Raw genomic sequence first — 115,343 nt, 5'->3', positions numbered from 1 at the left:
TCGGGTCAGATTTACCCTGGACTATTGATATTAATACTGGAGAAAGACGTTCCAGTACTAAACAGGATGTAATCAATGCTTCAATTATATTAGATTCTTTACCAAATTATGATTTTATGATGTCATTTGCTATTGCTACTGATGTTCCAAAAAAGGATTCCTATTTACATCAATTTCAGGCAATGGTAGAGCATACTTCAAAGCCAATTATTTATACTGCAAGGGATGGAATTGATTTTATGCAAATTGTTGAAATGGCTTCAATTATAGCTGGTGGTTATGAGGAACTAAAACAAAAGCCTTTTATTGCATGCTATCACGAGCCAATTTCTCCTTTATGCCATACTAATGAAGGACTATCGAAATTATTAGCATGTTCTAAATATGGAATTCCTGCAGTATATACGCCTGGAATGGGAGCAGGAGGAAACGCACCCTGCACAGCGGCAGGGCTTTTGACCCAGGCTAATGCAGAGCTGTTAAGTGGTTTGGTCATACACCAATTAGAAGTAAAAGGAGCACCGTTTATATATGGAGGATGTCCTTCGATTATGGATATGAGATCTACAATTTTTTCATACGGATGCCCCGAGTGGCATATGAATAGTGTTGTTTTATCACAAATGGCACGCTTCTATGAGCTTCCTATTTTCAGTACTGGTGGATGTAGTGACTCACCAATCTTTGATCAACAGGCTGGCATAGAACTGGGGTATAGTATTGTGTTAGCTGAACTTAGTGGTGCAAACCTAATTCATGATGTTGGTTATCTAGAGGCAGGTTTAACAGCATCATTAGAATCAATGGTTGTAGGTAATGAGGTTATAGGATTAGCACGTCGGATAGGAAAGGGATATGAAATCAACAAGGAAACCCTAGCTGTAGAAGTTATGGAAAGAGTTGGGCCAGGGGGAAACTACATAGATGATGAACACACTTTCAACAATTTCAGGAACGAGTTTTGGGTACCACAGTTGCTTAATAGAAAAAGACATAAAGATTGGGTGGAGGATGGAGGCTTATCGCTTGGGCAGAGGGCCAGTTCTATGGCAAAAGAGATTCTATTAACGCATAAGCCTAAACCACTTCCAGACCAAGTTAAAGTAAAACTGACCGAAATTATTAATAATGCAAAAAGGTAGTAGGCAAGAAATAGTTGCCATTACAGAAAAGAAGGAGTTGATGCCTGTTTCAATGGTTTATAAATAAAAAGAAAATAGGGAGGGTAACAAAGAAATGAAAAAAAACATTTTACTGATCTTTGTGTGCGTTTTAATACTAACTCTGGCATTGACGTTAATAGCTTGTGGCACACAAGATGAACCGGCGGAAGAACCTAGTGAACCTGAAATAGAAAAGATTAGCTTACGTATAGCTGGACAAAGTGCTATTGACAACCCTGATACTCAAGCTGTGTACCGCTTAGTAGATAAGGTTAAAGAAGATAGTGATGGTTCTATTGATATTACTGTCTATCCTGCAAACCAATTAGGAGATTATACACAAGTTTATGAAGAACTAATGAGGGGTTCCATTGATATGGCTCTTATTTCTGTTGCTCCAACATATGATGATAGATTATTTCTATGCTATTTACCATTTATCGCAGAAAATTATGAAGAGGTAAAAAGGTTATATGTACCAGATGGGTTTATGTACAATACTTTTAGTGAAGTACATGGAAGCTTAGGTGTCCAATTCTTAGGTTTTTATGGAGAAGGTCTTGGGGGTATTGGTTCAGCTAAAATGCCAATCGAACCACTAGACAATTCAGTTGACAAAGGCATTTTACTAAGAGTACCAGGTATAGAGTCTATTAAACTTAGTGCAGAGGCTATGGGCTATAGGACTACATCTATACCATATGCAGAGGTTTATACGGCAATGCAGACAGGTGTATGTGATGGTTGGCTTGGAGGACCTGCATCGTTAAACTGGACTGGATTTAGAGATGTTATTGATTACTATATACAAACAAACAGCTGGTTTGAAGTTACATTTTTTCTAATGAATAAAGATACATGGGATTCATTAAGTCAAGAGCATCAAAGCATAATTAAAGAGGCTGTTTCTCAAGAATCAATTAGAAGTTTTGAAACGGCCGAGGAATTAAATGAAGGGTATATGGATCAAATGAGGGACTATGGAATAGAGGTTGTAGTATTTACAGATGAGGAACTAAGAGAAGTTGCTAAGCATAATAGAGATGTTGTTTGGCCAGCAGTAAGAGATCGAATAGGCCCAGAATTAATTGACGAACTAATGAAACAGTATTAATGCAAAAGAGTGTAATTCTCTGTCTTAAAGTAGTCAGGGGAAATTAAAATTTCCCCTGACCCTTTGGAACTATTTAAAGGATTGAGGATTTAAGTGAACGTGAACGGAGGATAAAAAATGACACAAATGCCTGTTCTCTTATCAAAAGTAAATAGATTTTTTTCTTTAATATGGAAGTCTTTAGTAAAATTCCAACAAACTATCATGATTATTTGCAGTATCTTAATAATTTTAGGGATTAGTGCTCAAGCAGCATTTCGTTACCTATTACAGTTAGATTTTTACGGATTAGATGAATTCATAGTAATTATTGCTTTTTGGCTCTATTTTATGGGTAGTTCTTATGGAAGCTATGAACAAAGCCATATTAAAGCTGATATCGTTTCGGTATATATAAAAAATCAAAAAATTAAGGATTTTTTGAAGTTAATAGCATCTTCAATAACAACAGGCATAAGCTTGCTAGTTACTTATTGGGCCTTAGATTTTTTTATATGGGGTATAGTTAAACAAGCAAAGTCACCTGTCTTAAGCATACCCATGGTTATTCCTCAAAGTGCCATATTTATTGGGTTTATACTAATGTCATTATATTCTGTGGTCTATCTGTATCTAGATATTAAAAAGTTTTTTTCAGGAGATCCAATAACTAGTAATCAGAAGAGGGGGTCATTTTAATGCATATAGAGATAGCGTTAGTAGTACTGATTATAACTTTGATAATAGGAGTTCCTGTTCCTTTTGCTTTTTTTAGCGCTGTTGCCTATTTGGTTTATGCATTGGGATATGACCCTGGCTTTTTATTGCCTTACGGATTTAGTAAGATGAGCACAGTCGTATTGTTAGCAATTCCCCTGTTTATTATGGCCGGAGGACTAATGGAAAAAGGTGGAATAGGTGGTAAGCTAGCCGATGTAGTTGATATATTAGTTGGCAGATTTAAAGGAGGCTTAGGAGCAGTATCTATTGTTTCATGTGCCATATTTGGTTCTATCACGGGTAGTGCAGCTGCAACATTGTCATGTATTGGAACAGTAATGATACCTAGGTTATATGCGGCAGGGTATCCTAAAGGGCATACGGCAGCATTAATCTCAAATGCATCAGTTATTGGTTTGTTAATACCACCAAGTGCAATAATGATTCTATATGGATGGATCGGTAACCAATCCATTCTTGCATGTTTTTTAGCAACAGTTATTCCTGGGATAATTCTAACCATACTTTTATGTACGGTAAACTATTTTCTATTAAGAAATAATACGAACATAAAGGTTAGCGAGAAATTAGATCTTTCTACCACAGCGAAGGTTTTTGGTATTAGAACCTTAAAGGCTACACCGGCATTGGCAATGCCATTTATAGTGCTTGGGGGAATTTATGCAGGAATAATGACACCTACAGAAGCTGCGGCAGTAGCAGTCTTTTATTCGGTACCCATTGGTTTCTTAGTTTATAAGGGTCTAAATCGTGACAATTTCTTAAAAGTTTTAATAGAAACTGCCACAACAACTGGAGTAATAATGGTAATGCTATATGCAGTTATGCTTCTAAGTCGTATATATATAATGGAAAATGTGCCACAGACCATAATGGCATACCTTGCAGCCATATCAGAAAATAAGTATGTAATACTAATGATGTTGAATGTATTTATGATAATTATTGGGATGCTAATGGACGATGTAAGTGCCGTTTTATTAACTACTCCAGTTTTATTGCCTGTTGCTATAATCATAGGGGTTAACCCTATTCACTTCGCAGCTATTTTAGGGGTGAATCTTGGTATGGGTAATATAACTCCACCAACTGCACCTTTACTATTTTTAGGTAGTCGTGTCGGAGGAGCTAGTCTAAACAAAATGCTTGGGCCTTCTTTTTATATGATAATATTTGCATGGTTACCCACGCTATTGATAACAACCTATGTACCACAAGTAGCTATGTTTCTGCCTAAATTAATCTTAGGAATACAGTACTGAAAGACAACTGAACTAGTCCATTATCTTAAATTGCTATTTAGTCAATTCTTTAATAACAGGAGGATGATTTACCATGAAGCCTAATCAAACATTATTTGCTTCGCCTCACCTTAGTTTTTTTTCAGATGATCAGATAAATGAAATCCACTTAAAAACATTAGAAGTATTAGAAAGGGTAGGAGTTAGGGTTGATGAACCCGAGGCTTTAGAACTGCTTGCTGGAGCCGGTGCATTTGTAACTAAGGATAAAGTCCGTATACCATCTTGGATAGTGGATGAAGCTATCAGAACTTCTCCGCAAAGAGTTGTCTTAGCAGATAGAGGAGGAAACCGAAAACTGTTCCTAGAGAAAAACCAACCATATTTTGGGCCAGGTTCTGACCTTCCCTATACTATAGACACTTACACAGGTGAAAGAAGGCGTAGTGTTAAGAGAGATGTTGTAAATGCATCTAAAGTAGTAGAAGCGCTTGAAAACATAGATTTCATGATGTCTATGGGAATAGCATGTGATGTGCCCGAAGCAACATCTGATCTTCATCAATTTGATGCTATGGTCACCAACACAACGGTACCTATAGTATTTACAGCACACCATCGGCAAGGATTACTTGACATAATTGAAATGGCTTCTATAGTAGCTGGAGGACTAGATAAATTAAAGCAAAATCCATTTATTGCTTGCTATAATGAACCTATCTCACCCTTAATGCATAGTCCGGAGGGCACCCATAAGCTATTGACTTGTGCTGAAAACGGGATACCAATAGTTTATACCCCTGGATTAATGGCAGGAGCTACAGGTCCTGTCACAATGGCAGGTGCTGTTATCACAGCTAATGCAGAGCTGCTAAGTGGTCTAGTTATCCACCAGCTGAAGAAAAGGGGAGCTCCATTTATATACGGAGGGGTTGCCACAATTATGGATATGAAAACATCCATATTACCATATGCAGCACCTGAATGGCATATGAATAGTCTAGTAATCACACAACTTGCACAGTTTTATAAGTTACCAGTCTTTAGTACTGGAGGTTGTTCCGATTCTCCAATTTTTGATAATCAGGCATCAATAGAAGCGACATATAGTTTACTGTTAGCAGGTTTAAGCGGAGCTAATCTTATTCATGATGTAGGCTATATAGAGTCAGGTTTAACTCAGTCTTTAGCATCCCTGACAGTATGCAATGAGACAATTTCATTAGTAAGGCGTATTATTAGAGGATACCAGATCAATGATGAAACAGTAGCTATTGATGTAATTGAGGAGGTAGGCCCAGGTGGTGAATTTGTTACCCATGAGCATACTCTTAAACATTTCAGACAAGAGCATTGGTCTCCCAAATTAATAAATAGATATAGATATGATGAATGGAAGGAAAAAGGTGGAACAACTATGGCACAAAGGGCGAATGAAGAAGTTAAGAAAATATTAGAAAGTGATAATGAAAATCAATTAGACAAGGAGACTTCTGCTTACTTGTCTGAATACTTAAAGGTAAAGGATAGAGTGTATAGTTAATAGATCTGTGTAGTTTAAATTGGGGGTAAAATCTATGAAAAGTAATGTATCAATACAGCTTACTCCATCACTATGTTTTTTGTCCCACAACCAAAGAGAAGATATCCATTTTGGAGCATTGGAGTTATTAGAAAATACGGGAGTGCAAATTTTACATTCTGAAGCTATTTCCCTACTCAGGGAAGCTGGAGCTATTATAGATGAAAAACTAGTTAGAATCCCTGAAGCACTAGTAAAAAGGGCATTGAGTACTACCCCTTCTAGAGTTGTTATGGCAAATAGACATGGAGAAAGAAACATGTTCTTAGAAGGGAAAAGAAGCTATTTTGGAACTGGGTCATGCTGTCCATATACTATAGATCCATTTAGTGGACAACGAAGACTCGCAGAAAAAACAGATGTAGCAAATATGGCAAAGCTATGTGATTACCTACATAATATTGATTTTGTAATGTCAATGAACCTGGTAAGGCACCCATCCCCGGAAATGGGATATATCCATGAGTTTGATGCAATGCTAAGAAACACAACAAAACCTATTATTGTTAGTGCTCAAAACGGCAATAATGTTTACAACATTATTAAGATGGCCCAAATAACAATGGGTAGTTCAGAAGACCTTAGAAAAAAACCTATGCTTGCTGTGTATTCTGAATCTACTTCACCTCTTAGACATGCAGAAGATGCATTAAGTAAGCTTCTCATTTGTGCAGAACATAGAATTCCCCTAATTCATACTGTAGGTATAATGGCAGGTGCTACTGCACCAATAACCCTAGCTGGAGCAATTGTACAGGCTAATGCTGAGTTATTAAGTGGTCTTGTAATACATCAATTAAAACAACCAGGCGCTCCATTTATATATGGAGGAACCATTACAGCAATAGATATGAAAACAATGGCTCATCCATATGGAGCCCCTGAGTTTCATGTTGCAAGTGCGGCATTAACTGAGATGGGCGAGTATTATAGTTTACCTGTGTTTAGTACGGGAGGTTGTAGTGATGCTAAGTCCTTTGATGAGCAGGCTGCTGCTGAAGCTGCTTATAGTTTGCTGCTAGCATCTTTATCTGGAGGAAATCTAATTCACGATATAGGTTATATTGATTCTGGATTAACGTCTTCACTTTCACAGATAGTATTTAGTGATGAGATGATAGAATTGATCAAACATGTAACAAGTGGTATTTCCTTTAAAGAAGACGATCTAGCTCTTAACATCATACATGATGTGGGTCCAGGAGGCCATTTCTTGGCAGAAAAGCATACCTTAGATCATTTTAGAAAAATATACTCTCCCAAACTGTTTACTAGGCACAGCTATGCTAATTGGGAAACAAGCGGAAAGAGAAGCTTAGGTGATATAGTTAATGATGAAGTAGTAAGAATACTTGATAATCATATTCCAGACCCCATAGATAAGGAAATAATTGCGGAATTAGACAAACTAATTGTGAGCCTTGATTCTAACTAAAGCCTTCCATTTTACAACCAAAAAGCTTAAAATGGTTTTATTATTACTAATGCATTGTGTGAAGTTTGTGTAGAAGTTAGGATGTGGGAAATGCTTACTAATCAAAATGATTCTAGAAGGACATTATTTTTCATGGGATTATTCATTTTTCTCATATCCGTTGGAGAAGGTATGACTGCTCCAGCAATTCCTCTTTATGGTGATGAATTGGGTGCTAGTTACAAGCAGTTAGGCTTTTTAATGACTGGTTATTCAATTGCTTATGCAGCCATGACGGTTTTCTCAGGAAGAATGTCAGATCAGCTAGGTCGTAAAAGAATACTATTAGTTAGTATAACGTTGTCCATCTTAGCTTCCACAGGCTACTATTTGGCTTCAACGCCCATAGCTTTATTAGCTTTTCGAACATTAGAAGGAATGAGTAGGGGTATGCTGTGGCCAGTTGCTGAAGCAATAGTGGCTGATAATACAACCTTTCAAGGGCGAGGAAAGGCTATGGGCCATTTTTCGGCAGCATATGGTGGTGGCGTGGCTACAGGTACACTTGCAGGTGGTTATGTAATGGAATATATAGGTTTAACCCAAGTATTTCCATTCTACCCCATACTAGGGATTATCGTTTTCGGTACCATTCTTATAGGTGTAAAGGAAAGAAAAACAGAAAGTCATTTTAATAATGGAAAACTTGGCTCAGGTGATATTAGTAGTCTGCTTTTTGAGATTAAGAAAATATGGCCCATATGTTATGCAGGGTTTGCATATGCAGGATTCCTATATTCTTTATGGGGACTATTATCAAAGGTTGCAGATTCATTTGGAGTAGCTCATATGGGGATAGGAGTTATTTTCACCTTTTTTTGGCTATCTCGTTTGAGCTCATTTATGATTTGTGGTAGGGCTATTGATTGGTTTGGACGAAAAAAAGTATTTATTGCTGGACTCTCTCTTTGCTCTTTATCGGCAGGAACTTTCCTTATTGCAAGTGAGTTTTCTATATTTTTATTTGCTGCACTTATGGGTGGCGTTGGTACAGGTATTGTTTTTCCATTATGCATTACCTTAGTAGCTGATTTTACATCTCCCGCATATAGGGGAGTTGGAATGGGCTTTTTAGAGTTTATTATGGGCATTGGCATGATAAGTCAAACAGCTATATCAGGAATACTAGGTGAGATAGGTGGCGTCCACATGACATTTCTCTTCACATTCTTTGTGATAGTAATGACTATTCCCATAGTGGTTTTCTTCGTAAAAGAACCCACAGCTGAATACAGTTCTATAAAGTGAAACTTCATCAGTAGGGGTTTTCTTCATCCCCTACTGATGTTAGTTGAACCAATCAGGAACTTAGCATCCGTTATCCCACACTTTAGAAGTGGGGGTCTTACGGAAGGTTAGTACGTGATAAATTACAATTAGCCTAGCCTTTTGTAACTGCTACTAGTGGACGTAATAGATAGCTAGCAGCTTTTAGAAAGTCAACCCTACTTGCAGTAAAAAGCTTATTTCCTAGCGGTCCATTTAACCCCTTGACCAATAAATCAAATTTGGAGTTATCAAGCTTTTCCATAGACCTACGAATAACTAATGAATTATTATAGCTGGACCTGAGCCTTTTAGTTAAATCCTCGTATTGCCCCTTCCCAAGTAAATCATAAGCAGCATATACTCCTGTGAGTATTGCTGACATCTGTCCAAAGCCTAAAAATGGCATTATAGAACCAAAACAATTACCAACAAATAAAGTATTACCTATTCTGGGTGAATGACACTTGCCAATGATATAGTTTTTTATTTGGAAGCTATCGGTTATCTTCAAATCTTGATCAAGATTTTTACAAACCAAACTATGCAATATATCTAATTTATCCCCTATTTCTACAGTACTGTTTTCTGGATAATCTGGATATGCTACTACTATATTTGCTTCCTTTTCGGATAATGGTATCAAATAAGAATACCCCTTGGGAGCTATATCGTTATTCAGCCAGGCTTCAATAGTGTATCTATTAAAATCACCAACAATTGTAAAACCCTTAAGAGAAACAGTTAAATCCTGCTCATAAGGCTGTATTTTTGTTGCATAAGACCCATCCCCAGTAGCGAGTATTACATGTGAAAAATCTTTAAGTAAATGTTCATATGTTTGTTTCGAATTGAAAAAAATCTTACTTTTTACTTGCTGTGCTAATTGACATTCAAAGGAATCTTTATCTCTACCACGGATATTAGTAAAACCCAGATTGCCGGTAATTACTCCTGTCTCATTTTCTGAATGTAAGATAAATTTATTGATGTTACCTGTAGGTCTAAGGAAAATTCCATGTTTTTGGGATAGATAGGCTATATCATCTTTAATTGGGCGTGACATAATTGAGAGCAAAATCTCCCCATTAACAAAACGATCACCTATTTGGTTCCGTTTTTCAAATATGGTAGGGGATATGCCATTTTGCTCCAATGTAATTGCACAAGAAAGGCCTGACAGTCCCGCACCCATAATGGCTATTTTTATTTTAGCTCACATCCCTTCAACAAATAGTATCTGACTAATAACAATAAATTATCCCAGATCACACCTTCCCTTAGATATAATAAATTCTCCTTATTTAAGTCAATATAATATGCATTTGGTAGGATTCTGTCTTTAATGGAAAAATGGATAAAATTATTGAAAAGATATTGAGTAGTTAGGGTTATCATGCTACAATACCCATAGTATTATACTGAAAAACATAGTGTTTTTGTTGCATGATTTTTTCTATCTTTTAGGGGCTTAAAAAGTAAATTACTGCCTAAACAAAATGTAAATTTATGGATATAATTGAGAAAAGTTGCAAGGGGGATGAAAAAATGACTAAACAAATTTGGGATATACTTGTTGTTGGTGGTGGACCTGCAGGGTTGACAGCAGGTATCTATGGTGCAAGATCCAAGATGAAGACTTTAATACTAGAAAAGGGAAGACCAGGTGGTCAAGCGGCAACCACAGAGGAAATGGAGAATTACCCAGGCTTTGGAAGGGGCGCAACTGGTCCTAATATAATGAAGTCCATAACAAAGCATGCAGAAGAGTTTGGTGTATCCATCAAGAAAGAATTTGTAAGCGATCTGGATCTTGATGGGGATATTAAAATAGTTACAACTAAGAAAGGCGAAGAATTCTACGGGAAAACGGTAGTACTTTGTCCTGGTGCCAATCCTAGATCTTTAGGCATTAAAGGAGAAAAGAAATTTATCGGTAAAGGTGTTTCTTACTGTGCCACATGTGATGCTGATTTTTATGAAGAGTTAGATGTTGTAGTAGTAGGAAATGGCGATGCAGCTATAGAAGAAGCAATATACCTCACAAAGTTTGCAGAAAAAGTAACAGTTATAGTTATCCATGATGAAGGCATATTAGATGCCAATAAGGCTAGTCAAGAGAAAGCCTTTGCTAACCCTAAAATTGATTTTATTTGGAACTCAGTTTTAGACGAAATTAAGGGTGACGGCCTTGTAGAAACTGTTGCTATAAAAAATTTAAAAACAGGGGAAATAAGTGAAGTTGAAACTAATGGTGTCTTTTTCTTTGTTGGATATGTACCAAATACAGAATTTTTAAAGGGAAAAATAGCCTTGGATGACCATGGGTACATTATAGTTAATGAAAAAATGGAAACATCAATACCTGGTGTGTATGCAGCAGGAGATGCAAATCAAAAGTTTCTTCGTCAGGTGGTAACAGCAGCTTCAGACGGTGCTATTGCAGCATTTGCTGCAGATAAGTACTTGGCAGAGGAAGAAAACTTTAAAATGCAGGTTTTAGATGCTAAGGAAACCGTTTTAGTTGCCTTTTGGAGTCCTCAATCAGAGGAGAGTATTGAAGCAGTTTCTCTTTTGGAACAGAATATAGAACAGTTTACGGATACTAAGCTGGTAAAGATAGATTTATATAGAAACCATTTGGTTGCAAGTAGATATAATGTTAACAGTATACCTACAATTTTGGTTTTCGAAAAAGGTGAAGTTGTTAATAGGTTATCTGGGTTACTTAAGAAAGATGTCATAAAGGAACTTGCCGCAAATACTAATTAAGAATTAAAGATTACTTTAGTAATAATATATTTTTTAAAAAATCATGGAGGTGTTAAAGGTGCAGATGTTTGATAAGGAAAACTTTGAGGCTGAAGTATTGGGTTCTTCTGGATTGGTGCTAGTTGATTTTTGGAGTCCTAAGTGTGAACCTTGCAAAGAGTTATTGCCAGAAATTGAAGCTCTTGCAGAAAAGTATGGTAGCAATATTAAGTTTGGAAAGGTTGATGTATCCCAGAACCGCCGTCTTGCAATAGGACAAAAAGTTATGGGTTTGCCTACTATAGTCATTTATAAAGATGGAGAAAAAGCAGCAGAAATGTCTAAAGATTTTACTGCAGAGGATGTAGAAGTAAAAATAAATGAATTATTGTAGACAATTTTAATAATAAAAAATAAGCTCAAAAAATTGGAAGGGGGATAAAAATGCTTAAGGATAAAAAAGTTGTTGTCCTAGGTGATAGGGATGGAATTCCTGGGCCAGCTATTGATGAATGTATAAAAAGTGCTGGTGGCGAAGTGATTTTTTCTACCACAGAATGTTTTGTTTGAACAGCTGCAGGTGCAATGGACCTGGAAAACCAGGCAAGGATTAAGGATCTTTTTGACAAACATGGAGCAGAAAATTTAGTAGTTGTTTTAGGCGGTGCTGAAGCTGAAGCATCCGGATTAGCTGCTGAAACTGTAGCCAATGGAGATCCAACCTTTGCAGGTCCATTAGCTGGAGTCCAGTTGGGACTCAAAGCATATCATATGTTTGAAGAAGAAATTAAGGGTGAAGTAGATCCAGCAGTATATGAAGAACATATCAGTATGATGGAAATGGTTTTAGATTTAGACGCGATTGTGAAAGAGGTAAAAGAAATAAGAGAACAATTTACCACATAGGACATTGGAATAAAAATGACAAAAAGCTATTAGTAAATACATTGGGTAATGGGCATAAAAACTCATTACCCAAAAACATAATATGGGGGTGAATTTTATATGAATTATCCTGTAATAAAGGGTGCGAGCTATGCATTGGTTCATGCTCCTGATATGGTAGTTCACCAGGGAACTACCCAAACTTCTGAGCGGAAAAAGAATCCGGATTCTGAATACCTTCTTAAATTGCCAAAACATTTAAGAAGTTTTAAAGATGCTATAAAGTATCCACCAAATCAGGTCTATATCGGAAATATAGTTCCAATGGAATTGAATAATATAGAAAGACCTTGGTTTAAAAATTCAATAAGTGATGCAAATAGTGAAGGCAAATATGGTGAGATAGTCCCAGAAGAATTGTTTTTAGGAATCATAAAAGTAGTTGATTCTTTTGACCTAGTTTACCTTGAGAAAGATTTTCAGGCTACTGTTAAAGAAAAAATCATTAATCATAAAGTTTTCAGAGATATAAAGGCTAATGATAAATTAGATAGAAATCCAGCAGAAATTGAAGAAATAGAAAAACTTGTTAACGGTCATAGAGCAGAGCCTTTGTACTATGAAGGAAAACTAGTTGGTTGCGTTAAAAAAGCCCATGATAGTGATCCAGCTTTAACTGAACATATAATGTTTGAAAACTTAGTTGCTAAAGCATCAGCAGTAGTTTCTTTAAAACTACTATTTGCAAAAACAGATTTGGAAGCTTCTCAAGTTGACTATATTATAGAAACTTCAGAAGAGGCCTGCGGAGATATGAATCAAAGAGGTGGAGGAAACTTTGCCAAGGCTATTGGTGAGATTTGTGGGTGCATTAATGCTACAGGTTCAGATACGCGTGGTTTTTGTGCAGCACCCGCCCATGGGATGATACAAGCATCTGCATTAGTACAATCAGGAGTATTTAATAATGTGGTTGTAGTTGCGGGGGGAGCAGTAGCAAAACTTGGTATGAATGGTAAGGATCATGTTGCAAAAGATATGCCAATTCTTGAAGATGTTTTAGGAGCTTTTGCCATCCATGTTGGTGAAAATGATGGGATAAGTCCTGTGATTAGAACAGACGTGGTTGGTAGACATAAAATTGGTTCGGGTGCATCTCCACAGGCACTAAATCAAGCAATAGTTTTTGATCCCATAGAAAAGGTTGGGTGGAGAGTATCTGATATAGATAAGTTTTCCGTTGAAATGCAAAATCCAGAGATTACTGAAGCAGCTGGTGCTGGAGATGTTCCCAAGGCGAATTACAAAATGATTGCTGCTCATGGTGTGAAGAAGGGAGAGTTTGATCGATCAGAAATTGATGCTCAGGTAGCTCGTTTTGGAATGCCGGGCTTTGCGCCAACTCAGGGCCATATTCCTTCGGGAGTTCCATTCATAGGATTTGCCAGAGACTTAATCTTAAAAGGTGATATTAATAGAGTTATGGTCATTGGAAAGGGAAGTCTGTTTTTGGGACGCCTCACAAACCTTTTTGACGGGGTTTCCTTCGTAATTGAAAAGAACTCAGGTATAAAGGGCACAGGTGTAAATAAAGAAGAAGTACGTAAGATGATAGCTGATGCTATGAGAAATCTTGCTGACACACTTAAGGCGTAGATTGGGGGTGACGGTTTGGACAATATAGCAATAAAAAGTTCCATAGGGGATATATTTGAAGAAATAGCAAACGCCCTTGAAACAGGTACGTTTGGAAGTAAAACAAGAGTTGGTATAACAATTCTTGGTAGTGAATTAGGAAAAGATGAAATAGTCTCAGGGGCAGAAAAGGCTCAAAATAGCAATCCTGATTTAGAAGTAGTTGTGATAGGCCATGGAGTAGAAACAAAGTTAGAAATTATTGAGGCTATTGATGAAAAACATGCCCATAAGTTAATGGATGAAATGCTTTGTAGTGGTGAGTTAAATGCTGCAGTTACAATGCATTATAATTTTCCAATAGGAGTCTCTACTGTTGGAAAGGTAATCACTCCTGGTAAAGGTAAAGAAATGTATTTAGCAACTACAACAGGAACATCTGCTACTGAACGGGTATCAGGCATGCTCAAAAACGCTATTTATGGAATAGCAGCAGCTAAAGCATCTGGTAATAGTATCCCAACTATAGGGATCCTAAATATCGACGGAGCAAGGCATCTGGAAAGAGCTTTAAGACATCTAAAAGATAATGGCTTTCCTATTAAGTTTACTGAATCTGCCAGAAGTGATGGTGGAGTTGTTATGCGTGGCAACGATCTTCTACTTGGAGTACCTGACATCATGGTAACAGATAGCTTGACAGGGAATGTTTTAATGAAAATGTTTTCAGCTTTTTCAAGTGGAGGCAATTATGAGTCTACTGGTTACGGATATGGTCCTGGCATTGGAGAAAAATACGATAGAGTTATCTGTATTCTTTCAAGGGCATCTGGAGCACCAGTAGTTGCCAATGCAATCAAATATGCAGGTGATCTTGCAAAGGGGAAGCTTCTAAACCAAGTGGAAATACTCTTTGCAGAAGCAAAAAAAGCAGGACTAAATGAACTTATAAGCTCAATAGAAAGCTCATCTAGCTCTGTTAAGAAATATAATGTAGATCATGCGGTTACACCACCGCCTGCCAAGATAGTTACTGACGATATTCCAGGAATAGAAATTTTGGAGCTTGATGAGGCTGCACAATTATTGTGGAAAAATGGTATTTATGCAACAACGGGTATGGGTTGTACTGGCCCGATTGTTCAGATAGCCGAAGAGGACAAAGAAGCAGCAGTACAACTTCTAAAAGAGCATAAGTTTATTGGATAATATAGTGTATTAGTAAACAGCCGGCATTTTAAAGTCTCGGCTGTTTTTTATTTAGAGAAGCTGCTAATAAGCCCAATAGGAAAAATAACCCAAACATGGAACAAAATAACTTTTGAGTTCATAAAATGGTAGTATTACAAGCTGGGATAACATAAGAAATTCTCAAGGGGTGACATAAAATGTTAACGAGAAAACGAACGATTATTATGTATAAGACAGGGCTTGTCAAAAATCTTAAGCTTTTTGCAAGAAATTTAGAATTAAAATATGGAGCTACTGATGTTAAAATACTTCCTCTAATAAATGGGATATCATGCTTTATACCAGAGAAACTTAGTTTTAGTGTGTTAGATGCTGATGCTGATCAGGAAATTGAAAAAATATTAGACGATATAATAATTTCTTTACAGAAACCGTATGAAGAAAGTGAAACGAAGCTTAGAAGCTTGGGAATTCCTTCCCAAGGTTGGGTATCTGGTAAGCAGGTTATTCCCCAAGGTATTGAAAGAATAGGTGCAAATACTGTATGGAACATTTCCACAGGTAAGGCGGTTAAAGTTGCTGTGTTAGATACAGGTATAGAAGTTGGACACCCCGATTTGCAAGATAATTTAGTAAGAGGCATAAATTTAATTAATCCATATATAGTTCCAAATGATGATAACGGACATGGAACCCACATAGCAGGAATTATCGGTGCCATCAATGACAGACTTGGTGTTGTTGGGGTAGCTCCCAAAGCATCTCTATACCCAGTAAAAGTTTTAGATTATAAAGGTAACGCAACCCTATCTAACCTACTTGAAGGCCTACAGTGGTGTATTGATAATAGAGTTCAGGTAATCAATATGAGTCTGGGAACTAGTGAACATAATGACATCTTATTAAAAGCTATAAAGTCGGTTTATAATGCTGGTATTGTAATGGTAGCGGCAACTGGAAATAATGGTTCACAGAAATATATAGATTACCCAGCAGCATACGCAGAAACAATTGCTGTTGGAGCAATTACAGTAAATGATACTCCTGCCTGGTATAGTAATAGTAATAAAAGAGTTAATCTAATGGCTCCAGGAGATAGAGTTTTATCTACCTACAAAAATGGGTCATATGGTAGCCTTAGTGGTACATCCATGGCAGCTGCTCATGTATCGGGAGTAGTAGCCCTGATGCTTCAGATTGATTCCAAACTTAGTCCATTTCAGCTAACTAATATTCTAGCAAATTCAGCAGAGAAATTACGTTATTTGACAGAAGAAAAGCACGGCTCCGGACTTGTAAGGGCAGATAAAACTATAGAAAGAGTAAAAAGAAAAGAATTTTCCTAAAGTGTTGCTAAAATATGACGATAATATTAAGGAAGATGAAATAAAAAAACCTTGATAAATTCAAGGCTTTAATAATTTTCTGAGATGGTGCCGAAGACCGGAGTCGAACCGGTACGGTTTTAACACCGCTGGATTTTGAGTCCAGTGCGTCTGCCAATTCCGCCACTTCGGCACAGATTAAATTTTAACTGCACTAGCTATATTAACATGTATTTCAGATAGTGTCAACCACCCCTTAATTCGTAATAAATACAATATTCATGGAGGCTTCAGATGTGAAAACAATTAAAATAGCAGTTATTATAATGATATTATCTATTTTTGTAACTGGCTGTAGTGTACCTTTTATCGGAGGAAGTGAAGAAGGCAAGATGCCTATAGAGGTTTATAATATTATGGGTACTGTTCTAGATAAACCAAGTGAAGAGTTAATTATCGTAGGGACATCTATAATAACAGATCAAGTGAAAGTAAGCTCAGTTTTGTGGCAACAATTACAACCTGGGGATATAGTAGATACTAAGATTTCACTTGATAAAATTATTAGTGCAGGATTGCCAGGTGATATTTCTGGAAAAGTTGCTTATCTTGGTCCTGGATATGAGACAGCAGGATATATTACTAATAAGGTTCAAGATCCTATGGGATTTGCATTAATGGTTGGAACAGACAAAATTTCAGGAGCCTATTATGTAGATGAGGAACAATGGAATGAATTCAATCAAGGTGCTGAAGTACAGGTTTTTTACAACCTACAAGGGATACAAGGAGTAGTTTCAAATTAATATGGCCTATTAAGAAAGAGTAACAGTCTTGATTAACAGTAAAAAGCAAATGAGCAAGGGGCAGGGTTTAGAGGGGTTCTACAACCTTTCAAGGCCCTTTTATTATGTATACGACTATTGATCTAGCTCTTGAAGCCTTCATTCGGCCCTGCCTTTTACAATTAATCAGTATTAATTTAGTCAAAAGTATTTTATAAAGGTAATGAAAAAAGTATAATTAGAGTAGTCTAAGTTTATAGAAGGAAGTTGGTGACTAGGCGTGGATACCTGTATAATACATATAGATATGGATGCATTCTACGCCTCAGTAGAACAGAGAGATAATCCAAAGCTGAAGGGAAAACCCGTGATTATTGGTGCTGATCCTAGTGGACGAGGAGTGGTTTCAACCTGCTCATATGAAGCTAGAAAATATGGAGTGCATTCAGCAATGCCCATTAGAACAGCTTACAAATTATGTCCTACAGGTATGTACTTGCCTGTTAACATGAGAAAGTATAAAGTAGTATCTGATGAAATACATGAAATATTTAGAAGATATACACCCCTTGTTGAGCCAATTTCCTTAGACGAAGCTTTTTTGGATGTGACTCATTCCAGAAGCTTGCTGGGTACAGAGGTCGAGATTGCCTTAAAGCTTCAAAAAGAAGTTAAGGAAATCACCAATTTGACGGCATCTATAGGTTTAAGCTATAATAAGTTTTTAGCAAAGATTGCTTCTGATTTAAGAAAGCCCATGGGTTTTGTGCATATTCATAAAGATAATTTCAAAGAAAAGATATGGCCATTATCTGTATCTCGAATTTGGGGAGTGGGACCGAAAACCAGAGTCTATCTTGAACAATTAAACATTAAAACAATCGGAGATATTGCAAGACTTCCTGATTCAGTATTTGAAGGATGGCTAGGAAAAGCAGGAAAGCAGCTATTTCTCTTAGCTCAAGGAATTGACAATAGAAAGGTTGAACCTGCTCACGAACAAAAGTCTATTGGTAAAGAAATAACCTTTAATGAGGATATTACAAACTCTAATCAGGTAAAAAGATGTATAGCCCAAATGTCTGAGCAAATTGGTTCTAGGATGAGAAAAAACAATCTCAAAGGTAAAGTACTTACAGTAAAGATAAGATATCATGACTTTACTACAGTTACCAGAAGCTTTAGCTTTCCTGACCACATGAATAATGATAAAGACATTAGAGACTGGGCTTTTTCTATTTTTAAGAAAAACTGGACTGGTGATCCTATACGGTTAATTGGGATATCAATGTCTAACATAACTACGGACATGATGCAGCAGTTAACCCTATTTACTGATCAAAAAGAAGATATTATATGTGAAACTATGGATAAAATTAGAGAAAAATATGGTTTTGAAAGTATAAATCGGGGTCATTTGGAGGGGAAATGATGGTTCCAGATAATATACTAGTTCAACAGGTAAAGGATGGAAACATTGCATCCTTTGAAATGCTAGTAGCAAGATACGAAAAGCAGGTATATAACATAACATACCGTTATACAGGAAACCGAGATGATGCCTTTGATCTGTCACAGGAGGCATTTTTAAAGGCATATCGTGGTATTAAGAACTTTCGACAGGAATCTACATTTAAAACATGGGTTTATCATATTGCTTCCAATGTATGTAGAGACTATTTGCGAAAGGGAAAGAAATATATAGAAGTCTCAATTGATGAATCTGTACGTGGTGAAGATGGAGATATGGAAAAACAATTTGCGGACAGTAATAAAGGACCTGATGAGGTTTATGAGAGTAAGGAATTATCAGAGTTTATCCAATCTATTATTGATGATTTACAGCAAGAATACAAAGAAGTTATAGTATTAAGAGAAATTCAACAGTTATCCTATGAAGAAATAGCAAAGGTTCTCAACTGTTCTCTGGGAACAATAAAATCAAGACTTAATAGAGCAAGAAAGATTTTAAAAGAGAAAATAATAGTAGCTGGGGAACAATATAAAGTTGATTTACGTCAAACAAAGTAGAAAGGGGGGGTGCCAGTTGAGATGCGAGCAAATACAAAATTTATTATCGATGTATATTGATGGTGAAACCACAGTTGAAGAGACTGTCATAATTAAAGAGCATCTTAGTGAATGCATTGAATGCCAAAAAGAATACGAAGACTTAAAAACTGTACTGAGCTTATTTAATACCCTGGAACCGATAGAACCCCCTGACGACTTAAGGGATTCCATAATGGCAAAGGTAAAAAGTGAAAACCCAGAAAAATCTGTATTTACAGCTAAAAAAGGACGATGGATTGCTTGGGGAGCTACAGCAGCAGTTATCTTTATCATTGTAGGAACTGTTGGCATATCTAATCTACTTAACAATACAATGTACATGAAGTCTGCGCAAGACTCAGATTCTGTACAATCAGATGTCGCTAAATCAGATATTGAAGAATCAGGTATTGAAGAATCAGATATTGCAGTATCTGATAAAGTAGAATCTGACGAGGTGGGGATCATGGAATTAGAAGAAGATTCCGATCAGAGAACAACACAGGAAGTTGAGTTATTTGATACTGCAACTAATAGTGATGAAGAGCCCCCAGTTCTAGATGGAGGAGAAATAGATAATGAAACAGTCCAACCTAGAATGTTTATTAAAGGAAGTGAAGAATTAGAAGTAGAAGAACCCCAAAATACCGAGGGGCAAGTACAAGAAGAATTATTCAAGGAGTTCTTAACCGTAAGTGTTGAGGATTTAGATACTTCAATAGATAATATAACAAAACTACTAAGCAGTTCATCAGTTATTAACAAATACGAGCACGAAGCTAAGATTATAGGTTGGAAGGAAAAAGACGAAAATGATATAATGGAAGCAATTGTAGAATTTGGTTCATTAGAATTTGAGGACTCTTATGTAACTGATTTTTTAGAGGAATTTTCTAGGCTGCGATTGGAGAAAGAGATGCTTGTAGATACCTTAAATGAACAAACCCAAGAGTATGATCAGAGTCTTAATATACAAAAAGAATTAGAAATGATTGAATGGAAAATTGATACTATCAATGAATTAGAAATAGATAAGGTAGTATTTTATGAAATAAGGGTAATAGAAAAGGAATAGTTATTCGGTACAGCAGGAATTATCCTAGCTGTACCGAATTTTTATTGGAAGTTCTTTTGATTTGTTATAGACTTAATCTAATACCATAATATTCATAAGGAAGAAAAGGGAATAATATAAAATGAGGTGAAATTATTGAGTGATAAATTCCTAATCATAGATGGAAGCAGTTTAGTACATAGAGCCTTTTATGCCTTACCTATTCTAACTAACAGAGAAGGTGTATTTACTAATGCTGTTTATGGTTTTACCAACATGCTTTTAAAAATAATCGAACAAGAGCAGCCAAAATATTTAGCGGTTGCCTTTGATAAAGGAAGAGTTACCTTTAGAAATATAGCATTTAGAGAGTATAAAGGGCATAGAAAAGCAACCTCACCAGAACTGAAGCCGCAATTCTCCTTAGTTCAAAAAGTGTTACAAGCACTAAATGTTTCTTTTTTTGAGTTAGAAAATTATGAAGCAGATGATATTATTGGAACTTTTGTCAGACTTGGGGAAAAGGATGGATTAACCAATGTTATAATTACTGGTGATAAGGATCTCTTACAGTTAATAACGGAAAAAAGCAGGGTGCTTTTGACAAGAAAAGGTATAAGCCAGACAGAATACATTGATTTACCTAAACTTAGGGAAATCTATGAATTAGAACCCCGACAGATGATAGATGTAAAAGGCCTCATGGGTGATCAATCAGACAACATACCAGGAGTACCTTCAGTAGGAGAAAAGACTGCTTTAAAGCTTATTAAGCAGTTTGGAAGTGTTGAAGGTGTTTATGAAAATATTGATCAGGTCAAGGGAGAAAAGCTTAGATATAATTTACAAGAAAACAAGGAAAAAGCTTTTCTAAGTAAAGAGCTAGCTACTATTGAATGCTGTGTACCCATGGAATTAGACATTAAAAAATGCATCTATGAAAAACCCAACTATAAACAATTATTAACCTTATTTAAAGATTTAGAGTTTAATAGCTTGGTGAAAAGATTTCTTGAAGAAATGGAACCTGATACAAATGAGAATTTGACAGAAAAGCTTTTAGCTGAAAAATTCCTTAATGGATATAATAAGAGCAAACCAGTAGCACTTTATATGGAATTCAAGGGTACAAAAAACACCCCTCAATTTGTATCAGCTGTAATGGTACAAGCTGGATTAGCTACTAGCTTTGAATCCTCCCAGGAAGAAGTGTTTAATGATTTCTTTAAGGATAATCCACAGGTGAACGTTATTGTTCATGATTTTAAAGAAGTATATAAATACTTTAAGTATAAGGGAATATCTATAAAAAATGTTCAAGATAGTCAAATAGGTGCCTATTTGCTAAACCCTGTTCGTTCGAACTATGGAATCGAAGAATTAGCGTTGGAATACTTAAATAAAGCATTAGCTGAAGGTAGTGATGCAGTTTTTAATGCCATAGAAAAGGCAGCTATTCTTGAAGAACTATTTCTTAATATACAGGAACAATTAAAAGAAAGCAATTTATATGAACTATATATGAACATAGAGATGCCTCTGATAGCTATTTTGGCTGAAATGGAGTTAACAGGTGTCAAGGTTGAAAAAAATGTACTTGAAATAATGGGTGAAAACCTAGAAAAAAAATTAAATAAACTTACTAAAGACATATATGAATTGGCCGGTGAGGAGTTTAATATTAACTCTCCCAAGCAGCTAGGATCAATTTTATTTGAAAAAATGGACTTACCAAATGGAAAGAAAACAAAAACAGGATACTCTACTAATGCCGAAGTGTTAGAACATATTACCCATCCCATAGGAGAAAAGCTATTAGAGTATAGACAACTGACTAAACTAAAGGGAACATACATAGATGGGCTTAAAGAAATTATTAATGATGAAACAGGAAAAATACATACAACATTCAAACAGACAATAACTGCCACAGGAAGGTTAAGTAGTGTTGAACCGAACCTGCAGAACATCCCCATTCGTCTTGAGGAAGGAAGGGTATTAAGAAAAGCATTTGTGCCTTCAGAAAAAGATAATGTGCTGATAGCTGCAGACTACTCACAAATAGAATTGAGAATTCTAGCACATTTATCAGAGGATGAAAACCTCCTGGATGCCTTTGAAAAGGGGCATGATATTCATACAAGAACGGCCTCAGAGGTGTTTGGAGTACCCATGGAGAACGTCACATCTCAAATGAGAAGAAATGCCAAGGCAGTTAATTTCGGGATAGTATATGGCATAAGTGATTTCGGTTTATCCCGTGACTTGGGTATAAGTATTAAAGAGGCTAAAATGTACATTGAACAGTATTTTAAAAGGTATCAGGGAGTTAATACATACATTAGTGATATAATTGCAAAAGCTAGAGATAATGGTTATGTGACTACACTATTAAATCGAAGAAGGTATTTACCAGATCTATTTAGTCCCAATAAGATGGTTAGGTCCTTTGGAGAAAGAACTGCAATGAATACACCTATTCAAGGAAGTGCAGCGGATATAATTAAAATTGCCATGATAAAATGTCAAGAGTTTTTAGAAAAAGAAGATCTCCCAGTTAAAATGCTTTTGCAGGTCCATGATGAACTTATCTTTGAATGTCCAGAAAAGTTATATGAAGAAGTTGCATCCTCATTGGTAAGCTGTATGGAGAATGCACTTGAATTAAAAGTTCCATTAATCGTAGATGTAAAATATGGTTTTAACTGGTATGATTTAAAAAGCATATAGTGAAGGTGGTGCAAATAATTTGCCTGAATTGCCAGAAGTTGAAACAATTAGAAGGAGCCTTACAGAAAAATTAGCTGGATTAACTATTGATAATCTTGACATATATTTTGAAAAAATAGTTAAGGAACCAACAGATATAGACCGGTTTAAAGAAATTGTGACTGGCAAAAAAATTAAAGGGCTAGACAGGCTGGGCAAGTATTTACTCCTTCAGTTATCGGATAACTATATAATAGTAATTCACTTAAGAATGACAGGAAGGTTGTTATACGTTGCAGATTATGAAGATGTAACAAAACATACCCACTTGATATTCCACCTAGGTAATAATTATCATTTACGTTTTGTGGATGTTAGGAAGTTTGGAACAATTTATCTTTTAAAAGATAATGAACTAGATACAATAAAAGGTTTAGCTCATCTTGGGCCTGAACCTTTGTCAGAAAACTTTACCGCACAGGTTTTTGCTGATAGTTTAAAGAAGAAAAGCAAAAAAATAAAACAGGTACTCCTTGACCAGGATATTGTTGCTGGACTTGGAAATATTTATGCGGACGAAGTTTTGTTTGAGTCCCACATATTGCCTGATAGACCAGCAAACTCTTTAAAAGCAGAGGAAGTCGAGGAACTCTATAAAAGCATAATAAAAATCATTAAAGAAGCCATTGATCATAGGGGGACCACTTTTAGTGACTACGTAGATGGAGAAGGAAAAAAGGGTGAGCACCAAGATCATTTAAAGGTTTATCAAAGAACTGAACAGCCATGTAGTCGCTGTCAATGCCCAATTAAAAAGGAAAAAATAGCAGGGAGAAGTAGCCACTATTGCCCTGGATGTCAGCATTAGATTTTTTGATGAAACAGGCACCCTTAGTTTCCCGAAGCATATGATGTAACTATCATAATGAACTTCGGGAGGCGAAAGATTTGGAAATATTATCTGTCATCCTATTTGCTTTGGCAGTTAGTGTTGATGGTTTTGGTGTTGGCTTGGCATATGGCATGAGAAGTATACGTATTTCTCTTGTCCCATTATTAGTAATCTGTGTCACATCAGCACTTGCTATCACTATATCCATGTATTTTGGGACATTGGTTGCGTCTCTATTTACCCCAGAGACAGCAGGCAGATTAGGTGCTTTTATATTAATATTAGTTGGTATTTGGATAATATTTGAAGCTTGGTCAAAATGGAAGAGGGTTAATGAACCTGATAAGAATACTGAAAATGATCCTTGCTTAATGCGTTTTAAAATTCCTGGACTTGGCATTGTAATTCAGATATTAAAAGAACCTGAGGAGGCAGACTTTGATAGGTCGGGTAATATTAACACCAAAGAGGCTTTGTTTTTAGGATTTGCACTAGCAATGGATGCACTAGGGGCAGGTTTTGGTGCCGCTGTGGCTGGTTATCAAATGCTCTTAGTACCTATCTTTGTTGGAACCTTTAAATTCATGTTGGTTTCAGGAGGCTTATGGCTAGGACGCAAGAGTTGCTTTAGTAGCTTAGGCATAACAGGATCTTTATTACCTGGTATTATTTTAATTATGTTAGGGATTTCACAGATTTAGGAGGTAACATGAAGATAATTGGCCTTACAGGAGGAATTGCCAGCGGAAAAACCACGGTAGCCTCAATTCTTTTAGGATTTGGGGCTACAATAATTGATGCAGATAAGGTTGCAAGAGAAGTAGTTGAGCCTGGAAAACCTGCCTGGCAGGAAATTCGTGAAGTTTTTGGAGACAATGTTTTGCTATCAGGCGGAAATATTAATAGAAAGTATTTAGGAGAATTAATCTTTAATGATCCGAAGAAGAGAAATCTACTAAACTCTATCATACATCCGAGAGTTAAAGATGAGTTTGAAAATAGACTCAAATATTTCAAACAGATTAATAATCCGATAGTATTTCTTGAAGTTCCTTTACTACTTGAAACAGGCATGGATAATATGGTGGATGAAGTATGGTTGGTAGTGGTTAATATGGAAACCCAAATTCAAAGAAATATTAAAAGAGATAGAATTTCAAGGGGACAAGCTATCAAAAGAATAGAATCTCAAATGCCCATAGAGGATAAAAAGAAACGAGCAGACATTATAATAGATGGGCAACTAGAACTTAATGAATTGCAATCTTATTTAAAAAGTTTATGGAATAATATTTTGCCTAATGGAGTAGAGGTAAAAGAGAAAGATCAGGCAATGAACCGAGGGGAATGAATTTAGGATTGGGACTTATTAAAAAGGTGTTATCCTTGCTTTTATTGTTCGTAATTATCATATATGTGCTTGTACCATTTGGGCTTAAGCTATGGTTTCCTTATTATCATCGAGAAACTATTGAATTCTACTCAAGTCAAAGCCAGCTTGATCCTCTTTTTGTAGCTTCAATAATTAGGGTTGAAAGTAGATTTAATTCTATGGCGGAATCTAACAAAGGTGCAAAAGGTCTTATGCAGTTAATGCCAGAAACCGCCATGTGGATAAGTGATCAGATCAATGTGCCTTATGAAGAAGAAAAACTATTTGAACCTAAGTATAATATAAGGCTGGGGAGTTGGTATTTAGCAAGCTTGAAACAAGAGTTTAATAATAACACCAACCTTATCCTAGCTGCCTATAATGGAGGCAGGGGAAATGTAAAAAAATGGGTGGATACAGGCATATGGCTTGGTGATGAGGATATAGATAAAATCCCTTTTAGAGAAACAAGAGATTATGTCCGAAGAGTTAATAGTACATATGAAACATATCAAAAACTTTATGGGAAATAATTGTTTAAAAAGAGGTATTTTAACAATATATAACGAAAAATTAGTGATGATAAATAATTCTAGTTATAGAAGAAGAGAAATTTTGTAGTTAATGGGGTGATTGTTGTGAAAAGAAATGAAATAGATACGCTAGAAAAGGTAAAAAATCTTAAAATAGATAAAAATAGACCTTTTTTTTCAGCAGAACATGAGGAAATACTAAATGGAGCAGTTACGGATATATACTTTATAAGGACCAATGAGATCCTTAAAAAAGAAGGGCTGGCAGATACACCTGTTACTGCAGAGGTTTTTATGAGGCGTTCTGGTATACTAGCTGGTATAGATGAAGCAAAAAATCTCTTGAGGGACAAAGATATTAAAGTATGGGCTTTAAAAGAAGGACAGGCTTGCCAGGCTAAAGATGTGGTAATGAGAATAGAAGGCCCTTATAGTGAGTTTGGAATACACGAGACAGCCATACTAGGAATATTAGCACATTCTAGTGGGTGGGCCACAGCAGCTCATGAAATCAAACAGATTGTCAAAGAAAAATCCTTTTTTTCTTTTGGTGCAAGGCACGTGCACCCAAGCGTTGCTCCAGTCATGGAAAGAGCTGCCTTGGTAGGTGGTGCTAGTGGTGCTAGCTGTGTTTTAGGTGCAAAATTGTTTGGAGTAGACCCTGTTGGAACTGCCCCTCACACGGTTTTCCTAATTATGGGGGATACAGTTAAAGCTGCTGAGGCCTATGATAAACACATGCCAGAAGATGCATCACGTTTGATATTGGTGGATACATTTAAAGATGAAGCTGAAGAAGCCTTAAGAGTTGCAAATGCACTTAAGGATAAGCTTTATGGCATTAGACTAGATACACCTAGTGAAAGAGGAGGCGTAAGACCAGAACTAATCAAGGAAGTAAGAGCAAGACTAGATCAAGCAGGTTTTAACCATGTAAAGATCTTTGTCTCGGGAGGACTGAATCCAGAAAAAATAGAAAAACACATTGCAGCAGGTGCAGATGCCTTTGGAGTAGGTAGCTATATATCAAGTAGGCCACCCATTGACATGACAATGGATATTAAAGAAATTAATGGAAAACCCATAGCAAAAAGGGGAAGAATACCTGGAAAAACTGTAACAGATGGATTAGAAAGAATAATATAATTAAAAGTGTTGTTATTAATGAGTATATGACTATTATATAGGGCAAAAACTAGAGTTAATATGATTACCCTGAAAAGGGGGATGAAATGATCGATTTAAGATATCATATAGCTACAGTTATTGCTCTTTTTCTTGCACTTGGTATTGGAATATTTATTGGAAGTACCGTGATAAGTGATGGTGTTTTAATAAAAGAACAAGAGCAATTAATTGTGCTACTTGAAAAGGAATTTGATAAGCTAAGAGATGATAACCGTTTTTTAAGATCTAATGTACTAAATCTTCAAGAAAATTTGAATACCTATGATGAGTTAGGCAAGGAAGTATTCCCCATTATTGCAGGACAGAGATTAACTGATAAAAGGGTTGGGGTACTAGTCACAAATCCGGACTTTAGTCCGGAAGAGTTTATAGGTGCTTTAACAGAAACTGGAGTGGAAAAGGTATTTGAGATCACAATCTCCAAAGATTTTTATGATCATAATCAAGTTGAACTGATAGTTCCGGACCTCATCAATACTATTACTAAAAAACTAAAGCCATTAGATCATACAATAATGGCCGAAGAATTAGTGGAGTCAGAATTCATAAGTATTAGTGGTAACTTTACAGTTCCAGCAGATTACCTGTTGATTGTTGGGGGCGGCACTACAAACAACAGTTTAGATTTTGCGAAATTATTAGATTATCCATTAATAAAGGAAATTATGAACTTAGGAATATCTATAATTGGAGTTGAACCAACTAATGTAGAGTTTAGTTATATGCCGACGTATAAAGCGTTAGGCATACCAACAGTAGAGAAAATTGATACATTTATTGGAAAGCTAAAGCTCATTAAACTTTTGGAGGAATAGGTTTGATATTGCTATAAAAAAAAATATCTGTTATAATACTCGTTGAGCATAATGCGAGAGTGCTGGAATCGGCAGACAGGCATGTTTGAGGGGCATGTGTCAGAATTGACGTGTGGGTTCAAGTCCCATCTCTCGCACCAATAGTATAAACGGAATCCTACCACTAGGTAGGATATTTTTTTCTACTACCAGAAGTATAAATTGTCGGTAGATAATTAATTCAACTAAGGCTTCCACCTCTGTTAAAGACTTGGCACAAGCCAAGTTTTATCTTATGGAGCTTTTAGTTTGGTCCTGGATAATCACTTATGTTTACTTCAGTAGGAGGTTTCACATTATCATCTCTTAGATCTACATAGAGTTTTCCATTACTTTCTAAAATACAAAGACTCACTTGTGCAAGCGACTTTATACCTTGTTTTTCTAATTCACTAATTAGCCAATTCTTATTAAGACCAATCATTTCTAAGTTCTGCAAAATGATCTGGCCATCATATATTAGCTCTGTAGAAATGCCTTCGTATTTTGTAGAAATATTTAAATCCTCAGGTGTTACACTTCGTTTTTGAGATTTCTTTTTAACAGATAAATAACCGTTAGTTTCTAAGACAGCAAACTCTACATCACTTGGATTAAAAGCTCCCCTAATTCTTAACTGCTGCATTAGTTCATCCATATGATAATTCATTTTTGCCATATTTTTCTCAAGAATTTTTCCATTATGAATAATAATTGTCGGTTCTCCTAATAACCACTTTGAGGTTATTCTATTTTTTATAGTGGCAACTCCTAAAAGCCAGGCAAATAGAAACCAGAAAAACATTCCAGCCAAATGTGTGTAAGGAGGAGAATCAAGCTCTGTGGTCGTTGTAGCTGCGATTGAACCTACAGTTATGCCTACAATATAGTCGAAAAAGGAAAACTGATTAACTTGTTTTTTACCGACAAGTCGGCTAAATATTAAAAGAAAAGCGAAGGCAAAGAATGCCCTTAATAAAACATTTAAATAGTCCATAAACTCAAACCTCCCTATAATAGCTTTCCCACAAAGTGTCTAAAAAATCGTCATTCTGTCCAGAGAGTAGACGAATTATTCTTTTAAATGGGTAGTAAATGTCAGCATTAGCAACAATTTAAAATGGCATGAAACTTGCAACAATAATATGTTTAGCATAGGTATTTTTCTGCTAATACAAAGGGGGGATTATTTTTGAGTAATGTTGCTAGAAAGGTAGTATTAACAGTTGCTGAGAATAAGCTTGTAACAAATTTTGTGAATAAGTATGGACTCGCTCTTGGAGCAAAACGCTTTGTTGCTGGAGAAAAAATAGATAATGCGATTAATGCTATCAAACAATTAAATGCAAAGGGCATTTCTGCCACACTAGATAATCTGGGAGAAAGTTGCTATGAAGCCAAAACAGCTACTGATGGTACCATGGAAGCTATTAGAATATTAGAGGTTATTAGTGATATTGGTGTTGACAGCAATTTGTCGGTTAAATTAACTCAATTAGGGTTAGATATTGATCAGGAATTTTGCCTGAGCAATTTGATGGAAATTGTAGGTAAAGCTAACGAGCTTGATAACTTTGTGAGAATAGATATGGAAGATTCATCAAAGGTGGATGCTACAATAGCTGTCTTTAGAGAATTAAAGGAAAAATATCCAAACAATGTTGGGTTAGCTCTTCAATCCTATCTATATAGAACTGAAAAAGATATGGATAACCTATCAGATTTAAAACCAAACTTTCGATTAATGAAGGGTGCATATAACGAACCAAAAGAGGTAGCATTTCCACTAAAGAAAGATGTTGATGATAACTTAGTAAAAATCATTAAAAAGCACTTAGATGCAGGTTTTTATACAGCAATTGCCTCTCACGACGAGAATATAATAAATATTTCTAAAGATTATATCTCAAAGAAAAACATACCAACTTCTCAGTATGAATTTCAGATGCTTTATGGTATATGCTCAAATCTTCAAGAACAGCTTGTTAGGGAAGGGCACAAGGTGCGTTGCTACGTTCCCTATGGGACAGACTGGTATCCGTACTTTTCACGAAGATTAGCCGAACGACCTGCTAATATCGTATTTATACTAAAAAATCTACTTAAAAAATAATTGTGGTATTAATTTCCTATAACGGATAGAATAATAGTAATAGAAATATTGTTAGGGGGTCTTCTATGTTTAGAAGAACTGTTGAATTAAGAGGACATATTGTTGACAGTAAGATATTGCCTGCTGTTTTTGAAGAGGTAGAAAATGTCGGTGGAGAAATATTCATTGAACATAGTGTTATTGGAAAGAAAAAAGCTGACAGTAGTTACATAATTATGGAAGTTACTGCACCTTCCCAGGAAACTCTAAATAGTGTTCTTGAAATTGTCTCTAAGCTAGGAGCTAGTGTTTTAAATGAGGCAAAATTAGTGCTTGAATTAGCCCCAGGAGATGGTGTGTTCCCTGAGGGATTTTATTCTTCAACAAATCTTCCCACCTTTATTTGGCACAATAATAGTTGGATTAAAGTTGAGAATATGGAAATGGATTGTGCCATAGTATTAGAGGAGACGGAAACTCCAAAGGCCTATTGCATACCAATCAGCAGGGTCAAAAAAGGTCAGCTGATAGTGGTTGGAAAAACCGGAGTTAAAGTGTTGACAATGGATGTGGATGCAGATAAAGAGGTTTTCAGCTTTATGGGTAGTGAAGTTAGTAGTGAAAAGCCTAAAAATCTTATCATAAAGGATATAGCTTTGCAGATGCAAAGTATTAAAGAAAGAAATGGAAAAATCTTGTTTGTTCTTGGTCCTGCAGTTATACACACAGGAGCAGGTATCTGGGTGGAAAAACTTATTGAAAACAATTATCTTGATGTAGTTTTCGCAGGAAATGCAGTTGCAACCCATGACGTTGAAAATGCATTTTTTGGTACCTCCCTAGGAATTTGTTTGAAATCCGGGAAATGTATACAGGAAGGTCATTCACATCATTTAAGGGCCATTAATAGAATTAGAGCTGCAGGTAGTCTAGAAGAAGCTGTTAATCAAGGAGTGCTTACAAAGGGCCTTATGTATACTATTATTAAGAATAAGACCCAATATGTACTTGCTGGCTCTATTAGAGATGATGGTCCCATGCCTGAAGTAATTACTGATGTTATCAAGGCTCAGGAAGCCATGAGGTCCAAGCTTGATGGTGTTGAGATGGTTGTTATGCTGTCAAGTATGCTTCATGCAATTGCTACGGGAAATATTTTACCAGCATCCATTAAAGCCATCTGTGTTGACATAAACCCTGCAGTAGTAACAAAACTTGCTGATAGGGGAAGCTTCCAAACCATTGGTTTGGTTAGTGATGTAGAGTGGTTTTTGCGTCAATTAACAGAGCACTTGGGACTTGACACCAAATATTAACAGATACTAATACCCCTAAAGCTGTTTATTAAAAGAAAAAAGTGACATACTAATATAAAAAAGCGGTTTTCCTTAAATTTACTAAGGTAAGTCGCTTTTTCATGTTTGGAGGCAAAATATAAGGTGCAAACCTTTAAACCTAAAAGAGTTTTATTTGAGCAAGGGGCTTTGGATTATCCCCTAGGAGAAAAATTATATACTCAATTCAAAAATGATAAAGATGTGGCTGTTACAATAATTGGTTCCCACAATAGGGTTATAGGCATACCCGGAAAAAGTCCACAAGAGGGCTTCAAGGAGGCAAAAAAGACCCTTGTAGTTGGAGTTAGGAAAAGTAGTGATTTTCAGACCTGTAAACCATCAGCTCATTATCAACTACCATTATCAACCAGTTGCCCTGGAATGTGTGAGTATTGTTACCTTCACACAACCCTTGGGAAAAAGCCCTATTTGAGGATCTATGTTAATATTCATGAAGTTCTAGCTAAAGCCAAGGAGTACATAGATGGTAGATTACCGGAAATAACAGTTTTTGAAGGAGCGGCTACCTCAGACCCGCTTGCTTTAGAACACCTAACTGGCAATTTGGAGGAAACAATTAGATTTTTTTCAGGTGAATCCCATGGAAGGTTTAGATTTGTGACAAAGTATGCTGAGGTTAATTCCCTGTTAAATATTAATCATAATGGAAACACTAGATTTCGCTTTAGTATAAATACGCCCTATGTAATTACAAAATTTGAGCACAATACACCTGGTTTGAAAGAACGCCTGGCAGCTGCTAGAAAAGTGGCAAAAGCTGAATATCCATTAGGATTTATTATTGGCCCAGTCATAATTTATGACGGCTGGGAAGATGACTATAAATCTCTATTTTTGAGCTTACAAAATGATTTGCAAAAGGTGGTTAAAGAAGCCATAACTTTTGAAATAATAACGCATCGCTACACTACGAGGGCCAAAAATAATATAATGGATATCTTTCCAAATACTGACCTTCCAATGGATGAAGAAGAAAGACAACTAAAATATGGACAGTTCGGTTATACAAAGTACTTATATCCTAAAGAAGATATGAAAAGCATTAATAATATATTTAAGGGAATGATCGGAAAATATTTTCCAAATAGTAAGATTGAATACTTTGTATAAAAAAATTAAAATCCTAGGAGTGGTGTTATGGTTAAATTCTATAATGATTGGGAAGAATGGAAATACTTTTTATCAAAAGCCATGCATGCAGGCGAGGTAGTTGGGATTTCAGATGATAAAATTGGTTGGATGGCATATCAATTTGGCAAACTGATACATATGGTGGATCCAAGAAATAAAGGACAGGCAGCTCTTGCAGAAATGTGGTCAGTTGGAGATGAAGAAGATAGAAGGGTTTTGGCAAAGCTAATGACAAAGATAGTAGATAACTATGATAAAATACAAAAGCATTAAGGATAAAACCTGATGCTTTTTTTACATGCAGGATTATATTAATAATTTGTAGAAACTAAAACTATTATCTAACTTGAAAGAGGGTTGCGAATGGCAAAAATGATTTCATTAGTTGGTAGATCAAATGTAGGCAAGACCACTCACTTGGAGAAAGTTTTAAGGGAAATAAAGTCTCGTGGGTATAAGGTAGCTACTATCAAGCATGATGTTCATGGTTTTGATATAGATGTGCCTGGAAAGGATACTTGGAAACACGCTCAAGCTGGGGCAGATACTGTGGTTATTTCATCTCCCAATAAAATAGCCATAATTGAAAAACTATCTGAGGAGAAAACATTGGATGAGATTGCAGAGAAGCTGCAAAATGTAGATATTATTATTACAGAAGGTTATAAAAGAGCCAATAAACCCAAAATCGAAATAGTTAGAATGGAAAGAGGCACAGAGCCTTTATGTGATGCTAAAGAATTACTAGCATTAGTTACAGATTGTGATATTGATATGGATGTACCTAAATTTAGTTTTGAAGATGTTTCCGCATTGGTTGATCTAATTGAAAAAAAGTTTATCCGATAATCTATTGTTTTGTTAGACTTTGTCACTTAAATGACAAGGTCTTTTCTTTTTTAGACATTCTTCATAACAATCAAAAAAATATAGATAAACAATACATATAATGAAGTAAATACAGGAAAAGAAGGAAACAATACCCATAAAAAGAATAGTTTAATGTTGTTAAAAATAATTAGACGAAAGTGGGAATATCATGGTCTTTCTTAAAGGTATCATACTTACATGCAGTTTCATTATTTGTGTCAATTGCAATCTTTTGCTAGCAGATTTCATGGCTTTGAACTACCAGGACAGTTATAAATACGCGGAAGTGGTCGATTGGTGGAAGGACTATGAAACTCTTCCTAAAGCATCTGGAACTATAGCTAACAGAGTTTCTGAGGCTATACAGTATGAGCAATGGTTAACAGAACCATTAGAAGAGGTAATTAGGCGATTATCTGATTACTATGCTGAACCGCTAATAGGGGAAATCATATCTTCAGTATCAGACTTTAAACAAGTGCCTAGTGATTGGCATTATTCATATAGAGTAGATAACGTTTACTTGCTACAAAGAAGTGGTGGAAAAACCATTGTAATTGCTGAAATAAGTGAAGTGTTAATAGATGAGGTAGTAGACAAAGGGCTAGCATTAATTGCCCTTGACAAAAATCTAAAGATAAGTGAGCAAGTTTTTAGGTGGGAATATTGACCTTATGCTATAAAGTGTTAATATATAAGTAGAAAATAATCTAACTATGTAAATTTAGGGGATGTAGGAAAATAATGAAAATTAATGGTTCTAAAATTAGGGAGATCCGGGAGGAAAGGGGAATGTCCCTTGCTGAGCTAGCAGCAAAGTCCAAGGTTTCCGTTTCCTTTTTAAGTGAGATAGAGACAGGCAGAAAAAGCCCATCATTACGAACAATTGAAAAGATTATAAATGTATTAAATATTTCTAAAAGCATTTTTTTATCTGAAAATATGATTCAGGGCATAGAATTAGGTGAAAGAGTTAGATTAATAAGAAATGAAAAGAACCTTACTTTGTCCAAAATTGCAGAAAGAACTGGTTACTCAATTTCATATATGAGTGATATTGAAACAGGCAAAGTTCTACCATCTATAGAAGCTGTGAAAAAACTTGCTGATGTGTTAGATGTGCCAGTTACTACTATTGTTGATTCCAATTTAACCTTTGGACAAAAATTAAAACGTGTCAGAGAAGAACAAGGAATAACCCAGAGTAACATTGCTACCCTTTCAAACCTTTCAACAGGATTAATAGGACAACTTGAAACTGGAAAAGTACAACCATCTTTATCAACTATAGAAAAAATTGCTGAAGCCTTGTCAATTTCGCCATGTTATTTTATACTTAATGGTGCTGGACCTGAGGACATGCTTCGACAAATGAGCCCTGACTTAAAAGATCTTCTGGCAAATAAGGAAGTTCAATCAGTTTTAAAACTACTTTGTCATAGTAACAAAAAGGAAATAGAATTTATATTAAATTTTATAAAGTTATATAAACAAACTGGACTAAATGATGACCAAGAGGAGGAATCATAAATGCCAACTTATGAGTACAAGTGTGAAAAATGTGGTGTATTTGAAAAATTACAATCAATTAAGGATGACCCTTTGAAGAATTGCCCAGAATGTAATAGCAAGGTAGAAAGGCTGATAAGCCGAAATGTCCATGTAGTGTATAAAACTGGTGGTTTTTATACAACAGATAATCGTAGTCCCGACTATAAGTCTTCTGATAGTAAAGGTACTGGCAATTCCGGCAGCAAGGCTAGCTAAGCTGCCGTTTTTCTATATTTTTAATGGAAGTTTAATTATATTTTAAATTAGGATAGGAGTATTATGTCTCAAGAGCTACGAGAGTATTTAATAGAACATATTGCCAATAAACCCCTACGGTTTTATGACTTTATGAAAATTGCTTTGTATCATCCTATCTGGGGATACTATGTAAAGGATAAACCCAAAATAGGTAGAGAAGGGGATTTCTATACAAGCCCCAATGTGCATAGCGCCTTTGGGCATTGTATAGCCGAACAGTTATATGAAATGTGGACAATTTGCAAGAAACCCAAAGAATTTTATTTAGTTGAAATGGGCCCTGGAACAGGACTTCTTGCAAAGGATATTTTAGACTACTCGCAAGACTATGGTGACTACTACGACGCAATAGCTTATGTATTAATTGAAACAAGCCCATATATGACTGATGTACAGAAAAGACAATTAGAAGGTCATGCTGGTAAGTGTAGGTGGGAGAATTCTATTAGCAAAATAAATAACTTTACAGGAATAGTCTTTTCTAATGAACTTGTAGATGCATTTCCTATTCATAAAGTCACACAGCTAGATGGAAAATTGAAAGAAATTTACATCCAATATGAAAATGGAGCTTTTTGTGAAGAAATCGGAGAGCTTTCAAACAATGATATTGCAGACTATCTTGATGAATTACATATTAGTTTAGAAGATGAACAAGAAATCGAGGTAAATCTTGATGCTATAAATTGGCTTGAAGAAGTAGCTTCAAAGCTAGAAAAAGGCTTTCTAATAACCATTGATTATGGTTATAAGACAAAGGAGCTAGAAGAACCTTTTCGATTTAAAGGTACATTAATGAGTTATTCTAACCATACTAATACCCAAGATGTTCTTCTAAATCCAGGAGAACAAGATATAACATCCCATGTGAACTTTTCTGCAATAAAACATTATGGAGAAAAGACTGGCCTACAAACAGCTGGCTATACCTCTCAAATGAGATTTCTTGTAAACTTAAATATAGCGGACAAAATGAAATTGGGTTCTGATCTTGAGGGTGTTAAAAATTCTTATGCTTTAAAAAGGCTTACAATGCCTGATGGCATGGGAGAAAAATTCAAGGTATTAATCCAGCATAAAGATATTGAAGTAAAAGGCTTAAAAGGATTAAATGGCTTTTTCAGCACATTAAAAATATAAGAAATGAAGGAGGCAATTCTTAAATGGAAGGAATTTGGTTCACAGAAAAACAATTACCAGGATTAGCGGTTTCTTGTTTAGTAAAGAAGACTTTACATCATGAAAAAAGTGAGTATCAAGATGTGAAAGTAGTTGATACAGATACCTTTGGTACAATGCTACTTCTAGATAATGTTATTCAAACAAATGTAAGAGATGAGTTTGTCTATCATGAAATGATTAGTTTCCCAGCACTTAATACCCATCCAAACCCAGAAAATGTTCTTGTTATCGGTGGTGGAGATGGAGGAACTATTAGAGAAGTTGCCAAACATCCCAAGGTAAAGAAAGCCACTTTAGTTGAAATTGACGGAGTTGTGGTTGAAGTAAGTAAAAAGTATTTACCATCAATTTCTGCTGGATTAAAAGACCCAAAGGTTGAAGTGAAAATTGGTGATGGCATTAAGCATGTCAAAGATAATAAGAATACATATGATGTTATTTTAGTAGACTCAACTGACCCAATTGGGCCAGCTGTTGGGTTGTTTTCTAAAGAGTTTTATACTGACGTATTTAATGCACTAAAGGAAGATGGAATTTTCGTTGCCCAAACTGCTTCACCTTTCTTTAATGGAGATATGATAAAAAGAATTCATAAAGATTTAGCTGGGATATTTCCAGTTAAAGACTTGTATGTAGCCACAGTTCCTACATATCCAGGAGGATACTGGTGCTTTACAATGGGTAGCAAAAAGCATAACCCGAGGGAAATAACTAAAGAAAGTATTGCTGCACCTAATACAAAATATTACAGCCCTGAAGTCCATTTCGCAGCATTTGCACTACCCCCATTTGTGGAAGAGTTTGTTAAGTAGTAGGTGTATATAATGGAAAACAACTTTTATAAAAGTGGACGGTATTTAGGTGCAGATTCAGAATACCAAGGTGCCAAGGCCGTAATATATGGTGCACCCATGGATTTCACAGTATCTTTCAGGCCAGGTACCCGTTTTGGACCGGAAAAGATAAGAAGCGTATCTGTTGTTTTGGAGGAATATAGTCCATATCAGGACAAACATCTTGAGGAAATAGCATTTTATGATGCTGGTGACTTAGCATTGCCCTTTGGTAATGTTGAAAAGAGCTTGCAGTTGATATATGAAACAACAAAAAGGCTACATAAAGATAATAAGTTTCCAATCCTACTTGGAGGAGAACATCTAGTTAGTTTACCTTCAATTCAAGCTACTCATGAGCATTTTAAAAACTTGAAGATTATTCAATTTGATGCCCATGCTGATTTAAGAGAGGATTACGAAGGAGAACCTAATTCCCATGCCACAGTTATCAGAAAAGCTGCGGAATTAATTGGCGGTTCTAATGTATTTCAGCTAGGAATTCGCTCTGGAACAAGGGAAGAATTTTCTTATGGAAGGCAAAATACAAATTTCTACTTTAATCAGGTTACCGAACCTATAGATGATGTCATCCAAAAGTGTGGCAATGACCCAGTATATATTACCTTAGATATAGATGTATTTGATCCAGCTTTTGCACCTGGTACTGGAACTCCAGAACCAGGAGGTTTCTCTGTTGGCGAAATCTTAAATACCTTTACGAAATTGGACAAGTTAAATGTTATAGGCTTTGATCTAGTAGAAGTCTCTCCAGTATATGACCAGTCAGATATAACGTCTGTTTTGGCTGCAAAGCTTGTAAGAGAGACACTTCTGGGGTTTGTAAAATGATGAATAGGACGTTCTCACTACGGATAAAAATTGTTTTATATGATAGTGTAGAAAATACTTGTTATAAGAATGGAAGCATGCTATAATAATCAAGCGTCAGGATAATAGATGGATTTCCAGTAAATATCTTTTGACTTTTATGGAGATTTGATGTATACTAAATCTTGTCGGATTTAGGAGGAGCTGTGGTGTAGTGGTCTAACATGCCGGCCTGTCACGCCGGAGATCGCGGGTTCAACTCCCGTCAGCTCCGCCATTTATAATCTGCCTCGGTAGCTCAGTCGGTAGAGCAGAGGACTGAAAATCCTCGTGTCGGTGGTTCAATTCCGCCCCGAGGCACCATTTCCATGCGGGAGTAACTCAGTGGTAGAGTGCAACCTTGCCAAGGTTGAAGTCGAGGGTCCGAATCCCTTCTCCCGCTCCATTAAAATGAAATGGCGGCATAGCCAAGTGGTAAGGCAGAGGACTGCAAATCCTTCACCCCCAGTTCAAATCTGGGTGCCGCCTCCATTAAATACAACTCAACAGTAACAACAAATAGTTCTCGCCGGGGTGGCGGAACTGGCAGACGCACAGGACTTAAAATCCTGCGGTCCTTAACGACCGTACCGGTTCGATTCCGGTCCCCGGCACCACAAAAGTTAATGATACCAAGACTTACAGGTCTTGGTTTTTTGTTGTAAACTTTTAAGTGGTGTACCAAAAGGTAATCTGGGACAATTTGAGGACATATGAATATAAAAAGACATGGTAGCTTTGACAGCGTTAATGTCAAATAAAAAGATTAATCTTTGAAGTCTTTTAGGTTCTGCATCATCGTTTTCGACAAATGATGGGTTAGCTCGTTCATATAGAGAACTTCTATTGGGCAATTGCAGAACAACTAATTCAGCATCTAGTGCTTTGCTCATAATCTCATCTAACTTTTCTTGCTCTGGAAGGGGTTGAATTGAAGAACGGATGATGCCTTTTGTATCATCTATCCCCAAACCATAAGACATTTTATATTCAATACTTTCATTTGCTGGAATTACTGGGGAACCTGAATATCCAAAGTTGTATGGGTTAGGTATTAAATCACTATCATGTTCAATAAATAGATGAAGCGGCTTGCTTAAATGTCCTATCCGGGAGCTGCCTGTATTATCAATTGTAAATTGATAATACAATACTGTAGGAACTAAACGAACAGCATTTTCGCCTTTACCAATAATTTGTGAACCACTCACACCTTCATCAGTAATAATATCAACTGAAACATCTGTTAGTTTTAGGGTAGGTTCATTTGAACATGAAGCTAGCAGTAAAAATGTCAGGGGGAAATATAAAAGAATTGCTTTCAGTTTAATCTTCATCAACTCCTTTTACGCTACTTACTTTAAGTATGAAGGTATAATGTCAAATATTCAAGATTATTCCAAGGGAATTTTAAAATGTGGAAATATCCACGAATAGTAAAACAAATAAAATTACGGAGGTAATCTCTCCTTAAATATTTTCATTAAGACCCCCTAAAATTAAAGATATCTTTTAAAATATACCAGGTATATCCTCCATGATGACCTGGTTGCCGAGAGAACTGCGTCTGAATTAGGGTTTCTTTTTTTTTACCTCTGCATTAGTGGATTTCATTATAGGACTCCTCAGAAAAAAATTAAGAGAGAATACTCTCTCTTAAGCTTCTTATATCTTAAAATTATTTGGATGAATATGTAATAAATACTTTTATAATTTGTTAGTGCTATAAAGGAGTATTAGAAATATATGTAGAATTATCCATCTTATTGGAAATGGTTAGAAAAGGTATTAATTCTCAACTAAATCTCTAATAAACAAGAGGTGAATCTAAAACGATAGACCCTCAATTAAACAGCTTATAAAACGGGAAAAAAATGAAACAGATTACAGAGAACGTTGAAAATATAAAGACTTATAAAAAGCGGTTACAGTACAGGCTATCGATTTAATGGAGTTAGTTCAAGAATTACCTGGAGACATTGATAATGAAAAGTACCTAATGGGGGTTGATATTATGGATGATAGTGTCTTAAAGATTGTCTTTGCCGTATGTTTGGCAGGGTTAGTTTTTCTGATATTTAGAGAGGTTTTATGCTGGTATTGGAAGCTCAATGAAATAGTACATTTATTAACAGAAATTAATAACAAGCTAGGTTCGGATGAGCCGTTAGATGGAAACAAAACATGGAAAACGATGGACTACTATAAGCAGCTTGAGAAAGATGTAGTGCAAAACAAAGAAGGTCAGCCTTTGTAACTACTGCAGAGATAGTATACAAGGAGTGAATGATATGGCTGCAGGAACAAGAAAATGGAAGGATATATATAAAAATATTGATGCGTTGACACAAGAAGACAGAAATGAAATAGATCTTAAGGTTAAAATTGTAGGTGAAATATTAGAAGCTCGTAAGGGTAAGGGTCTTACCCAAAAGAGCTCGAGGCCATAAGCGGTATAAAACAGACTTTTATTCCAAGACTCGAGAATAATCGTATGGATCCACAGCTTACCACTATTCTAAAATTACTACACCCACTAGGTATGATATTGTCAGTTGTTCCCATGTAAGCTCAGCACAAAAGTACTCACGAATAGTATGAAATCGTTCTTTTTTAATACCTCAGCACTATTCAAATATATCACAAAGAAATAGGGTAAAGACTTTAGATTTCTAATTGTTTTCACTAATGGCCGCTTCGATAAAAAACAGATGCGTTCTATAGTATAGATTCTAAAGAAAGAACTAGGAAGGAAGTGAGTTCAATGGGATTGGGCGAAAGTATCATTCAGGGTCTAAGTGAAGCAATTGAATTTGAAAAAGGAAATTTAAAGGTCAGAAGGCAGGTAGTAAAGACTATTGCTGTGCCAACTTATAAGGCTGCAAAAAAATAAAAAATTAGAGCTAAGACGGGCTTGAGCCAATCACTTTTTTCATCTGTTCTAGGGGTTTCGGTAAAAACTGTAGAGGCATGGGAAAGTGGCAGAAATATTCCTAGAGGAACAGCACAAAGAATGCTTGCACTTATAGACAAAGAACCAGAAATTATTAGGAAGCATATTATAAATAGAAAAATCTCTTTGGGAGTTTATTTTATAGCATCTTTGGCCATTTCTATAGCATCGGCTAAGTCTTTACCACAGGTAATGCAACCAGGTAAATCTGGCAAAAATGAGGTGTTACCCAGATACTAATTACTTAGAAGTGATGATGTGTTATTTTCAAGCCAAGTTACTAGCTCTTCCTTGGTTAAGTTGCCAGAGGATAATTTAATCATCATTTTGTAAATATCCTTTTCAGAAGCAACAATTTCATAACTGTTTCTTTGTAAAAAGGCATCCATAGCAACAAGTGCAATCCTTTTATTACCATCTATGAAAGGGTGGTTATTGCACAAGTCATATCCATATGCAGCAGCCATCTTCATTAATGTATCGTGAAAATACTTACCATCAAAGGTGGCCTTAGGTTGTTCCAACGCAGAATCAAGCAACTTATGATCTCTAATACCATGGGAACCACTATAATTGATTATTAACTGCTCATGATAAAGAAAAATGATTTTTTTATCCTACAAATTGAAAATGTAGAGGTTAAATATTTTGACTACATGATACCATATATGATACTATGTTTGTGAGGAGGTGAACTTGAGGTGGGAGTGGAAAGTATTGTTGAAAAAATGAAAAGACAGCCTAACGGGGTTAAATATAATGAAGCTGCTAAAGTGCTAAAAGAATATGGCTATGAGCTAGTTAGAAAAAAAGGTTCTCATAGGCACTTTAGGAATGATGAGGGTGATCTGATAACTATATTAGAAGAAAAACCTTTAAAGGCTGTCTATGTAAAAGACATTATTAGAAGAATAGAAAAATAGGAACTCCCATCCTAGAAATCATGAAAAAAGATATTAAACACTATATGAGTTTACCGTATAATTATATAATACAGCCTATTACTGATGAAAGCGGCAGTTATTATTATGGTAGGGTATTAGAGCTAGACGGGTGCCATAGTACAGCTGAAACATTTAATGAAGCATATAAAAATTTACTTGAAGCAATGGAAGGCTGGTTGGAGGTAAAATTAGAGTATAAAGATCCAATACCTGAACCTGTAGTGGATGAAGGATATAGTGGAAAGTTTGTAGTTAGATTACCTAAAAGCCTGCACAGAAAGTTGGCTATTGAAGCAGAAAAAGAAGGAATTTCTTTAAATCAATATGCAATGTATAAATTGAGCAAATAGACTTGTAATTTATCTAAGTATTTATTTCCAAGGGTTTTATGCATTACCCAAAACCCTTGGAAATAGAGGTTTTTTAGAGGAAGTAAGTTCAATAAGGTTTTCAGTAGCTTCCGATTTACGGCTGCTTTTTGAAAGTGCGGGGACGGTCAATGTTAAGTTGCCTTTTTAGTGCTGTTTGCAAGGTTTGTGAGAAGTTAATGCCAGCTTTTTCGGCTTTAGAATTTAGCCAGTTAGGAATGGTAAGAGTTTTCTTTACAGCTCGATTATCATTTTGACGCCGGTATTTTTCAGTATCAGCAACAACAAGATTAATAAATTTTGGATTATCTACAGTTAATTCTTTAGATGGAGCTGGAATATTTTCCTTATTATCTTCAGCATCACATAACCACATAGCTATAGCATCTTCAGCCATTTCTATAGCATCGGCTAAGTCTTTACCACAGGTAATGCAACCAGGTAAATCTGGTACACGAACATCATAGTCACCTGTTGCTAGAGGTGTAAATATAGCAGGGTAAACGTATTTCATAGTATTATTAACCACCTTTCATGCTGTAATAATTATTTTTGTATTTTATATAGTTCCCAAAACAGGGCTCATTTCAGCCCCGCTATTTCTAGGATTCCTTTTGCTGTGTATTCATTGATTTCTTTGTGTCTTGGGAGGGGAATTTTTATTCCTGGCTTACTAGGATGCTTAGCCATATCATGTCTTTTACCGGGTGTTATTTCCCATCCAGCTGCCTTTAGTTTTCTATCAATATCTCGTCTTTTTACTATCCCTCACCCCTTGAGTAAATTATAATACGTGTCAATACGTGCGTCAATAATCTAATAAGGTTAAGTTAGAACTGTATATAACAGCTATAATAGTGGGGACAATTTGGGCACAAACTTATAGAAAAGCACAAAAAACACTCTAATTTAGTCCAAAAGCCTAACCCTAAAACTTTTATTAAATATTTAGGAGAGGATTTAAGCCATGATTGGTAATAAGTATCTAGAGATTGGACAAGTCTCTTTGTATGAGTTTACCGTATAATTACATAATACAGCCTATTACTGATGAAAGTGGCAGTTATTATTATGGTAGGGTATTGATCACTATATTGTGAAAAGTGGAAAATAAAACAAATGAATCGGATGGGGGTAATTACTATTTGCGCAGAAGAATTTCAATATGATTCTCAAGATGAGGAAAAATATATTATCAGTCGCTTGGCAAGCAGGCAAGAGGGAAATATAATAGAAAATCTGGATTTAGCTGAGGCTGTGAGACAGTCAATTGATGCTGCAGGAGAATTTTTAGAAATCATGGATAATAGTAACCAAGTAGGATATAGCACCGATGATGAAATGGAATATATAATAAAGAAAACCGGGTTAAATAGCTCATTTGTAGAATTGTTGATCTGGTATAAAATGTGTTATGAAATGGAATTAGATATGTATCAATATGTAGGTGAGAGCTGCCTTGAATGCGGTGGAAGCCAATTATTCGAGAAAGAAATTCCTATGGAAGATTATGGAACCAAGATTGTCTGTAGAGAATGTGGAACAGAAATGGTAATAGACGAAACAGATGAATTAGAAAAAATGGAACAATTCGAGGAAAAAAGGTCGAAGGAATTAGCAGTATTATATGATGAGAATCTAGCTCTTATAAGGGATTTTGACACATTTGTTAAGTTCGTAGATTCGAATAACCCATTATTATCAAAAAAGAAACAAGAGCTAGGCAAAAAAGAAGCATTTACCCTTAATTCCTTATTAAATTTTAAACGAGAAGTGGATGCCCCTAACTACCGGCAGGAACAATACTACTGTCTACATTTACTTTTTCAACTATCTCTTGCTGGAGGATTATACAGGAAGGTTATCGACGAATCCGAAAAAATGTACTTGCAGCGGACTGAGCTGCTTGACAGTTTTGAGCAGTTAAATGCGTATGAAAAATACGTATTTCTACTTGAAACATACTGGTGTAAGTATGATTTTGCCAATATATTTTCACATTCTTTACCTTATGACGTGTACTTATTACGCAACTTCCTCATAACAATTGCTCAATCAGAACCGGGAAAAAGAATTGAAAATAATCCAGAAGTTAAAGATAAGTATATTGATAGATGTTTTTCAAACTATTTTGAAATTATTCTCCATCTCTCTTATTTTGGAATGTGTACTTTTGAATTTGTTAAAGAAGCAACAAATAGGTATGAGGATAGAATTAGAGCATTTACTCCCACAAAATTTGGTCAAAAAATAAGTTACATACTAATTACGGAAGGGATGGAGTATTTCAAGCACGCGAAATACTTTCATAACTTAAATCATACCCTTACAAAGAAAGAAAATGAACCAACAAATACATTAACATTTTATCAAATCATTTCAGAAATATTTCCATATGGAGCTGTTATAAAAACAGTATTAGATACACTAAAGAAAAAGTAAAAGGTTCATATGTGCTCCGGAGCAGTATCCATGGTATGAATAAATAGTAGCTTTTCTACCATACTATTGGCTTTCGCATATTTGTTTGTTAATAAAACAGTTACAATAGAAAAGTCCTAGGAGAAGAACAAAATAATGATAAAATATAATTAAGTTATGAATTGTTGTGCATACGATTTCCAGTCCTAGGATGGGTTTTTGAAATAAGTATCACTCATAAAAAATCCAGTTTATGGTATAATTCAGTTATAGAATCATTTAAATGGCGGTATCAACTTGAGCGAGAGACAAATAAATTTCATTAAATATTTAGGAGAGGATTTAGGATATGATTGGAAATAAGTACCTACAAGCATTCTATGAATATCCAGATGAAGATACAAGCTTGAACCAATTGTTAGAATTTTTAAAATCAAAAGACAAGAAGTTTTTGGACAGCTTATATGAGCCAGTAGATATAAATGCATGTAATGATAATGAAATAATATTTTTAACTAAAATATCAGCATTAATAGATTATCATTTACAACTTCATGGATTTGAAGTTCCTAATTGGCTTAGAGATGAGAAACTAAGGTTTGAAAAGCCCTATTATCATTCTAAAAGAATAAGTGATTTTGATAAAGTTAAATTGCTCTACACTAATCCTGCGCCTTTTAGAGCAAGAAATGTTTATTTTGAATTAGAAGGAATAAAAAGAGTTTAACAAAATAAATTTCCAAGAAAAGGCAGCAGAATTATCTGGAGAAACTCTTGCTGATTTTATTGAAACCTTGCGAGAACAAAACATACCATGGATGGAATATACAGATGAACATAAGAAACAAGATGATAAGGTAACTAAGAAGATGCTGAAAGAAATGAGCATCTAAAAATGTAAAAATCAGGCAAAGTTGTTTGTAATTCAAGCCCTATAATTGGCCTATCTATACTAGATTCTATTGATTTATTATGGAAAATGTTTGATGAGGTTTTTGTAACGAAGCTGTGTATAAAGAGGTTGTTAGTCATGGGAAAATTATACTGGTTCTACTGAACTGAGCAAGGCTGTTAAAGATGGAAATATTAGAATCTATTCTGTTAAAGATACAATAATTGGGACCTCTTCGAAGTCACATCCCGTTAGTTATCCATTTAAGTGACTATATAATGATGTTGTAATGGAATAAAAGGATGAGAAAATAAAACCAAGCACGTTGGAATTGAAAGAATAGTATTTTTTATTAAAGGAACATTTAAAGGAATGTAGAATAAATTAAACCAACAACAAATATGTTTATTTATAGGGTTATAGGATAAAATATAAGTACAATTTTTTAAACACAAAAATAATATTGGTTTCTGATGTGAATCTAGACCTTTACATTAATTGACTATACGATATAATAAAGTAAGAAATAATTTAATGGCAACAAAAAACTAGAATTTTTGTGATATTTATTTCTGTGAAGGTGGGGAAACTCGTGGCTACTAAAAGTTTTATAACTGAATTTAAATTTTCTTCAAGGTCAGGACTCAAACTACTTAAGGCTATAGAAGGTTCAAAAAAAGTAGATGGTAAAATTAATCAAAGGACACAAAATGTAACTGATAAAAAGGATATTAATAAGATTATAGATTCTTTTTTAGGAGATAATTAATGGCATTGGAAATAATCTCATTAACAGATTTAATAACAACGGACAGAGAGGAGGACATAAAAAAACTCCTCTTTTCCTTTTGTACTTTAAAAGCTGAAAATAACGAGGGCGCAGAAGATGTTGAGTATTTTTTACATGAAAAAGCCATACAGTTTGAGAAAATGGATTTATCAAGAACATATTTAGTAATGTCTACTTACCAAAGCAAACATTATCTGGGTGGTTATTTCTCGATTTCTCCAAGACCATTAATAATATCCCGTAGGTATTTTCAAAAATTATCTAAAAATCTTCAAAAGCGACTTATGGGAGTTGGGCACAAGACTAATCAAGCATCCTATGAGATTAAAGGATTTCTTCTTGGCCAATTAGGAAAAAATTATAGTGAAGTGGCAACTAAGGCAAATAATGTTACTGGAGATGATTTACTGAAATTGGTATATCAAAAAATTCAGGAAGCTCAACGAATTGTGGGAGGACGAATTTTATATTTAGAATGCGAAGATAATTTAAAGGTAAAAGAATTTTATAAGAGAAATGGTTTCAGAGAACTGGATAAATTCAAATCCCCTAATGGTCTGTGTTTAATGGTTAAGAAAATTGAGCATATCTAAGAATAATACTAACCCGGAGTTAATTTTGGGTGCTAGGTGAAATTTAGTATTGCTCCATGGGCTTTATGCACTTGCTACATAAAACCCATAGAAGTAGTTGTACAATAGCGTAAATTTAATACTGTTATAACTAAGTAGACTTTAGTTTACTTGATAGCCTTATTATTTCACACCAATACCGGTCCCCGGTACCACTTACACAACACTTTCAGAGATTTAGGATAGTTGCTAAAAAGCAGCTATTTTTTTGTTGCAAATATGGTGTGAATGTCAATGAATTTGAATTTATTTGGTGCAATAAGGAAGTTTTTAAAGAAAGTGATGGTCTTTTATTATTTAATTTTGGGGGAACCAGCGAGATATATGTGTAAATAAAGCTAGGGTTTAGAAATAGGACTTTTATGTTACGTGTAGAATAAGATGATATAGTTATAAGCATTCCAGGAGTAAAAACTATAGTTGAGACTAAAGATGAAATTGAGAATAAAGTAATTAATAAGGTGACTAATACAAAAAAGAGGTGCGGCAGTGATTATAATTAAAAATACCGATAAGCTTGCAGGAGTTAGTATAAGTGGGGACAATTATGACTTAGATAAGTTAGTAAACGCATTATATACTATTACCATTGATGAATTTACACAAAAACATGCAAAACATATTAGAATATCAACTCGGGTATTAGGTCTTTGCTATGATGTTAGACACGCTTTGCAGGGTGATAGAGAGGTTGAACTAGTAGATAATGGAATGGATGAGGACAAAATGAAGTTCCACTCAATGATTACTCCTAAGAATAATGTGTATTACAAGTGTAATTATCTTTACCCAGAGATGTTTTTTATTATGCTTGCATTAAATGAACTTGTTAAAATAAGAATTAAAGAGCTTTCCAAATCAAAAAGTTATTTTACTGATGCATTTGATAAGAATACTATCTGGGACGACACTATAGCAACAATCAGGTCATTTCAAGGGGAATTTATGAAGTGTGTCAAAGAATTACTTACTGACAATTCATTTGCACGATGGTTAAAGCTTATGAATAATGACTATATTTATATAGAAGAAATTGCAGGGCAATATGTTGACTTGTTAAATATCAAATATATTGCTATGGATAAGGAAAAACGACTAAAAAATCTTAACAAAATAGCCAAAAGAATTGCAGAGTTTAGTAATGATAGTGATCATAATGAAATAAAGGAAGTTGTGGTAAAGGCAGCAAAAGAGTATGGCTGTTGTGAGGGAGATATACATATTCAGGGTATGGAATATCCTGAGGATATTACTTGGTAGTATTTGGAGTGACTAGGTTTTCTATGATGTTTTTTGTGGAATAATTCATAGTAAAAAAATGAAACCTGGGTGTTCCCCCCAGATACTAATTACTTAGAAGTGATGATGTGTTATTTTCAAGCCAAGTTACTAGCTCTTCCTTGGTTAAGTTGCCAGAGGATAATTTCATCATCATTTTGTAAGTATCCTTTTCAGAAGCAACAATTTCATAACTGTTTCTTTGTAAAAAGACATCCATAGCAACAAGTGCAATCCTTTTATTACCATCTATAAATGGGTGGTTATTGCATAAGTGATATCCATATGCAGCAGCCATCTTCATTAATGTATCATGTAAATACTTACCACCAAAGGTGACCTTAGGTTGTTCCAACTGGTGTCCCATTAATCATTTTTGATAAACTCTTTTCTACGTTGTAGCTGTATAGCCTATTATAGCATTAGTGAGGAATATATTTATCATAGCCACATTACAGATACCTCTTTGTATTAATTCTTTGTCTTTAATTAATACTGCTGTATTAAAGTCACTTAGTTTTATCATAATCACGATAAACAGTTCCATAAAGCCCCTTCCCTATGGACCTCATTTCTATTATATAGTTATTCAGAGTAATTTGTTTCACATTTATCTCTCCTGGCTTAAATATTGTTCATTATTTCAAGGACAAAAACAAATACGCAAGTAATATTTTCATAAAATCCTTCTAATTCTAGAATATTTGGGCTAAAAACAAAGTATCTCATGGTATCTATATATACTTGTGTAATTTTCAAGTATAATGAAGTTTATGCATTCCTATACAAGGTCATTGTTATATGTATGCTATAAATCTATGAAAGGGAGGGAGATTATCATGAATAATAAGAAAATTATAGGAAGCTTTTTAGGAATTGTGCTCATTGGTATACTTGCTTTGAGTGTAGCAACTGCCTGGTTTACTGTCGATCAATCCGAACAAGCAATTGTAGTTACTTTAGGAAAACCAGATCCAACGATCGTTCCAGCTGGATTGCATTTTAAAGCGCCGTTCCCCATTCAACAAGTAAAAAAATTGTCAAGAGAAACGTTTAGTCTAACCTTTGGTTACGAGGAGTCGGAGGGTGAATCTACCGTAAATGAGCAGGATGCAAAAATGGTAACAGGAGATGAAAATATCATTCTTGCTGATTTAGAGGTGCAATGGAGAATTACCGATCCTGTAGCTTTTCTATATAATACAGAAGACCCATATAGCATCTTATACAATGCAACTTCAGCTTCCTTACGGGGAACTATTGGTAGTTCTAGTGTGGATGATGCTCTAACGGATGGAAGAAGTGAAATTATGAATGATGTAAGGGACTTACTTGCTACTAAGGTAGAACTTTATAATCTTGGTATAACCATCGTTAATGTAAATTTACAGGACGTTGATTTGCCTAATGAAGAGGTTAGCCTAGCATTTCGCAAAGTAACAGACGCTAGAGAACAACGTAACACTAAGATTAACCAAGCCAACAGGTACCGAAATGAAAACTTAAATGTAGCCAAAGGTGAGAGCGAGGCAATGATTAGTCGTGCAGAAGGTCAACGTATAGCTAGAATTGAAGGTGCTCGTGGAGACGTAGCAAAATTTAATGCCATTTACGCAGAATACGGTAGCAATAAGCAGATTACTCGCCAACGTTTGATCCTAGAGGTAATGGATGAGATCATGCCAAATGCAAAAATATACATTATGAATGAAGGATCAGATACCGTCAAATACCTTCCACTCGAAACCGTTAGAGGGGGTAACCAATAATGTCAGAACTCAAAAAAATAATTGATCAGTTAATTCCATTAACCAAAGGTAGCTCTAAGTTCAAAACGGTAAATAGTAATAGTGAGCAACCGCCCGATCAACAACCAAGTATAAAAAAATACAATTTAGCTCTTATTACCATTACTGCAGTTATCTTTTTATCAGTAGTTGTCATAAGTAATTTATATATCGTCAAGCCTAATGAATACAAAGTTGTTCGCCAATTCGGAGAGGTTGTTAAGGTCATAGAAGAGCCCGGACTTAATTACAAGCTGCCAGTTATTCAAAGTGTAACAACATTACCAAAACATTTACTGATTTACGATGTAACTCCAGCAGAAATCAATACATTTGATAAAAAGAGGATTATGGTTGACCATTATGCTATTTGGAAAATTACTAATCCTCAGGAAATGATTGAGAGTTTACGCTCAGTACTTGCAGCTGAAGGACGTTTAGGAGATATAATATACTCTAATATCAGAACAGAACTAGGCCGCTTAAATTATGATGAGATTATAAACGAAGAGAAGTCCTCTAGAGGGGATATTAATGAGTTAGTTCTTAGTGAAGTTAATGAAATTCTGGCTACAAATTTGAATGGCATAGAAGTTGTCGACCTTCACATGAAGCGTACTGACTTACCTGCAAGCAATGAGCAGGCTGTTTTTAATAGGATGGTATCCGAACGTGAAAGTACGGCTCAGGAATATTTATCCCAAGGGGATGCAGAAGCAAATATTATTCGTGCCCAAACAGATCGAGAAGCACAAGAGATGCTAGCCAAAGCGAATGCTGAAGCAAAGATTATCATTGCTGATGGTGACGGAGAAGCTGCCCGCATATATAATGAGGCATATGGTCAAGATCCTGAATTTTTCTCTATGTATCGTACCCTAGAGTCTTATCGTACGACGTTAGAAAATGAGCCAGTAATTATTATACCAATCGATTCTCCTTATGCTAAATATTTAATGGGTGAATAAACCAACACCAAAAACACCTCTGCTGAAATCATATGTCTGAGATATGATTCGGGAGGTGTTTTTTTGCTTTACGTAAGGCATCTCTAAATTTAGGGAAACCGTGGTGTAGGGTCTTTTTGTTAACAAAAAAGGAGGAAGGTTATCTTTCATCGAATGTATTATAAAGGAATAATTCAATATGACAAAAAAATATAGGAGTTAATATGAAAAAACTTATTTTAATAGACGGCTCTAGTATCCTCTCAACAGGCTTCTATGGAAATGCCCCAATTCAATACCTAGCAGCCAAAACTGAAGAAGACAGGCAAAAGGGAGCAGAAAAATTACTACAAACAACAGATGGTATCTACACTAATGCCATATTCACAATGACAAAATCAATTCTGAGTTTGATCAAGAACCAAAAACCTACCCATATTGCGGTATCTTGGGATGTTTCTAGAGACACATTCCGAAGAAAGATATATAAGGATTATAAAGGGACTAGGGCTGAAACACCCAAGGAATTAAAGCAGCAGTTTGGTACTATGCAGGAATTGCTAGATGCTATGGGAATTGCTCAGTTTGCCTTCAAAGAATATGAAGCAGATGATATTATCGGTACTTTAGCTACTAAATTTGGGGAGAATATACCTACATGTATCCTCACTAAAGATTGCGATGCTCTTCAACTGGTAGATGAAAATACTAGACTATGGTTAATTACTGAAAAAGCAGGTAAAATGTATAAGGAAGTAATATGCGACATGGATACTGAATTCACAGAGCAATTACCAAATAACGTATTTGAGTTTACACCTGACTATGTAAGGTATTTTTATGGCTTAGCCCCTAACCAGATTACTGATAAGAAGGCTCTTGAAGGAGACAAGTCAGATAACATACCAGGAGTGGCGGGAATAGGCGAAAAAGGGGCTGTGGCACTTCTACAAGAATACACAACTATTGAAAATCTTTATGAATCAATAGTATGCGAAAAAGACTTTATGGACCATCTTAAAGATATAGGAATAAAACGTATTCCTGTAAAAAAGCTTATAAATGGGAAAGAAAGTGCTTTTATGAGTAAGCAACTAGCTAAAATTAATTGTTTTATTAAAGAATTAGAAAATGTAAAACTTGAAGACTTTAATATCAATATTAATACACAAAGGACATTAGAGTATTTTAAAAAGCTTGAATTTAAGTCAATTAAAATAGCTTGAAGACAATAACATTATAAATACAATAATACTACATTTGATCCAAAATACTCCATATGGGTTAAGACCCCCACTTCACCATAAGGAAAGGTGACACACCTGTGAGTAGAACCAGGAATGTCCCCAATTTGTCTAAATCAGGTGGAGTAGAGTCTCCATCTGATTCCCCGATGTTCAGCTTTGGCTGAACGAGTTCGCTAAATGATAAGGAAAGAGGTGTGAAGGTGATAGAGAAAGGTAAGCTAGAGTTAAAAAAATTTACTTTGACTGATGAAGATTATTATGCTATTGAAATAGCCATGAATGTCGCCCGTGGCTTATTAAAGCTTCCAGACATCACACCGGAGCAGATTATTGGTATAGGGTATGCACTATATGCTCTGGAACAACTACCTATGGTAACTGAAGGTGCAGATTGTGAATTTGGGATAGAATATAGGGCTGGAGGTGGAGAAGATAAGGAATATATAAGATTTGGAGTGTCTGAATCATATCTTGATATCTCCATTGCTGGTAGTGGTTGGAGAGTTGAAATTGGGGGTTCTAGAAATGTGGAGTGTGATCTTGCTGAGATAGAGGAGTCTATAGAAGAATACCTGAACATTGGAGCAGAGATTGTTGTCCATAATGAATCTAGTATACATATTTAGCAGTAGAGTTTTTGACAACTCTTTCAGTTGATGATATCTAGAGATCTGGAGGAAGGGTAATCTACTAGGACATTTAAGTTGTGTAGCAATTTGGTCCAAGGAATTTATCCTTGGACCAATTTATTTAAGATTTTAGATTGGCAGGATTTAAGCGTTTAAGATCTTCTATTACAAATAAACCATCTTTTCTAATTAAGGTATTATCAAAATATATTTCTCCTCCGCCGAACTTGGGTGTTTGAATGTTTACTAAATCCCAGTGAATTGCAGAACTGTTTCCATTGCTGGCTTCTTTATAACATTTGCCTGGCGTAAGATGAAAGCTTCCTGCAATTTTTTCATCAAACAAAGTATCATTCATAGGTGATAATATATACGGATTTACTCCTATTGCAAATTCTCCAAAATATCTAGCACCTCCATCTGTGTTTAATAGCTCATTTATCTTTGGAGTATCATTTGCAGATGCTTCAATGATTTTCCCATCTTTTACTTTAAAGGAGATATTTTCATATGTAAAACCTTGATGGTTGGAGGGGCAGTTAAACTTAATATAACCGTTTACACTATCTTTGACTGGGGCAGTATAAACTTCTCCATCAGGAATATTTCTTTTACCATCGCACTTAATAACTGGAATTTCCTTAATTGAAAAGGATATATCTGTATCTTTACCAACTATTCTTACCTTATCGGTCCTTGTCATTAAATCAAGAAGAGTATCCATAGACTTGCTCATTTTGGCATAATCCATAGTGCAAACATCATAGTAAAAAGTCTCAAAATCTTCCAGGCTCATTTTAGCTTGCAGAGCCATAGAACTAGTAGGATATCTTAGAACAACCCATTTGGTATTATTAACTCTTTCTTTTAACACAGTTTCTGAAAAAATTCTGTTATAGTTTTGCATTATTTCTTCTGGTAAACCGCTTAATTCATAAGGGTTTAACCCTGCCCCAATACCCACAAAGGCATCCATTTTTTGCATTCGAGGTAGTTCAAATTCTGCCATTTGTTTAAGTTGCTCTAAGTTGGCATTTTTAAAAATTTCTCTGGTAATTATTGGGTTTCCTTGCTGGACAAAGGGATTTGCCCCTACTTCATATGCTTGTCTGATTAACTCTTTGACAAGTGGTAGAGCACTTTCTCCGTTAAATGTGATGAGTATGTTCTCTGTTGGTTTTATTTCGCAAGAGTAATTAATTAGGTTACTCGCAAGATCTGCTGTTTTGCTCATGAATTTTTCCTCCCATATAAAAAAGATTAGTTATTATGTAAGCTCTTATAGGTTTTTATTCTATGAATTATATATATATATAATTCATAAACTTAGCAATATTAGTTATATGAAATAAAAACTAGTTTAGCTTTCCACATAATAAATAGCATTTCCTATAAGTTTCTATTAAAGAAAATAAAATCCTTTTAATCGTACCCGAGATTTAGTTCTTTTGTTAAAAAGGTCGAAATGTTCTACTGGTTACTGTATAATTGTGAACTATATAGAAATGGATGGTGATAGAATGCAGGAGACAAATACTCAAGTACCCCAGAGACCTATAAAAAAGTCTAAGGTTTCAAAAATCATTTTGATTGGAGCAATATTATCTATTTGGATAGGCTTAATATTTGCTGGGTATATATTTATTGACAGCAAAATTGAAGAAACTCGACAAAGTGTTTTGATTGAATTAGATAGGTCTGTTACAGAAGTGATGGAGACAAATGCCTTAAATATAAAACTAATAGAAGACAAAGTTACAATAATTTCCGATGAGCTTGTTGAGTTATCATCTTTGCTTGAAGAAACAGATGAGAATATAGCTCTTCAAAACTATTTTAGGGAAGCAATAAATGAGAAGATGGATGAATTGAATATTCAGTTACAAAACCTTGAAGAAAGTCTTGAGATGATAAAGGAGTCAAAATGATGAAAAGGCTTTTGTTATTACTAATAATAGTTGTGGCTCCATTTATCGGTACAGTTATGGGTTTTGCATTATCTGATGTAATTGAAGTAGAATTTGATACTCATAGCATGCTAATAGATACAAAGAATCTAGAAGCCCAAGTAGATATTGTGCAAGAGGAGGTAGTTAATCTTAAAGGTGGTTTAGGATTTATCCAGACTACTTTAGAAGAACAAGCACGTCAGTACGAACAGCAGCAAAGAATTCTACAGGAATTAATCTTAAAAAGCCAGGAACAAACAAATGTTAGTGAAGAGGTCTACGAGAATCAAATCTTAAAGAGGCTAGGCAATCCTATTGATAAGACTAATAGTGAAAAGGCAGAAGTTATCATTTTTGAAATTGAAGGTGAAGGATTTAGAGGATATGCGGCAAAGGTAAAAGTCTTTGATACGAAAGCTATAGATGTTATTCTAGCCAATGATATTTATGGAAGTGCAGAGACAACTGTAGAAGCTGCTAAAAGAACAGACGCTATTTTAGCAGTTAATGGAGGTGGTTTCTTTTGGACTAGCCAAGAAGCCATATCACTTGGAAATACAGTAATAGACGGAAAACTAGTTAATAGTTTTACACCAAGCCATGAAGATCTGTTTTTTGCAGGCTTTGATTGGGAAGGCAACCTTGTAGGGGATATAGTCTTAGATGAGGAAGATCTGTGGGGCATGGATCCTAAAAGTGGTTTAAGCTTTGTTCCAATGCTAATACGGGATAGACTCCCACTAAATATCCCTGGCAAATGGAAAAACCAGAGGCACCCGAGAACTGTATTAGGTCAGTATGCCAACGGTGATTTATTGTTTATGGTTATTGATGGGCGTCAAAGAGGTTGGAGTAGTGGAATTAGTTTGGAGCAATTACAAATTAAGTTGATGCAGTTAGGTGCTGTTGATGCATATAATCTAGATGGGGGAGGTTCTAGTACCTTTGTTTATAATGGAGAGCTGCTAAATAAACCCTCTGATGGTTTTCCCCGGCCAGTAACGACTAACATAGTGGTATTACCCTGAAATTCAATTAAATCATATGCATTTTTTTGAGATGTAAAGTTAAGCAAATTGACCACTACTTTCTTTAGAAAACTATCTATAGTATAATCTAGCTAACACATAACAGAAAGTCAGCATGACAACCCAGAGGAAATACTTATTAACTGTGAAGTTGAAAAAGATGAACTATCTAAAGAAAGAAGGTAGTATGTTATGACCATAAAGATTGTTATTTCCGATGATCACGAGGTCGTTAGATTGGGCTTGAAGTCTTTGTTGCAAGAAATTGAGCAACTAGAAGTAGTTGGAGAGGCTAAGGATGGCATGGAGACAATTGAGATGGTTTCAGAAATGAAACCAGATATGGTATTGATGGATATAAGAATGCCTAAAATGAACGGAATTGAGGCTTGCAAAGAAATTAAGAGAAACTATCCAAATACTAAGGTCATTATATTGACTTCGTATAGTACTGATGAAGAGATTAGAAAAGCTATCTTGGTTGGAGCAGACGCATATCTTATGAAGGAGACTGGTAGCAATAATTTAGTTAACACTATATTTGAAGTCTATTCTGGAAGGTATGTGCTTGATCATGAAATTACTAGGAAGGTAATAGAACATGTTAGAAAAATAGAATCAAACCTAGACGAAGAAATATTAACTCCTCAGGAGTTTCAGATTTTAGCTCTAGTTGCAAAAGGAATGACAAATAGGGAAATAGCTAAGACCATTAATTTAACGGAAAAAACTATCAGAAACTATGTAAGTATCATGTTAAATAAATTGGGTTTAAAAAATCGTACAGAAGCCACATCATATGCTATTAGAAATAAACTAGTATAATAATTATAGCAATTGGGACATTTGCAATATTATAAATGTCCCAATTTTATTTGGACATAAAACAATTATATCTTATTTAAATGAGTGCCATAATGAATTAAACATAAATTAAGGGGGTTTTACCATGATCGTACAATGGTTGCGTACTAGTGTTTATTCAAGTGGTGTTCTTTTATTAGTTAGACTTTATTTAGGATATACTTGGATTACATCTGGTTGGGGAAAAATTACTTCTGAAGAAAGTTTTAGTGCAATGGGTTTATTAGGAAGGGCTGTTGAAAATCCATCGGTACAAGGCTGGTGGTTGAGCTTTTTAAACGGTTTTGCCATACCTAATGTGGGACTATTCAATGTGATGGTACCCTGGGGAGAGTTTTTTGTTGGCTTAGGTTTAATTCTTGGAACATTTACAACTTTTTCAGCTCTTATGGGTATTACTATGAATTTTGCTTTTATGTTCAGCGGGAGTACTGGAGTCAATCCACAAATGGTATTACTAACTGTATTTGTTATAGCTGCAGGTAGTAATGCGGGTAGATTTGGAATTGACAATTACTTGCTACCATATGTCCAGAAATTTATGCCTAATTTAAAGGTGAATGAGGATAAAAGACCACAAGTTTCCGGCTCCAAACTTTAAGATATATTTTATAGATAAGTGACAGGTATTCAATACTTGTCACTTATTTTTATTTGTACATTAAAATTTTTTATGTATTATATGATAATAGATAGAAAACCTAATTATGCTAACTGTGAAGAGTAGATTTTCTATTTATCTAGATGCTGAATGCTGAGGATAATAATTAAAATGGGGTTGGATGTCTATGACAGAGCTTATTATGACAATACCACAGGAAATTACAGAAAATGAGACTGTTCTAAGCACAGGAAATCATTATATTGCCTTGCCGGAAATAGATATTGCAACAGGTGGGATTAAAAGTTTTAATGTAACCTCTAAAAGAAACAAAGGTTTGTTAGAGATATCTGGAGTAAATAATTTTCTTAAGCCTGAATTTCATCTTAAAGGGAAAAAAGTCTTCCCCCAGAAGGTTAACGCGGAAAGACTCCATTACTATCTACCTCACATCACCTTTGAATTTGACAATTTTTCAGTACAAACCAAAATTTATACGGATTTGCAGGAAAAAGGGTTTGTATATGAGTTTACAAGCACCACAAATATTGATGTCCGCCTAAAAGTTCAAGTTGACCAACTAAATATCTTACGGTTTAATCGTCAGATACTCCGTGGTGAAAAAAGATTGTCTGTTGATAAATGGCTTCACAACCCGTGCCTGGCGATTGAAGGTTATAATGTTTACATGGGAATGGCTTTTGGAGGGGAAAAAGGCTTTAATGCTGACTTTTCTCAGGATAGTTTAGATCAAGCCATTGATGCCCACAAACCGCTAAGATTTACGCTTGATTTAAGACTTGAAACTCAAAAACCTAATGCCTACTATATTGCTCTTAATGCGGATACTGATGGGGCTAGCACCACCCTTATTCATTTAAAACGAAAAGGATTTAAACATATTTTCTCTGAATGGGAACATTGGATGGGATATAGAATTAAACAGATTGCCAATAAAAGAATTGAAAGGCTTTTTTATGAGAATAGTCTTTTTAATTACTTTTTTAGCGTTAGCAAGGATTTCTATACAGATGAATTGGTGGCCATGACATCAAGAAGTCCCAGATATTATGTATCAGGAGCTTTTTGGGAAAGGGACAGTTTCTATTGGTCATTTCCTGCTATTAAATGTATTGACCCTGCATTTCATCTGAAACTGATGAGGGAAATGATATTGCTTCATTGTATTAACCCTGGTGACCATGCCCATTATATAGATGGAACAGTACTATACCCAGGCTTTGAGCTTGATGAAGCTTGTAGTTACTTTAATGATTTGGATTTCCCTTTATCTTTTTTTGACGCTGAGATACTAAGTGCTTTTAGCCGTATTATTGAAAGGATAGAAAAAGAATTTGATGAAGGAATGGGTTTGTATAAAACCTTCCTATTGCCTTCCGATGACCCAACTGAGCATCCATTTGTACTTTTTGATAATGTGTTATTATGGAGAGGATATAAAAACTTAGTACAGTTATACAGAAAACTACAAAAGGGCACATTACTTTTAGAGACAAGGATTTCAGTTCTAGAGGAAAATTTTTCTAAATTCATTAAGGTTATTGATGGAAAATCTATTTATGTCTGGGCTATTGATACAGAGAATCGCTATGTACTATACAATGATCCTCCAGGAAATCTAGGATCGCTAGTTTTCTATGGAATACCCAATGATGAGGTTTTTGCAAATACAATAGCTTACTACTACAGCAATAATTACAAGTATTATGATTCTACTGCACGGTTTAAAGAATTGGCATGTGATCACCACCCGAATACCCCTTCTGGCCTGGGATTATGCGGTAGTCTGCTCAATCCATTATACAAAGAAGAAGCATTGGAAATGGCATTAGAAGCTAACCTTGACCATGGACTGCTGTGTGAAAGCTTTGATAAAAATACAGGAGAAGCTAAAACAGGAGTCGGTTTTGGTACAGGAGCTGGATACCTAGCACTAGCCTTATATGAGAGTTTTATTAAATAGAAAAAAGTGTAGGGGATGAAATAATGGCAAATGTAGCTACTTTTCAACTAACCTATCATCCGCATAATACTCAGGAAGAGTACGATACTTTTATCCAAGAGAATTGCTCATTCTACAAGATTGATTTACTAGTCTGCCCCCCAAACTGTGATAGATACTTTAATAGTTTTGAAGATTACCTTTCATATCATAAATCCCTGGCCAAAAGACATTTCTGTATGATTGCACCAGGATTTTTTTATAAAGACCAACATCATACAGCTTTACTTATATCACCAAATGGAGATATAATTCATCAACAGCAGCAAGCCCATCTTTCTCGCTGGGAATTAAGGCAAGGTTTAAAAAGAGGTACTACTCTAGAAACTATAGATACTCCTATAGGTAGGATTGGCTTTATAATAGGTACCGACTGCTTTTACCCGCAAATAGGGAGAATTCTTGGTTTGCAGGGGATAGATATAGCTATAGCTTTTTATCAACAGCCTGCTCCATATAATTCATGGCTGCAGATGTCAGGTGTGTGGCAGCAGGTCCAACATAATCAATTTTTCGCTGTAGAGGCTGGCTTTAATGGTACTTTGGGTCAGGAGCATTTTGCGGCCGAAAGCATAATACACCAACCATTAGGAGAAAATGGAGACGGATGTTCTCAAAAATTAAAAACAAACCAGAACGGATTCATAAAGTGCATTTTGGACCAAAATACCCTTGAAAGTATAAAACAAAAATTTCCTATTTATAAATACCTGAACCGTACTTTATATCAAAGAGTGTGGGGTAAATGATGAGTATTATAAAAAAAGTGAAAAAGATAGGAATACAAACTATACTTAAGCGACTCTATAGCCCTAGGCCCCTTGAACAACATATTCAAAAGGATATGAAGAGTAAAAAGCAAAAGGTTGAAGCATTTATTGATAAAGAGTTGACCTTTGATAAGGATAAAATAATAGCTGCCGCGATTCAAGTAAATCTGCAGTTACATAAATCCACAATAGAATACTATGAACACATGAAGCTTTTGACTGAAAAAGCAGTAAACAAAGGAGCACAATTAATTACATTCCCGGAAAATATTCATTTTCTGCTGCTTGGAATAATTCCTATGTTTGAAAAGCAATTAAATAAGGAGAAGAGTTTTATTAAACAAGGCTCCTCTAATGAAATGAGAGAACAATTTTTCCTGTTAGGTCCGTATATAGAAAAAATATTTGATTTGACATTTAGTACACTAGCTAGAAAGTATCAGGTATACATTATGGCTGGAAGTATTACGGTTCCTGTAGGAAACCAAATATCTAATATTGCTTATTTATATGATCCTTCAGGTAAGTGCCTGGGAACTCAAAGAAAGCTCCATGCAACTCCTCTTGAAGAAGGATTTGGTTTAGATGTAGGAAATGAGTTGAATGTGATTTCTTTGCCCTTTGGAAAGATTGCTTTTCCTGTATGTATGGATGCCACATATTTTGAAACCTTTTATTTGGCCAGAGAGCAAGGGGCTGATATTGTAGTGATTCCAATTGCAAACAATGAAGAATATGATTTTTATAAGGCATTTAGAGGAACATGGCACCGGGTACAGGAAGCAAGGGTATTCGGAATAAAATCCGCTTTGGTAGGAAAAATGGGGGATTTAGTTTTTACTGGTAAGTCAGGAATTTTTGCACCCATTGATTTGACACCACAAAAAGATGGGGTAATTCAGGAAGCGCAAACTTATGACAAGGAAGAGATTGTTGTTGGCGAGGTCGACCTGGCTACTCTGAGAACTTATAGAGAAGAGGACCCATTATTGTCAGATTCAAATCAAGAGCTTTATGACAAATATTTATCACTTTATAATCCCCTATGATAGTTTACCTAAGTAATCATAGGGGATTCTTTATTATAGCAAAAATGGTTTGACAGTAGTGTTACTGTTGGTCACAATGTATTAGTGGGGAGGGGTGATATTTTGGAAAATTGGAAATTGTATTTTTTGGGATTTCTATTGTTATTAAACATAAGTAGTTACATAACCATTTGGTATGACAAAAGAAAATCCATCAAAGGACGTTGGAGAATCCCGGAAAAAAGATTATTTATTTTAGCGGTTATAGGCGGTGCATTAGGCGTCTATTTAGGCATGAAAGCTTTTCGGCATAAGACATTGCACTTAACTTTTAAATATGGTATACCATTTTTAATAATTATAAATCTATTTGTTATTGGAATTATTTTTTATAGATTATAATCACTTTTTTATAGTGAGTGAATAATAAAGTTTAGAAGTAACCCCCATAGAAACAGCTTAGTTGGAGAGTTTCGCTATAAATGATATAATCATTTGGAAAAAAGTTTCAATGAAAGGACTAGTATACAATGGCCATTGAAAGGGTGCGCGAATACTTTAAGAAGTGGGGTAGAGATAAAGATGTTTTAGAATTTGAAGTATCTAGTGCTACAGTTGAACTAGCAGCTAAAGCATTAGCTGTTGAGCCAGCCAGAATTGCCAAGACGCTTACCTTTAAGGATGGTGATGGAGCTATCTTAATTGTTGCTGCAGGCGATACAAAAATAGATAATAGTAAATTCAAGGTTGAATTCGCTTGTAAAGCAAAGATGCTAAATCCTGAAGAAGTTTTTGAGTATACAGGACATGCAGTTGGCGGGGTTTGCCCCTTTGGGTTAAAGAATATTATGCCTGTTTTTCTTGATATATCGCTAAAAAGGTTTGAAACTGTTTTTCCTGCTTGTGGTAGTAGCAATTCGGCTATTGAACTTACCTGCTCAGAACTTGAAAAGTTTTCAATGACTAAAAACTGGGTTGATGTATGCAAAGGCTGGGGTGAGAACTAATGAACACTACCTGGGCCAGTTTACAAACCAAAAACCCTGATTGCATTTTCGTAAAATACTTTTCTATGAAATTTTGCTGGCATTAATTTTTTTACATAAGAGATATAAGGTTTAAGCTGTACCAAAGGCCAATCAGAACCAAACATAAACTTGGAGTAATCTCCTACATAAGCTAGGCCAGTTTTGATATGGTTAGTTAGGAGCAGGCTTGCTCTGGCTTTAGATATTTCTTTTTTACTACCTATTGTTAAACCAGATAAATCTGCGTAAACGTTAGGATTATTTGAGATAACCATTGCAGCATCCACTACCCACGGGTTACCAAAATGAGCTATAACGAATTTTACATCCCGATGCTGCATTGCAATCTTATTGACTTCAATGGGATGGGAATAGCCTAGGTGACCCTTTTCACAGAAAGTGTCACCACAATGAATGACTACTGGTAGCTTATGTTTTTTTGCCAATTGGTATATTTGTTGATAATTCGAGTCAGTAAGATCATATGGATAATACCCAGGATATACTTTTAAACCTATCACTTTACTGTTTTTATCTTTAATACTTAGGTCAATATTTTTTAGTTCCTTTTCATCATTATCATATTTGATTTTTACTGGATTAATGCCAAGGCAGCTATGTAATTGGCTTGGTGGTGTTTCTAAGTCCAAATTCATTGGATTAGGAGAATCTGCATCGGGAAATTTTCCAGGAGTGGTTTCTGTTACACCCATTCCAATGCATCTAATTATGTTACATTGTTCTAATTCATCCTCTAAACCAACTCGTGAGTACTTGACATTAGAAACTTCCTGAGCTGTTTTTGCAAACAGTTGTATGGCAGAAAAATGAATATGACAATCGATAATCTCCATAAATTTATACCTCTTTTTTAGTAAACAGATTATAATTAGGTTAACCTGATTATGAGCATAGTATAAGTGGTAGTTTAATTATAAATTAGAGAAGTGAGGAGGAGAGATTTATGCTTAAAGGAATATATACACCAATAGTTACACCTTTTAATGCTGATGAAAAAATTGACTTTCATGGAATCGAGCATAATCTAGATAAGTGGGGGAAAACAGAGCTTGATGGGATAGTGGTTCTAGGATCAAATGGTGAAAATGTACACTTAACCTATCATGAAAAACTAGAAATAGTAGAGTTTACTTTAAAACATTTTAACCGTGATAAAAAAGTAATAGCTGGTACTGGTTGTGAGTCTACAAAAGAGACATTGGAACTAAGCAATAGAGTAGCAGATCTAGGGGTAGATGCTGCGTTAGTGCTTCCCCCACATTATTATAGAAATGGGATGAAAGAGGATATACTGTATCAGCATTATGTTGATATTGCAGATAAATGCGCTATTCCCGTAATGATTTACAATATGCCAGCAAATACCGGAATCAATTTATCAGCCAAGCTAGTAAGTAGCTTGTCACATCACCCAAATATTATAGGTATCAAAGACACATCAGGGAATATTGTGCAATTGGCAGAGCTTAACAGAGATTGTGAAAAAAGCTTTACCGTCTTTGCTGGAAATGCAGGATACCTTTTACCTGCACTTTCTGTTGGGGCAAGGGGAGCTACTTTAGCACTTGCAAATATACTGCCTGATGATTGTTGCAGACTTGTTTCTTTATTTAAACAAGGGAATTTAGATGAAGCTAAAAACTTGCAACTTAAAATGCTAGACGTTAATTATACAGTTACAGGAAGGTTTGGAGTCCCTGCATTAAAGGTTGCCCTTGATCTATTGGGTTACAAGGGTGGGTATCCAAGGAGACCTTTGAGGCCCCTAGGTGATACAGAAAAAATAGCTGTTAAAGAAATACTTATAAAATATGGAGCACTATCAGAATAGTTAGCATTTAATCCTGCACAAAATTTAACCCAGGAAATATTGCTTCAACCTGGTAGCACCGCTGGCAGGTTGAAGTCAAATAATTCTTTGGTGGTATAGTTACTAAGGTTGTTTTTTTTTGCTCATGGATTTGTTAATTTTCTTAACTGCTAGTACATAAGCTACAATACTGACAAAAACAAAAAGTATTGAAAGGGGGTAATTAGTTTCCAAATAGTATTTTAAGGTAAGTATTCCAGAAAAGAATCCAATTGTAAGATATAATATCACTAGCATATTTTTAATCTCTCCAAACTTATTTCTCTTTTTTTGTGTTAATTGAATATATAAGGTAGTTTAACACATTTTGTAAAAATAAAAAACCCATCAAAAAGATCTACTTTAGAATAATAAAATTACCTTAATCTTATCATATTTGCTAGCTAAATGATAGTAATTACTCTTATCAATAAGGAAAGATTAGAGATCATGACGTTAGACTTTATCCAATGGCTAACTATCACTAAGGTCCACCTCTTTAGGTGGGAGATAAGTGGTACTAAGCCCCTGGATAACGGTTTCTAATATTCAGAATGGAGTCAAAACTCCACCTGAATAAAGAATCCTGTTTATTAGATATTCGATTGTTAATTCAAGGGTAAATTGCAATAGTTAACTATATAAAAAGAAGGGAGGTTTCTGGAAAACCTCCCTTTAAATATATATAATCTATTGCAGGTGGACGATTAAGTTATTGTGTAGGTTAATCAAGCTGCTTTTAATGTTTTCTGGCAAAAAATCTTGGGCGTCTCAAAATTAATGACCACCACAAACATATTCTTCAGTCATCATACTTAATTTATCTTGCAGTAATCCATTTATAGAGTCTTCTACTGTTACACCTTCACCTAAATAAACCTTAATTCCAGCATTTTTAAAGCCCATTAAAGGACGTAGACCCATGCCACTAACTATAATACCATTAACTCCTTGTTCTGCTAATAGGTTTACAGGTACTAAACATCCACCTTCAGTATGATCAACATTTGATATTGCGTGAACGTCTTTTATTACTCCTTGTTCAATATCAATTATAGTAAATACATCACATCTGCCAAAGTGTCCTGATCTTTGAGCCTTTAACCCTCCTGGATTTTCTGATGGAATTGCAATTCTATTCTTAGACATTATTATCATCCCTTCTGATTAATACATATTTTATTATTTACCAATGTCCTTTTGCATTTGCTTGAGTACTTTCACTTAAAGCACCGGCTTCGTATTCTGAAATGGCTTCAGCAATAGTACCACTATCCTTTTGATAGCACTTGACATTAGCGTTATTTAGAGCATTAAAAGCTTTTGGACCAAGGTAGCCACTAATTACTATATCACAATTTTTTTGAACAACTAATTCAGCTGTTTTAATTCCTGCCCCCTGAACGGCATTATAATTTTTACTATTATCAATACACTCAATATCAGTAGTATTTGAGTCATAGCAAACAATAAATTTTGCTCTACCAAATCGAGGATCTATTTTGGAATCAAGTCCGCAATCTAAGGATGAGATAGCAATTTTCATTATTGATTTATCACCTCCTATATGTCGAATGTTATATTTACACCTATTATAGAATATATAAGGGATAATTGCAATATATATACTAGTTATATTAGTAGGTTAGTGTAATATAAAAACAGCTTTCATTTGTTCACGAAACAATCAAATGATTAGCTGTTTACTTTTTATACTCACAGTGTTCTGGGCATGTAGCACAGAAATTACAGTCTTGACAATAGTCCGCTTGGTCTAAGGGGGTAAAACAAAATGTTCCTTCTTCTTTCCAACAAGGCTTTGCAGGATTAACATACTCATTGCTTTCCTTTTTCTTGCCACCTTTGCAGTTTACTTTCCACCAACAAGGATAAAACTCAATAAGCTGACGAACTCCTGCGAGATTCAACCCTTTATCATCAAGCATTGTTTTTATAAATGTAAGCTTCTTTAAGTCTTCATTAGAATAGAGGCGTTGATTGTTTTTCCTGCTCGGACACACTAAGTTATTTCTCTCCCAAATCCGTAAAGTTTCTTGATGAACTCCTAGTAATTGAGCAATAATACCGATTGTATATATTGGAACATTATTATTTAACATAATCAAAACCACCTTTATATTTAGTATATAAAACTAGCTACTAATATATATTACCATTTATTTATAAAAAATTACATAGCAACTACAATGAAGAGTACAAAAGAATTTTACTATTTAGAAAACTGATAGTATGTACCTCATTAAGCATAGCTTAAGAGATAAAGTATGTTTTCAATAATACTAAATACTAAAAGGTAATTGATAAATTGTGACGAATTTTATAATATGTATAATAGTAGCATAGCATGACTGCCTTAAGGAGTGAATATTCGTGCAATGCAAATTTAAATTAACCAAAGAGTTTGCAAGAAATTTGGATAGTAAAGATCAATTGGCACCTTTCAGGAAAAGATTTTATATACCAAAAGATAAATTATATATGGATGGGAACTCTTTAGGGTTATTATCAATAGACGCAGAAGAATCTTTAATGAGAGTTCTAAATGAATACAAAGAGCTTGGAATTGACGGGTGGATGAGTGGAAGTCCACCCTGGTTTACCTTTGCAGAGGAACTTGGGAATAAACAAGCAGTTCTTGTTGGAGCTGATAAAGGAGAAGTAATTGTACATGCTTCTACAACAATGAATCTCCATAACCTTATTGTGTCTTTCTTTAAGCCAACTAAAATTAAAAATAAAATATTAGTAGATGAACTTAATTTTCCATCTGATAGATATGCCGTAGAAAGTCAACTTAGACTGCATGGCTTAGAACCTTCTAACCATCTTAAAGTTATAAAAAGCAGAGATGGAATAACCATAGATGAAGCAGATATTGTGAATGAAATGTCTGAAGATGTGGCATTGGTGGTTTTACCTTCAGTACTTTATAGAAGTGGTCAGCTCTTAGATATGGAATTATTGACCAAAGAAGCTCACAAAAGGCAAATAATAATAGGATTTGATTGCTGCCACTCAGTTGGCGCTATTCCCCATCACTTTTCCAGATGGGGAGTAGATTTTGCAGTATGGTGCAATTATAAATACCTTAATAATGGTCCTGGTGGTACAGCGAGTCTCTATGTTAACAAAAAGCATTTTGAGAAAATGCCTGGACTATGGGGTTGGTGGGGCTACAATAAGGAGAAACAATTTGACATGAAGTTAGATTTTGAACCTGCAGATAATGCTGGCAGATGGCAGATAAGTACGGTAAATCTTTTTAGTACTGCTCCGCTGGATGGATCTCTTAAAATCTTTTTAGAAGCAGGAATTGAAAATATTAGAAAAAAATCCATATGCCAGACAGAATACCTGATATATTTAGTCCAAGAATTACTTAGTGGTGAACCATATAATGTTGGCATTGTTACTCCATTAGACTCTAGTAGAAGGGGAGGCCATGTAGCTCTATCCCACTTAACTGAAGCCATTAGGATAAATGAAGCATTAAAGGCAAGAGGTGTAATACCTGATTTTCGATATCCAAATATAATTCGTCTTGCACCTGTGGCTCTCTATTCAACATATATGGAGATTTGGACAGTAATTCAACACGTAAAAAATATTATTGATACACAAGAATATAGGCGATTTAGCAATAAAAGAGCAACAGTTTCTTAAAACTTTATAGTCAAAATAGATTTTCATAAGGGGTAGATTACATGGAAAAACACAAGTTAAGCACCACTAACAGTAATAACAGTACTAACAGATCTTTGATTACTTTTTTTGTAGCTGCTTATATTATATTTGTAATCTTTTTTACATCTTTAACTGTACTACCTATATATGTAATCGAATTAGGTGGAACTGAATTTGATTCAGGATTTCAGAGCACACTATTTTTTGTATCGGCTGTTATTTTACGGCTATATTTTGGCCCAATGGCTGATAGTAAAGGAAGAAAAATTCCATTATTAATAGGTGCTTTTGTTTTTGCAACATCAGTAATCTTCTTTATGTTAAGTACTGAGGTCTGGCATCTCACACTAGCTCGTGTATACCAAGCACTTGCTTTAGCTACTTTTCTTTCTAGTGGTAGCTCACTAGTTGCCGATATGGCACCAATAAAGTCAAGGGGTACTTATATTGGTTTTTATAGATTGATAATTACCCTAGGCGTTTTAACTGGCCCCGCTGTTGCTATGGAATTTATTAATAATTTTGGTTATAGTAACTGGTTTACTTTAAACTTTATTTTTGGTTCCTTTGCCTTTGTCTTAATTCTGTTTATTAAAGCACCAACTATATCTCGTAATTCAGATTTAAGATTTATGAATAACATATACTTAGTCTTTAAAAACAAATACCTTTGGCCAATATTTGCTGTGTTAGGTCTAACTTCCATTTGTTATGGTGTAATTGTAACATTTGCATCATTATATATTGGTCAAATTAGTGAAATTGCTAATCCAGGGATATATTTTATATATTTTGGCATATCAGGTGTAGTGGCCAATGTTAGTGCAGGATTTCTTTCTGATAAATATGGAAGAGATGTAGTGGTGTGGCCGGCAACAATGATACTTGGAATAGGTCTTATAATTTTGGCTTTCGCATCTTCATATACAGCAGTCATAGTTATTAGTGGCTTACTAACTGGATTTGGGTGGTCAGGGGGTATTGCAGCCTTAATAGCATGGCTTATTGATACAGCCGAGGATAAGATCAGAGCTACTGCTTTGTCTGTTCAAGAAAGTATAATTGACTCGTCAATGGCGATAGGTTCATTATTATTTGGAATCTCAAGTGCAATTATTGGTATGAAATTTTCGTTTATTGTGACAGGGATTAGCATTTTGTTAATTTCAGCGATTCTTATACCATTAACAAAAAGGCAGTTTAAGCAAACTGCCAAATAGAGTTTAATTAACAAGATGGGGTGAAAAAATGAATTTACAAGCTTTAAAAAACAAACATAGAAGAAAGCTGGCAGATAAACATTATAGGGAGTTTGTTTCTCTTGATCTGGAAACCACAGGCTTTAATCCTAAATATGCCAGAATCATTGAGATTGGGGCAATTAGGATTGTTGATGAAAAAGTTGTTGAGACCTTTAGTGCACTAATCAACCCTAGGACTTCAATACCAAAGAAAATTACTGATATAACTGGAATTACGAATGAAATGATTAGAGATGAACCTACAATTGACGTTGTTTTTCCACAATTTATCACCTTTTTAAAGGATAGTCCCATAGTTGCACATAATTCAAGCTTTGATATGGGTTTCATAAAACATGCTGCAGAAAAATTCGGTGTTTATATTAATAACCCTGTGATAGATACACTACAAATGAGTAGAATAATGTTTCCCAACTTAGATAACCATAAACTAAATACTGTTTCTACTTACCTTCAGGTGACACTTGAAAACCATCATAGATCAATGTCTGATTCAGCTGCTGCTGCAGAAATATACATAAAATGTCTTAAACTACTTAGTTAATAAAATATTACTGCCTTATTTGGAGAAATGGAGGAAAAGCATATGAGTCATTTTTTCGCTTACCTTTCAAGAATGAAATTAATTAATCGGTGGGGTCTGATGCGTAATACATATTCTGAAAATATTCAGGAGCACAGCTTGCAGGTGGCTATCATAGCTCACGGCCTCGCAGTAATTAAAAATAAGAAATTTAACGGTAATCTTAACCCAGAAAGGGTTCTAGCTCTTGCTACATTTCATGAGGTTAGTGAAGTGATTACAGGCGATTTGGCCACCCCAATAAAGTATTTTAATCCTGAAATCAAAAAGGCTTACACCGAGATAGAAGACGTGGCAAAGCATAAGTTACTAAATATGTTACCACAGGAAATGCAAGATGATTACAAATCTTTATTATTTGTTGAAGAAGTTGACGAGGAACATTGGCGACTTGTCAAAGCAGCTGATAAAATTTGTGCTTATATAAAGTGTTTAGAGGAATTAAAAGCTGGAAATCAGGAGTTTTCTAAAGCGGAAAAAAGCATTATGAAAAATCTAGATGATATGGATCTGCCTGAAGTAAAATATTTTATAGATTGTTATGTTAAAAGTTTTTCTTTAACAATTGATGAATTAAACTGATAAAGAAAGGGCGATAATATGTTATACCTTCCTTATGACAAAAATTATTTAGAGTTTCCTTTTGATGCAAATCAAGGAATGCATCTTTTAAGCCCTCCTTCTAGTGGTTTTAAAAGATCGGAGTCACAGGAAGGGATTGTAGAAAATGCTTTATCTAAGCCGATTGCTTCTGAAAATTTAGCACAATTAGTGGAAAATAAAAGCAATATTGTTATTATAACTAGTGACCATACCAGACCGGTGCCAAGTCAGATAACAATGCCCATCATTTTATCTGAAATTAGAAAGAAAAATAAAAGTGCGAAAGTTACTTTACTGATTTCAACTGGAATGCACAGGCCAATGAGTGAGGAAGAAATTCAGGCTAGGTTTGGAAAAGATGTGCTAAGTCAAGTAACAATTGTAAATCATTTAGCAGAAAAAGATGAAGATATGATTTACCTTGGAATATTGCCATCTGGTGGTGAGTTGTGGATAAACAAATTAGCCGTAGAGGCAGATTTATTAATTGCAGAAGGGTTTATTGAACCGCACTTTTTTGCTGGGTATTCAGGTGGCAGAAAAAGTGTTTTACCGGGAATAGCTTCCCATAAAACTGTTCTTTTTAATCATAATTCCGATTTTATAAATAGTCCCTATGCACGGACAGGTATTTTAGAGAATAACCCAATACATAAAGATATGATCTGGGCTGCAGGGCAGGCAAAGCTAGCCTACATAGTAAATGTAATTATAAACTCTAAGAAAGAGATTATTCATTGTGTAGCAGGCCATCCGGTTGAAGCTCATAAACGTGGCTGTGAGTTTGTTGAGAAAATGACTGCCGTTACGCTGAAACCTGCAGACATAATAATTAGTACAAATGGTGGCTATCCATTAGACCAAAATGTATATCAAGCAGTTAAGGGAATGACAGCAGCTGAAGCTACTGCTAAAGATGGGGCTGTTATTATTATGATAGCAGGGTGTAGAGAAGGAATAGGAGGAAATAACTTTTATCATCAGATGGCGGACGCATCTACTCCAAAAGAAACCATGGAAAAAATAATGGCAACATTAAATATTGAAACAGAGGCTGATCAATGGCAATCACAGATATTAGCAAGGGTCTTATTAAAGCATAAAGTGATTTTAGTTACTGAACCTAAACTTGCTGAGCAAGTAGAAAAAATGCATATGAAATATGCACCTACATTAGAGGCTGCTTTTAATATGGCTCTCATTCAAAAGGTATGGACGCAGAAATTGCTGTGATACCTGATGGAGTTGGGATTATGCTAAAACCCTGCAGTTAAAAAGGACTGAGGGTTTTAGCAAAGTTTCTATTTACGGTATGTTGATAATTTGACCAATAAAAATCACGTTCGGGTCTGTTATTTGTGGATTTGCTGCTACGATAGCAGCTACTGTAGTACCAAATCTTCTTGCTATCAAGAATAATGTATCTCCTGGTTGAACAATATATCTTCCAGGTGCAGGGGGTGTTGGAGTTGGTGTAGGAGTTGGAGTTGGTGTGACCCGAGTAGGTATATTAATAATCTGGCCAATAAAAATTATGTCTGGATTAGTTATTCTTGGATTAACTGCTAAGATTGCTGAAACGGTTGTTCCAAACCGTCTAGCAATAGCTGTCAATGTATCGCCTGGCTGAACAACATATTGAAACATATACAATACCTCCTAATATTTGCTATTATATTGTATGTTTACGTGAACTAAATAGGTACTTTTTTTCCTAAATCTTATAATATTTAAAGAAATTATATAAACTGTGAATTACACTTACAATCTCTATACTAGACAATGTAGTGTATCAGGAGTATACTTGTTTAAGATAGATAGAACCTTTACCGTTCACTTGGCAAAGGTCTTTTTTCTGTTTAAGTTAGCCAGATTAGAGGGAGGGTTAAGATGATATTATTAGTGATTTTTCTAATTCAGATTACCTATGTAACCCTATTTACGTTAAGGACAATTTTTGTTGTTAGGGGTAAAACTCATTTAGCAGCTATTATTAGTATAATAGAAGTATTTATTTATATCTCAGGCTTATCTATTGTTTTAGCTAATCTAGATAATGTTCTTAGCATAATAGTCTATAGCTTGAGTTATGGACTTGGTATATTATTAGGAAGTTTCATTGAAAATAAGATGGCACTAGGATATACCCAAGTGCAGGTTATTACTAAAGATCTATCTGATGGGTTGCCCCATCTAATAAGAGACCAAGGATTTGGGGTTACCAGTTGGGTAGCAGAGGGTAGGGATGGTCCGAGATTAGTTCTAAATATTTTAGCAAAAAGAAAATGTGGTGATAGCCTTGAGAGGACTATTAAAGAGCTTGACCCAGAAGCATTTCTTATTGCTTTTGAACCCACGAGGTTTAAAGGTGGCTTTTTAGCGCAAAAGGTTATCCAGGTATGTGGTGAAGCTACTGATAAATTATTTTCAAATCAAAAAGAACAGATTGAGACAAATCAGCAAGGTCACAATAACGATAACTGAATAGGAGTGTAAAGATAATATAATTATGCAGTGCAAAATTTAAACAATAAGCATAAGTGTGTTGTTAGATAAGGCTTTTAGGTGTTGAGGTGCATAATAATATGCGCTTTTTCTTTTTTGCAAGCTAAACACTTTAAAATAAAACAAGGAGAATACCAGTTTATATTAATCCAGCAATAGTGGAATGAGAATTGCATAAAAAGTATTGCGAGTGTATTTTATGTATATTATTTTATATTGGTTGTAAAGTTTGATACTGATATGATATTCTTGAACAATAATTAATGATATAATATTAAATAAAATGCTTAACTAAATAGCTGACTATTCACTCAATAGTGATGGGAGGGGGTGGATGTATGGATCCATTAGGTTATTTTTTGAATAATACTGAACGAATAGCTACTTATGCCCAAATTCATTTCAAGGTTGTACTTATAGTTACTGTTATCTCATTATTGCTATGGATTCCCGTAGGTGTTTTAATTACTAGAAATGAACGTTTGGCGCAAGTAGCTTTGAATATAGCAAACTTGTTAATGTGTATTCCAAGTATAGCTCTATTTGCTATTTTCGTTACCATTCCTTTTTTTGGTTTAGGTATGCGCTCAGCGGCTACAGCATTGGTAATGTATGCAATGTTACCTTTACTTAGAAATGTTTACAAAGGTGTTAAGTCAGTAGACAAGTCAATAATAGAAGCTGGTAGGGGAATGGGGATGCCAAGTTGGAGATTATTTTGGGAAATTGAACTACCCTTAGCTTTACCTGTAATATTTGCAGGCATTAGGATTTCAGTCGTTTTAACAACTGGAATAACTACAGTTGCTACATTTATTGGTGTACAAACTTTGGGGAGACTCATTCAATTAGGGATTTCAAGATCAAATATGGATATGATTATTGTTGGTGCGCTAATAGTAGCGGTTATTTCATTAGCCATTGATTTTATTCTAGGTAGGATAGAGAGAAAGCTCATATCTCCTGGCTTGAGAGTAAATAGTTAGTGCTACAAAGGGGGAAGGCAATTTGATTAGGTTAGAACAGTTAACTAAGAGATTTCCAGGTCAAAAAATACCAGCTGTAAACAGTATTGATTTGAAAGTTAATAGTGGTGAAATATGTGTGTTTGTGGGACCCTCAGGGTGTGGTAAAAGTACCACCTTACGGTTAATCAACAGATTAATAGAGCCTACTTCTGGAAAAGTATTTATAGATGGCGAAAATGCTATGGAAAAGAATCCAGATCAGTTAAGGCAAACTATCGGATATGTTATTCAACAAATCGGTCTTTTACCTCATAAGACTATTAAAGAAAATGTTGCAATTGTTCCAAGACTATTAAAATGGCCTAAAGATAAGATCTCCAAGCGAGTAGATGAACTGCTTTCATTAGTGGGTCTTGATCCAGAAGTAGTTCGGGATAATTACCCATATCAGCTTAGTGGGGGTATGATGCAAAGGGTTGGTGTTGCTAGGGCTATGGCTGTGAACCCGCCAATAATGTTAATGGATGAACCCTTTGGTGCAGTTGATCCACTAGTAAGGTCATATTTGCAGGATGAGTTTTTAAAAATTCAACTAAATATTAAAAAAACAATATGCTTTGTTACGCATAGTATTAATGAAGCTATAAAAATGGGCGATAAGATTGCAATTATGAATGAAGGAGAAATTGTTCAATTTGGTACTCCTGAAGAAATACTATCATCTCCAGCAAATGATTTTGTGTCAGAATTTGTTGGTGCTGATCGAGGGGTTAAAATGCTAGGACTTGGCAAGTGTGGTCACTTAATGGAACCTGTTGAAAGCCATACTATAGAAAAATTAACTAAAAGTTCCTCATTTGTTCAAGTATATGAGCCCCTAAATAATGCTTTAGCTGCCATGCTAGAAAAAGATACAGATGTAGTTGGAATTTTAGAAGGTGAAAAACTGGTAGGAATACTAACCTGGAAAGAGTTAAAAAAACATGTCAGCAAGATAGGAGGTTGAGCTAATGGCAATGACGACAGAACGCTTTATGTTGGCTTTGTTTGATAGGGCGCCTCAACATATAGTGGAGCATCTTATTTTAGTTGGTATAGTTCTTGTAGTAGCAACTTCTATTGCTCTGCCTATTGGTATTTTTCTGACAAGATCAAGATATAGAAGATATTCAGATCCTATTATGACAGTCTTAAACGCAGGCCAGACAATACCTCCTCTTGCTGTGGTAGTTATGTTTTTCCCCATATTAGGATTAGGTTTTAAGTCAGCATTATACGCTCTAGTTATTTATGGTCTTTTGCCAATAGCACGTAATACAATAGCTGGTTTAGCTGGGGTAAGCGAGGATATAAAAGAAGCTGCTAGAGGAATGGGCATGCCTGCAACCAAGGTCTTTTTTCAAGTTGAATTACCTTTAGCACTTCCTGTAATACTTGCTGGGATAAGAACCTCAACAGTTATTACAGTAAGTACAGCCACTTTGGCAGGTCTTATTGGTGCAGGGGGACTTGGCCGTTTAATAATGGTGGGTTTAACAATGAACTGGGGAGAGTTTACTATTGTAGGCGCGGGATTAGGAGCGTTAATGGCCATATTAATAGATAGAGTGATGAATGTTATCGAACATAAATTTGGACCTCCGGGTACAGTAGTGGAAATTGAATAAATAATAACATTGGGTTAAGTGTAAGCTAAAGTTGTTTGTTACATACAAAAGTGGACAAACAACTTTTTTATAATCTATTACTTACATTTTACATATTTTTCATATTGAGAAAGTTAACTACTAATTTAAAAAGTAGGTGCATTAAAATACATGATAATTAATTATGAACTTTTAAGTGCCCTTGCCGCAATGATCCTAGCTCAAGTAATAAAATTGATTTTAGACTATTTTCTAGACGGTAAAATAAATCTTGGCTTACTGATGAGCACAGGTGGGATGCCAAGCTCACATACTGCTTTAACTGCTGCTTTATCAACGGCAATAGGTATTAATTATGGTTTTGCAAGCCCATTTTTTTCCATATCAATAGTACTAACTCTCATTGTTGCACATGATGCAGCTGGTGTGCGCTGGCAGGCCGGCAAACACGCTTCGGAAATAAATAAAATCAGAGAAGATTTAACTAAACTGGTACAGGCTATATCAACAAATGAACCACCTTTAAAAAATCGTAAGGAACTGAAAGAATTACTAGGTCATAGACCTTTGGAAGTTATATTAGGTGGTATTACGGGTGTTATTGTGGCCATAATTATAAGTACAATATTTGTATTTTGAAAAAGTTTAATGATTATAGATTTAATTCCATTTTACAGAAAGGAATATATATATATATATAGAATATATCTGCTAAGGTTACTTTTAGGGTGGGTGCCATGGAGTACAATGCTGAGGCTACTATATTGGTAGTTGATGATGACAAACTAAATAGGGTATTTTTAACAAAATTATTAGAAAAAGAGGGGTTCAAAGTTATTCAGGCGCATGATGGATATGAGGGCTTTAAATCAGCTTACGACTTAAAGCCAGACTTAATGTTGCTGGATATAATGATGCCCAAAACCGATGGAATAAATGTTTGTAAAGCCCTTAAAAGGGAACCAATTACTAAAGATATTCCAGTTATTTTTGTAACAGCTAGAGTAGATAAAGCAGATATTGTTAAAGGATTCCAGGCAGGAGCCGTAGATTTCGTTACAAAGCCAGTATTCATGCCAGAGTTAATAGCAAGAGTTCGAGCACATCTTAGTTTAAAGTTTTATGCTGATCAATTACTTCAGAAAAATGAAGAACTGAAAAAATTGAATCATTTGCTTAAACATTTATCAAGAAAAGATGCTTTAATGGCAATTTGGAATCGTGGTGCTTTTGATATTGAACTGGAAAAAATACATAACTTATCCATACGATATGGAAGGGTCTATTCTTTAATTCTGGCAGATATAGACTATTTTAAACCTTATAACGATTACTATGGTCACCAAGCTGGAGATGAAGTATTAAAAGAAGTTGGCAAGATTTTTAGAAGTGCATGCAGAGCCACAGATTTTATAGCAAGATATGGGGGAGAAGAAATAGTTGTTATTTTGCCTGAGACTAATTCTGAACAGGCAGTAATCTTGGGAAAAAGAATCATGGAACTACTTAATGCAAAAAATATTATACATGAGAAAAGTCCAGTAATTGATAAGGTTACAATTACAATGGGAATTAGTGAACTGGATTTAAACAATATAGTTTCATATAAAGATATAGTTCAAAGGGCTGACATGTCCCTCTATGAAGGGAAGAATAATGGTAGAAATTCAATTATTGTCTATAATGATAAAATCCCACTAAAAAATCATACTATCTGTTATTAATTATTGTGGACTTAATCGTGAACTGCTCAATTCTTGCTCAAAAGATAGTACATGGGACTGTTCATCTAGTAGATTTCCCCAGAAGATATCTTTTAACTGGCAATTATCAAGTTTATTTATCATTAGCTGGTAGTCATGGATAGCTTTTTTTTCTATCATTATATTTACTTTCAATTGTGTATTCAAGCCCAATAAGGGTACTATCTTTCCAGCTGCTTTTCCAGCTAAAGGAGCTAAGTAATCAGCTATAAAAATAGGCTTGCCGCCTATTTTTTTTATTTGATCTGCAATATTGTCTACATGCTGTTGTTCTACATCTGCAAAATGCAGGAAAGATTTCTTAAGATATGCATCTTTAGCTGATTTACTCTGCGAAGTGTAAAAGTCGACCTGGTTAAGCTCTAGGGTATAAAACCAGTTTAGTATCTGTAAAAGGTTAGGATAAACGATAACTTCTTACACCCCTTTTCTACTTTGACTCTGTAAATAGCGAAAAGAAAGGGTTCACTAAATGTCCCCCAAATGACTACTAACAAATTTCTTATAAAAAAGGTAAAACATCTTACTTTAGTAGTCATTGCTGGCCATCAGGAACCCTTTCATTAAATAGTTTCAACATTTCATGTATATTTATACTGGTAAATTATGTTTATCTACATTTCATCCTTATTTTAAAATAAAATATTCTAATTTGGGGTAAAAGTATGCAGGAACCTCTACTGTAAAGTGGGTGCCAGCAGTAGTATACTTCATTTCAAATACTTTGCAATTGTTATGTAGATCTGATATTATTTTTCCTTGAGAAAATGGTATCAGAACATTTAAAATAAACTTTTTTTCGGGAAGCTCTTGTTCAATTAAGTCTAAAAGCTCTGCCACACCCCTGCCTGTTTTCGCTGAAAAAGATAAGTATGAGGATTGATCGAGAGGCTTAGGTAAAACTGAAAGATCTACTAGATCAATTTTGTTATAGATAGTTATTCTTTTTATATTGCTTGCTCCTATCTCTTCTAGGACATTATAAACTGCTTCCTGCTGTTCCTTTGCAAATGAGTTATTTATATCAACCACATGTAGCAATAGATCTGCTTCCAAAACTTCATCTAAAGTTGTTTTAAAAGAAGTAATAAGCTGGTGTGGTATCTTTTGAATAAATCCTACAGTATCTCCAATTAAAGCTTCTCTGCCACTTTTAAGTGTGATACCTCTAATAGTTGAATCTAAGGTTGCAAATAGCTTATCTGTTCCCTGGTCTTCATTAGAAGTATCCGTTACAATGGATGGAACTTCCTTTAAAAGTCTATACCTGACAGAGGATTTTCCCGCGTTTGTATAACCAACTAACACTATTAAAGGAGTGTTTGGATTTCTACCCTTACGTTTAATTTTTCTTTGTCTTGATATTCGAGCAATTTGTTTTTTTATATCATTGATTCTATTTTTTAAATGCCTCCTATCCGTCTCTAGTTTTGTTTCACCGGGGCCTTTAGTTCCTATTCCGCCAGCTAATCTTGATAGCTGAATACCCATACCGGTTAATCGAGGCAGTCGATAATTAATCTGTGCAAGCTCAACCTGCAATTTTCCTTCCCGACTCTTAGCTCTTTGTGCAAAGATATCAAGAATAAGATTAGTTCTATCAATAACGGTAACATCTGTTATTTCTTCTAAGTTTCTAATCTGGGTACCTGATAGTTCTTCATCTACTATAATGAGGTTTGCGGCTAGCTCTTCTGCTTTTAAACCTAACTCTTCAGCAAAACCCTTGCCCATATAGTAAGTAGTATCAGGCTTGTTTCTTTTTTGGATGAATTTGCCTAAGACCTCAGCTCCAGCAGTTCTAGCAAGCTCAGTAAGTTCTTCAAGTGATGCTTCAGTACCTATAAGATGATGTCCGGGCATTTCAATACTTACGAGAAGTGCCCTTTCATTTTTTCCCTCCACTATGTAAACCACCCCACATATAATTTCTACTTATTTTTATAATGATATCATACTGTTAATTAATAGTAAAAGTTGTGCATAATTTTCAAGATGTAAGGTGTATGTTTCTCAATTAGTGATAAATGTGTTAAAATATGATGTGAATATTTCCTGAAAATTCATTAGGCTTTGAGATTGCTTATGGTGAAAAAACAGAAGTCACTAACTTTATTTTAGTAATAACAATTACAACCCTATCTGGTTTTTTTATATTCAAATTTACCAGTTTCAAGGAAGGAACTTACTAATGGGCGCTGGTCCTATGTAATCAGAGATATAGAGGTAAATAAAATAGTAGAAGATAAGGAAAACCTTCTACTATTGAGAATCTTTAAAATTTCTGTTTTGTCTGTTGTTGCTGCTGTTGCTGTTGCGGAGACTGATATTGTTTATATTGAGGTTCTTGTTGCTCAGCATAATTAACTCGACCTTTTAGTCCTTGGCTTATACTTTCGAGCTGATTAGCATAATTAATGAATTGCTGTTTTGCGTTTTGATCTTGGGTATCCATAGAAAATGTTTTTAACTCAATCTTTGCAGAGTCAATACTATTTAGTGCTTGATGAAGTTTTTGCCCAACAGTCATTTAATCATCCTCCTAGAATTTTTTTTAGTACATTAATAGTTTGACTAAAATTAAATTGTTTAACCGTTGTAATTATTTCCGCATGGCAGATACTACATATAAAGTTAAAAAATAACAATGAGGTGAACTAATGGTGAAGAGAGATAGCTTAATGACTATTGATGATGCTTTACAATTAAATAGAGATAGCATAAAGAAAATCTATAAAACCAATGTTAACCCAGCCTTAGGTAATCTACTTGGATTATTAAACTTTGATAAAAAGTATGTACGTGCCTTTGGTGTACAAGTTTGGGATGAGGAAGAAAATTCCTATTTAGATTTTCTAGGTGGATATGGTTCATTAAACATTGGACATAATCATCCAGCAGTAATAGCTGCAATTGACAAAATTAAAGCAATGCCAAATATTCTACAGGCGAGTATCAATCCCCTTGCATCAGTATTGGCATATAATCTAGCAGAAATTACTCCTGGAAATCTTTCTAATGTCTTTTTTGGTAATAGTGGAGCTGAAGCCGTAGAGGGTGCCCTTAAGACGGCAAAAATATATACTGGAAAGGGCAAAATTGTCTATTGTGAAGGATCTTTTCATGGAAAGACAGCAGGGGCATTGTCTGTTACTGGAAGAGTTAAGTATCAAAAACCCTTTTATCCACTAATTCCTCAATGTGAAGCAGTTCCATTTGGGGATCTGGAGGGCTTAGAAAAGGCGCTAATTAATAAAGATGTAGCCTGTTTTATTGTTGAGCCAATTCAAGGCGAGGGTGGAATTATAGTACCCCCAGAAGGTTATTTAAAAGAAGTTAGAAAAATATGTACAAAATATGAGACTTTATTAATAGTAGATGAGGTTCAAACAGGTTTTGGGAGAACTGGAAAAATGTTTGCATCAGAATGGGATGATGTTATACCAGATATTATGTGTCTTGCAAAGTCATTGGGCGGTGGAATAATGCCAATTGGCGTTTTTATCACTTCAAAGGCAATATGGGAGAAATCATATGGGGAAACTGATAGGGCTACTTTACATACATCTACATTTGGTGGCAATAGCTGGGCAGTAGCAGCAGCAATAGCAACTATAGGTGTAATATATGATGAAAACTTAATTAATGAAGCAGAAGAAAAGGGCGAATATCTATTAAAAAGACTTCTAGAATTAAAAAATAAATACCCACTTATACAAGATATTAGAGGAAAAGGGCTACTAGTAGGAATAGAATTTCAGCAGGGAAAATCGGTTTTGGATAAAATGATTGGTGGTAAGGTAAGTGAACTTAGTCAAGAATACACAGGCGCTCTTGTTGCTGGGGAACTCCTTAATGCACATAATATTATTACAGCCTATACAATTAATAACCCTAATGTTATAAGGCTTGAACCACCATTAACTGTAACCTATGAGGAATTAGACTATGTGGTAAATTCTTTGGATAAAACATTTGCTGCCAATAAGAGTGTAATAAAATTGGCTCTAAATAGTTCAAAAAATATCATAGGTTCTTTATTTAAAAGATAAAAGCAAAAAAGCAACCAACTGGTTGCTTTTACTTTTATCTTAGCATTTTTAAGAATGTTTCAAAGTCATTAATTATATAATCTGGTTGGCAATTTATAAACGATTCATTAGAAAATGTGGTCCAGCCAACTAATACAGTTGTCAATCCAGCCCTTTTGCTACCTAATATGTCATAAGGGCTATCACCTATAGAAATTATTTCTGAGGTATCCAAACCCATCATGTTTATCATTTTTTCATAAGGGTCAGGATTTGGTTTATGCTTATCGACATCTTCAAAATATATTAAGAAATCAAAAAACTTTTTTATGTTAAAAAACTCAAGATTTCTTTTTCCCGAAGTAGTGGTTTTTGAAGTAACAAGACCAATCTTAAAACCATTATTTTTAAGCTGTTCAAGGAGACCTACTACATCAGGGAAAAGTGCATTTCCTTTATCATGATGTTTTTGAGAGAATTCTCTATAAGCTATAAGCATATCATTTGCTTTTTCGGGGCAAAAATGATTCATTTGTTCTATGAGAGGTTTGCCATACAATTTTAAAAGTTCTTTTTCATCAAGTCTCCTCCCAAGATGAATTTCACAGGCATGATGAAACGAATCAATGTTTAATTTAGTAGAATTCAATATAGTTCCATCAAGGTCAAAAATAACACCTTTATATGTCATTTTCTTTAACCAACTCCTTTATTGAAATCTTAAATAAAAAGTGACAGGGGTTATTCCCCCTGTCGCCTATTATAATGCTTCTTTGCCTTTTTCTCCAGTTCTAATTCTTATAGCTTCCTCAACATTATAGATAAATATCTTTCCATCGCCAATTTCACCTGTTCTAGAGCCTTCTATTATACTATCTATAGCACTATCTAACATTTCGTCATCAATTACGATAGACACCATTATTTTAGGTAGGAGATTAACATTATATTCATTTCCTCTATATGAATGCTTATGTCCCTTTTGCATACCATAACCAAGTACTTGGCTAACTGTCATTCCATTAACACCAATCTTATTTAGACTTTCTTTAACATCTTCTATTTTTGTAGGTCGAATAATACAATCTATTCTTTTCATTTTTATCTCACCCCTTAGTTAGATTTAACTACTATTGGTTGATTACTAATATCCGGCACAATACCGGCTGCATATGCTGATTTACTCACAAGATTGTTATATGCCTCAACGCCGTGCTCGTTAACATCCAGACCCTCGACTTCTTCTGCTTCAGATACTCTTAATCCAATAAATGCTCCAAGAATTTTAAATGCAATAAATGCAACTGTTATACTCCAAGCCATAACTGCAAGAACACCCACTATTTGAACTCCAAGAAGAGAGAAGGAACCTGAATATAATAGGCCGCCATCTACAGCAAACAAACCTACTGCAATTGTTCCAAAAGCACCACATACTCCGTGAACTGATATAGCACCAACCGGATCATCTATCTTTAATATTTGATCAAATAGTTCAACTGCTACTACAAGTATAACACCTGCAATGATACCAGTAAATAAAGCACCTACGAATGAAAGAGCCTGAGCACCTGCTGTAATGCCAACTAAACCAGCTAGAGTGCCGTTTAGTGTTAAAGTAATGTCTGGTTTTTTGTATCTTATCCAGGTAAATAAAAGTGCACTTACTGTTCCAGTAGCCCCTGCAATGAGAGTGTTTGCAGCAACCAAGGCAAGATCTGGATCAAAAGGACTTAAAGTGCTTCCAGGGTTAAATCCAAACCAGCCAAACCATAAGAATAAAACTCCCAATGTTCCAAGGGGAATATTGTGACCAGGAATAGGATTTACCTTCCCAGAAGCTGTGTATTTGCCAATACGAGGTCCTAAAAGAAATGCTCCAACAAGGGCTGCCCAACCACCAACGCTGTGGACAATAGTAGATCCTGCAAAATCAACAAATCCTAATGAATCTAACCAACCTCCACCCCAGGTCCAGTGACCCACCACAGGGTATATAATAGATGTAATTATGATTGTAAAAAGAATGTAAGTACTAAACTTAGCTCTTTCAGCTACTGCACCAGATACTATAGTTGCAGCTGTAGCTGCAAAAACTGCCTGAAAAAACCAGAAAGCCAAGGTAGGTATTCCGAAATCAACATCTCCTTTAAAAACAAGAGCATAACCGTCACTTCCAAAAAAGCCATATTTGCTTGAGCCAAACATTAATCCAAAACCTACAAGAAAGTAACATAAAGTACCTATTGAAATAGTAGAAACATTTTTCATAAGAATATTTACAGTATTTTTTGCTTGAGTAAATCCGCATTCAAGCATCGTAAAGCCTGCATGCATGAAAAACACCAGGAAAGCGGCAAATAGTACAAACATGGTATCTAACGCAACTTTCGTTTCATCAATTTCTCCCGTTTCTGCAACACCAAAACTAGATAGTAAAAGAACTAGCAGCAAAGCCATGAATATGATTCTAATATTTCTTAACATAAATAATCCCTCCATTTAAAGTTTAAAAGTTTTTTGTTGAGGATCCTCTTAAAAAACAAAAAAACGCCCACAAATCTACAGGCATCTTCACCCGAATTTGTGGACGTCTTTGTCCTTGATATGTAGCACAACATTGTGCTCTTGTTTTTTAGATTATATATTCGGATATAGTTAATTGTCAAGAATTAATTTTTCTAGAATTTTAATTTTGTGATTTGTGAGTATTTTGTGTTAATCTAAAGTAACAGTTAAAACTGCGATGTGTCAGAATGAAATTAAAAAATTAAGAAAAGTTGCTATACTGTGACTAATATCACAGAGTTGCTAGTATCTTTTGAGTATAATAAACTCAAAGATAAAGATAAATTCAACGATAAAAGAAGGGGAGATATAAAATGATTAGAAGAATAGTTACTATTAACGAAGATAAATGTAATGGGTGTGGAGCTTGCATCCCTGCTTGCCATGAAGGAGCAATCCAAATAATTAATGGCAAGGCGAAACTATTAGAAGATAAGCTATGTGACGGAATTGGTGATTGTCTGGGAGAATGTCCATTAGATGCCATTGAAATTGTAGAAAGACATGCAGATGAGTATGATGAGGAAGCCGTAAAAGAACACTTACGTAAATTAGAGGAAAAGAATGAGCCAAAGGATAAACACAAAATTCCCTGTGGCTGCCCAGGAACAATGAGTAGAATGTTTGAAGAAGAGGCTGATGAGGATGGTGACGAGGACGTAGAACTTAGATCTACCTTAAGACAATGGCCAGTACAATTAAGTTTAGTGCCTGTTAATGCCCCATACTTTGAAGATGCTGAATTGTTGGTAGCAGCTGATTGTGCACCTGTTGCTTATGGTAACTTTCATCAACTTCAAAAGGGTAAGGCAATTGCAATAGGGTGTCCTAAACTAGATGATGGAAATCATTATGTAGATAAGCTTACACAAATTTTGAAATCAAATAATATCCGTAAAATTACCATTGTCCGTATGGAAGTGCCTTGTTGTGGAGGACTAAACAGTATTGTTAGTGAAGCAATTTCTCAATCAGGAAAAGAAGTACCAGTAGAGACTAAAACTCTATCTATCCAGGGAAAAATTATTAGCTAGATATTATTAAGTTGAATAGTGAATAGTGAAAAATGAAAATAGTGCATGTTATAGATAACATGCACTATTTCCGTTAGTGCATAAAAACATGCATTAATGATAATAGGTATATATTAATGATGAAGTACTTGATAATACTAAATAAAACATGATTATAAATGCAAAAACTTATGCAGCTAGCAAATATATATTATATAAAACTACATAAAATACCTTGGTAAGTATCACTTTAGTATCTTGGCACAATTTTTGCTACGTATAATAATAGATATTTTTGACCAAAACATTACTTTCAACTAAATATTAGGAGGATAAGAATAAATATGATAAAAAGTAGGGTCAATGCTATAACACAAGAACAAATAAAACAAATTCACAATTCAGCATGTGAGATTTTAGAAGATGCTGGAGTTGTAGTCCATCACGATGAAGCACTAGAATTATTAAAAAGTGCGGGTTGTGTTGTTGAAAACAGCAACCGAGTATATATTCCTACTGGGTTGGTGGAAAAGTCCATTAGCACAGTTCCTTCAAGAGTTACATTGTATGATAGAAATGGTAACCCTAAAATCTTTATGCAAGAATGGGAAATAAGCTTTGGTACTGGTTCAGACACAATAAACTATTTAGATCCATATACAAAAGAGAGAAGAAAATGGCTTAAAAAAGATGTGGAAGATGCTGTAAAGGTATGCGATTATTTGCCACATATTGATTTTATAATGTCAATGGGAAACCTTGTTGATGTAAATAAACACATGATAAATCGGGAACAATATGCTCTTATGCTTTTAAATAGTACTAAACCTCAGGTTGTAATAGCTGAGGATGATAAGACTCTAGAAGATATAATAGAAATGGCTGCTGCAGCAGTTGGTGGAAGAGAGGTCTTAAAACGCAAGCCGCTTTTCATGGTGTATTGCGAGCCAACATCACCACTTCAGTTGCCTTATGAATCAGTTGCCAAGGTTCTTTTAGCGGCAGAAACAAATATACCAACCAATTTTGCATGTGGAGGTTTAAGTGGTGGGACAGTACCCATGACAGTAAGCGGAAGCGTCTTGCAGGCCCATACAGAAGCCTTAAGTGGACTAGTAATTCATCAGTTAAAAAACCCAGGTGCACCTTTTGTATATGGCTATGGTATTACACCTCTTGATATGAAAACCTTACAATCAGTTTATACTTCTGCAGAATCTATGGTTGCACAGGGCATGCTATGTGATATAGCTAGGTATTTTAATTTCCCATCATGGGGCTATGCTGGGTGTAGTAGCTCCAAGACTGTCGATGAACAAGCTGTAATGGAAGCGACTATGTTTACTCTTATGGGAGCTCTACAGGGCTGCAACCTTATGCATGATATATTTTATTTAGAGTTTGGTTTAACAGGGGCTCTGGAAATGATTGTGATTAGTGATGACACTATCAATAGGGTAAAGCATATGATTAAAGGAGTTGACACAAGTAGAGAGGCTTTAGGAACAGATACCATAAAAATGGTTGGTCCTGGTGGAAACTTCATGGGAACCCAGCATACTGTAGAGAATTTTAGAAAAGGCTGGTCAACAGAACTGTGTGATCTTCAAGGTTTTGAAGGATGGGAAAGAAGTGGGAAATTGACACTATTTGAGCGAGCTAATCAAAAGGTTAAAGAGATTATAGAATCTCATCAACCGGAGCCTGTATGTGAATCTATAATCACAAAGGTAATAAAAATATTAGAAGATGCAGAACGAAAGTTATAGAAAATAAGATAGTATTTAGGGGGTGTAAAGGTATGGCAATTCTAATAAATGGAGCTAACCTAACGATAGAAAAGGTTGTTCAGGTGGCAAGGAATTTTGAAGAAGTATCTATAGCTCCTGAAGCTTATGAACCCATGGAAAAGTCAAGGCAACTTGTAGAAAAAATGGTTTCTAACAATGAAGTTGTCTATGGGATAACAACTGGTTTTGGTAAATTTGCCACTATGTCCATTAGCAATGGGCAATTAGATCAGTTACAGGAAAACTTAATACTTTGCAATACTGCTGGTGTAGGAGATCCATTAGCAGAAGAAGTTGTTAGGGGAATGATGTTATTAAGAGCAAATTCTCTCATAAGGGGTAATTCAGGAATACGGCCTATAGTAGTAGAAACATTACTAGAAATGTTAAATAAAAAAGTTCATCCTGTTGTTCCAGAAAAAGGCTCAGTCGGAGCAAGTGGAGATTTGGCTCCACTTTCCCACATGGCTCTTGTTTTATTGGGAAAAGGTGAGGCATACTACAGTGGCCAGTTGATGCCAGGTATGACAGCCATGGAAAAAGCAGGTATAGAACCTGTAAGACTGAAGGCAAAAGAAGGCTTGTCGTTATGTAACGGTACCCAGGCAATGGCATCTTTGGGAACTCTGGCAGTATATGATGCACTAAATCTGGCTAAAATTGCTGACATAACAGGAGCGTTAAGTGCAGAGGCTTTAGAGGCTATTGTTTCTGCATTTGATCCAAGAATACATGAAATCAGACCCCATTTAGGCCAGATTGAAACTGCCCAAAACCTAAGAAAGCTTTTGGAAGGCAGTAAAATCCTGCATGCCTCGGACCATTGTAGAGTACAAGATGCATATACTCTAAGGTGTATGCCACAGGTTCATGGAGCGTCAAAGGATGCCATAAATTATGTTAAGGGTGTTATAGAAACAGAAATCAATTCAGTAACAGATAATCCACTAGTATTTCCTGAGGAGGAAGATGTATTATCTGGTGGAAATTTTCATGGACAACCACTAGCCCTTGCCATGGACTTTTTGGGAATAGCTTTATCTGAACTAGCAAATATTTCCGAAAGAAGGACGGAAAGACTGACTAATCCGGCGTTAAGCGGAGGGCTTCCCGCTTTTCTTACAGAAAGGGGAGGTATAAATTGTGGCTTCATGATTGCACAATATACGGCAGCCGCTCTTGTAAGTGAAAACAAGGTTTTAGCCCATCCTGCTAGTGTTGACTCAATACCTACATCTGCTTCTCAAGAAGACCATGTAAGTATGGGAACAATAGCAGCAAGAAAGGCACGCAGCATATTAGAGAATGTTCAAAATGTTTTAGCTATAGAACTATTATGTGCCTGTCAAGGGATTGATTTTAGACAAGCAAAGCCTGCTCCAAGGACATATGCTGCCTATAAAATGCTGAGAGAGAAAGTATCTAAGCTAGGAGATGACAGGGAGCTCTATCCTGATATTAATGAAGCTGTTAAACTAATAAAAGAAGGAAAAATAATTAAAGTATTAGAAGATTAATAAGGAGGAAAATCATATGGCATTTATGCGTTCCAATTATTCAGAACAAACAACTCCATTTATGAGTTGGGTTAGTGAATTCCAGTTAGAAAGGATTCATTCAGCATCATTAGAAATTCTTCAAAGAACAGGTACAAGGGTAGATCATCCATTAGCGTTAAAACTTCTTAAAGAAGCTGGTTGTCTGGTGAAAGATAATATAGCTAAAATTCCCCCTTGGCTTGTAGAGGAATGTATTAGAACCGCCCCAAGTAAAGTTACCTTAGGCAATAGAAGAGGACAAAGAAGGGTTCATCTGGAAAAGAATAACTGTTATTTTGGTACTGGGTCTGACATGCCATATATGATTGATATGGATACAGATAAAAGAAGATATTCAACCCAAAAGGATGTAGAAAATGCTATTAAGTTAATGGACTCACTTGAAAACTATGATTTTGTAATGAGTTACTGTATAGCAAATGATGCACCCAAAATGACAAATGACCTTCATCAATTCAAGGTGATGGTAGCAAATACTATTAAGCCCATAATATTTACTGCACATAGTGCAGAGCATACACAAGCGATTATTGATATGGCTGCTTTAGCAGTTGGGGGATATGACAATTTAAGAAATAGTCCATTAATGGTTTTATATTCAGAGCCAATTTCACCACTAATCCATACTGAAGTTGGTATTGGCAAAATGTTTAAATGCCATGAATATGGAATACCTGTAGTGTATACCCCTGGAGTTGTAGCTGGGGCAACAATGCCTGTTACAAAGGCAGGGACAATTGCCCTTATGAATGCTGAAGCTTTAGCAGGTGTAGTAATCTCCCAGTTACATGTAAAAGGAGCACCAATCATCATTGGTGGTGGAGCAACACCTATGGATATGAGAACCACAGCTACTTTATATGGTTCACCTGATGCTCAAATGAATTATGCAATTATGACACAACTGTCACAGTATTATCAGATACCAAACTTTACTGAAGCAGGTTGTGTAAATGCTCCCCTTCCAGACGCACAAGCAGGTTTTGAAGCTGGAATTGGACTGTTAACCTGCCAATTAGCAGGGGCAAACCTAGTACACGATGTTGGCTATCTAGAAGGGGGAAAGACGGGTTATTTACCTTTTCTAGTAATGTGTGATGATTATATTGCTGGTGCTCGTCATATGGGTAGAGGAACTAGAATAGATGAGGAAACATTGGCAATTGATGTGATCGATGAAGTTGGTGTTGGAAATAACTTCTTAAATCATCAGCATACATTTGATCATTTTAGAGAAGAAATATGGCAGCCAAGACTTTTTAATAGGTATATCTGGGAAGATTGGGAGCAAAGGGGTAAAAAATCATACCTAGATGCTCATAAGGATGAGGTGAGAAGGGTTTTAGAAGCCGATAATCCTAATCTGGTTGATAATAATACAATAACAGAAATGGATAAGATTATAGCAATAATAGAAAAGTAATTCAAAAAAGGCTTATAATTTGGGAATAGTAGCTGGGCAAAATATGCCTAGCTACTTGATCATAATCAAGTCTCCAAAGGGAGTAGCTATATGTTGCGAAAATTTAATGAAACCTTTGCAGTACCAGATGTCTGTAAAGAATATATTAATCACATGGTGGAACAAGAAGAAATAGAATTAGTAGTTGCCATGGATATGGCTGAATTTACTCTAATAGATGTAATGAATAAGATGAATTTATCAAGGCCACTAGCAGAGCAATTAATTGAGAGAGCATATAAACGGGGAATTCTTAATAAAGTTAATGACAAGCAAGCAACCTATATTTGTACCGATTTGTATACTAGGCTAAAATATGCAGCAGTATTTGATGATTATGAAAATATTCCACTCGAGGCAAGGAATAAGATTGATAGTTGGTATCTTAATGCTTTTATTGAAAAACATTCAGACAACTTTAATAAATTAAGGGAAGGCAAGTTGGATCTACATGAGGCTTCTTTTCTCTTTGCACATACTCCATCTTTGTTAGAACAGGTATATGAAGTAATTGAAGAAGCTGATAGAATTGTAGCCATACCATGTGACTGCAATCAGCTATCTAAACATAGGACAGCTAAGAAGCCGGTTCTATACTGCATACATTTTAACAATTATGCAGATGATTTTCTGAAAAGAGGTTTAGGTAAAGCCCTTACAAAAGAGGAATGTAAAGAAGTAGTCAAAAACGCAAACAAAGAAGGTTTTATGCAGTGTATTAATATAAATTTCAAGACTGCGGGGCCTGGTTTTATATGTAACTGTAATCCAAAATGGTGTTATCCATATAGGGCAGCTGAAATAATGGGTAGTCAATCCTATTATCCACTAAAGCGAAATGTGGCTAACTATAATAGTGAACAATGTATCAGCTGTGGCTTGTGTATAAAACGTTGTCCATTTAATGCATTTAGTTATGGAGATGGACAAATTAGGATAAAAGGTAAACTAAAAAAGCAAATCACTTTTGATTCGACAATTTGCCAGGGCTGTGGATTGTGTGCAAACACCTGTCCAAGTAAATCTATATCAATGATAAATATCTAAATTTAGGAATATTATCTCTCAAATGATTCGGAGGTGAAAAGATGCAAAAAGTAGATTTAATTATCAAAAATGCAAAGGAACTAGTTACCTGCGCAGGTGGAACAAGTAAACCTAAAACAGGAGAAGATCTTAAAAACTTATACATAATTAATGACGGATGGGTGGCAATAAAGGAAGACAAGATAGTAGCAGTAGGAACAGAAAAGGAAATCAAGTCTAAGGTAGAGATTACTGAAGATACCCAGATAATCGATGCTGCTGGTAAGACAGTCCTTCCGGGGCTTGTTGATTCACATACCCACCTAGCTTTTGGTGGTTCAAGAGAAAACGAACTTGAGTTAAAGCTAGAGGGGGCAGCATACTTAGATATCTTAGCTGCAGGTGGTGGAATACTAAGTACAGTCCGAGCTACTAGAGAAGCCACTAAAGAAGAACTAAAAGCTACCAGCACGAAATACTTAAATCAGATGCTATCCCAAGGGACCACCACAGCAGAAGCAAAAAGCGGTTATGGTTTGAAAACAGAATATGAAATCAAGCAGCTTGAAGTAATTAAGGAATTAAATGAAGAGCATCCAGTAGATTTGGTGCCAACATTTTTAGGAGCCCATGCGATCCCCACAGAATTTAAAGGGGGCAAGGAAGATAGGTTTATTGATATAGTAGTAGAAGAAATGATGCCAGCAGTTAAAGAAAAGGGTCTTGCAGAATTTTGTGATGTATTTTGTGAAAATGGAGTATTTACCGTTGAACAGTCAAGAAGAGTACTAGAAAAAGCAAAGGAACTTGGTTTTAAACTTAAAATTCATTCCGACGAAATATATGCTTTAGGTGGTACTGAAATGGCATCTGAATTAAATGCCACATCAGCAGATCACTTATTAGTAGTAACTGATGAAGGTATAGAAAAAATGTCTGAGGCTGGGGTGGTAGGTGTACTGCTACCGGGGACAACATTTAACCTTAGAGAAGACCATTATGCACCAGCAAGAAGGATGATAGACAAAGGAGTAGCAATAGCACTAGCTACGGATTTTAATCCAGGAAGCTGTCCAACAAACTCAATGGATATCATTATGACAATAGGATGCCTGTATCTTAGATTAATACCAGCAGAAGTAATAAATGCAATAACAATCAATGCAGCCCATGCAATAGACAGGGCACAGTCAGTAGGAAGTATAGAAGAAGGAAAACAGGCAGACTTAGTAATTTTTGATGCACCAAATCATCAATATCTATGCTATAGATTTGGAAGCAATTTAGTAGAAAAGGTAGTTAAAAAAGGCAAAATAGTAATAGGAGGAGCATAGAGATGTCTCAGATAGTACAATGCGTACCAAATTTTAGTGAAGGAACAAACCAAGAAATCATATCAAAAATTCTTGAAGTAATAACAAGTGTAGAAGGAGTAAAGTTAGTAGACTACTCTTCAGATGCAAGCCACAATCGGTCAGTAGTGACATTTCTAGGTGAGCCGCAGGCGGCAAAGCGAGCAGCTTTTAAAGCTATAGAAAAGGCAAAGGAATTAATAAACATGGAAGAACATAAGGGTGAGCACCCCAGAATGGGAGCTACAGACGTAGTTCCATTTATCCCAATAAGAGGAATAACCATGGATGAATGCGTAGAGCTTGCTAAGGAACTAGGAAAAGAGGTTTGGGAAAAGCTTCAAATACCAGTCTACTTATACGAAAAGGCTGCCTGTACCCCTGACAGGCAAAATCTTTCAGTCATTAGAAAAGGGCAGTATGAGGGCCTAAAAAGTGCAGTAGCAGATCCAGGCAGACAACCAGATTTTGGTGAAGCAAAGCTTCATCCTACTGCAGGAATAACCGCCATAGGAGCAAGACCACCCCTTATTGCATACAACATAAATCTTGACACAAACAATGTAGAGATTGCCAAAAAGATTGCCAAAGTAATTCGAGGAAGTAGTGGAGGATTTCCTGCAGTTAAGGGCTTAGGCATAAAAATAGAGGAAAGAGATATGGCACAGGTGACAATTAATATGTGCAACTTTAAAGAAGTATCCCTTTTTAGAATATTTGAGATAGTAAAGAACGAAGCTGAACGCTATGGAGTAAATATAATAGGTAGTGAAATAGTTGGCTTAACGCCAATGGAGGCATTAGTAGATGTAGCAGACCATTATTTAAGACTAGAAAACTTTAAAATAGATCAGATACTAGAGACAAAGCTTTAGAAATCATAAACCAGAAACCAAAAGAAGCCAGAAAAAAAGTATAGTATTTAGTCATATTCTGTATGCTGACTTCTTAATCCTGAATTCCGAATTTTGAATTGAGAATGGGAGGTAATGTTATGTTAGTAGATTTAACTGGAAAAGACTTTATTAAATCAGTAGCTTCTGATTCCCCGGCCCCTGGTGGGGGAAGCGTAGCAGCATTTGCAGGTGCCTTATCAGCAGCCCTTGTAAACATGGTTGTTAATCTAACAGTAGGAAGAGAGAAATATCAAGAACATGAAAAAGAATTAATAACAATCAGAGATAAGGGTAATGAATTACAGGAAAGACTAACACGATATGTTGACGAAGATACACAAACATTTAGTTTAGTGATGGAAGCGTACAAACTACCAAAGGAAACAGACCAAGATAAATCTAAAAGATCAGCAGCTATTCAGGATGCAATGAAAAAAGCAGCAGAACTGCCCTTGGAGGTAGCAAAATCCTGTTTAGAGGTTATCAGATTTAGTGAAACAGTAATTACTAAAGGAAATCCAAATTGCCTTAGTGATGGAGGAGTTGGCTGCCTCATGGCTCATGCTGGACTACAAGGGGCAGTATTTAACGTACAGATAAACCTGGGAAGTATTAAGGATGAGGAATATAAAAAACGATTAACTACAGAAATTGTCCAAATTGAGCAAGAAGCAGAAGAATTAAGCAAAAGAGTCATAGCTAAAGTAAAAAGTCAGTTTTAACACCAGGGAAGTTTTTTGAAAAAGGGGGCATGAACAATGATTAGTAATAAGGATATTTCCAAGGCTATGATAATCAAGCTTGATGCTAAGCTTCCAGAGATGCCTGTTTTTCAAGAAGGTATCAGAAGAGCTCCAAATAGAGGGTATAAACTTACACCGGACCAAACTAAAGTAGCACTAAAAAATGCTCTTAGATATGTACCTGAAGAATTTCACAAAAGTTTAGCACCTGAATTTCTTAAAGAATTAAAAACAAGGGGAAGAATCTATGCTTACCGCTTTCGCCCCGAAGGAAGATTATATGGAAAATCAATAGACGAGTATCAGGGTAACTGCATTGAAGGAAAAGCCTTTCAAGTAATGATAGATAATAACCTAGACTTTGAAGTAGCACTATATCCCTATGAATTAGTCACTTATGGCGAAACGGGTAGGGTATGTCAGAACTGGCTCCAGTATAGATTAATAAAGAAATACCTGGAAGTCCTGACAGAGGATCAGACATTAGTGGTGCAATCGGGTCATCCATTAGGTTTATTTCCATCTAAACCAGAAGCTCCTAGGGTAATAATAACAAACTCACTTATGATAGGAATGTTTGATAATCCCCACGATTGGGATATAGCAGAACAGATGGGTGTAGCAAATTATGGGCAAATGACAGCTGGCGGCTGGATGTATATTGGACCTCAAGGAATAGTCCATGGAACCTTTAATACCCTTCTTAATGCAGGTAGAAATAAACTTGGAATTCCTGAAGACGGTGACTTAAGGGGACACATGTTCATTTCATCTGGTCTTGGTGGTATGAGCGGTGCTCAGCCTAAAGCAGTAGAAATAGCAAATGGTGTTGGTGTAATAGCTGAAGTTGACTACTCAAGAATCATGACAAGATATAATCAGGGTTGGGTAGGCAAGGTATCTGATAATCTTGATGATATCTTTGCTACTGCTGAAGAATATTTAAAGAAAAAAGAGCCAATTTCCATTGCCTATCATGGAAATATTGTTGAACTCTTAGAATACGTAGTAGAAAAAAATATTCATGTTGAACTATTATCAGATCAGACTTCGTGTCATGCTGTATATGATGGAGGTTATTGTCCACAGGGAGTATCCTTTGAAGAAAGAACAGAACTAATTGGATCAGACAGAGCTAGATTTATAGAACTTGTAGATAAATCATTAAAACATCACTATGCACTAATTAAAGTGTTAACAGAAAGAGGAACATATTTCTTTGACTATGGAAATGCATTTATGAAAGCAGTTTATGATGCGGGTGTAAAAGACATTTCCAAAAATGGGATAGACGACAAGGATGGTTTCATCTGGCCTTCTTATGTAGAAGATATCATGGGACCAATGCTCTTTGATTATGGTTACGGACCCTTTAGGTGGGTTTGCTTGAGCGGTAAACATGAAGACTTAATTAAAACAGATAAGGCAGCTATGGAGTGTATTAATCCAAACCGTAGAGGTCAAGACAGGGATAACTATATTTGGATAAGAGATGCTGAAGACAATCAGCTCGTAGTAGGAACCCAAGCTAGAATTCTCTATCAAGATGCTGAAGGAAGAAAGACCATTGCTCTTAAGTTTAATGAAATGGTGAGAAACGGGGAAATTGGCCCAGTAATGCTAGGTAGAGATCACCATGATGTAAGTGGTACAGATTCACCCTTTAGAGAAACAGCCAATATCAAAGATGGAAGTAACGTCATGGCCGAAATGGCAATCCAATGTTTTGCCGGAAATGCCGCTAGGGGAATGAGTCTTTGTGCGCTCCACAATGGCGGGGGTGTTGGAATTGGTAAAGCAATTAATGGTGGATTTGGCCTTGTTTTAAACGGTAGTGAAAGAATAGATAATACCATAAAATCTGCAATGCTATGGGACGTAATAGGTGGAGTGGCTAGACGCAACTGGGCTAGAAACGAAAATTCCATTGAAACAATAATAGAGTTTAACAAAATGTATGAAGGAAAAGGTCATGTTACAATACCCTTTGTCGCAGATGAAGAGCTTGTAAATAAGGTTGTAGATGAAACTCTAAAAGGATAAATTTGAAAAAAAATAGCCATCTCAAGGGTGGCTATTTAATTTTAGATTATATTTTTTGATTTTGTACTGTAGATTCTGTCTATTTAGACCCAATTGATTTGCAGATTTGGAAATATTCCACTTGGTCTTTTTTAAGACTTCAACTATCATACTTTTTTCATATTCCGCGAGTTTTTTGTTAATGTCTGTTTTAACCTTTGGGTTGGTGGGTGTTTTAATACGAGATGAGATCTCCTTCTTGAAATGAGCTGGTAAATATTCGATTCCTATTTGTCTTTTGTCTGCTCTAATGAGTAGATTTTCAACAATATGCTGCAATTGACGTATGTTACCTGGCCAATCATAAGATTCCAAGACTTCAAGCAGTTCCTTACTCAATTTTGAAGTGCTTTTTTTATAAATCAAACAGTATCTTTTCATAAAATAATCAATTAATTCAGCTATATCTTCTTTATGCTCTGTTAAAGGAGGTATAGTCAATACTAGGCCAGCTAACCGGTAATATAAATCGGAACGAATCTCCTGTCTCTCTAAACTAATAAGTGGATCTCTATTAGTAGAACTGATGATTTTACACTTTACTAAATATTCCTTTGGACTACCTATTCGCCTTGCCTTTCTTTCCTGTAAAACTCTTAAAAGCTTTGCCTGTAAAGATAGTGGCATAGAATTGATTTCGTCTAAAAATATGGTTCCTTCTTCAGCTTGCTCAAAAAAGCCTGACATATCTGCTGCACCTGTAAAAGCTCCTCTAACTGTTCCAAAAAGCAGACTCTCTAACAGATTTTCTGGTATTGCTGCACAATTAATTGCCAAAAACTGCTCTGAATTTTTCTGACTATAATTGTGAATGCTTTGTGCAAAAAGTTCTTTACCGGTTCCCGTTTCTCCTGTAATTAAGATTGGAGTATTGCTGGCTGCAATCTGTTTAGCTTCAGTTTTTAGTTGGTTCATTATTTGGCTATTGCCAATAATATCATCAAATGTATATATTGTGCTGTTATTTAAGTCGACTTCGTCAATTGAACTAACTTCAGAATGGGAGTTTTGTAGTTGCATGGTTCTTTCCAGAAGTTCCTTAAGTTTTGCAACATTTCGACAGAGAGAGTAGACGCCTATGGTTTCATTTTCTTTAAAGACAGGCAAAGTCTTGTACACCATATCAACCTGATTACCTTGGGTTGTATAATAAATTCTATTACCTTCTTTTATAGGGTTTCCGGTATTAAGTACATTTAGATGTTCACTATGGTCATCATCAACTTTATATACCTCAGTGATCTTTTTACCTATAACTTCACTTTGCCTAAGTCCATCTAGTTTTGCCATTTCTTTATTATAAAATATAATTTTACTGTTCCTATCACTAATGAGTATACCTTCTTTAACATTGTCTAGGGCATTTTCAATACAATATAGCCTTTCTTGAAGTTCTTTAATTATGGATTGTTCCATATTTTAGGATCCCCCTGGCATAAAAGCTTACTGGATATACTATTATAATACCACAAGGAAACAGCCTTGCAATTTCTGTTTGAAAACTTTTTTGTAGATATTTGTACGTACTAGAAGGAAGAAAAGCTTTTAATTTAGAATTACTAGTAATACTACACTTTGCCAAAGGAGGTCTATCATGAAAGACAGGTCACTATATGCTGAGCCATACAAGATTAAGATGGTAGAGCCTATTAAGGTTACTACTAGAGAGTACAGAGAGATGAGACTAGCTGAGGCAGGGTACAATGTTTTTAATCTGGCAAGTAAGGATGTTTATATAGACTTACTTACTGATAGTGGTACTACGGCCATGAGTGATAATCAATGGGCTGGTATTATGAGTGGAGATGAGTCCTATGCTGGTGGGAAAAACTATTTCAATCTAAAACATACCATTAAGGATGTTATGGGATATGATTTTGTTGTGCCAACCCATCAAGGCAGAGGAGCAGAAAATATACTGATGCAGATGTTTGTTAAGGAAGGGGATAGAGTGCCAGGAAATCTCCATTTTGACACAACAGAGGGTCATATTAGGCTTAGAAAGGCTATCCCTGTTAATCTTTTAAAGACAGAAGGCTATGATAGCAGTTGCAAAGCACCCTTTAAAGGAGACATTGACTTAAGTAAGCTTGAGGAAGAACTTAAGGAGCATCATGATAAAATACCCTTTGTCTTAATAACAGTTACCTGTAATAACAATGGGGGTCAGCCTGTTTCTATAAACAACCTTAAGGAAGCCAGAAAGCTAGCTGACAAATTTGGAGTGCCTTTATTTCTAGATGTTGCTAGATTTGCAGAAAATGCTTTTTTCATAAAAGATAGAGATCCAGATTACAAGGATGTGAGCATTCGAGATATTGTAAAAAAGATGTTTTCTTATGCCCATGGGTGTTCAATGAGTGCTAAAAAAGATGCCCTTGTAAATATTGGTGGTTTTCTTGCTTTTAAAGATAATGCCGATTATTACAAGAAAGCCGTGGGAATTCAAATTCCATTTGAGGGCTATGCTACTTATGGGGGTTTAGCCGGTAGAGATTTAGAAGCCATGTCTAGAGGACTAAATGAAGTTCTTTCAGAGGAATACTTACAAGATAGAATTGGCCAAGTGAAATACCTAGCTGATAAACTCCTGGCTATAGGAGTTCCTGTTATTGAGCCACCAGGGGGTCATGGAGTTTATGTAGATGTTAAACGTTTTCTTCAACACCTGCCCCAAAGGTCTTTTCCAGCACAAGCGCTTGTTTGCCAGTTATACTTAGAGGCTGGTATAAGAAGTGTGGAGATAGGAACTTGTGCTTTTGGATACGTAGATCCTGTCACAGGAGAAGAGGTATACCCTGAAATGGAACTATTGAGGATGGCCATACCGCGGAGGGTCTACACAGATAGACATATGGATGTAGTTGCAAATGCATTTGCAAATGTTGCAGATAAAAAGCAGGATATTAAAGGACTAAAGCTTGTCTATCAGGCAGAAGTTCTAAGGCACTTTACTGCCAGGTTTGAACCCTTACTTTAACAAACTAATTTTCAAAAAGACGCTTAAACCAAAATTTAAAAAGGGTTAGGCGTCTTTTTTCAAAACTATATATTTTTCCAACCGTTAGCAAAGAATTCAAGATTAGCTTTAACCATTTCTTTAACAGCATCTTTACAAGCTTGAGGTATACCAACCAGGTCATACCCTACAATATTTTCTTCATGTGTTTTTATAAAAGCTTCAATAAATGTTTTTTTCACTTCTGTACCTATGTTAATTTTCTTAATTCCCAATTCTACACCCTTTGCAAATTGCTGTGTAGTTAATCCTGTGCCTCCATGTAAAACTAGTGGTACTTTTGAAATCTCAGCTATCGTTTGAAGGAGCTCAAAGTTAAGGTGTGGCTCACCTTTATAAAGACCATGGGCATTACCAATAGAAACGGCTAATGCATCTATGTCTGTTGCTTCCAAAAAAGTTTTAACATGGTCTGGATTTGTCATCTTTGTGGCTTTTACTTCTTCTCCATCTTCAATTCCAGCTAAAGCCCCAAGTTCTGCTTCTACTGATACACCAGCTTTTTTAGCTTCTAAAGAGACCTTATTAGTAATTTCTATATTTTCTTCTAAACTTAAATGAGATCCATCAATCATCACAGCACTAAAACCCAGGTTAATTGCTTTTAAACATGTATCAAAGTCTTGTGAATGATCTAGAAAAACACATACTGGAGAGGAAGCTCTCTTTGCTAGATCAACCATTATCTGTCCGATTACTTCATTACCAGGCTTGTTTAAAACCGGGGCACCTATCATTGCTATTACAGGAAGGTTCAACTTATTTCCTGCCTGCATAATAGCCTGTGCCGTAAATAAATCATAGGTACTAAAAGCACCTACTGCGCCGTTGTGAGTTTGTAATACTTCTTTTAAAGATACTAAAGGCATAATATATTCCCCCTAATTAAATATTGCAAAGTTGTATATATACAACATATGTAATTATAGATATATCATTGTTAATTTGTCAATAACACTTTAAAAATAAAACTGTCTCAATAGTCAGTTTTCATTCATTTTGTAATGAAAACCCATTGATATATTGGAATTGTAAAGGTTGCTGAGTTTTTTTAAAAAGCAATATTTTTTATGAAGGAAGCTTGTACATAGATATGGAATATTCTAATATATTAATTTGAGCTCACGCTTTTATCGGTAATTACAGTTTATAAAATTAATATTTGTGTTGACAAGATATTGTTCTGAGATTTATAATTATTGCAAATAAGCAATATTGTAATATTATACATTATGAATAATGCACTAACTTTTAGCTTTTTATCTAGAGAATAGTTTTCAGCTAACAGATTGGAGGTTTATTATATGGCCGAGGTGCGGTTAGAACAATTGACTAAAAGTTTTGGTGGTCCCCCTGTAGTATCAGAAATTACCTTTACAATTGAAGATGGTGAGTTTTTGGTATTAGTAGGTCCATCAGGCTGTGGTAAGAGTACAACCTTAAGGATGATTGCTGGACTTGAAGCTCCAACTTCCGGCGAAATTTATATTGGGAACAAAGAGGTAACTAGTCTAGAACCAAAAAACAGAGATATTGCCATGGTTTTTCAAAACTATGCATTATATCCGCATAAGAATATCTATGATAATATAGCTTTTAGTCTCAGTCTAAGAAAGATAAAAAAGAACTTGATTGAAGACCAAGTAAAAGAAGCTGCTGAAATGTTAGGTATAACTGAGTACTTGCATCGGTTTCCTAAACAGTTATCAGGGGGTCAGCGTCAGCGTGTTGCTTTAGGTAGAGCAATAGTTCGTCATCCTCAGGTCTTCTTAATGGATGAACCCCTTAGCAACTTAGATGCCAAATTAAGGGTTCAGATGAGAGCAGATCTAATTAAGTTGCATCAGCAATTAAAAACAACCACAATATATGTTACACATGATCAAATAGAAGCAATGACTATGGGTAGTAGAATAGCTGTATTAAAGGATGGATTATTGCAGCAATTAGGAACTCCTGATGAAATATACATGAAGCCGGTTAACACTTTCGTTGCAGGATTTATAGGAACTCCTCCCATGAATTTCATCAATGGAAAACTGGTAAAAGAGTCAGAGAAAATGGTATTTAAGGGTAAAGAAGTTTCTATTGAAGTTACAAATAAAGTGGCTAATAATTTTGCACAAGAAGAAGTTACTCTAGGGATTCGTCCCGAGTGTATTAACTTAACAGATACAGTTAGTCCCGATGAACAAGACGGAATAATAACTGGGGTTGTGGAAATTGTTGAATATATTGGGGCTGAAGTAATTGTCCATGTGATTACATCTGGACAAGACAAAATTGTGATGAAGGTTAGCGGATATGGACGAATTCCATGTTCTGGAGAAAACATAAAAGTAAGGGCTAGCAAAGAATTCATACACATCTTTGATGCTGATAGTGGTACAAACGCAATGAATTTATAATTAATAGGTTTTATTTGAAAGGAGGGATCCTTTAGATAAGCAAAATTATTCATTTCGTAAATCTGAGTTTCAAGGAATTACTTACAAATTAAAAGGAGGGTTATAAGTGAAAAAAGGAAAATTTAGATTCTTGCCACTATTGATTGTTTTTGCTTTACTTTTTGTTGTACTAGGAGGATGCGGACAAAATGATACAACACCAGAGCCGCAGGATCCAACTGATGAGATAGTAAACATACAATTTACTAATTGGGTATCACTTGAAGAAGGTACCAGAGACAATATGCAAACTGTCATGGAGAACTTCCACTCTGACAACCCAAACATTAAGGCTGAAGTTATAGGTATACCTGTATCAGATACTATGCAGCAGATAACTATTATGGCTGCAGGTGGAAATTCTCCAGATGTGTCCCAAGTGCAAGGGGATGCTGTAATCACTTTGGCTGCAGGTGGTTTTCTTGAGCCTCTTGATGACATAATTCCAAAAGAACTTTTGGATAAGATTCCCCAAAGCATTTTAGATGGTGCAGTATGGGAAGGAAAACTCTATGCGGTTCCATGGGCTCCCGTAGTAAATGGGTTCTGGTACAATAAAACCTTAATGGAAGAGGCTGGTCTTGATCCTAATAACCCACCTAAAACAATTGTAGAATTAGATCAAGCAATAGAACAGGCTAGAGGGGTATTACCAAGTGACGTAACAATGATTCAGCTTGATACTACCGTTAGAACAATTGGTCTATTCCATCAGTGGCCTTTTATGATGGCATTTAATGATGGAGCACCACCAGTTGATATGAATGGAAATATAAACATTAATACACCAGGCATGGTAGAATATGGTGAATGGGTTAGAAAGCACATGGAAGAAGGTAATAGTCAACCAGGGAAAAAATATGGTGAATTCCGTCCAGCGGCTGCAGATAATAAATTACTCTTTGGCTTTGATGGATCCTATCTGTCAGGCGTTATTCAAGCGTTAAATACTGATATGACAGAGCAAGATGTGTGGAACACCTGGGGTGTTACTACAACCCCTACAGGCAGTAATGGTGTAAGTTATGTGGCTGATACAAACCACAGTCTAGTAGTGTTTAAACAGTCAGCTAACAAGGACTCTGCGATGAAGCTAATAGAATACCTCGTTAATAGTGAAAGTGGAATAAGAGATTACATCTTACCTGTAGGCTATGCACCAGTAACTAGTGATGCAATTGAAAGATTCCCACAAATAGCTGATAGTCCTATTACTACAGCTTTTATGGAAGAGGTATTACCATCAGTAGTCGCCTTGCCATATGGACCTGATTATAATGAGATTTCAGAAATAATCATGACTTCCGTTCAAGAAATAATTAGTACTGATAAGTCAATCGAAGCAATTTGGGCCAATGCAGAAAGCAGATTACAAGAGCTTTTACAATAGTATAATAACTAAATAAGAGGAAGTAGATAATTATCTACTTCCTCTTATTTCCAAAGCAGAATAGACAACAAAGGAGAATTACCTAATGAATGGGCAGGAAAGAACATATAGGGCCATAAAACTGGAAAAGCCAGATAGAGTACCTATGGATAATAACCTACTTCTGAGTGCCTATCTATCTTATAAAGAAAAAATTCATGATATTATAAAAATATATCCTAATGATGTTTCAACAATACTTTCATCCCAAGAAAAGCATGATTTAGATATAACTTATCATGATGGTTATGTAAAAGACAGTTGGGGAGTTACCTGGTATAATCCTAATGGATATGGATACAAGGGTATACCCCAGGGGCATCCAATTGACGAATGGAGCAAACTAGGTAGTTATAGGGTTCCATTTAAAGAGATAAAGGATTCATTTAGGAATATGTCAGAAAATATAAAAAATACAAGATCTAAATTCATTAAAGGCGGATGGATTAGGCTTTTTGAAAGAATGCACTTTTTAAGGGGCTTTGAAAATCTATTATTGGACTTAGGTTATCAAGATGATAGAGTGATTAAATTGAGAGATATGGTAATGGAGTACAACTTAAGTCTACTAAAAGAGTATCTGAAGTATGATATTGATTTAGTATGCTTTTCAGATGACTGGGGAACACAAACCAGTCTTATGATATCACCCGGTTCATGGAGAAATATTTTTAAGCCCTGCTATGACGAAATGGTTAGTATAGTTCATGACCATGGCAAGCTTACTTGTCTGCATAGTGATGGAATGATTAGTAGTATAATGGACGATATTGTAGAAATAGGTTTTGATGTTGTTAATCTTCAGATTCACTTATTTGACTTTAACCAGTTAAGAGATAATTATGCTGAGAAAGTATGTTTCTGGGGTAGGTTAGATTTTCAAAAGCTCCATAGAATTAGTCCAGAAGAAGCTTCCAACGAAGTTAAGTTTTTAATTAGTAACCTTGGAAAGGCCCAAGGAGGCTACATTGGGGAAGTTGGATGTGGTGATGAAGTGTCACTTACAACCATTGAGGCAATTTTCAAGGCATATTCTAATCATGGAATAATACATCAAGATATAGAATAGGGTGTGTTTATATGTTACCAATAGGTAAATTTTTTTCTGCAAGGAATAATAAAAAGAAGAGATATAATTATGAATCTGCAAATAAGCTTGCAATGACATTAATAATTCCATCCATGTTGGTAATGGGATTTGTAATAATTTACCCGTTACTGAGAGCATTTTATCTATCATTTTTTAATTATAAACTTACTAGACCTGATCAATTTTCATTTTCCTTAACAGATAATTATGCAAGAATAATAAATGACCAGGTATTTTGGATCGCCTTTAAAAATACCATAGTTTTTACTTTTTTCACCGTAGCTATTGGCTTGCTATTAGGACTAATAATGGCTATTGCATTAGATCAGCTTTCTCAGAGACTTGAGGGACTCCGGGGGCTTGTTTTGGTCCCATGGGTGATACCTGGCATAGTAGTAGGATACTTATTTATGTATATCTTTGATGTTGAGGTAGGTATTTTAAACTATACACTTCAGCAATTAGGCATTATTCAGGATTACTTACCTTGGCTTATGAGGGATCAATTAGCTATGATAGCTATAATTGTTGCACACGTATGGAATCAGGCTCCATTTTATATGTTAATGTTTGCAGTTAGCTTAAAAGCTATTCCTGAGGATGTAAAAGAGGCGGCTTATGTTGAAGGGGCAAGTAGATGGCAGGAATTTTTTCATGTTACCTTTCCATATTTAAAAGGCACGTTTGTTATTGCAAGTTTGCTTATGGTAATAAGGAATTTCAATAATTTTCCAATCATCTTTACAATGACAGGTGGGGGACCAGTTTACTCAACTACCACTTCAGTTATTTATATTTACAGAAAGGCTTTTGAACAATTTGATTTGGGCTATGCATCAGCAATTGGTATAGTGTGGGTTGTAATTTTACTTCTTATATCTGTAATCTACGTTAGATCTTTACAAAAGGACTTTTAACAGAAGGGGGTTTTGTGATCGTGATTAAAAGACGTTTTTCGTGGGTGTGGAGTGGAATTATTGGTTTGACAATAATCTTTAGCTTAGTTTGGACTTTATTTCCTATTTTTTGGATGTTTAGCACTAGTTTAAAGAGCAATATTGATATATTTAAAGTACCTCCTAGTCTATGGCCATCTCAGATAACTTATGGAAATTATGAAAATCTTGGTGGTGGCATAACTCCTATTTGGACTTTCTTTACAAATAGTGTTATTACCTCTCTAGGAACATTAGTATTGGCCGTAGTATTAGCAACATTTGCCGGGTATGCATTATCTAGAATGAAGTTTGTTTTAAGAAAGCCTATTTTAATGGGCGTATTGGTTACACAAATGTTTCCATTAGTAGTTTTATTAATACCATTATATTTAGTATTTTTAAAAGCTAATCTACTAAACACCTATACTGGCTTGATTTTGGCATTTACCTCCTTTACGCTACCTTTTAGTATTTGGATGATAAAGGGCTTTGTAGATAGCGTACCTGTTGAAATTGAACAGGCTGCAATGGTAGATGGATGCAGCCGTATGCAGGCAATGATTAGAGTATGCTTACCTCTAATTGTTCCAGGCATAGTTGCAACATCAGTTTTTGCATTTTTAGATGCATGGAATAATCTCTTATTTCCATTAGTGTTAGTAAATGATATAGGCATGAAGACATTACCTCCGGGTATGATTATAGCCTTTGGTGGAGAATTCAAGCATGACTGGGGAGGAATGATGGCTGCTTCAACAATAGTAGCTGTTCCAGTTATTATAGTATTTGTTTTACTCCAACGTTATTTAGTTGCAGGTATGACAAGTGGCTCTGTAAAAGGTTAGGTGATAAAAGATGGTTAAATTTGGTATACATTGTGCTGTTTGGACGTACAGCTGGTCAGATGATCAAATGTACCTTATTGAAAAAGCAAAGAAGATGGGTTTTGATGTTTTTGAAATAACTATGAGAAACCTAGAGGTTATTAACTCGAAAAAGATTAAGAGAGAGCTGGAAGCTAATCAAATGCAGGCAATATGCGGATTAGGATTACCTCAAAGCGCAGATATTACTAGCTCTGATCCAGACATGCGAAAGAGTGGAGTCCAATTGTTAAAAGAGACTGTAAAAAATGTATCTGCAATTGGTGCTCAACTATTAACAGGAGTCCTCTACTGTCCATGGAATAAGTCAGTTAAGCGTGGTCCAACTTGTGATGAAATAAACTGGTCTGTAGAAGCAATTAGAGAAGTAGCACAATTTGCCCAGGATTATTCTGTGGTTCTTGGAATTGAACCAATTAATCGATATGAAACCTATTTGTTAAATACAGCACGACAAGCCTTAGATTTTATTCATTTAGTTGGGGAAGAGAATATTGGAGTTCACTTAGATACTTATCATATGAATATTGAGGAAAAAAACTTTGCAGAGACAATTAATTTAGTTGGTCATGAACTTATACATTTTCATGCTAGCGATAGTAACCGGGGTGCTCCAGGTTCTGGCAATGTGGAGTGGGACTCTGTATTTAGGTCTTTAAAGCAAATTGATTATAATGGTGCAATAGGTATCGAATCCTTTCTCAAGTCGGACGTTGATAACCCTGCAAATACCTTTATTTGGCGAGATATTGCTAATGATAGTGATAGCCTAGCTAAAGATGGTTTATCTTTTTTAAAAACTAAAGCAAAAGAGTTTGATCTAAGGTAAAAAGGAGAATAAAGTCATGAAACCTGTGTTTTTTCCACTTGGTAGGGATAAATGGGATATGGAAGTAGCGGGAGATTATTTTCAAAGATCCTGTAATATATTAAAGGTTTTGCATCCCAGTTTTATAGTGCCAACAAATATATTAACTGATGTAGATATGATTAAAAACTATCTAGGTGAGCAATCTATGATAGACTTTGCTTTAATTCAAATCACTACCTTTGTAGACGCTACAATGGCTATAGATATTGCCGAAAGCTTATCTTGCCCTATTCTTTTATGGTGTATAAAAGAACCTAGCGTAAATGGTACAAGATTGAGGCTAAACTCTTTAACAGGTTGTTATTCTTTTGGGAATGCACTAATGAACTTCGACAAAAAATTTGACTACATTTTTGGTAATCCAGAGGATTCTACGTTCCAAAAAAAAATTATTCAGTATATTAAAACAATTGATGTTAAATCTCACTTGCAAAAACTTACTATTGGAGTAATTGGCTCCTTTCCTCCAGGCTTCTATTTTAGTGAAGAGCTAGACCTACAGCTTAGATCAGCTATTGGTGTTAGATTAGAACGAATAGATATTAATAGAGTTATAAAAGAAGCAAATGAGCTAAACTACTCAGAATATAAAGAGACTCTTCTCTTTCTAAAAAGAACTATAGAAGGAATTACTGAAGAAAATAACCTTGAGGTTGAAAAATCAGCACGATTTAAGACCGCTTTGAAAAAATATATTAAAGACTATAATATTGGGGCTGTAGCGAGTCGCTGCTGGCCTACAGTTTTTGACGAGTATAACGCAGCGGTATGTGCGTCACTTTCTATGTTAACTGAGGAAGGTATAGTTTCTGCGTGTGAAGCAGATATTGGTGGCGCTTTAACAATGTATATTCAGCACTTTTTGACAAATACTGCACCTTTTCTAGCTGATCCTGTTTATTACGATAAGGATAATAACTACATAATATATTGGCATTGTGGTGTAGGTGCATGTTCCTTAGCTAGAAAAGATACAAAAATTGAAGCTGGAAAACATACAAACCGCAAAGTGGGACTGACCTTTGAATTCGGTTTAAAATCTGGTAGAGTTACGGTTTGCCGTTTAGGAAAGAGTCGAAATGGGTACAGATTATTTGTCATGACTGGAGATGCTTTAGATGAGCCTAAGAAATTTTATGGAACTTCGGTAGTGGTTAAGACAGATAATGATGTTTCTCACATTATTGAAGGCTCAATAAAACAGGGATGGGAACCTCATTTTTCGGTTGTTTACGGAGATATTAAAGAAGAATTAAAGATGTTAGCATCATTACTGAACATTGAGGTTGTAGAGTATTAAAGTATGAAAGGCGATGGTAATATGTTAAATTCTCGTCAAAGGGTTTTGACAGTCTTGAGTCATAAACTGCCTGATAGAGTTCCTTTAGATTTATGTAATTCGGCATCTTTTATAAATGATCCTGCATACTTTGCTTTAAAAAATCACCTGAATTTAAAAGAAGAGATATCACCATTTCGAAATGGATTTACAGCTAATTATTATGATGAAAAGCTGCTTGAAGCTTTGGAAATTGATTTTAGACATGTGTGGCTTAAACCGCCCAATACCAGTAATGGAAGGTTTAATCATGATGGAACAATAGTTGATGAATGGGGTATTAAGTACCAATTCTTAGGAAATGAGAAAGCTATAGTTTTAAACCCTTTAGATGGTTTAGACGAAACTGATTTAGATAAATACCCATGGCCTGACCCATACAATGCTGGTAGAGTTGATGGTATTGCTGAGCGTGCAGAATATTTGGCCAGAAACACTAACTATGCAGTATCAGCTCATGCCGCTCATTATTTTGGTTTTTTTGATAATGGATGGATATTAAGGGGTTTTGAAAGGTTTATGATGGATCTTGTAAGTAATAAAAAGTTCATCTATAAGCTCTTAGATAAACTATTAAATATATATTTGGGATTATATGACATATATCTTGATAAAGTAGGAGGCTATGTGCAGATGGTTGCCTATTCTGAAGACTTTGGTATGCAATCAGCACCATTTATTTCGCCTTCGATGTATAAAGAGATATTTTTTCCTTTGCATAAGGAATTATTCTCCTTCATAAAACAAAAAGCTCCAAATGCCAAGGTTATGCTTCATACCTGTGGTGCTGTATATCCATTTATTCCATATTTCATTGAAGCAGGTGTAGATGTATTGAATCCAATTCAAAACTTAGCTAAAGATATGAATCCTATAAAAATTAAAAAGGAGTATGGGTCAGAACTTGTTTTTCATGGAGGAATAGATATGCAAAGGGCACTATGTGGAACAGTGGATGATGTAAAAGTGGAAGTACAAGCTAGGATGAAGGACCTAGGCAAAGACGGTGGCTATATCATAGCACCAGCCAATGTTATTCAAGGTGAAACTCCCCCTGAAAACATTATTACATTGTATCAAACTGCTATTAAATATGGTCAGTATAATATGAAGACAAAATGGGAATAGTGCAGATTAATATAAAAAAGCTAGTAGCAATGAAATTGAATGGATTGGAGTGTTGTAGTAAATGAAGTATAAGATTGGGATTATAGGTTCAGGTAGAATGGCCAATATTTATGTTGAAAAACTATTAAATATGCAAGATGTAATTATTTCTGGCATATGCGGTCGGTCAGAAAGTGTTGAACTGCTGGCACGAAAAACTGGAGCTAAAGCTTATTATGATTATAAGCAAATGCTAAATGAAGACGATTTTGATGCTGTATATATCACAACCCCAACCAGTACCCATGCTGGCATGGCTAAGGCTGTGGCAGAAAAAAAGATTAATCTATTCTTAGAAAAACCTATTGCATTAACTGTTAAAGAGGCCTATGAGGTATTAAAGACCATAGAAGACTCGGGAATAATATGTACATCTGGACATATGTTTCGATATAAAAATACAGTAAAAAAACTGAAAGATATTTTTACAAATAAACCTATAGCTTTAATTAATGGGCATTGGTATTGGACTATTCCCCCTATTAGTCATATAGCTAACAAAGATATGGGTGGTGGTCCAGTAGTTGATCAGCTTATTCATTTAATAGATTTAGCACGATTATTTGCAGGAGAGATTAATACTGTAAAAGCTAGCTATACATGTAACTGCCGGGTTGATGAAGACTTTAATAACTGGGATGGTTATGCAATAAATTTAACATTTAAGAACGGTACTGTTGGAAATATATCTGGTACTTTAGCTTTATATGACAGTATTAAGGAACAAAGTTTACTTGAAAATTGTGCTTTAGATATTATTGCTAAGGACTTTTTAGGCCGTTTTACTCCAAGTCATATTCAGCTATATTCTAGTGGCGAAGTAAAAACTATTGAAGATAAATCAGGGGAAATAAATGAGGATTTTATCGCAGCCATTAGAAGTAATGATAGAAGCTTAATTAAATCAAATATTCGAGATGCAGTTAAAACTACAATAGCCGTACTGGCATGTAACCACTCTGCTGCAACTGGAAAAGTAGTCAGTATTGATGATTATATGAAAGATGAATGTGGGGAAATACTGTAAGAATTAAGTAAATTTGACCTTAAACATGAGACTAAAAGGTGATAGGAAGTTGCCTCTTATCAAATTTAAAAAGCGGAGTGTGTTTTTAAATGACTAAAATAAAAGTAGCGTATTTGCCCATAGGAAGGGTTAGTTTTCATATGGAAAGTGCCTCAGATGTTTTTCAAAAATCATGCAATATGTTAAAGGAAATCTTTGCAGATATACAGATGCCAAAAGACGTGCTTACGTCACCTGAAGTGCTAAGTCAATATATTGAAAGCACTCATAAGCCAGACTTAGTAATCTTTCAAAACACTACTTTTGCAGATTCAGCCTTTGCAGCAGAAGTGGTGAGAAGGCTTGATTGTCACATATTATTATGGACTGTAATGGAACCAGTAATAGATGGTGGCAGGTTGCGCCTTAACTCATTAACGGGTGCTTTTTCTGCAGGAAATCTTTTTTTGGGCCAGGGCAGAAAGTTTGATTATATTCTTGGTGCACCAGGTGAGGAAAAGGTGGCAAAAAAGATTAAGGTAGTAGTAAGTGCTATTAAATTAAAGAATAGCTTACGTGAGATAACAGTTGGAGTGGTTGGAACAGCTCCAGGGGGCTTTTATTTCGCTAATGCTCTTGACACAGATATATTAAGAGTAATAGGTGCTAGATTAGAGAACATAGAAGCTAGAGAAATAATAAACAAAGCTAAGGCTCTAAAAGAAGAAGAATTTCAAGGTCACATTGATGAATTAAAAAATACATTAAAAAATATTGAAGTGATACCCAATGAAAATATAGAAAGATATGCAAGGCTATCGGTGGCCTATACTCGGTTTGTTGAAGATAACGGAATAAATGTCTTGGCTTCAAGGTGTTGGCCAGATTTCTTTGTTGAATACGAGGCACCAGTTTGTGGTGTTTTGTCAAGTTTAACAGATAAAGGTGTTGTATCTTCCTGTGAAGGTGATGTATATGGTGCAGTTTCCATGTATATATTAAAGGAGCTTACATCCATTTCTTCCTATTTTGGGGATCCAGTATCCATAGATGAAACAAAGAATACCATAACCTTTTGGCACTGTGGTGCAGGGGCATGTTCTTTAGCTAGAACAGATACTGGGGCTAGAGCTGGAGTACATCCAAATAGAAAGATAGGTCCTACAATGGAATTTGGATTACGACCTGGAAGAGTAACTGTGATGCGCTTAGGTCGTAGTGAAGATGGAACCTTCCGTATTTTTCTTATGGGTGGAGAAGCACTTGATGAACCAAAGCAATTCCTAGGAACTTCAGTAGTTATTAAGACTGATAATAATGCTTCACAGATTATTAATAGTGCAGTTCAAGCAGGATGGGAACCTCATTTTGCTATTGGTTATGGTGACGTCAGAGAAGAGATTATAGTATTAGGAAAGCTTTTAAATATTGATGTTATAGAATACTAAGAGGTGTTAAGATGAGTATACAACCACAATTAGTTCAGGATGAGTTAAGGATAAAAGAAGAGCGAATTAGAAAGCTTTGCTTAGAATTAAAGTTAGATGGATTATGCTTTTTTAAATTCATGAATTTTTCCTGGTTCACAGCTGGAGGTTCAAATAGAGTTGTTACTGGCTCAGAAAGAGGCTGCTCTTTTATCCTATACCTTAGAGGAAAAATATATGTATTTGCTCCTTGTAATGAAATTGAAAGGATAACTAATGAGCAGATACCATTTAATGAGTATGAAGCAGTAATCTATGATTGGTACAACAACCCAATTGAAGTACTTAAAGATAAAATAAAGGATTTAAGGGTTGGAAGTGATGTTCCTGTTCCAGGGTTTGAAATGGTAAGTTATGATATAGATAGGATGCGTTTTTCTTTGACAGAAACAGAGGTACACAAGACAAAAGAAGTGGCCTTCATCTGCTCAGAAAAGCTAGCTAGTATATGCGTAGATACTAAAAGTGGTACAACTGAGCAGGAGATAGCTGCTCGTATTAGTTTTGAATTACTCCAAAAAGGGGTTAAACCAGCAGTTTTATTAGTGGGAACAGACGAAAGATTATTTACATGCAGGCACCCAGTTCCTACAGAAAAAAAACTCGAGAAATATGGGTTAATTAGTTTAGTGGGGGAAAAATGGGGTTTACACATAACCTTGACCAGGGCTTTTTATCTTGGTGAGCTTCCGGAAGATATAAAGAGTAGGCAGTTAAAAGTATGCCAAATAGATGCAGCAATGATTGCAAATACAATTCTTGGTGAGGCTAGTGATCTGGCATTTCAAGCCTGTCAAAGGGAGTTTGCTAGTATAGGTTACCCTGACGAATGGAAGGGTCATCATCAGGGAGGGGCCATTGGCTATGCACCTAGAGAATTCAGGGCTGGCGAAAGAGTCGAAAAGGTCCAGGTTAACCAAATGTTTGGATGGAATCCAACATTTAAAGGAACAAAGAGTGAGGGCACTATACTAGTAGATGAAAAGGGAGTTCAACAAGTTTTGGATTATGTACCCAAATGGTGGCCAACTACTAAAATTGATATTGCAGGGAAAAAAATAGTTAGGCCTCTTATACTAGAATTTTGACTTTAGTGTTTTTGTTTTGTTTTTTATTAAAATGCACTAAGATACCATGCTCTTTTATAAACATGACAGTTTAATAAACACCAAAGAAGGGATGGCTTTGTCTGGACTTTTAAGTACTTTTCTATCAGCATTTAGTAATGGAATTTATTTAACTCTAAATAGATCTGTATTACTAAGCACTACACCAATAGTGTTTGGATTTGTGGTTTTGAGTACTGTGGGAATACTTCTTGGTGGATATAATATTTACAGATACGGTCTTGATGAGTTTGCAACTGCAATTAAAGCCAATTTGGGCTTTTTGATAATCATGGGGATAAATGCTTCAATTTTGAATTTCCTTTTATTTTGGGGACTTCAGTTGAGTTCAGCTGTTAATTCTGCCATAATAACCAGGCTAGACGTTTTGTTTGCCGCTTTATTGGGCGGTATATTTTTTGGGGAAAAGTTGAAAGGTTTAGATTGGGTAGCTGTAGTCGTACTTATGCTGGGATCATTAAGAATATTACAAATCGATTTGAGTCAGTTATCGGTCAATCAAGGGGATATATTTTTTATTTTGCATACTTTTTTAGTAGTAGTTAATGCACAAATAATACGATATAAGCTTTGTTATGTACCAGCAACAATTAAGGCATGCTTTAATGCCTGCTTATGTGGTATTATCTATTTAACAGCTATCCTTTTTACAGGGCAAACCAATCAACTAGTAGGTCTTGCGGAATTTAAAATTCCTATAATTATATGTATATTACTCCAATTATTTCAATACCCAACCTATTATTATGGATTGCAAATGCTAGAAACTTGGACAGTAAGATCAGTTTTCTTGGTAATGCTTCTCACAAGCTCAATTAGCAGTTTTTTAATTATGGGAGAAAGAATTTCTTCAATTCAAATACAAGGAATGCTATTGGTAAGTACCGGGGTTTTGCTTTTATCATATCATCAAAAAATAAAGGGAGAGAAAGATGCACGGGAATTAGAATATAGATAATTATCACATTCGTTATATGATGAACTGATAAGAAGTAGATTAATTTGTCTGTGCTTGTAAGAAATGGTATTAATGAGTTCAATAATCAGATGGTTTCTGTATTTTAGAGGAGCCATTTTTTATTTAGTAAAAACCTTACCCTATCAATGTTTCAGTTAATTACTATATATTCTTTTATAAGTACTGTATTTAATATTTTATCTGATGACTATCACCACTGGCCTTGCATGGGTTCAGCTATGCCCATAAAACAAAACTTAGTTTACGCCAAAGCTATTATTTAGGGTGGAAGCCTTAGTCGAGTTAATACCATCTACCTATGAAAATTATGTTCAATTACTATTTAATCTAACGATTAAATGAAGTTTCGGTCTATAACTTTCATGCTAGTTCTGATTAATTAGCAAAGTGAATTTAGCAGTAACTGTACATCTGCAAAAAAAGCAGATGCTCATTAAGTTAACTCCACTTGAAGTCAAGAATCCTGTTTATCAAAAGAGGAAACAGCTAACTTAATCCAAAGTCTGATCCTAGGCAGCACAGGAGTTTGGTGTTTTAGTATAATTATAAATTAAAGGGAGAAAAGGATGTAAGTTAGCTGAAACAAGTTTATTATTCAGGGTGAGATAAACCATAGTTAGCGGGCAAATTATCTTTTGGCATTAGATCAGAGGACTACGAGTTCCATGGTAATTCTATTGAATTTACTAGAAAGGCACTATGTTTTGAATTAAGAAAGAATTTAAATGAATGATTCAATTAATTCAAATACAAGGAATGATATTAGTTAGTACAGAGATATGGCATTTAATCAGAACTAAAAGGAAAGAAAGATACAAGTCAGGCTGCAAAACATAGTATCTTAGATATTGCATAACAATATTTATTGACATTTAACCTATTGCAAAATATAATTATATTGTAAATATGTAATAATACAATATATGATTAGAGGTGGATGCTAGTGACACATCATAAGGTTTTAGCAGTAGATTACCAGAAATGTATAGGTTGTCGTATATGTGAGCAGTGGTGTAGCTTGAGTCATCACGGGGTCATTAGCCCAGCTAAGACAAGGGTTAATATTAATAAAAATGAAGAAACCGGAGTTAATATACCCATAATATGTACACAATGCAGTCCTGCCCCATGTATTTCTGTTTGTCCAGAAAATGCTTTATCAAAGGATGAGAAAACAGGTGCTATTAGAGTTGATACGAATCGTTGTGTAGCTTGTAGGAAATGTATTATAGCTTGCCCTAATGGTGTCATATCATTAGACACTACAGGGGATTCAGTACTGATCTGTGATTTATGTAAAGGCAAACCACAATGTGTTGATCAGTGTCCTACAAACGCATTAATGTATATTTTACCTGAAATAGTTGGAAGAGAAAGAAGAAGCAGAATTGCACGTGCTACAGAAAAGGGGGAAGGAAGTAATGACCAAAATTCCTGTTAGTGTAACTGGAAAACTATTGAGAGTTAATCTTACTTCAAAAAATATTAAGGAAGAAAATATCCCCTTTCATTTATATAAGGATTATTTAGGTGGAAGAGGTGCTGGTGCTTACTATTTAGCCAAGGAACTGGACAGGGGAATAGACCCCCTAGGTGAGGATAATAAACTTATCTTTTTTACTGGCCCTGTTATTGGAACTATTGCTCCAGGAAGCAATAAGGTATCAGTTACTTTCAAGTCACCTTTAACAAATACCTATTCCATGTCTTTATGTGGAGGCTTTTGGGGACCTGAATTAAAGTTTGCTGGTTATGATGGACTTATAGTTGAAGGCAAATCTGCAGAACCTGTATACTTATGGATTGATAATGGAGAAGTTTCCATCAGAACTGCAGATCATCTATGGGGCAAATTAATACCTAAGACAAGTGATGAAATTAGAAAAGAATTAGGTAATGATGATACAGTTCGTGTTGCATGTATAGGGCCTGCAGGTGAGAAACTTAATAAAATGGCCTGTATCACAGCAGACAGGCACCGTGAGTTCGGACGAGGTGGAGCTGGAGCTGTGATGGGGTCAAAAAACCTAAAGGCAATTGCAAT

The 115,343-nt window shown here is 35.3% G+C and carries 108 protein-coding genes, 7 tRNA genes and 6 pseudogenes (2 of these 121 cut by a window edge); 101 read left to right on the top strand and 20 right to left on the bottom strand.

Annotated features, from left to right (window positions below; genetic code table 11):
- From APF76_10190 to APF76_10160, 7 genes are all read left to right on the top strand, one after another.
- Positions 1 to 1,142 carry the 3' portion of a hypothetical protein gene (locus APF76_10190; GenBank protein ID KUO48992.1) on the top strand. 295 nt of this gene lie to the left of the window's left edge, so the window shows 1,142 of its 1,437 coding nt (coding positions 296–1,437); its start codon lies off the left edge, out of view; the stop codon is at positions 1,140 to 1,142.
- A gap of 94 nt (positions 1,143 to 1,236) precedes the next feature.
- Positions 1,237 to 2,277, top strand: a complete 1,041-nt coding sequence (locus APF76_10185) for a hypothetical protein (protein ID KUO48991.1) — start codon at positions 1,237 to 1,239, stop codon at positions 2,275 to 2,277.
- A gap of 117 nt (positions 2,278 to 2,394) precedes the next feature.
- Positions 2,395 to 2,955 (top strand): hypothetical protein, encoded by a 561-nt coding sequence (locus tag APF76_10180; protein ID KUO48990.1) that lies wholly within the window; start codon positions 2,395 to 2,397, stop codon positions 2,953 to 2,955.
- Positions 2,955 to 4,259, top strand: coding sequence for a C4-dicarboxylate ABC transporter permease (locus APF76_10175; protein ID KUO48989.1), 1,305 nt, complete (start codon positions 2,955 to 2,957; stop codon positions 4,257 to 4,259). Before APF76_10180 ends, APF76_10175 begins: the two co-directional genes overlap by 1 nt.
- Positions 4,260 to 4,332: 73 nt before the next feature.
- The gene (locus APF76_10170) at positions 4,333 to 5,781 is read left to right on the top strand and encodes a trimethylamine methyltransferase (protein KUO48988.1); all 1,449 of its coding nucleotides are present in this window, start codon (positions 4,333 to 4,335) and stop codon (positions 5,779 to 5,781) included.
- A gap of 34 nt (positions 5,782 to 5,815) precedes the next feature.
- Positions 5,816 to 7,255: a hypothetical protein gene (locus APF76_10165; GenBank protein KUO48987.1), complete on the top strand. Its 1,440-nt coding sequence runs from the start codon at positions 5,816 to 5,818 to the stop codon at positions 7,253 to 7,255.
- 90 nt (positions 7,256 to 7,345) lie between these two features.
- Positions 7,346 to 8,542 (top strand): hypothetical protein, encoded by a 1,197-nt coding sequence (locus tag APF76_10160; protein ID KUO48986.1) that lies wholly within the window; start codon positions 7,346 to 7,348, stop codon positions 8,540 to 8,542.
- Positions 8,543 to 8,675: 133 nt separating this feature from the next.
- Here the strand turns inward: APF76_10160 and APF76_10155 are convergent, their stop codons facing one another.
- A complete protein-coding gene (locus APF76_10155) occupies positions 8,676 to 9,770 on the bottom strand; it encodes a dehydrogenase (GenBank protein ID KUO48985.1) in 1,095 nt (364 codons plus the stop codon).
- Between the two features lie 338 nt (positions 9,771 to 10,108).
- Between APF76_10155 and APF76_10150 the strand changes: the two genes are divergently transcribed.
- The 7 genes from APF76_10150 (at position 10,109) to APF76_10120 (ending at position 16,368) form a co-directional block, all read left to right on the top strand.
- Positions 10,109 to 11,332 carry a pyridine nucleotide-disulfide oxidoreductase gene (locus tag APF76_10150; GenBank protein KUO48984.1) on the top strand — a complete coding sequence of 408 codons (1,224 nt, stop codon included), beginning with the start codon at positions 10,109 to 10,111 and terminating at the stop codon, positions 11,330 to 11,332.
- Positions 11,333 to 11,396: 64 nt separating this feature from the next.
- On the top strand, positions 11,397 to 11,705 hold the full coding sequence (locus APF76_10145; protein ID KUO49096.1) for a thioredoxin: 309 nt from the start codon (positions 11,397 to 11,399) through the stop codon (positions 11,703 to 11,705).
- Positions 11,706 to 11,749: 44 nt separating this feature from the next.
- Complete coding sequence (locus tag APF76_10140) at positions 11,750 to 11,881, top strand: glycine reductase (GenBank protein ID KUO48983.1); 132 nt, start codon at positions 11,750 to 11,752, stop codon at positions 11,879 to 11,881.
- A gap of 15 nt (positions 11,882 to 11,896) precedes the next feature.
- Positions 11,897 to 12,217, top strand: a complete 321-nt coding sequence (locus tag APF76_10135; protein ID KUO48982.1) for a glycine/sarcosine/betaine reductase complex protein A — start codon at positions 11,897 to 11,899, stop codon at positions 12,215 to 12,217.
- A 99-nt stretch (positions 12,218 to 12,316) separates the two neighbouring features.
- Positions 12,317 to 13,852 carry a glycine reductase gene (locus APF76_10130; GenBank protein KUO48981.1) on the top strand — a complete coding sequence of 512 codons (1,536 nt, stop codon included), beginning with the start codon at positions 12,317 to 12,319 and terminating at the stop codon, positions 13,850 to 13,852.
- A gap of 15 nt (positions 13,853 to 13,867) precedes the next feature.
- Entirely contained in the window at positions 13,868 to 15,040 is a 1,173-nt protein-coding gene (locus APF76_10125) for a glycine reductase (GenBank protein KUO48980.1), read from the top strand.
- A gap of 179 nt (positions 15,041 to 15,219) precedes the next feature.
- Entirely contained in the window at positions 15,220 to 16,368 is a 1,149-nt protein-coding gene (locus APF76_10120; protein KUO48979.1) for a hypothetical protein, read from the top strand.
- 85 nt (positions 16,369 to 16,453) lie between these two features.
- Here the strand turns inward: APF76_10120 and APF76_10115 are convergent.
- Positions 16,454 to 16,540 (bottom strand) — tRNA-Leu (locus APF76_10115).
- Positions 16,541 to 16,643: 103 nt separating this feature from the next.
- On the opposite strand from APF76_10115, the gene APF76_10110 reads away from it, so the two are divergent.
- The 12 genes and pseudogenes from APF76_10110 (at position 16,644) to APF76_10055 (ending at position 27,887) form a co-directional block, all read left to right on the top strand.
- Positions 16,644 to 17,153: a hypothetical protein gene (locus tag APF76_10110; GenBank protein KUO48978.1), complete on the top strand. Its 510-nt coding sequence runs from the start codon at positions 16,644 to 16,646 to the stop codon at positions 17,151 to 17,153.
- 259 nt (positions 17,154 to 17,412) lie between these two features.
- Positions 17,413 to 18,564 carry a hypothetical protein gene (locus tag APF76_10105; protein ID KUO48977.1) on the top strand — a complete coding sequence of 384 codons (1,152 nt, stop codon included), beginning with the start codon at positions 17,413 to 17,415 and terminating at the stop codon, positions 18,562 to 18,564.
- Positions 18,564 to 19,163: a hypothetical protein gene (locus tag APF76_10100; protein ID KUO48976.1), complete on the top strand. Its 600-nt coding sequence runs from the start codon at positions 18,564 to 18,566 to the stop codon at positions 19,161 to 19,163. The genes APF76_10105 and APF76_10100 overlap by 1 nt, the downstream gene beginning before the upstream one ends.
- 16 nt (positions 19,164 to 19,179) lie before the next feature.
- Entirely contained in the window at positions 19,180 to 20,259 is a 1,080-nt protein-coding gene (locus tag APF76_10095) for a hypothetical protein (protein KUO48975.1), read from the top strand.
- Between the two features lie 135 nt (positions 20,260 to 20,394).
- Positions 20,395 to 22,968, top strand: a complete 2,574-nt coding sequence (locus tag APF76_10090) for a hypothetical protein (GenBank protein KUO48974.1) — start codon at positions 20,395 to 20,397, stop codon at positions 22,966 to 22,968.
- Between the two features lie 19 nt (positions 22,969 to 22,987).
- Entirely contained in the window at positions 22,988 to 23,815 is an 828-nt protein-coding gene (locus APF76_10085) for a formamidopyrimidine-DNA glycosylase (protein ID KUO48973.1), read from the top strand.
- Positions 23,816 to 23,895: 80 nt separating this feature from the next.
- Complete coding sequence (locus APF76_10080; protein ID KUO48972.1) at positions 23,896 to 24,540, top strand: hypothetical protein; 645 nt, start codon at positions 23,896 to 23,898, stop codon at positions 24,538 to 24,540.
- A gap of 8 nt (positions 24,541 to 24,548) precedes the next feature.
- Positions 24,549 to 25,121, top strand: a pseudogene (locus APF76_10075).
- Between the two features lie 65 nt (positions 25,122 to 25,186).
- Positions 25,187 to 25,741, top strand: a pseudogene (locus tag APF76_10070).
- A 108-nt stretch (positions 25,742 to 25,849) separates the two neighbouring features.
- Positions 25,850 to 26,890 carry a nicotinate phosphoribosyltransferase gene (locus tag APF76_10065; GenBank protein ID KUO48971.1) on the top strand — a complete coding sequence of 347 codons (1,041 nt, stop codon included), beginning with the start codon at positions 25,850 to 25,852 and terminating at the stop codon, positions 26,888 to 26,890.
- A gap of 86 nt (positions 26,891 to 26,976) precedes the next feature.
- The gene (locus APF76_10060; GenBank protein KUO48970.1) at positions 26,977 to 27,747 is read left to right on the top strand and encodes a hypothetical protein; all 771 of its coding nucleotides are present in this window, start codon (positions 26,977 to 26,979) and stop codon (positions 27,745 to 27,747) included.
- 53 nt (positions 27,748 to 27,800) lie between these two features.
- Positions 27,801 to 27,887: transfer RNA gene (locus APF76_10055), tRNA-Leu, on the top strand.
- 143 nt (positions 27,888 to 28,030) lie between these two features.
- Here the strand turns inward: APF76_10055 and APF76_10050 are convergent.
- Positions 28,031 to 28,762 carry a hypothetical protein gene (locus APF76_10050; GenBank protein KUO48969.1) on the bottom strand — a complete coding sequence of 244 codons (732 nt, stop codon included), beginning with the start codon at positions 28,760 to 28,762 and terminating at the stop codon, positions 28,031 to 28,033.
- Positions 28,763 to 28,957: 195 nt separating this feature from the next.
- Here APF76_10050 and APF76_10045 point away from each other — a divergent pair, with 195 nt between their 5' ends.
- From APF76_10045 to APF76_09970, 16 genes are all read left to right on the top strand, one after another.
- Complete coding sequence (locus APF76_10045) at positions 28,958 to 29,878, top strand: proline dehydrogenase (protein ID KUO48968.1); 921 nt, start codon at positions 28,958 to 28,960, stop codon at positions 29,876 to 29,878.
- 65 nt (positions 29,879 to 29,943) lie between these two features.
- Positions 29,944 to 31,173 carry a hypothetical protein gene (locus tag APF76_10040; protein ID KUO48967.1) on the top strand — a complete coding sequence of 410 codons (1,230 nt, stop codon included), beginning with the start codon at positions 29,944 to 29,946 and terminating at the stop codon, positions 31,171 to 31,173.
- Between the two features lie 123 nt (positions 31,174 to 31,296).
- Positions 31,297 to 32,325 carry a spore photoproduct lyase gene (locus APF76_10035; protein ID KUO48966.1) on the top strand — a complete coding sequence of 343 codons (1,029 nt, stop codon included), beginning with the start codon at positions 31,297 to 31,299 and terminating at the stop codon, positions 32,323 to 32,325.
- A gap of 27 nt (positions 32,326 to 32,352) precedes the next feature.
- Positions 32,353 to 32,619 (top strand): hypothetical protein, encoded by a 267-nt coding sequence (locus APF76_10030; protein KUO48965.1) that lies wholly within the window; start codon positions 32,353 to 32,355, stop codon positions 32,617 to 32,619.
- Between the two features lie 90 nt (positions 32,620 to 32,709).
- Positions 32,710 to 33,195 (top strand): molybdopterin-guanine dinucleotide biosynthesis protein MobB, encoded by a 486-nt coding sequence (locus tag APF76_10025; protein KUO48964.1) that lies wholly within the window; start codon positions 32,710 to 32,712, stop codon positions 33,193 to 33,195.
- Positions 33,196 to 33,385: 190 nt separating this feature from the next.
- Positions 33,386 to 33,886 (top strand): hypothetical protein, encoded by a 501-nt coding sequence (locus APF76_10020; GenBank protein ID KUO48963.1) that lies wholly within the window; start codon positions 33,386 to 33,388, stop codon positions 33,884 to 33,886.
- Between the two features lie 74 nt (positions 33,887 to 33,960).
- Positions 33,961 to 34,746 carry an AraC family transcriptional regulator gene (locus APF76_10015; GenBank protein KUO48962.1) on the top strand — a complete coding sequence of 262 codons (786 nt, stop codon included), beginning with the start codon at positions 33,961 to 33,963 and terminating at the stop codon, positions 34,744 to 34,746.
- On the top strand, positions 34,747 to 34,983 hold the full coding sequence (locus APF76_10010) for a hypothetical protein (protein ID KUO48961.1): 237 nt from the start codon (positions 34,747 to 34,749) through the stop codon (positions 34,981 to 34,983).
- 63 nt (positions 34,984 to 35,046) lie between these two features.
- On the top strand, positions 35,047 to 36,165 hold the full coding sequence (locus tag APF76_10005) for a hypothetical protein (GenBank protein ID KUO48960.1): 1,119 nt from the start codon (positions 35,047 to 35,049) through the stop codon (positions 36,163 to 36,165).
- A gap of 23 nt (positions 36,166 to 36,188) precedes the next feature.
- On the top strand, positions 36,189 to 37,019 hold the full coding sequence (locus tag APF76_10000) for a spermidine synthase (protein ID KUO48959.1): 831 nt from the start codon (positions 36,189 to 36,191) through the stop codon (positions 37,017 to 37,019).
- A 12-nt stretch (positions 37,020 to 37,031) separates the two neighbouring features.
- Positions 37,032 to 37,892, top strand: a complete 861-nt coding sequence (locus APF76_09995; GenBank protein ID KUO48958.1) for an agmatinase — start codon at positions 37,032 to 37,034, stop codon at positions 37,890 to 37,892.
- A gap of 179 nt (positions 37,893 to 38,071) precedes the next feature.
- Positions 38,072 to 38,148: transfer RNA gene (locus APF76_09990), tRNA-Asp, on the top strand.
- A 10-nt stretch (positions 38,149 to 38,158) separates the two neighbouring features.
- A tRNA-Phe gene (locus tag APF76_09985) sits at positions 38,159 to 38,234 on the top strand.
- 7 nt (positions 38,235 to 38,241) lie between these two features.
- Positions 38,242 to 38,316 (top strand) — tRNA-Gly (locus APF76_09980).
- 12 nt (positions 38,317 to 38,328) lie between these two features.
- A tRNA-Cys gene (locus APF76_09975) sits at positions 38,329 to 38,402 on the top strand.
- Positions 38,403 to 38,438: 36 nt separating this feature from the next.
- Positions 38,439 to 38,527, top strand: a tRNA-Leu gene (locus tag APF76_09970).
- Positions 38,528 to 38,533: 6 nt separating this feature from the next.
- Here the strand turns inward: APF76_09970 and APF76_09965 are convergent.
- Positions 38,534 to 39,247, bottom strand: a complete 714-nt coding sequence (locus APF76_09965; GenBank protein ID KUO48957.1) for a hypothetical protein — start codon at positions 39,245 to 39,247, stop codon at positions 38,534 to 38,536.
- A gap of 611 nt (positions 39,248 to 39,858) precedes the next feature.
- On the opposite strand from APF76_09965, the gene APF76_09960 reads away from it, so the two are divergent.
- The 3 genes and pseudogenes from APF76_09960 to APF76_09950 all read left to right on the top strand — a co-directional run bounded on the left by APF76_09960 (position 39,859) and on the right by APF76_09950 (position 41,103).
- Positions 39,859 to 40,167 (top strand): hypothetical protein, encoded by a 309-nt coding sequence (locus APF76_09960; GenBank protein ID KUO48956.1) that lies wholly within the window; start codon positions 39,859 to 39,861, stop codon positions 40,165 to 40,167.
- Between the two features lie 34 nt (positions 40,168 to 40,201).
- Positions 40,202 to 40,479 (top strand): annotated as a pseudogene (locus APF76_09955) (XRE family transcriptional regulator).
- A 345-nt stretch (positions 40,480 to 40,824) separates the two neighbouring features.
- A complete protein-coding gene (locus APF76_09950; GenBank protein KUO48955.1) occupies positions 40,825 to 41,103 on the top strand; it encodes a hypothetical protein in 279 nt (92 codons plus the stop codon).
- Here APF76_09950 and APF76_09945 read toward each other — a convergent pair.
- Entirely contained in the window at positions 41,100 to 41,471 is a 372-nt protein-coding gene (locus APF76_09945) for a death-on-curing protein (GenBank protein KUO48954.1), read from the bottom strand. The genes APF76_09950 and APF76_09945 overlap by 4 nt on opposite strands.
- Positions 41,472 to 41,591: 120 nt before the next feature.
- Here APF76_09945 and APF76_09940 point away from each other — a divergent pair, with 120 nt between their 5' ends.
- A complete protein-coding gene (locus APF76_09940) occupies positions 41,592 to 41,786 on the top strand; it encodes a hypothetical protein (protein ID KUO49095.1) in 195 nt (64 codons plus the stop codon).
- Between the two features lie 20 nt (positions 41,787 to 41,806).
- Positions 41,807 to 42,157, top strand: a complete 351-nt coding sequence (locus APF76_09935) for a pilus assembly protein HicB (GenBank protein KUO48953.1) — start codon at positions 41,807 to 41,809, stop codon at positions 42,155 to 42,157.
- Between the two features lie 115 nt (positions 42,158 to 42,272).
- Here the strand turns inward: APF76_09935 and APF76_09930 are convergent, their stop codons facing one another.
- A complete protein-coding gene (locus tag APF76_09930) occupies positions 42,273 to 42,689 on the bottom strand; it encodes an antitoxin HicB (protein ID KUO48952.1) in 417 nt (138 codons plus the stop codon).
- A 605-nt stretch (positions 42,690 to 43,294) separates the two neighbouring features.
- Here APF76_09930 and APF76_09925 point away from each other — a divergent pair.
- From APF76_09925 to APF76_09910, 4 genes are all read left to right on the top strand, one after another.
- Positions 43,295 to 44,617 (top strand): hypothetical protein, encoded by a 1,323-nt coding sequence (locus APF76_09925; protein ID KUO48951.1) that lies wholly within the window; start codon positions 43,295 to 43,297, stop codon positions 44,615 to 44,617.
- A gap of 328 nt (positions 44,618 to 44,945) precedes the next feature.
- Positions 44,946 to 45,323, top strand: a complete 378-nt coding sequence (locus tag APF76_09920) for a hypothetical protein (protein KUO48950.1) — start codon at positions 44,946 to 44,948, stop codon at positions 45,321 to 45,323.
- A gap of 933 nt (positions 45,324 to 46,256) precedes the next feature.
- Positions 46,257 to 46,871, top strand: coding sequence for a GNAT family acetyltransferase (locus tag APF76_09915; GenBank protein ID KUO48949.1), 615 nt, complete (start codon positions 46,257 to 46,259; stop codon positions 46,869 to 46,871).
- 528 nt (positions 46,872 to 47,399) lie between these two features.
- Positions 47,400 to 48,170 (top strand): hypothetical protein, encoded by a 771-nt coding sequence (locus APF76_09910; protein ID KUO48948.1) that lies wholly within the window; start codon positions 47,400 to 47,402, stop codon positions 48,168 to 48,170.
- Between the two features lie 85 nt (positions 48,171 to 48,255).
- On the opposite strand, the pseudogene APF76_09905 reads toward APF76_09910, so the two are convergent.
- Positions 48,256 to 48,633 (bottom strand): annotated as a pseudogene (locus APF76_09905) (death-on-curing protein).
- A gap of 394 nt (positions 48,634 to 49,027) precedes the next feature.
- On the opposite strand from APF76_09905, the gene APF76_09900 reads away from it, so the two are divergent.
- The 4 genes from APF76_09900 (at position 49,028) to APF76_09885 (ending at position 52,795) form a co-directional block, all read left to right on the top strand.
- Positions 49,028 to 49,957, top strand: a complete 930-nt coding sequence (locus APF76_09900; GenBank protein ID KUO48947.1) for a phage tail protein — start codon at positions 49,028 to 49,030, stop codon at positions 49,955 to 49,957.
- Positions 49,958 to 50,067: 110 nt separating this feature from the next.
- Positions 50,068 to 50,943 (top strand): protease modulator HflC, encoded by an 876-nt coding sequence (locus APF76_09895; GenBank protein KUO49094.1) that lies wholly within the window; start codon positions 50,068 to 50,070, stop codon positions 50,941 to 50,943.
- A 203-nt stretch (positions 50,944 to 51,146) separates the two neighbouring features.
- Positions 51,147 to 52,148 carry a hypothetical protein gene (locus tag APF76_09890; GenBank protein ID KUO48946.1) on the top strand — a complete coding sequence of 334 codons (1,002 nt, stop codon included), beginning with the start codon at positions 51,147 to 51,149 and terminating at the stop codon, positions 52,146 to 52,148.
- 221 nt (positions 52,149 to 52,369) lie between these two features.
- Positions 52,370 to 52,795, top strand: a complete 426-nt coding sequence (locus APF76_09885; GenBank protein ID KUO48945.1) for a hypothetical protein — start codon at positions 52,370 to 52,372, stop codon at positions 52,793 to 52,795.
- A 124-nt stretch (positions 52,796 to 52,919) separates the two neighbouring features.
- Here the strand turns inward: APF76_09885 and APF76_09880 are convergent, their stop codons facing one another.
- A complete protein-coding gene (locus tag APF76_09880) occupies positions 52,920 to 54,032 on the bottom strand; it encodes an aminopeptidase (GenBank protein ID KUO48944.1) in 1,113 nt (370 codons plus the stop codon).
- Between the two features lie 286 nt (positions 54,033 to 54,318).
- On the opposite strand from APF76_09880, the gene APF76_09875 reads away from it, so the two are divergent.
- From APF76_09875 to APF76_09835, 9 genes are all read left to right on the top strand, one after another.
- Entirely contained in the window at positions 54,319 to 54,726 is a 408-nt protein-coding gene (locus APF76_09875; protein ID KUO48943.1) for a hypothetical protein, read from the top strand.
- On the top strand, positions 54,726 to 55,775 hold the full coding sequence (locus APF76_09870; protein KUO48942.1) for a hypothetical protein: 1,050 nt from the start codon (positions 54,726 to 54,728) through the stop codon (positions 55,773 to 55,775). Before APF76_09875 ends, APF76_09870 begins: the two co-directional genes overlap by 1 nt.
- A gap of 192 nt (positions 55,776 to 55,967) precedes the next feature.
- On the top strand, positions 55,968 to 56,600 hold the full coding sequence (locus APF76_09865) for a hypothetical protein (GenBank protein ID KUO48941.1): 633 nt from the start codon (positions 55,968 to 55,970) through the stop codon (positions 56,598 to 56,600).
- A 124-nt stretch (positions 56,601 to 56,724) separates the two neighbouring features.
- The gene (locus APF76_09860) at positions 56,725 to 57,240 is read left to right on the top strand and encodes a Crp/Fnr family transcriptional regulator (GenBank protein ID KUO48940.1); all 516 of its coding nucleotides are present in this window, start codon (positions 56,725 to 56,727) and stop codon (positions 57,238 to 57,240) included.
- A gap of 187 nt (positions 57,241 to 57,427) precedes the next feature.
- A complete protein-coding gene (locus APF76_09855; GenBank protein ID KUO48939.1) occupies positions 57,428 to 59,224 on the top strand; it encodes a hypothetical protein in 1,797 nt (598 codons plus the stop codon).
- A gap of 23 nt (positions 59,225 to 59,247) precedes the next feature.
- Positions 59,248 to 60,012 (top strand): hypothetical protein, encoded by a 765-nt coding sequence (locus APF76_09850; GenBank protein ID KUO48938.1) that lies wholly within the window; start codon positions 59,248 to 59,250, stop codon positions 60,010 to 60,012.
- Positions 60,012 to 61,082, top strand: coding sequence for a hypothetical protein (locus tag APF76_09845; GenBank protein ID KUO48937.1), 1,071 nt, complete (start codon positions 60,012 to 60,014; stop codon positions 61,080 to 61,082). Before APF76_09850 ends, APF76_09845 begins: the two co-directional genes overlap by 1 nt.
- A 117-nt stretch (positions 61,083 to 61,199) precedes the next feature.
- Positions 61,200 to 61,463: a hypothetical protein gene (locus tag APF76_09840; protein KUO49093.1), complete on the top strand. Its 264-nt coding sequence runs from the start codon at positions 61,200 to 61,202 to the stop codon at positions 61,461 to 61,463.
- 128 nt (positions 61,464 to 61,591) lie between these two features.
- The gene (locus APF76_09835) at positions 61,592 to 62,068 is read left to right on the top strand and encodes an EBSC protein (GenBank protein KUO48936.1); all 477 of its coding nucleotides are present in this window, start codon (positions 61,592 to 61,594) and stop codon (positions 62,066 to 62,068) included.
- A gap of 20 nt (positions 62,069 to 62,088) precedes the next feature.
- Here the strand turns inward: APF76_09835 and APF76_09830 are convergent, their stop codons facing one another.
- Positions 62,089 to 62,943 (bottom strand): hypothetical protein, encoded by an 855-nt coding sequence (locus APF76_09830; GenBank protein KUO48935.1) that lies wholly within the window; start codon positions 62,941 to 62,943, stop codon positions 62,089 to 62,091.
- A 110-nt stretch (positions 62,944 to 63,053) separates the two neighbouring features.
- On the opposite strand from APF76_09830, the gene APF76_09825 reads away from it, so the two are divergent.
- Positions 63,054 to 63,941, top strand: a complete 888-nt coding sequence (locus APF76_09825) for a dihydrodipicolinate synthase family protein (GenBank protein ID KUO48934.1) — start codon at positions 63,054 to 63,056, stop codon at positions 63,939 to 63,941.
- 795 nt (positions 63,942 to 64,736) lie between these two features.
- On the opposite strand, the gene APF76_09820 is transcribed toward APF76_09825, so the two are convergent.
- The 3 genes from APF76_09820 to APF76_09810 form a co-directional block, all read right to left on the bottom strand.
- On the bottom strand, positions 64,737 to 65,108 hold the full coding sequence (locus APF76_09820; GenBank protein KUO48933.1) for a dinitrogenase iron-molybdenum cofactor biosynthesis protein: 372 nt from the start codon (positions 65,106 to 65,108) through the stop codon (positions 64,737 to 64,739).
- Between the two features lie 37 nt (positions 65,109 to 65,145).
- On the bottom strand, positions 65,146 to 65,505 hold the full coding sequence (locus APF76_09815; GenBank protein ID KUO48932.1) for a hypothetical protein: 360 nt from the start codon (positions 65,503 to 65,505) through the stop codon (positions 65,146 to 65,148).
- 157 nt (positions 65,506 to 65,662) lie between these two features.
- Positions 65,663 to 66,079 carry a MerR family transcriptional regulator gene (locus tag APF76_09810; GenBank protein KUO48931.1) on the bottom strand — a complete coding sequence of 139 codons (417 nt, stop codon included), beginning with the start codon at positions 66,077 to 66,079 and terminating at the stop codon, positions 65,663 to 65,665.
- A 271-nt stretch (positions 66,080 to 66,350) separates the two neighbouring features.
- Here APF76_09810 and APF76_09805 point away from each other — a divergent pair, with 271 nt between their 5' ends.
- The 5 genes and pseudogenes from APF76_09805 (at position 66,351) to APF76_09785 (ending at position 71,386) form a co-directional block, all read left to right on the top strand.
- The gene (locus tag APF76_09805) at positions 66,351 to 67,643 is read left to right on the top strand and encodes a kynureninase (protein ID KUO48930.1); all 1,293 of its coding nucleotides are present in this window, start codon (positions 66,351 to 66,353) and stop codon (positions 67,641 to 67,643) included.
- Between the two features lie 41 nt (positions 67,644 to 67,684).
- On the top strand, positions 67,685 to 68,884 hold the full coding sequence (locus tag APF76_09800) for a hypothetical protein (GenBank protein ID KUO48929.1): 1,200 nt from the start codon (positions 67,685 to 67,687) through the stop codon (positions 68,882 to 68,884).
- Between the two features lie 28 nt (positions 68,885 to 68,912).
- Positions 68,913 to 69,470: a hypothetical protein gene (locus APF76_09795; protein KUO48928.1), complete on the top strand. Its 558-nt coding sequence runs from the start codon at positions 68,913 to 68,915 to the stop codon at positions 69,468 to 69,470.
- Positions 69,471 to 69,497: 27 nt separating this feature from the next.
- A complete protein-coding gene (locus APF76_09790) occupies positions 69,498 to 70,091 on the top strand; it encodes a hypothetical protein (GenBank protein KUO48927.1) in 594 nt (197 codons plus the stop codon).
- An 18-nt stretch (positions 70,092 to 70,109) separates the two neighbouring features.
- A pseudogene (locus APF76_09785) lies at positions 70,110 to 71,386 on the top strand (lactate racemization operon protein LarA).
- A 31-nt stretch (positions 71,387 to 71,417) separates the two neighbouring features.
- Here the strand turns inward: APF76_09785 and APF76_09780 are convergent.
- Positions 71,418 to 71,759 carry a hypothetical protein gene (locus APF76_09780; GenBank protein KUO48926.1) on the bottom strand — a complete coding sequence of 114 codons (342 nt, stop codon included), beginning with the start codon at positions 71,757 to 71,759 and terminating at the stop codon, positions 71,418 to 71,420.
- 243 nt (positions 71,760 to 72,002) lie between these two features.
- Between APF76_09780 and APF76_09775 the strand changes: the two are divergent.
- From APF76_09775 to APF76_09750, 6 genes and pseudogenes are all read left to right on the top strand, one after another.
- Positions 72,003 to 72,509, top strand: a pseudogene (locus APF76_09775).
- A gap of 446 nt (positions 72,510 to 72,955) precedes the next feature.
- On the top strand, positions 72,956 to 73,603 hold the full coding sequence (locus APF76_09770) for a glycine/betaine ABC transporter (GenBank protein KUO48925.1): 648 nt from the start codon (positions 72,956 to 72,958) through the stop codon (positions 73,601 to 73,603).
- Between the two features lie 22 nt (positions 73,604 to 73,625).
- Positions 73,626 to 74,591 carry a hypothetical protein gene (locus APF76_09765; GenBank protein KUO48924.1) on the top strand — a complete coding sequence of 322 codons (966 nt, stop codon included), beginning with the start codon at positions 73,626 to 73,628 and terminating at the stop codon, positions 74,589 to 74,591.
- A 10-nt stretch (positions 74,592 to 74,601) separates the two neighbouring features.
- A complete protein-coding gene (locus APF76_09760; protein ID KUO49092.1) occupies positions 74,602 to 75,252 on the top strand; it encodes a hypothetical protein in 651 nt (216 codons plus the stop codon).
- 150 nt (positions 75,253 to 75,402) lie between these two features.
- Positions 75,403 to 75,870 carry a hypothetical protein gene (locus tag APF76_09755; protein KUO48923.1) on the top strand — a complete coding sequence of 156 codons (468 nt, stop codon included), beginning with the start codon at positions 75,403 to 75,405 and terminating at the stop codon, positions 75,868 to 75,870.
- A gap of 98 nt (positions 75,871 to 75,968) precedes the next feature.
- On the top strand, positions 75,969 to 76,955 hold the full coding sequence (locus tag APF76_09750; protein ID KUO48922.1) for a hypothetical protein: 987 nt from the start codon (positions 75,969 to 75,971) through the stop codon (positions 76,953 to 76,955).
- A gap of 666 nt (positions 76,956 to 77,621) precedes the next feature.
- Here APF76_09750 and APF76_09745 read toward each other — a convergent pair.
- Complete coding sequence (locus APF76_09745; protein KUO48921.1) at positions 77,622 to 78,899, bottom strand: hypothetical protein; 1,278 nt, start codon at positions 78,897 to 78,899, stop codon at positions 77,622 to 77,624.
- A gap of 370 nt (positions 78,900 to 79,269) precedes the next feature.
- Positions 79,270 to 79,524 (bottom strand): hypothetical protein, encoded by a 255-nt coding sequence (locus tag APF76_09740; GenBank protein KUO48920.1) that lies wholly within the window; start codon positions 79,522 to 79,524, stop codon positions 79,270 to 79,272.
- 130 nt (positions 79,525 to 79,654) lie between these two features.
- On the opposite strand from APF76_09740, the gene APF76_09735 reads away from it, so the two are divergent.
- Complete coding sequence (locus tag APF76_09735) at positions 79,655 to 81,046, top strand: putrescine aminotransferase (protein ID KUO48919.1); 1,392 nt, start codon at positions 79,655 to 79,657, stop codon at positions 81,044 to 81,046.
- Between the two features lie 34 nt (positions 81,047 to 81,080).
- Here APF76_09735 and APF76_09730 read toward each other — a convergent pair whose 3' ends face one another.
- From APF76_09730 to APF76_09720, 3 genes are all read right to left on the bottom strand, one after another.
- Positions 81,081 to 81,716 (bottom strand): hypothetical protein, encoded by a 636-nt coding sequence (locus APF76_09730; protein KUO48918.1) that lies wholly within the window; start codon positions 81,714 to 81,716, stop codon positions 81,081 to 81,083.
- 69 nt (positions 81,717 to 81,785) lie between these two features.
- A complete protein-coding gene (locus APF76_09725; GenBank protein KUO48917.1) occupies positions 81,786 to 82,124 on the bottom strand; it encodes a transcriptional regulator in 339 nt (112 codons plus the stop codon).
- Between the two features lie 14 nt (positions 82,125 to 82,138).
- Positions 82,139 to 83,398 carry an ammonium transporter gene (locus APF76_09720; protein ID KUO49091.1) on the bottom strand — a complete coding sequence of 420 codons (1,260 nt, stop codon included), beginning with the start codon at positions 83,396 to 83,398 and terminating at the stop codon, positions 82,139 to 82,141.
- 509 nt (positions 83,399 to 83,907) lie between these two features.
- On the opposite strand from APF76_09720, the gene APF76_09715 reads away from it, so the two are divergent.
- The 9 genes from APF76_09715 to APF76_09675 all read left to right on the top strand — a co-directional run bounded on the left by APF76_09715 (position 83,908) and on the right by APF76_09675 (position 95,477).
- A complete protein-coding gene (locus APF76_09715) occupies positions 83,908 to 84,627 on the top strand; it encodes a hypothetical protein (protein KUO48916.1) in 720 nt (239 codons plus the stop codon).
- 323 nt (positions 84,628 to 84,950) lie between these two features.
- On the top strand, positions 84,951 to 86,375 hold the full coding sequence (locus APF76_09710; protein KUO48915.1) for a trimethylamine methyltransferase: 1,425 nt from the start codon (positions 84,951 to 84,953) through the stop codon (positions 86,373 to 86,375).
- Positions 86,376 to 86,407: 32 nt separating this feature from the next.
- The gene (locus APF76_09705; GenBank protein KUO48914.1) at positions 86,408 to 87,913 is read left to right on the top strand and encodes a histidine ammonia-lyase; all 1,506 of its coding nucleotides are present in this window, start codon (positions 86,408 to 86,410) and stop codon (positions 87,911 to 87,913) included.
- A 16-nt stretch (positions 87,914 to 87,929) separates the two neighbouring features.
- The gene (locus APF76_09700; GenBank protein KUO48913.1) at positions 87,930 to 89,378 is read left to right on the top strand and encodes a trimethylamine methyltransferase; all 1,449 of its coding nucleotides are present in this window, start codon (positions 87,930 to 87,932) and stop codon (positions 89,376 to 89,378) included.
- A 90-nt stretch (positions 89,379 to 89,468) separates the two neighbouring features.
- On the top strand, positions 89,469 to 90,464 hold the full coding sequence (locus tag APF76_09695; protein KUO48912.1) for a hypothetical protein: 996 nt from the start codon (positions 89,469 to 89,471) through the stop codon (positions 90,462 to 90,464).
- Between the two features lie 41 nt (positions 90,465 to 90,505).
- Positions 90,506 to 91,777, top strand: a complete 1,272-nt coding sequence (locus APF76_09690) for an imidazolonepropionase (protein ID KUO48911.1) — start codon at positions 90,506 to 90,508, stop codon at positions 91,775 to 91,777.
- A gap of 2 nt (positions 91,778 to 91,779) precedes the next feature.
- A complete protein-coding gene (locus tag APF76_09685) occupies positions 91,780 to 92,670 on the top strand; it encodes a glutamate formiminotransferase (protein ID KUO48910.1) in 891 nt (296 codons plus the stop codon).
- Between the two features lie 119 nt (positions 92,671 to 92,789).
- The gene (locus tag APF76_09680; GenBank protein KUO48909.1) at positions 92,790 to 93,413 is read left to right on the top strand and encodes a methenyltetrahydrofolate cyclohydrolase; all 624 of its coding nucleotides are present in this window, start codon (positions 92,790 to 92,792) and stop codon (positions 93,411 to 93,413) included.
- A 36-nt stretch (positions 93,414 to 93,449) separates the two neighbouring features.
- The gene (locus tag APF76_09675; protein KUO48908.1) at positions 93,450 to 95,477 is read left to right on the top strand and encodes a urocanate hydratase; all 2,028 of its coding nucleotides are present in this window, start codon (positions 93,450 to 93,452) and stop codon (positions 95,475 to 95,477) included.
- A gap of 21 nt (positions 95,478 to 95,498) precedes the next feature.
- Here APF76_09675 and APF76_09670 read toward each other — a convergent pair whose 3' ends face one another.
- The gene (locus tag APF76_09670; GenBank protein KUO48907.1) at positions 95,499 to 96,932 is read right to left on the bottom strand and encodes a hypothetical protein; all 1,434 of its coding nucleotides are present in this window, start codon (positions 96,930 to 96,932) and stop codon (positions 95,499 to 95,501) included.
- Between the two features lie 178 nt (positions 96,933 to 97,110).
- On the opposite strand from APF76_09670, the gene APF76_09665 reads away from it, so the two are divergent.
- On the top strand, positions 97,111 to 98,496 hold the full coding sequence (locus APF76_09665; protein ID KUO48906.1) for a tyrosine phenol-lyase: 1,386 nt from the start codon (positions 97,111 to 97,113) through the stop codon (positions 98,494 to 98,496).
- Between the two features lie 65 nt (positions 98,497 to 98,561).
- Here the strand turns inward: APF76_09665 and APF76_09660 are convergent, their stop codons facing one another.
- Complete coding sequence (locus APF76_09660) at positions 98,562 to 99,404, bottom strand: ketose-bisphosphate aldolase (GenBank protein ID KUO48905.1); 843 nt, start codon at positions 99,402 to 99,404, stop codon at positions 98,562 to 98,564.
- Between the two features lie 435 nt (positions 99,405 to 99,839).
- Here APF76_09660 and APF76_09655 point away from each other — a divergent pair, with 435 nt between their 5' ends.
- The 14 genes from APF76_09655 to APF76_09590 form a co-directional block, all read left to right on the top strand.
- Positions 99,840 to 100,943, top strand: coding sequence for a hypothetical protein (locus tag APF76_09655; GenBank protein ID KUO48904.1), 1,104 nt, complete (start codon positions 99,840 to 99,842; stop codon positions 100,941 to 100,943).
- Between the two features lie 106 nt (positions 100,944 to 101,049).
- Entirely contained in the window at positions 101,050 to 102,372 is a 1,323-nt protein-coding gene (locus APF76_09650) for a hypothetical protein (protein ID KUO48903.1), read from the top strand.
- 85 nt (positions 102,373 to 102,457) lie between these two features.
- Positions 102,458 to 103,480, top strand: a complete 1,023-nt coding sequence (locus APF76_09645) for a hypothetical protein (protein ID KUO48902.1) — start codon at positions 102,458 to 102,460, stop codon at positions 103,478 to 103,480.
- An 11-nt stretch (positions 103,481 to 103,491) separates the two neighbouring features.
- Positions 103,492 to 104,418: an ABC transporter permease gene (locus tag APF76_09640; protein ID KUO48901.1), complete on the top strand. Its 927-nt coding sequence runs from the start codon at positions 103,492 to 103,494 to the stop codon at positions 104,416 to 104,418.
- Between the two features lie 20 nt (positions 104,419 to 104,438).
- The gene (locus APF76_09635) at positions 104,439 to 105,284 is read left to right on the top strand and encodes an ABC transporter permease (protein KUO48900.1); all 846 of its coding nucleotides are present in this window, start codon (positions 104,439 to 104,441) and stop codon (positions 105,282 to 105,284) included.
- A gap of 10 nt (positions 105,285 to 105,294) precedes the next feature.
- Positions 105,295 to 106,152 (top strand): hypothetical protein, encoded by an 858-nt coding sequence (locus tag APF76_09630; protein ID KUO48899.1) that lies wholly within the window; start codon positions 105,295 to 105,297, stop codon positions 106,150 to 106,152.
- Between the two features lie 16 nt (positions 106,153 to 106,168).
- Positions 106,169 to 107,494, top strand: coding sequence for a hypothetical protein (locus APF76_09625; protein KUO48898.1), 1,326 nt, complete (start codon positions 106,169 to 106,171; stop codon positions 107,492 to 107,494).
- Positions 107,495 to 107,515: 21 nt separating this feature from the next.
- On the top strand, positions 107,516 to 108,661 hold the full coding sequence (locus APF76_09620) for a uroporphyrinogen decarboxylase (protein ID KUO49090.1): 1,146 nt from the start codon (positions 107,516 to 107,518) through the stop codon (positions 108,659 to 108,661).
- 61 nt (positions 108,662 to 108,722) lie between these two features.
- Complete coding sequence (locus APF76_09615) at positions 108,723 to 109,727, top strand: hypothetical protein (protein KUO48897.1); 1,005 nt, start codon at positions 108,723 to 108,725, stop codon at positions 109,725 to 109,727.
- 89 nt (positions 109,728 to 109,816) lie between these two features.
- Positions 109,817 to 111,154, top strand: a complete 1,338-nt coding sequence (locus tag APF76_09610; GenBank protein KUO48896.1) for a hypothetical protein — start codon at positions 109,817 to 109,819, stop codon at positions 111,152 to 111,154.
- An 11-nt stretch (positions 111,155 to 111,165) separates the two neighbouring features.
- The gene (locus tag APF76_09605; GenBank protein ID KUO48895.1) at positions 111,166 to 112,281 is read left to right on the top strand and encodes a hypothetical protein; all 1,116 of its coding nucleotides are present in this window, start codon (positions 111,166 to 111,168) and stop codon (positions 112,279 to 112,281) included.
- Positions 112,282 to 112,378: 97 nt separating this feature from the next.
- Complete coding sequence (locus tag APF76_09600) at positions 112,379 to 113,278, top strand: hypothetical protein (GenBank protein KUO48894.1); 900 nt, start codon at positions 112,379 to 112,381, stop codon at positions 113,276 to 113,278.
- 964 nt (positions 113,279 to 114,242) lie between these two features.
- Positions 114,243 to 114,740, top strand: coding sequence for a hypothetical protein (locus tag APF76_09595; protein ID KUO48893.1), 498 nt, complete (start codon positions 114,243 to 114,245; stop codon positions 114,738 to 114,740).
- On the top strand, positions 114,721 to 115,343 hold the beginning of the coding sequence (locus tag APF76_09590) for a hypothetical protein (GenBank protein ID KUO48892.1). 1,204 nt of this gene lie beyond the right edge of the window; 623 of the gene's 1,827 nt are visible here — the first part of the coding sequence; its start codon is at positions 114,721 to 114,723; the stop codon falls past the right edge of the window. The genes APF76_09595 and APF76_09590 overlap by 20 nt, the downstream gene beginning before the upstream one ends.

It is taken from the genome of Desulfitibacter sp. BRH_c19 (assembly GCA_001515945.1).
Taxonomy (GTDB): domain Bacteria; phylum Bacillota; class DSM-16504; order Desulfitibacterales; family Desulfitibacteraceae; genus Desulfitibacter.
Note: the sequence above shows the minus strand (reverse complement) of the source record. Positions and strands in the feature narration are given on the sequence as shown.

What these genes read in the sequence shown, in the direction of transcription:
- APF76_10185 (KUO48991.1), top strand. Translation starts at nt 1,237, where the DNA reads ATGAAAAAAAACATTTTACTGATCTTTGTGTGCGTTTTAATACTAACT.
- APF76_10180 (KUO48990.1), top strand. Translation starts at nt 2,395, where the DNA reads ATGACACAAATGCCTGTTCTCTTATCAAAAGTAAATAGATTTTTTTCT.
- APF76_10175 (KUO48989.1), top strand. Translation starts at nt 2,955, where the DNA reads ATGCATATAGAGATAGCGTTAGTAGTACTGATTATAACTTTGATAATA.
- APF76_10170 (KUO48988.1), top strand. Translation starts at nt 4,333, where the DNA reads ATGAAGCCTAATCAAACATTATTTGCTTCGCCTCACCTTAGTTTTTTT.
- APF76_10165 (KUO48987.1), top strand. Translation starts at nt 5,816, where the DNA reads ATGAAAAGTAATGTATCAATACAGCTTACTCCATCACTATGTTTTTTG.
- APF76_10160 (KUO48986.1), top strand. Translation starts at nt 7,346, where the DNA reads ATGCTTACTAATCAAAATGATTCTAGAAGGACATTATTTTTCATGGGA.
- APF76_10150 (KUO48984.1), top strand. Translation starts at nt 10,109, where the DNA reads ATGACTAAACAAATTTGGGATATACTTGTTGTTGGTGGTGGACCTGCA.
- APF76_10145 (KUO49096.1), top strand. Translation starts at nt 11,397, where the DNA reads ATGTTTGATAAGGAAAACTTTGAGGCTGAAGTATTGGGTTCTTCTGGA.
- APF76_10135 (KUO48982.1), top strand. Translation starts at nt 11,897, where the DNA reads ATGGACCTGGAAAACCAGGCAAGGATTAAGGATCTTTTTGACAAACAT.
- APF76_10130 (KUO48981.1), top strand. Translation starts at nt 12,317, where the DNA reads ATGAATTATCCTGTAATAAAGGGTGCGAGCTATGCATTGGTTCATGCT.
- APF76_10120 (KUO48979.1), top strand. Translation starts at nt 15,220, where the DNA reads ATGTTAACGAGAAAACGAACGATTATTATGTATAAGACAGGGCTTGTC.
- APF76_10100 (KUO48976.1), top strand. Translation starts at nt 18,564, where the DNA reads ATGGTTCCAGATAATATACTAGTTCAACAGGTAAAGGATGGAAACATT.
- APF76_10060 (KUO48970.1), top strand. Translation starts at nt 26,977, where the DNA reads ATGATCGATTTAAGATATCATATAGCTACAGTTATTGCTCTTTTTCTT.
- APF76_10050 (KUO48969.1), bottom strand. Translation starts at nt 28,762, where the DNA reads ATGGACTATTTAAATGTTTTATTAAGGGCATTCTTTGCCTTCGCTTTT.
- APF76_10040 (KUO48967.1), top strand. Translation starts at nt 29,944, where the DNA reads ATGTTTAGAAGAACTGTTGAATTAAGAGGACATATTGTTGACAGTAAG.
- APF76_10030 (KUO48965.1), top strand. Translation starts at nt 32,353, where the DNA reads ATGGTTAAATTCTATAATGATTGGGAAGAATGGAAATACTTTTTATCA.
- APF76_10025 (KUO48964.1), top strand. Translation starts at nt 32,710, where the DNA reads ATGGCAAAAATGATTTCATTAGTTGGTAGATCAAATGTAGGCAAGACC.
- APF76_10020 (KUO48963.1), top strand. Translation starts at nt 33,386, where the DNA reads ATGGTCTTTCTTAAAGGTATCATACTTACATGCAGTTTCATTATTTGT.
- APF76_10015 (KUO48962.1), top strand. Translation starts at nt 33,961, where the DNA reads ATGAAAATTAATGGTTCTAAAATTAGGGAGATCCGGGAGGAAAGGGGA.
- APF76_10010 (KUO48961.1), top strand. Translation starts at nt 34,747, where the DNA reads ATGCCAACTTATGAGTACAAGTGTGAAAAATGTGGTGTATTTGAAAAA.
- APF76_10005 (KUO48960.1), top strand. Translation starts at nt 35,047, where the DNA reads ATGTCTCAAGAGCTACGAGAGTATTTAATAGAACATATTGCCAATAAA.
- APF76_10000 (KUO48959.1), top strand. Translation starts at nt 36,189, where the DNA reads ATGGAAGGAATTTGGTTCACAGAAAAACAATTACCAGGATTAGCGGTT.
- APF76_09995 (KUO48958.1), top strand. Translation starts at nt 37,032, where the DNA reads ATGGAAAACAACTTTTATAAAAGTGGACGGTATTTAGGTGCAGATTCA.
- APF76_09965 (KUO48957.1), bottom strand. Translation starts at nt 39,247, where the DNA reads ATGAAGATTAAACTGAAAGCAATTCTTTTATATTTCCCCCTGACATTT.
- APF76_09960 (KUO48956.1), top strand. Translation starts at nt 39,859, where the DNA reads ATGGAGTTAGTTCAAGAATTACCTGGAGACATTGATAATGAAAAGTAC.
- APF76_09940 (KUO49095.1), top strand. Translation starts at nt 41,592, where the DNA reads ATGAAAAGACAGCCTAACGGGGTTAAATATAATGAAGCTGCTAAAGTG.
- APF76_09935 (KUO48953.1), top strand. Translation starts at nt 41,807, where the DNA reads ATGAAAAAAGATATTAAACACTATATGAGTTTACCGTATAATTATATA.
- APF76_09930 (KUO48952.1), bottom strand. Translation starts at nt 42,689, where the DNA reads ATGAAATACGTTTACCCTGCTATATTTACACCTCTAGCAACAGGTGAC.
- APF76_09925 (KUO48951.1), top strand. Translation starts at nt 43,295, where the DNA reads ATGAATCGGATGGGGGTAATTACTATTTGCGCAGAAGAATTTCAATAT.
- APF76_09920 (KUO48950.1), top strand. Translation starts at nt 44,946, where the DNA reads ATGATTGGAAATAAGTACCTACAAGCATTCTATGAATATCCAGATGAA.
- APF76_09915 (KUO48949.1), top strand. Translation starts at nt 46,257, where the DNA reads ATGGCATTGGAAATAATCTCATTAACAGATTTAATAACAACGGACAGA.
- APF76_09900 (KUO48947.1), top strand. Translation starts at nt 49,028, where the DNA reads ATGAATAATAAGAAAATTATAGGAAGCTTTTTAGGAATTGTGCTCATT.
- APF76_09890 (KUO48946.1), top strand. Translation starts at nt 51,147, where the DNA reads ATGAAAAAACTTATTTTAATAGACGGCTCTAGTATCCTCTCAACAGGC.
- APF76_09880 (KUO48944.1), bottom strand. Translation starts at nt 54,032, where the DNA reads ATGAGCAAAACAGCAGATCTTGCGAGTAACCTAATTAATTACTCTTGC.
- APF76_09875 (KUO48943.1), top strand. Translation starts at nt 54,319, where the DNA reads ATGCAGGAGACAAATACTCAAGTACCCCAGAGACCTATAAAAAAGTCT.
- APF76_09870 (KUO48942.1), top strand. Translation starts at nt 54,726, where the DNA reads ATGAAAAGGCTTTTGTTATTACTAATAATAGTTGTGGCTCCATTTATC.
- APF76_09865 (KUO48941.1), top strand. Translation starts at nt 55,968, where the DNA reads ATGACCATAAAGATTGTTATTTCCGATGATCACGAGGTCGTTAGATTG.
- APF76_09860 (KUO48940.1), top strand. Translation starts at nt 56,725, where the DNA reads ATGATCGTACAATGGTTGCGTACTAGTGTTTATTCAAGTGGTGTTCTT.
- APF76_09855 (KUO48939.1), top strand. Translation starts at nt 57,428, where the DNA reads ATGACAGAGCTTATTATGACAATACCACAGGAAATTACAGAAAATGAG.
- APF76_09850 (KUO48938.1), top strand. Translation starts at nt 59,248, where the DNA reads ATGGCAAATGTAGCTACTTTTCAACTAACCTATCATCCGCATAATACT.
- APF76_09845 (KUO48937.1), top strand. Translation starts at nt 60,012, where the DNA reads ATGAGTATTATAAAAAAAGTGAAAAAGATAGGAATACAAACTATACTT.
- APF76_09835 (KUO48936.1), top strand. Translation starts at nt 61,592, where the DNA reads ATGGCCATTGAAAGGGTGCGCGAATACTTTAAGAAGTGGGGTAGAGAT.
- APF76_09830 (KUO48935.1), bottom strand. Translation starts at nt 62,943, where the DNA reads ATGGAGATTATCGATTGTCATATTCATTTTTCTGCCATACAACTGTTT.
- APF76_09825 (KUO48934.1), top strand. Translation starts at nt 63,054, where the DNA reads ATGCTTAAAGGAATATATACACCAATAGTTACACCTTTTAATGCTGAT.
- APF76_09820 (KUO48933.1), bottom strand. Translation starts at nt 65,108, where the DNA reads ATGTCTAAGAATAGAATTGCAATTCCATCAGAAAATCCAGGAGGGTTA.
- APF76_09815 (KUO48932.1), bottom strand. Translation starts at nt 65,505, where the DNA reads ATGAAAATTGCTATCTCATCCTTAGATTGCGGACTTGATTCCAAAATA.
- APF76_09810 (KUO48931.1), bottom strand. Translation starts at nt 66,079, where the DNA reads ATGTTAAATAATAATGTTCCAATATATACAATCGGTATTATTGCTCAA.
- APF76_09800 (KUO48929.1), top strand. Translation starts at nt 67,685, where the DNA reads ATGGAAAAACACAAGTTAAGCACCACTAACAGTAATAACAGTACTAAC.
- APF76_09795 (KUO48928.1), top strand. Translation starts at nt 68,913, where the DNA reads ATGAATTTACAAGCTTTAAAAAACAAACATAGAAGAAAGCTGGCAGAT.
- APF76_09790 (KUO48927.1), top strand. Translation starts at nt 69,498, where the DNA reads ATGGAGGAAAAGCATATGAGTCATTTTTTCGCTTACCTTTCAAGAATG.
- APF76_09780 (KUO48926.1), bottom strand. Translation starts at nt 71,759, where the DNA reads ATGTTTCAATATGTTGTTCAGCCAGGCGATACATTGACAGCTATTGCT.
- APF76_09770 (KUO48925.1), top strand. Translation starts at nt 72,956, where the DNA reads ATGGATCCATTAGGTTATTTTTTGAATAATACTGAACGAATAGCTACT.
- APF76_09760 (KUO49092.1), top strand. Translation starts at nt 74,602, where the DNA reads ATGACGACAGAACGCTTTATGTTGGCTTTGTTTGATAGGGCGCCTCAA.
- APF76_09755 (KUO48923.1), top strand. Translation starts at nt 75,403, where the DNA reads ATGATAATTAATTATGAACTTTTAAGTGCCCTTGCCGCAATGATCCTA.
- APF76_09750 (KUO48922.1), top strand. Translation starts at nt 75,969, where the DNA reads ATGGAGTACAATGCTGAGGCTACTATATTGGTAGTTGATGATGACAAA.
- APF76_09740 (KUO48920.1), bottom strand. Translation starts at nt 79,524, where the DNA reads ATGACTGTTGGGCAAAAACTTCATCAAGCACTAAATAGTATTGACTCT.
- APF76_09735 (KUO48919.1), top strand. Translation starts at nt 79,655, where the DNA reads ATGGTGAAGAGAGATAGCTTAATGACTATTGATGATGCTTTACAATTA.
- APF76_09730 (KUO48918.1), bottom strand. Translation starts at nt 81,716, where the DNA reads ATGACATATAAAGGTGTTATTTTTGACCTTGATGGAACTATATTGAAT.
- APF76_09725 (KUO48917.1), bottom strand. Translation starts at nt 82,124, where the DNA reads ATGAAAAGAATAGATTGTATTATTCGACCTACAAAAATAGAAGATGTT.
- APF76_09720 (KUO49091.1), bottom strand. Translation starts at nt 83,398, where the DNA reads ATGTTTGTACTATTTGCCGCTTTCCTGGTGTTTTTCATGCATGCAGGC.
- APF76_09715 (KUO48916.1), top strand. Translation starts at nt 83,908, where the DNA reads ATGATTAGAAGAATAGTTACTATTAACGAAGATAAATGTAATGGGTGT.
- APF76_09710 (KUO48915.1), top strand. Translation starts at nt 84,951, where the DNA reads ATGATAAAAAGTAGGGTCAATGCTATAACACAAGAACAAATAAAACAA.
- APF76_09705 (KUO48914.1), top strand. Translation starts at nt 86,408, where the DNA reads ATGGCAATTCTAATAAATGGAGCTAACCTAACGATAGAAAAGGTTGTT.
- APF76_09700 (KUO48913.1), top strand. Translation starts at nt 87,930, where the DNA reads ATGGCATTTATGCGTTCCAATTATTCAGAACAAACAACTCCATTTATG.
- APF76_09695 (KUO48912.1), top strand. Translation starts at nt 89,469, where the DNA reads ATGTTGCGAAAATTTAATGAAACCTTTGCAGTACCAGATGTCTGTAAA.
- APF76_09690 (KUO48911.1), top strand. Translation starts at nt 90,506, where the DNA reads ATGCAAAAAGTAGATTTAATTATCAAAAATGCAAAGGAACTAGTTACC.
- APF76_09685 (KUO48910.1), top strand. Translation starts at nt 91,780, where the DNA reads ATGTCTCAGATAGTACAATGCGTACCAAATTTTAGTGAAGGAACAAAC.
- APF76_09680 (KUO48909.1), top strand. Translation starts at nt 92,790, where the DNA reads ATGTTAGTAGATTTAACTGGAAAAGACTTTATTAAATCAGTAGCTTCT.
- APF76_09675 (KUO48908.1), top strand. Translation starts at nt 93,450, where the DNA reads ATGATTAGTAATAAGGATATTTCCAAGGCTATGATAATCAAGCTTGAT.
- APF76_09670 (KUO48907.1), bottom strand. Translation starts at nt 96,932, where the DNA reads ATGGAACAATCCATAATTAAAGAACTTCAAGAAAGGCTATATTGTATT.
- APF76_09665 (KUO48906.1), top strand. Translation starts at nt 97,111, where the DNA reads ATGAAAGACAGGTCACTATATGCTGAGCCATACAAGATTAAGATGGTA.
- APF76_09660 (KUO48905.1), bottom strand. Translation starts at nt 99,404, where the DNA reads ATGCCTTTAGTATCTTTAAAAGAAGTATTACAAACTCACAACGGCGCA.
- APF76_09655 (KUO48904.1), top strand. Translation starts at nt 99,840, where the DNA reads ATGGCCGAGGTGCGGTTAGAACAATTGACTAAAAGTTTTGGTGGTCCC.
- APF76_09645 (KUO48902.1), top strand. Translation starts at nt 102,458, where the DNA reads ATGAATGGGCAGGAAAGAACATATAGGGCCATAAAACTGGAAAAGCCA.
- APF76_09640 (KUO48901.1), top strand. Translation starts at nt 103,492, where the DNA reads ATGTTACCAATAGGTAAATTTTTTTCTGCAAGGAATAATAAAAAGAAG.
- APF76_09630 (KUO48899.1), top strand. Translation starts at nt 105,295, where the DNA reads ATGGTTAAATTTGGTATACATTGTGCTGTTTGGACGTACAGCTGGTCA.
- APF76_09625 (KUO48898.1), top strand. Translation starts at nt 106,169, where the DNA reads ATGAAACCTGTGTTTTTTCCACTTGGTAGGGATAAATGGGATATGGAA.
- APF76_09620 (KUO49090.1), top strand. Translation starts at nt 107,516, where the DNA reads ATGTTAAATTCTCGTCAAAGGGTTTTGACAGTCTTGAGTCATAAACTG.
- APF76_09615 (KUO48897.1), top strand. Translation starts at nt 108,723, where the DNA reads ATGAAGTATAAGATTGGGATTATAGGTTCAGGTAGAATGGCCAATATT.
- APF76_09610 (KUO48896.1), top strand. Translation starts at nt 109,817, where the DNA reads ATGACTAAAATAAAAGTAGCGTATTTGCCCATAGGAAGGGTTAGTTTT.
- APF76_09605 (KUO48895.1), top strand. Translation starts at nt 111,166, where the DNA reads ATGAGTATACAACCACAATTAGTTCAGGATGAGTTAAGGATAAAAGAA.